Origin of the sequence: Azospirillum oryzae (genome assembly GCF_008364795.1) — a bacterium.
GTDB lineage: Bacteria > Pseudomonadota > Alphaproteobacteria > Azospirillales > Azospirillaceae > Azospirillum > Azospirillum oryzae.
Genome location: NZ_VTTM01000018.1, coordinates 1 through 105385 on the forward strand (window position 1 = coordinate 1; position 105385 = coordinate 105385).

Sequence of the window (105385 nt, forward strand, 5' to 3'; positions counted from 1 at the left end):
TGCACCAGGATGGCGCGGTCGGCACCCATGGCGAGAGCGGTGCGCAGGGTCTCCTGGGCCTGGGTCGGGCCGACGGAAACGACCACGATCTCGGTCGCCGCACCGGCTTCCTTCAAGCGCACCGCCTCTTCGACGGCGATCTCGTCGAAGGGGTTCATCGAGAATTTCACGTTGGACGTCTCGACGCCGGACTGGTCGGTCTTCACCCGGATCTTGACGTTGTAATCGACGACGCGCTTCACGGCGCAGAGGATCTTCATGGCGCGAGTCCCTTTGAAAATGGGCGGCGTGCAGGCATGGGAGGGCGTTGCCCCCACCCCGACCCTCCCCCGCTGGGCGGGGGAGGGGGCAGATGCTTGGAGAGACATCGCAAAGGAGCGGCAGCAGTCCCCTCCCCCGCCCAGCTCTCGCACAAAGCTCTGCTTTGTGCTGACGCGGCAGGCGGACCTTCGGTCCGCCGAGAGCGGGGGAGGGTTAGGGTGGGGGTATCGGCTGACGCTGTTACAGCCCCTCGGTCTGCTTGCGCAGGACGTATTTCTGGATCTTGCCGGTGGAGGTCTTCGGCAGCGGGCCGAACACCACCGTGCGCGGGCACTTGAAGTGAGCCATGTGCGACCGGCAGAAGGCGATGATGTCGGCCTCGGTCGCGGTGGCGCCGTCCTTCAGGGTGACGAAGGCGCAGGGCGTCTCGCCCCACTTCTCGTCGTGGCGGGCGACGACCGCGGCCTCCAGCACATCCGGGTGCTTGTAGAGGACATCCTCCACCTCGATGGACGAGATGTTCTCGCCGCCGGAGATGATGATGTCCTTCGACCGGTCCTTGATCTCGACGTAGCCGTCCTCGTGCCAGACGGCGAGGTCGCCGGTGTGGAACCAGCCGCCGGCGAAGGCCTCTTCCGTCGCCTTGGGGTTCTTCAGGTAGCCCTTCATGACGTTGTTGCCGCGCATCATGATCTCGCCCATGCTGCGGCCGTCCTTCGGCATCGGCTCCAGCGTGAAGGGATCGGCGACGATCACCGCCTCCAGCATCGGGCCGCGCACGCCCTGGCGGGCCTTGATCGCCGCCTTCTCGTCCAGCGACAGGCCGTCCCAGCGGTCGTGCCAGACGCAGACCACGGTCGGGCCATAGCATTCGGTCAGGCCGTAGACGTGGGTGACTTCCCAGCCCATGCGCTCCATGCCGGCGATGACGGCGGCGGGCGGGGCGGCGCCGGCCACCATCACCTTCACCTTCTGCTCGATGCCCTGCTTCAGCTCGGCCGGCGCATTGTTCAGCATGTTCAGGACGATGGGCGCGCCGCAAAAGTTGGTCACCTTCTCGTCGCGGATCAGCGTCAGCACGGTATCGGGACGGACCTGACGCAGGCAGACGGCGGTGCCGGCGGTGACCGCGATGGTCCAGGGGAAGCACCAGCCGTTGCAGTGGAACATCGGCAGCGTCCACAGATACACGGGCGCGTCGCCCATGTTCCAGGACAGCGCGTTCGACACCGCGTTCAGGTAGGCGCCGCGGTGGTGATAGACGACGCCTTTCGGGTTGCCGGTGGTGCCGGAGGTGTAGTTCAGCGCGATGGCCTGCCATTCGTCGGCCGGCGGGGTCCAGGGATGCTCGGTCCCGACATCGCTGATGAAGGCCTCGTAATCGCGGTCGCCGATCAGCTCGCCGCCGGTATAGGTCGGGTCGTCGATGTCCACCACCGGGATCGGCGATTCCAACAGGGCCAGTGCCTTCTCGGCGACGCCGGAGAACTCCCGGTCGACGATCAGGATCTTCGCCTCGCCATGCTTCAAGATGAAGGCGATGGCCTCGGCGTCCAGACGAGTGTTGATGGCGTTCAGCACGGCCCCGGCCAGGGGCACGCCGAAATGCGCCTCGAACAGTTCAGGCGTGTTGGCGGCCAGCATGGCGACGGTGTCGCCGGTGCCGATCCCAACATTCGCCAGCGCGGCGGCCAGACGGCGCACGCGGACGAAGGTCTCCGCCCAGGTCCGGCGGACCGGGCCATGGACGACGGCCAACCGGTCGGGCCACACCGCGGCGGCGCGCTCCAGGAAGGTCAGCGGCGTCAGGGCGACGAAATTGGCGGCGTTGCGGTCGAGATCGCGCTCATAAGCGTTGGCGCTGGCATCGGCTGCGGCGGCATGTGCATTCATCGGACCGTTCTCCCCAGGGGTTCTTTGTTGCGCGCCGACATTGGGCGCGGCGGTGTTGGGAAAAGCCTGTACCAGATCAGCTTTGCGCAACTTTCTCAGGATTATGACCAATTGTTATTGTCGTTGTTTCGACATGGCGCAGGGGTGGTGCCCCCGTCACCGCAACCCGATCATCTCAACCCAATCACCTCAACCACGTCACGTCTCCCGCGAACAGGTACCCGGCGCCGTAGACGGTCTTGATCAGCCGCGGCGCGCGCGGGTCCTCCTCGATCTTCTTGCGGATGCGCGAGATGCGGACGTCGATGCTGCGGTCATAGGGAAAATCGTCGCGGTCCTGGTCGGGGCCCTGCAGATGCTCGCGCGACAGCACGCGCTTGGGCGCCTTCAGCAGCATCAGTAGAAGCGAGGCCTCCGCCGCCGTCAGGCTTTCCTGCCGGCCGTCGTCGGCGGTCAGCGTCAGGTTGCCCAGATCGAACACCCAGGGGCCGAAGCGCGCCCGCGCGGTCTCGGCCGGGGCGGCGGCGCTGGACAGCTGCTCGCGGCGACGGATGGCGCTGTTGACGCGGGCCACCAGTTCCCGCGACTCGAACGGCTTCACGATATAGTCGTCGGCCCCCAGCTCCAGCCCCAGCACGCGGTCGGAGGTGCCGCCGCGCCCGGACAGGATGATGACGCCGAACCGCACGTCCTCCCACAGCTCGCGCACCAGGGTCAGGCCGTCCATGTCGGGCAGGCCGAGATCCACCAGGCACAGGTCGGGGGCCTGACGCTGGATCGCCGCCCGCGCCTCGCGCCCGCTCGCCCAGCAGGACACGTCATAGCCGTAGCCCTCCAGCACCTCCGTCACCAGCCGGCGGATGTCGGCCTCGTCCTCGACCACATAGATGCGCTTCTTCTGTCCCACGCGCGTTTCCCCTCGGCACTCGTCGCCCTGCATTTTTTCAGGTGCATTCTATTAGGTGCGTTCTCTGGGCCCGACGATATCAGGCCGGCGCGGGTTCGGCGGCGTGGCCGATGGCCGCCACCAGGTCCCGCTTGTCCCATGGCTTGCGCAGTATGACGGCATCGGCGGGGACGTCGCCATACTCGACGGCGAATCCGCTGACCAGAACCACCCGCATGGCCGGCCGCAGCAGGCGGGCGCGCCGCGCCAGCTCCACCCCCGACAGGCCCGGCATCACGATGTCGGAGACCAGCAGCGACAGCCCGTCGATCTGCTCCACCAGTTCCGCCGCCTCATCGCCGCTGGCCGCCTCCACCACCGAGAAGCCGAGGTCCACCAACTGCTGGCGCATCACCTGCCGCACGTCGTCGTTGTCCTCCGCCACCAGCGCCAGTTGGCCGGACCAGCCACCGGGCTGCGGTTCGGCCGTCACCGGATCGGCGTCCTGCAGGCGCGCCACCGGCTCGGCACGCGGCAGCAGCAGGGTGACTGCGGTCCCTTCCCCCGGCCGGCTGTCGATGCGCAGATAGCCGCGCGACTGCTTGACGAAGCCGTAGACCATCGACAGCCCCAGCCCCGAACCCAAAGCCTTCGTCGTGAAGAAGGGCTCCACCGCACGGGCCAGCGCCTCCGGCGTGAAGCCGGTGCCGGTGTCGCTGACGCGGATTTCCAGGTAATCGTCGGGCCGGACCGGCTCGTCGAAGGACTGGTCGTCCTCCAGCTTGCGGATGCTCACCGCGATGTCGAGCCGCCCGCCGTTGGCCATGGCGTCGCGCGCGTTGATGGCGAGGTTGACCAGCGCGTTTTCCAACTGGGTCTGGTCGGCGATGGTCCAGCATTCCCGCCCCTCCTCGGGCACGCCGATGGCGATGGAGCTGGGGAAGGAGCGGCGCAGCAGCACCGCCATGTCGCGCAGCAGGCCGCACAGCTCAATTGGTTCCGGCTTCAGCGGCTGCTGGCGGGAGAAGGCGAGCAGACGGGCGGTGATGTCGGCGCCGCGGCGGCCGGCGCGCTGGGCCGGCTCCAGATAGGCGTCCAGCCCCTCCACCGAAGCGTAGCGGTCGCGCGCCGCCGACAGGTTGCCGATGATGATCGACAGCAAATTGTTGAAATCATGCGCAAGCCCGCCCGACAGCTGGCCGACCGCCTTCAGCCGCTGAGCCTCCACCAGCTGCCGTTCGGTCTGCTTCTCGTCGGTGATGTCCAGCGTCAGCACGAACAGGCCCGTGACGGCGCCCTCTTCTCCACGATGCGGGATCAGCGTCGTCTTGGTCACCATGTCGCGGCCGTCGCGCGGGAAGGCGTATTCGAAGGTCACCACGCTCCCCGACAGGCAGCGGTCGAGATGGGGACCGAGCGCCGCCATGGCGCGCCGGCCGACCACGGCGGCAAGGTCGCGGCCGATCACCTCGGCCTTGTCCCGCCCGACCAGTTCGGCCCAGCGCAGGTTGGCGAAAGTCAGCCGGCCGTCGCGGTCCAGCCCGGCGATGCAGGCGGGAATGGCGTCCAGGATCACGCGCTGCCGGGTTTCCGCCTCCGCCAGCGCGGCGGTGCGGTCGCGCACCCGGCTGTCCAGCGTGGCGACGGTATCGCGCAACTGCCGGACCATGCCGTCGAAGGCGGTTCCCAGCAGCCCGATCTCGTCGCCGCGGCGGATGCCGCTCTGGGCGTCCAGATCGCCGGCGCGCACCTGTGCCGCGGTGTCGGCCAGACGGCGCAGCGGCCGGACCAGCCGGCCGACCGCGATGTAGCCCAGCAGGCTGCCCGCCGCCATCAGCGCCATGCCGATGGCGAGGATGCGGTTGCCCAGCACCACCGACGACCGCCGCAGCTCGTCCACATAGACGGACGAGGCGATGTACCAGTCGAACCCCTCGAAATGCCGGACCCAGCTGATCTTCTCATACGCATAATTGCCGGGGTCGTCGGGCTTGTCCCACAGGTAGGTCAGCGGCATCCCCTTGGCCGCCGCGGCCTTCAAATCCTCGGCGATCGGGCGCCCGGTGGCCGAATTCAGCCGGTCGCCGAAGGCCGTGCCCTCGATGTTCGAATTCGGGTGGATGATCATCCGGTTCGCCGAATCGAAGATGTAGAGATAGCCGGTGCGGGCGATGCGCAGCTTGCGCAGGGCTTGGCGCAGATCCTCGATCGCCTCGGCCTTGCGCCGCTCCACCTCGGCATCGACGTCGGCCAGATAGGCGCCGGTGCCGACGATGATGCCGCGCTTCGCCAAATCCTTGAAGAAGCTGAGCTTCGGTGCCCGCTCGTCGCCGTTGGGCCGCCACCACGGATAGGTCTGGAACCCCTCCCCCTCGCGCTTGGCGGTGGCGACGATGGTGGGCAGGATGTGGCGGCCCAGATTGTCGCGCAGATCGTCGGACTTCCGCCCCTCGTAGTCGGGCGACGGATGCGACAGGATCACCGAGTCGTAGCCGATGGCCCAGACATAGTCGCCGTTGCCGTAACGGAAGGCGTGCAGCCCCTCCATCGCCTCGCGACGAGCCTCCTCGGCCGATATCTCGCCACGGTCGGCGCGGGCATAGACATGCTCGATGTAGCCGACCGCCAGTTCCAGCACGTCGCGCAGGCGGGTCTTGTACGACTCGACCGTGGCCGTCCGCTGCTCCTCCAGCCCGACGCGGATGCGGCTGACCAGTTCGAACACGTTGTCGAGGATGGTGCGGCTGGCGTCGCGTTCGATCTCGTAGGCCTTCTCCTCGATGAAGGGGACCGAGAAGACATAGGCCGCTGCGGAGAACAGCCCGAGCGAGATCAGGATTGCCGAGAACAGCCGGAGGAACAGGGGCGAGCGGATCATTTTCCGGGCGGGGACGGCAGGATGCGGGAATTGGGGAGTTGCCGCCATCATCCCAGCTTCGCCGCCGCGTCTCAATGCGAATCGGTGGGATTGTTACCTGAATTACGCTGAAACAATTCGTCATATTTCCGGGAAATTTGCGAAACAGTGTTTTGTTAGCCGAAAAGCCATAAGCCGAATCCCATCAATTTGGGTCGGGCACCACAAGGACGTCCAGCGTCTGGAGGAAACATGCACTCCCCCGCCAACAACCCGGTCTATGAGAGGGTCCGCCGGAACCCCAAATTCCAGGAATTGGTGCGCCAGCGCAGCCGGCTGGCCCTGATCCTGTCGGCCATCGTGCTGGTCGGCTATTACAGCTTCATGATGGTGGTCGCCTTCGCGCCGGACCTGCTGCACAAGCCGATCTCCGACGAGTCGTCGCTCAGCGTCGGCTTTCCCATCGGGGCGGGGATCATCATCCTGTCCTGGCTGCTGACCGGCGTCTACTCCCACTTCGCCAACGGCCGCTTCCAGGACCTGACCGACGAGATCACGCGGGAGACGCTGCAATGACCGCCCGCCGGATCCTCCTCGCAGCGGCTGCCGCCACCCTGTTCGCCACCCTGTCCGCCGTGCCGGCGCTGGCCGCCGGCGATGTCGGGCAGCTGGAAAAGCAGCCGATCAACCTGTCGGCCATCGGCATGTTCATCGCCTTCGTGCTGATGACGCTGGGCATCACCTACTGGGCGGCCAGCCGCACCCGCTCCACGTCGGACTTCTACACCGCGGGCGGCGGCATCACCGGGTTCCAGAACGGTCTGGCCATCGCCGGCGACTATATGTCGGCCGCGACGCTGCTGGGCCTGTCGAGCCTCGTCTTCGCCAAGGGCTATGACGGCTTCGTCTACACCATCAGCTTCTTCGTCGGCTGGCCGATCATCCTGTTCCTGCTGGCGGAGCGGCTGCGCAACCTCGGCCACTTCACCTTCGCCGACATCGCCTCATACCGGCTGGACCAGGGCAAGATCCGCACCTTCGCCGCCATCGGCTCGCTGACGGTGGTGTGCTTCTACCTGATCGTCCAGATGGTCGGCGCCGGGCAGCTGATCAAGCTGCTGTTCGGGCTGGACTACAACGTCGCGGTGATCGTGGTCGGCGTGCTGATGGTGGTCTACGTCACCTTCGGCGGCATGATCGCCACCACCTGGGTGCAGATCATCAAGGCGGTGCTGCTGCTGGGCGGCGGCATCCTGCTGGCCTTCCTGGCGTTGTCGCGCTTCGGCTTCAGCCTGGAGGCGATCGCCAAGAGCGCCATCGCCGCGCACAAGGACGGCGTAAAGATCATGGGGCCGGGCACGCTGCTGGCCGACCCGGTGTCGGCGGTGTCGCTGTCGCTGGGCCTGCTGTTCGGCACCGCCGCCCTGCCGCACATCATGATGCGCTTCTTCACCGTCCCCAACGCGCGTGAGGCCCGCAAGTCGGTCTTCTACGCGTCCGGCTTCATCGGCTTCTTCTTCCTGATCGTCTGCGTGCTGGGCATGGCGGCGATCACCATCGTCGGTACCGACCCGCAGTTCTTCGAAGGCGGCAAGGTCGGCGGCAAGCTGATCGGCGGCGGCAACATGCCGGTGATGCATCTGGCCAAGGCGCTGGGCGGCGACCTGTTCCTGGGCTTCCTGTCGGCGGTCGCCTTCGCCACCATCCTGGCGGTGGTGTCGGGTCTGGCCCTGGCCGGCGCCTCGGCCATCGCCCACGACCTCTATGCCCGCGTCATCCGCAAGGGCGAGGCGACGGAGCGCGAGGAGATGCGCGTCTCCAAGATCGCGTCGCTGGTGCTGGGCGTGCTGGCCGTGGTGCTGGGCATCGCCTTCGAGAAGCAGAACGTCGCCTTCCTGGTCGGCCTGACCTTCGGCGTCGCGGCCTCGGTGAACTTCCCGGTGCTGATCCTGTCGATGTACTGGAAGGGGCTGACCACGCGCGGCGCGCTGGCGGGCGGCATCGCCGGCCTGATCTCCGCGGTCACGCTGGTGGTCCTGTCGAACGCCGTCTGGGTCGTCGTGCTGAACAACCCGAAGCCGATCTTCCCCTACGAGCAGCCGGCCCTGTTCTCGATGACGCTGGCCTTCCTCGTCACCATCATCGTGTCGAAGCTGGACAGCAGCGCGTCGGCCCGCGCCGAGCGCGATGCCTTCGAGGACCAGTTCGTCCGCTCCCAGACCGGCATCGGTGCCGCCGCCGCGGCCAAGCACTGACGGTCTGGTACGCAGAAAAAAGCGCCCTTCCCCGGTCTCGGGGAAGGGCGCTTTCCTTCTGTCAGCCCGCCGAAACGCTGTTGTCCTTGCGGCGGGACAGCTGAACCTGCCCGTCCAGGCATTTGACGTAGCCGGTCTTGCCCGGCTTCAGCCCATCGAGGATGGTCACCAGCGCACGGGGGATCGCCGCGAATTCCTTGGAGCCGCGCGACTGGCCGTTGTAGGCGGCGATGTGCTTGCGCAGGTCCTCCTTGGACACCGGCTTCCCGTCATTCCCGATCATCTTGTCCGCCTTTCGATCCGCCTCAAAGCCAACAGGCTCGATTGGCGACAGGCTTACGCCGGCAATCCTTCCGCCGCAACCGGCGGGCCGACGCGGGTCGCCGGAAAGCGGATGGCGGCGGTGGTGCCGCGGCCCGGCTCGCTGTCGATGGACAGGCTTCCGCCATGCAGGCTCATCAGATCGCGACAGATCGACAGCCCCAGCCCGGTGCCGCCGAAGCGTCCGGGGATGCTGCTGTCCGCCTGCTGGAAGGGCTCCAGGATACGGGTCAGCGCCTCGGCCGGAATGCCGATGCCGGTGTCGCGCACCGAGATGGCGATCCCGCCGTCCTCCTCCCGCACCGCGCTCACCGTCACCCGGCCGCCGCGCGGGGTGAATTTCACCGCGTTCGACAGCAGGTTCAGCAGCACCTGCCGCAACGCGCGCTCGTCGGCCAGCAGGCTGGGCAGGCCGGGGGCGCAGTCCACCGCCAGCAGCACGCCGCCGGCATCGGCCGGCACCGCGGCCAGCGCCCGGCAATTCTCGATGGCCGCGGCCGGTTCCTGCCAGCTTTCATCGAGCGTGTAGCGCCCGGCCTCCAGCTTCGACATGTCCAGCACGTCGTTGATGAGGTCGAGAAGGTGCCGGCCGCTGTTCTGCACATGGCGGGCATAGTCGCGGTAGCGCGGGCTGCCCAGCGGGCCGAACAGCTCGTGCAGCATGATGTCGGAAAAACCGATGATGGCGTTCAGCGGGGTGCGCAGCTCGTGGCTCATGGTCGCCAGGAAGGCGCTCTTGGCACGGTTGGCGGCCTCCGCCTGATCGAGCGCCGCGGCGAGCCGCGCCGCCGCCTCCACCCGTTCGGTGATGTCGCGCGCCTCGACCACCAGCACCGTCACGGCGCCACGGTCGTCGAACACCGGCTTGATCGTCACGTCCATCACGCGGGTCACGCCGTCGGTGACCACGTCGGTCTCATAGCGGACGAATCGTCCCGCCGCCGCTTTCTCGATGGACTGACGGAATCCCGCCGCCAGCTCGTCGGTGCGCGCCCAGCCGCGGAATTCCCAGGCGCGGTGTCCGACCAGGGCTTCGGCCGGCAGCCCGGCCAGCGCGCAGGCCGGCTGGTTGAGCGCCAGAACCCGTCCATCCGGCGACAGCAATCCCATGATCTGGAAACTGCTGTCGAACAGCGCCTGCGACCGCCGGTCGCTGGCCCGCAACGCCAGTGTCGTCGTCTCCAACCGCCCGAGCTGGCGCAAGGCCAGCAGGGCCAGCAGCGTCACCACCACCGAAACCGCCGCGGTTTCCAGGACGCGTTTCCAGCGGTCGTTGTACCAGCCGGCAAGCACGTCGTCGGTGCGGATTCGGACATAGACGTACAGCGGCAACCCGGCCACCCGGCGGACTGTGCCGATGCGCTCGCGCCCTTCCGACGGGTCGAAGCCGGACAGCGTCCGCGCGGCTTCGCCGGCGGGCAGCCGCGGCAGAAAGGCGGCGAAGGCGGCGCGGTCCTGGTCCAGCCGCAGGCCGGTCCGCGAATAGGCCAGGACCGCGCCATTCTCGCGATAAAGCAGGATGATGCTGAGCGGCCCGATGGTCTGGCTGGCGTAGAGCCGGGTGAAGCGGTCGAGGTCGAGCACCGCCGCCGCCACGCCGCTGCCGTCCGTCAACGGCCGGATCATGGCCGCCCGCCAGCCGCCGTCGGCTGTCTGGTATGGCCCGACGAAGGCGGCCGAACCGTCGCGTACCGCGTCGGCCAGCGGGGTACCGGCGACCGAGGCCGTGGCGTCCAGGCCGGCGGCCTGCCGCACCCGTCCGTCCCGCTCCACGATCAGCAGGGTCCGCAGTGCCGGTCCGGGGCCGGCATCCGCGCCCGGCGGCCCAGCCGCGTCGCTCAGCAGATGAGCGGTGATGCGTCCACTTTCCGCCATGGTACGCAGCGAATAGCCGGCAACGACGATGACGCGGCGGGCGTCCTCCTCCAGAAGGATCGACAGGTTGACGGTCTGGCGCAGCCCGTCCTGGATCGCCCGGTCGCGCGCGCGGTCGAGGTCGGCGTAGGCGACCAGCCAGAAGCCGGCGATCACCGCCACAAGCAGGCCGATGCGCAACGCGGCGACCGGCGGCAGGGACGACAAGCGCCACCGTCTCCCGTGTGCGCCACCGTCCGGTTCGGAGAGATCCGTCAAAGAGAATGGCCCGCCGCATCTGAATTCTGAAACGACGTCAAGCCGGAAAGGCCGGACGCGGCGAACTGTAGCATGCCGATGCGGGACATTTCACGTTCGCATACCCCTGATCCGTGCAGAACCTGCGACGCGGTGCATGATGCCCAGTTCAGGAAAAGTTTGGCTCGACAAAGCCGCCCGCCCGCGCTTCTCTGCCCGACGATGATATGGAGGAGGGTCCGGACCGGCATGCTGCAGGATTTCATCGATGGCCTGAGTCAGGGGCCGTTCTTGGGGCTGATGCTGTTCCAGATCGCCATCGTCTGGCCATTGTCGCGCATCCTGCGGCGGGCCGGCTTTTCGCCGCTGTGGGCCCTGTTCTCGCTGGTTCCGCTCGGGCATGTCGTTCCCATCGGCGTGATGGCGCACAGCCGCTGGCCGGTCCTGCCGGCGCGTCAGGCGCGCAAGGTCAAGGCACGGAGGACGGCATGACGGAGACGGTGATCCATCTGGGCTTCTGGGAACTGCTGATCGGCTCGATCGTCACGATGTACATGCTGATCGCCGGCGGCTGGGTCCTGGCCAAGGCGGGGCGCAGTCCGCTGTGGATCCTGCTGCTGCTGTTCCCTTACATCAACGTCCTGGCGGTCTGGGCCTTCGCCTTCATGCGCTGGCCCTTCGTCGACCGTGCGCCCAACTCCACCGAACCGGGACCGGCCGACAGGAACTGAGCGCGAAACGGGATCTGCAAGAAGAGGTTCAGCAATCGTCCTGGATCAGGCGGACGATCACGTCGACGCGGGCGACGCGGGTGCCGGCAGGAGCGGCCGGCAGGTTCTGCACCATCAGCCGGTCGGCGGGGATGTCCTCCAGCCGGCCGGTGGATTCGACGAAGAAATGGTGGTGATCGCTGGTGTTGGTGTCGAAATAGGACTTTCCCGCCTCCACCACCACCTCGCGCAGCAGGCCGGCGGCGGTGAACTGGTTCAGCGTGTTGTAGACCGTCGCCAGTGAAACCGGCAGATCGGCGGACAGCGCCTCGCCATGCAGCTGTTCCGCGGTGACGTGCCGGTCGCAACCTTCGAACAGCAGCCGGGCAAGGCCGAGGCGCTGGCGGGTCGGGCGCAGACCGGCACCGTTCAGCCGGTCAAGGACTCGCTTGAAGGGACGTTCGGCGGTCATCATGGGCGTGGCCCCCGTACTGTCGAATTCGGGATCGAGCGTAAGGTCCAACACTGAACCGCGGCACATGGCCGCAATCTGTTCAACTGTAAAACCATTCGGAAAGGCCGCGCAAGCCATTGTAGCACCGGCGTCAACCGGACGGCACAAGCGCGGTGGACGAATGCAAAGGCCGCCGGCAGTCTCCCGCCAGCGGCCTTGCCCGTCCGATGATGCGCCCGGTCAGTAACCGGTAGCGATCCGTTCGACCAGCTGCTTCACCGTGGGGATGAAGCCGTCGTTGTAATAGGGATCGCTGGCGAAGCGGTAGGCGTTGTGCCCGGCGAACATCAGCTGGTTTTCGCAGTCGTCGGTATGGCTGACCGCCTGGAGCGTCTTCTGGATGCAGAAGGAACGCGGATCGGCACGCTTGCCCGTCGTCCCCTCCTCGTTCTGCGCCCAGTTGGAGAAGCCGCAGGCCGACAGGCAGCCCATGCAGTCGACCTGATCGTGCAGGATCTTCTCGGACTGCTGGGGCGTGACGAAGACCAGCGTGCTGTCCGGCGTCTTCAGGGCGGTGGTGAAGCCCTGGGAAAGCCAGCCCTCGGCGCGCTGCTTGTCGCTTTCGGTCACATAGACCGGACGGCCGCGCGGACCGACCGGGAATTCGGCCGAATGCTCGCCCACCGGCTTGGACAGATAGGCGACTTGGCGTTCGGACCGGCCCATCAGGTCCAGCAGGAACGGGTTCTTCACCGCCGACGAATAGAAGCCGGTGGGGGAGAAGCGGTTCAGGAAGACGTCGCCCGGCTGCAGCGCGACCAGCTTGCGCTTCCACGCCATGGAGATCGGGCTTTCCTGGGTCAGCAGCGGACGGGTGCCGAACTGGAAGGCGACCGGACCCAGATCGGGGTTGTCGATCCAGTCCTCCCACTCCGACAGCCACCAGACGCCGCCCGCCATCACGATGGGGGTGTCGTTCAGGCCGAAGCTGTTCATCATCTGGCGCAGGGCCAGGACGCGGGGGAACGGATCCTCCGGCTTCTGCGGGTCCTCGGAATTGGACAGGCCGTTGTGACCGCCGGCCAGCCACGGATCCTCGTACACCACGCCGCCCAGATGATCGCGGAACTTGTGGTAGGCGCGCAGCCACAGCGCGCGGAAGGCGCGGGCCGACGAGACGATCGGATAGTAATGGACGCCGTAGCGCACGGCGATCTCGGCCACCTTGTAGGGCATGCCGGCGCCGCAGGTGACGCCGTGGATCAGACCCTGGGCGCCTTCCAGCACGCCGTGCAGGATGTGCTCGGCGCCGCCCATCTCCCACAGGACGTTCATGTGGATACGACCGTTGCCGTTCGACGTCTCGTGCGCGATGCGCGCCTGGGCGATGCCGCCCTCGATGCCGAAGGCGATCAGCTCGTTATGGCGCTCGCGCCGGGTCTTGCCCTTGTAGATCTGCGGCAGAAGGTTGCCGTTCTCATCATAGCTGTCGGCGTTGACACCCGAGAAGGTGCCAATCCCGCCGGCCGCCGCCCAGGCGCCGGAGCTTTCGCCGTTGGACACGGCAATACCCTTGCCACCCTCGACGAGCGGCAGAACCTCCCGGCCGGACATCGGCAACGGCTTCAACGCCTTCAACGAACCCTCCAAAGACCGAACGTGGCATCCCGTGGGACGCCGGACCAAAGCGGCGGACTACCAGACGACGAAAGGCTCCACCGGAATCCGCGTGGGTTCCGGCGGGATCGCCAGTGCGGTTCTATATATGAGGAATTGGCGCGCCCTACGAGCGGATTCATCCCCTCGCGCAAAAAACGTTCACGATTTGCCGCAGTTGCGAACGGAAGCGTCAGCGTGTCGACCGGTCCCCCGGCGGATCATCAGGCGCCCGATCCGGCGAGCGGCCCCAGTTCCCGCGCCAGCCGGCCGGGCGCGTCGGTGAAGACCGCCGACACGCCCCAACCGAACAGCGTCCGGGCGCGCTCGGCGTCGTTGACGGTGTAGGACAGCACCGGCCGGCCGCTGGCACGGTATTCCGCCACGCTGTCGGCGGTCTGGCGGCTCTGGTCGACATTCAGGGTGGCCGCCCCGATGCGGTCGGCGATGGCGGCCCAATCGGCCGGCGGGTCCCACAGCAGATAGCCGCGCGGGATTTCCGGCCACAGCCGCTGCGCCACCTCCAGGCAGGAAACCTCGAAACTGGAGAGCAGGAGCGGCCGGTCGGACGGCCACAGCGGCCGCAGGGTGTTCAGCGCCACCTCCGCCGTGATCTCCTCCTGCCCCGGATAGGGCTTGATCTCCAGGTTCAGCCCGAGGCCCAGCTCGCGGATCAGGTCCACCGCCTCCTCCAGCGTCGGCACCCGTTCGCCGACGAAGGCGGCATCGAACCAGCGCCCGGCGTCGAGCTGCTGCAACGCCGCCAGATCCAGCAGCGGCACGGCGCCGGTGCCGGTGGTGGTGCGGTCCAGCGTGTCGTCGTGGATCAGCACCGGCCGCTGGTCGCGGGTCAGCATGACATCCACCTCCACCCAGCGGGCACCCTGGCGGGCGGCTTCGCGGATCGAGGCGAGGGTGTTTTCCGGGGCGCTTTCCTTGGCGCCGCGGTGGCCGATCAGGCGGGGAAGAGTCGACAGCATGGGTCTCGCAGGAGTAAGAGCGGTCGCTTTCCTACATGACCCATTCCGTCGAAGCGGGAAAGAGCGATGAAGGCCCTGCACAGCGTTTCCGATCTGGTGGCCGCCGGGCTTATGACTCCGGAAGCCGGCGAGGCCGTACGTACGGTCGCCGACCGCTATGCCGTGGCGCTGACCCCGTACCTGCGCGAGACGCTGGCCGGACGTACGGACCCGCAGGATCCGCTCTATGCCCAGTACGTCCCCTCCCCCGCCGAGGCGTACAGCACGCCGGAGGAGCGCGAGGACCCGATCGGCGACGGCGCGCGCAGCCCGGTGAAGGGCATCGTCCACCGCTATCCCGACCGGGTGCTGCTGAAGCCGCTGCATGCCTGCGCCGTCTATTGCCGCTTCTGCTTCCGCCGCGAGATGGTCGGTCCGGGCGGAGAGGCACTGACCGCCGACGAACTGGATGCGGCACTCGCCTACATCCGCGATCACCAAGAGGTTTGGGAGGTCGTCATCACCGGCGGCGATCCGCTGCTGCTGTCGCCGCGCCGGCTGCGCGGCATCGTCCAGGCGCTGTCGGCCATGCCGCATGTCGGCATCGTCCGCCTGCACAGCCGCATCCCCGCCGCCGACCCGGAGCGCGTCACCCCGGAACTGCTGGAGGCGCTGACCGCCCCCGACCTCGCCACCTGGGTCGCCGTCCACATCAACCATGCCGACGAGCTGACCCCGCCGGTGCGGGCGGCCCTCGCCCGGCTGGTGGAGGCCGGCATCCCGCTGGTCGGCCAGACCGTGCTGCTGAAGGGCATCAACGATAGCCATGCCGCGCTGGAGGCGCTGTTCCGCGGCTTGGTTCGCAACCGGGTGAAACCCTATTACCTGCACCACCCCGACCTCGCCGCCGGCACCAGCCATTTCCGCCCGACCCTGGCGGAGGGGCAGGCGCTGGTGACCGGCCTGCGCGGAAAGCTGTCCGGCCTGTGCCAGCCCACCTATGTCCTCGACATCCCCGGCGGCCACGGCAAGGCACCCGCCGCCGCGGCCTGGATTGAGGAGCAGGGCGGGGACCGGTATCGCGTCACCGACTTCACCGGGCGGGTCCACGACTACCGGGGCTGAGCGCCCGCCCTCAGATCGCCTCCGCCCCCATGCTCGCCACCCAATGGGCGACCCGCGCCTTCAGCGCGGCGGTGCGGGCGAAGGCGAGGTCCTCGTCCTCCAGCCGCTCGACGATTTCAAAGGCCAGCGACTCGGCCCCATGGACGTTCCATGCCGCCTGCAGGCTGCGGTGCGGACAGCCGCCCATCTTCAGCTGGAACCAGAGGCGGTTCTGGATCTTGTCGAGATCGGGCGCGCCGCCCACCCACGCCGTACTGGCAGCCCCACAGCGGACGGCGAACACGCCGGCCACGCTCTTGCGCTCCTTGTAGGCCGCCACCGCCGCCTTGCGATCCTCTTTGCCAACCACGTCCAGCCTCACCGCATGCATCATCGTTCCCGTCTAGTTATACCCGGGTGATATTCGACGCAAGGGTTTTATCCGGGTGTTATCCCCAGAGGGCCGGGGTGCCGAACAGTGGATCGGGGTTGATCAGCGCGTTGTGGATGCCAACCACCGATGCGAAGCCGGTCCACAGGATCAGCGGCGTCCAGATCACCGCGATGCCGCGGTCGTCCCGCGCCACCAGCGCGATGCAGACGGAGGTGATGATGAAGAAGGACACCGTCCAGGCCGCGGCGAGGATCGAACTGCCCAGCGTGAAATAGACGAGGCTGAAGGTGGCATAGATCACCCAGGTCACTGCCTGCAGGCCGATCAATAGGCCACGGCTGCGGATTCGCCGCGCCGGGTCGAGCAGGCGGATGTCGCCCCAGATCTGGAAGACGTTCAGCGAGAACCACATCACCGGGAACACCCAGCCCGGCGGCTGCAAGGGCGACGGCTGATGCCCGGCGAAGGGCTGGCCGCCGCGTTCGACGAAGCCCCAGGCGTTGACGATGACCCAGAACAGCAGGGGTTGCCACCAGCGCACCCGGAAGGGGGCGGGCGGTGGCGCGGTGTATGTGGCGTGGCTCATGCCCCGCCAGATAGCGCGGGGACCCCAATGGTCAAGTCAGCGCCCCTTAGCGCCGGGCGCCCAGCGAAGCCAGTTGGAACAGCACGCGGGCGCACAGCGTCTCGTCCGGCATGTTGGTGCGCTTGCAGTCGGCCTCGGCATCGACCAGCCGTTCCAGCGCCTGCCGGACATGGTTGGGCGACCAGTGGCGCGCCTGTTTGACCAGCCGGGTCTTCAGCTTGAAGAAGACCGGCGGGCGCAGCGACTCGACGGCCGCCTCCGGCGACTTGCCGGCGGCGACCTGCGCGGTGAGCAGCTGCAGGCGCTGGAAATGGCGCTGGGCGCCGCGCAGGATCGGCACCGGCGAAGTGCCCTCGGCGAACAGCCGCGCCAGCGAGCGGTCGAGGGTGGCGAAATCGCCCTCCGCCGCCGCCCACACCGGCTCGTCCATCGACAGGGCGGCGCTGTCGCCGATGCAGGCCTGGGCATCCTCCAGCCGCACGCGTTTCCCGTCGCCCATATAGAGCGCCAGCTTTTCCGCCTCGCCGCGGGCCACCATGCGGTCGCCGACGAGGTTGGCGGCCAGGAAGCTCAGCACGTCGGGATCGGCGGTCAGCCCATGGCCATGCAGGATGTCGGCGATGACGCGGCCGAGCGACGCCTCCTCCTCGACATAGCAGGGAATCGCGGCGGCGGCGTCATCCCCCTCGAACAGAAGACGCAGCTTGGAGCGGGCCGACAGGTCGCCCGACTCGACCACCACAAGGCTGTCACCCGGCGGCAAATTCTCGAAGAAGGCGGTGAAGGCGGCGGTGGCGTTGTCCTCCGCGTCGCGGACACGGATCAGGCGTCGGCCGCCGGTGAAGGAGATCGCCGCGGCTTCGTCCGCCAGCCGCGCCGGATCGTCGGCGATGGCGCGCCCCAGGAACTCGGCGACGCGGAACGGATCGGACAGATCCTGCACCACCGTCTTGCCCAGCGTCTGGGCGCGGTCGCGCACGAGGCCCGAGTCGGGGCCATAAAGCAGCACCGCCCGAACCTTGCGGTCCGGGCTGCGCAGAAAACCGTCGATCGCCTTGGGCTGGAGCTTCACCCGTGCATCCCCGGCCGGTCAGGACCCGCGGCCGAGATACATGGCGACGCGGGTGGTGATGTCGTTGGAAATATCCTCGAGCGCCCGGTCGTAGGCGCTCTGCACCGTCACGATGGCCGCGTAATGCTGCTCCAGCGTGTTGTAGCTGATCATCGAGCGCGAACTGGATTGGAACACCACCTGACCGGTCTGGGTGTCGGTCAGACGGTAGGGGGCGTTGACCAGCAGCTGGGCGCGCACCGCGGTGGCGTCCTTCTGCAGGGCCAGCTTCTGCTCCGACGCCGACAGCGCCACATCCAGCCGGTAGCGCGGATTGCTCGGCCGTTCCGACGGATAGAAGTTGTCGATCAGCAGGTTGCGCAGCTTCTGCCCTTCCCGGTTGGGGATCGACGCGATGTCGACCTCCATCAGCCGGTCGGCCGCGGCGGCTCCAACCCCCTGGCCTCCGTAGAGCGGCTGGAAGCCGCAGCCCGACAGCGACAGGGCGGACAGACCGAGCGCGAGGGCGAACAGCCCCCGCGCCACGGTCTGGCGGAACAGTCTGGTATCAGACGACGACATTGATCACCCGGTTCGGGACGACGATGACCTTGCGCGCCGGCTTGCCGTCCATGGCGCGCTGGACGTTGGCATCGGCAAGCGCCGCCTGCTCCGCCGCGTCCTTGTCCATGTCGCGCGGCAGCTCCAGCGTGGCGCGCAGCTTGCCGTTGACCTGGACCGCGACCTTGACGCTGTCCTCCACCACCAGGGCGGGGTCGGCCTCCGGCCAGGGCTGGTCGGCCAGCAGGGTGGTGTGCCCCAGCTGCGCCCACAGCTCCTCGCCCAGATGCGGCATCATCGGACCGACGAGACGAACCAGCGACTCGAAGCCCTCGCGCAGGACCCAGGCCTCGCCCTCGCCGGTGCCGTCCAGTTCGCCGAGCGCGTTGGACAGCTCGCGGACGCGGGCGACCGCCTTGTTGAAGCGGAACTTGTCGAGATCCTCCGACACGCCGGCGATGGTCTTGTGGACCAGACGGCGGGCGGCTTCGGCCTTCGGGCCGAACGACTCCGGCTTCGGAGCGCCGGCGGCCGGCAGTTCCACCGGCGCCTCCGTCACCATCCGCCACAGGCGGTTGATGTAGCGCCAGGCACCGTCGATGCCGGCCTCGGTCCATTCCAGGTCGCGTTCCGGCGGGCTGTCAGACAGCATGAACAGGCGGGCGGCGTCGGCGCCATAGGTGCCGATGATGTGCGCCGGGTCCACCACGTTCTTCTTGGACTTCGACATCTTCTCGACGCGACCGACATTGACCGGCGCGCCGCTGTCGGCCCGGACCCACTCGCCCTTGTCGTTCTTGGTCAGGTCGGTCGGGGCCAGCCAGGCGCCGGTGCCGGCGTCCTTGTAGGTTTCGTGGTTGACCATGCCCTGGGTGAACAGGCCGGTGAACGGCTCCTCCAGGTCCAGGTAACCGCAGGTCTTCAGCGCGCGCGTCCAGAAGCGGCTGTAGAGCAGGTGCAGGACCGCATGCTCGATGCCGCCGATATACTGGTCGACGCCCAGCCAGTAGTCGACCGAGTCGCGGGTGAAGGCCGCATCCTCGGACTTCGGCGAGCAGAAGCGGGCGAAATACCAGGACGACTCGATGAAGGTGTCGAAGGTGTCCGTCTCGCGCAGCGCCGGCTTGCCGCAGGTCGGGCAGCTGGTGTGCTTCCAGGTCGGATGGTGGGCCAGCGGGTTGCCGGGCTTGTCGAAGGTCACGTCCTCCGGCAGCACGACCGGCAGCTGGTCGTCCGGAACCGGGACGATGCCGCAGGATTCGCAGTGGATGACCGGGATCGGGCAGCCCCAATAGCGCTGGCGCGACACGCCCCAGTCGCGCAGGCGGTACTGGGTGGTGCGCTCGCCCTGGCCCGCCGCCTCCAGCCGCTTGCCGGCCTCTTCCTTGGCCGACTCGGTATCGAGTCCGTCGAGGAAGGCGGAGTTCCGCAGCACGCCGGGGCCGGTGTAGGCCTCGGTCCCGACCTCGAAGGCGGCCGGGTCGGCATCGGCCGGGATCACCACCGGACGAACCGGCAGGCCGTACTTGCGGGCGAAATCCAGGTCGCGCTGGTCATGCGCCGGGCAGGCGAAGATCGCGCCCGTGCCGTATTCCATCAGCACGAAGTTGGCGACATAGACCGGCAGCTCCCACGACGGATCGAAGGGATGCACGACCTTCAGGCCGGTGTCGAAGCCGCGCTTCTCCGCCGTCTCGATCGCCTCCTCGCTGGTGCCCAGCCGGTTGCATTCGGCGATGAACTCGGCCAGCTCCGGGCTGGAGGCGGCCAGTTCGGCGGCCAGCGGGTGATTCGGGGAGATCGCGGCGAAGGAGGCGCCGAACAGCGTGTCCGGACGGGTGGTGAAGACCTCCAGCTCCTCCTCGCGCCCCTTGATGCGGAAGCGGAAACGGACGCCGGTGGACTTGCCGATCCAGTTCTCCTGCATGATGCGGACGCGCTCGGGCCAGCGGTCCAGCGTCTCCAGGCCCTTCAGCAGGTCTTCGGCATAGGCGGTGATCTTCAGGAACCACTGCGACAGCTTGCGCTTTTCCACCAGCGCGCCGGTGCGCCAGCCGCGGCCGTCGATCACCTGCTCGTTGGCGAGGACGGTGTTGTCCACCGGGTCCCAGTTCACCCAGGATTCCTTGCGGTAGGCGAGGCCCGCCTTCAGGAAATCCAGGAACATCTTCTGCTCGTGGCGGTAATACTCCACGTCGCAGGTGGCGATCTCGCGGTCCCAGTCGATGGACAGGCCCATCGTCTTCAGCTGCCCGCGCATGGTCGCGATGTTCTCGCGCGTCCAGGCGGCGGGATGGACCTTCTTCTCCAGCGCGGCGTTCTCGGCCGGCAGGCCAAAGGCGTCCCAGCCCATCGGGTGCAGGACGTTGAAGCCCTTGGCGCGCTTGAAGCGCGCGATCACGTCGCCGATGGTGTAATTGCGGACGTGGCCCATGTGGATGCGCCCCGACGGATAGGGGAACATCTCCAACACATAGTATTTGGGCCGGGAGGCGTCCTCGCGCGCGGTGAAACAGCCCTTGCCGTCCCACACGCCCTGCCACTTCGCCTCGGTTTCCTTGACATTGTAACGCGACATGAGCGCGACGCCGTTTTCCGTTGTACCAGATGCTCGAAGGCCCGGAGGACCGCCCAGGGGGGGCAGCCCGAGGAGCCGGCCGCCGCGTCAGCGGGCGACGGCGTTCTGCGAGACGCGCAGTTGGCGGGCGCGGGTCAGCACCGCATCCTCCAGCTGGCCGGCGGTCTCCGGCCCGACCGCAACCTCGCGCCAGTCGTTGCCGGTCCGCTGCTGGCGGAACACCGACACCCGCACACCGTCGGCGCGCAGCTGGCGGTCCATGATGTAGAGGTTGACCTTGAAACGCTCGTTCGGCGAATCGGGCGGGGTGTACCAGTCGGTCAGGATCACGCCGCCGAACGGATCGGCCGAGGCGATCGGCATGAAGGACAGCGTGTCGAGCGAGGCGCGCCACAGGAAGCTGTTGACGCCGATGCCGCCGGCGCTGTCCTGGTCGCCGCCGCGCTTGTTCTTGCCGAACAGGTTCAGGCCGCCGTCGGTGCCGAGCAGGCTGCCGAACTTGTAGTCCTTGTTCTTCATCTGCTCTTCGACGGTTTCGGTCTTGCCGCCCCAGCTTGCGCAGCCGGCGATCGAGACGGAAGCCGCGAGCAGTACAGGGACAAGGCGAAGGGCGGTCGAACGGCGCATGGTCGGGAACCCGGTTCAGAAATGGGGATGCCGCGCGCGAGTCACGCGCGGAATGCCGGTGAACAGACCATAAGTGGACGGCCCCACGCAACAGCGGAAGCGTCTTTGCCCCGCCTCGCGACAACAGGACGACAACAGGCGGGGTCTGCCGGCTTCGACTGTGGCGGGGCGGACAGGGGGGTCTTCTTAGTGTGCTCCGTGCGACACACTGTCCCCCCAATGCAGCAATCGGGGAGATTTGCCGCTTGCTGGCAAGGGCGGGGGTGCGTACGAAAGTCTCAGCCAGGACGTCAACCAGGCTGAAACATCTGCTGCCAGGATGGAGGCAACAATCATGAACCGTTATCTGCTGGCCGGCGCCGCTGCCGCCGCTCTCGCTTTCGGCGCTGGCGCTGCCAACGCCCAGGCCAAGTTCGAAGTCAAGGTCGGCGGCGACGCCTACTTCGAAGCCGGCTACGTCGATCAGGATCTGGACTCCGGCCTGCGTTCGACCGAATTCCGCAACCGCATGCGCATCAACATCATCCCGTCCGCCAAGGCCGACAACGGCCTGGAGTACGGTGCCCGCATGCGTATCCGCGCCAACTCCGGCGCCAACAACGCCCGTACCACCGACGCCGACCGCGCTTACATCTTCGCGCAGGGCACCTTCGGTCAGGTCCGCATGGGCGTGACCAACTCGTTCAACGACGAGACCTACGTCTCGGCGCCGACCGACTACCTGCCGCTGGCCCTGGTCGATCAGGTCCAGAACTACTTCGGCCCGAACACCAACATCGGTGGCAACGGCCCGGCCGCGACCGTGACCGGCAACAGCATCATTTGGCCGTCGCTGAACCCGGACGGCAACTCGACCAAGATCGTCTACTTCTCCCCGCGCTTCGCCGGTCTGCAGCTGGGCGCCAGCTACACCCCGCGTAACGACAGCTCGGGCACGGACGTCAACCGCACCAAGCCGGTCGGCACCTTCGCCGGCGGCGGCAACGGCACCTACACCGACATGGTCGAAGTCGGCGCGAACTACAACAACACCTTCGGCGGCGTGACCGTCAAGGGCAGCGCCGGCTACTACTGGGGCCAGGCCGTCGACAACGTCGCCGGTTCGAACTACAAGGACCTGAACGCCTGGCAGGTCGGCGCCAGCGTCGGCTACGCCGGCTTCAGCGTCGGCGGCAGCTACACCGACTTCGGCAAGTCGGGCCTGAACGACCGTACCGGCCTGTTCACCGAGTCGACCCGCAACTGGGTTGTCGGCGCTCAGTACACCACCGGCCCGATCGTCGTCGGCGCCAACTACAAGAACGGCAAGGACGCCGGCTCGGTGGCCCTGTCCGGCGACCGCGAGCTGCAGGTCTACGAAATCGGCATCGGCTACACCGTTGCTCCGGGTCTGACCCTGCAGGCTCAGTACGACTACTTCGACCTGGACGCCGAGACCTCGGCGCTCAGCGACAAGGGCAACGTCGTGCTCGTCCGCACCGTCCTGGCGTTCTAATCGGTCTTCCGATCAGACATCCGGTAACGGAAAGAGAGGGCGGTGGCTTCGGCCACCGCTCTTTTTTTTATGCCCAATGTTATGCCCGCGGCGTGGGCAGGACGCCCAAATCCTGAGCCGCATTTGCGCCAAAAATGGGGCAGAGCCAATTTTTCCTTTCTTTTCAGAGAGTTAGCTGTGTGGTTTTCTCGCAACTGTGTTGCGGATGCGTGAAGGCACGTCAGTTTCCCCCTTGTCGGCCAGAGCAACTCGCGATTAAGTCATTCGCATAAGGGCCCCGACTGGAAGGTCACGGCCGAAAAGACAACCGCCGCTCCCGGTCAAACGGGGCGTACGCACAAGGATGGACAATCCATGAAGCGCTCTCTCGTTATCGGCTGCGCAGCCGTTGCCCTCGCCGCCGGCTGCGGCACCGCCTCGGCCCAGTCCAAGTTCGACGTCCTGCTGGGCGGCGACGCCTTCTTCCAGGGCGCCTATGTCGACCAGGACAACGACAACGGCCTGCGCAAGACCGAGTTCGCCAACCGCTTCCGCCTGACCGTCACCCCGACGGCCAAGGCCGACAACGGCCTGGAATACGGCGCCCGCCTGCGTCTGCGCGCCAACAACGGCACCAGCAACGTCCGCACCACCGACTACGACCGCGCCTACATCTTCGTGAACGGCACCTTCGGTTCGGTGCAGGCCGGCGTGACCAACGGCCCGTCGGACGACTCGGGCGTCATCGGCCCGAACGTCGACGGCATCTCGGGCAGCCCGGACGGCTTCTACAGCATCTACTACGGCGTCACCTCGCTGCCGTACGTGACGGGTTCGCTGCGCAACCTCGAGTCGGGCGACGCCAGCACCAAGATCGTCTACTCGACCCCGAGCTTTGGCGGCTTCAAGCTGTCCGCCGCCTACACCCCGACCTACGGCAGCAGCGGCACCGACGTGAACCGCCGCAAGAACGTCACCTACAACGACATGGGTGAAATCCAGGCCTACTATAAGGGCGCCTTCAGCGGCGTCGGCCTGGAAGCCAGCGTCGCCTACCAGTTCGCCCAGGCCCCGACCGGCTTCGAAGACCTGTCGTCGGTCCACACCGGCGCCACCATCTCCTACGGCGCCTTCGCCATCGGCGGCAGCTATGCCTTCAGCGGCGACAGCGGCTACCGCAAGGGCCATACCGGTGTCGACGACAACCAGGTCTGGCTGGTCGGCGCCCAGTACAGCCTGGGTCCGGTGATCCTGGCCGCCACCTACACCGACGCCAAGGGCGCCAATGTCGGCACCGGTGCCGCCACCGCCGCCGATTATGCCCGCGCCCACATCTATCAGGCCGGCGTGACCTACACCGTCGCCCCGGGCCTGACCACGGGCCTGGAGTACAGCTTCGTCGACAACAAGTCGGGCGGCGTCAACAACGATGCCAACATCGTTCTGTGGGACACCCGCTTCGCTTTCTAAGAAGCAGGCTCCTGGCAGCAGACGCGAAGGCGGCGGAGAAATCCGCCGCCTCTTTTTTTGTCCCGCTTAGTGCCGTGGCCCGTTTTGCCCACTGGCGCGCAGGACCGGCACGGAGCGCTCACCGAAGGAATTACCCCTTCCGCGTGACAGCGTGGTGATCTCCCTGCAAGCAATCGCCAGAAAATCGCCAAATACTTAGTATATGAATTTACATGATCCGGGAGTGCGTGCTTTTCCCGTCACTGTCCTCGGGATGCGGAGACCTCCACCATCTCGGCCACTTGTCGGTCGATGGGGGGCGGGATTAAGTCTTGGAGCACAAGACACCGCTCGCGCCTCCCTCCGATGAGGCGCATGCATCCAGGATGACATGCCATGAAGCGCTCTCTCGTCATCGGCTGTGCAGCCGTCGCCCTCTCCGCCGGCTGCGGCACCGCCTCGGCCCAGGCCAAGTTCGATATCCTGTTGGGTGGCGACGCCTACTTCCAGGGCGCCTATGTCGACCAGGACAATGACACCGGGCTGCGCCAGACCGAGTTCGCCAACCGCTTCCGCCTCAACATCACCCCGACGGCCAAGGCCGACAACGGCCTGGAATATGGCGCCCGCCTGCGCCTGCGCGCCTCCGGCGGCACCGCCAACAACCGCAGCACCGACAGCGACCGCGCCTTCATCTTCGTGAACGGCGGCTTCGGCACGGTGCAGGCCGGCGTGATCAACGGCCTGTCGGACGAATACGGCATCATCGGCCCGAACGTCGAAGGCATCGAAGGCTCGCCCGACGCCCAGTTCCTGAATTATTACGTGAACGCCAACGGCGCCCCCTATGTGCTGGGCAGCCTGCGCACGCTGGAGTCGGGCGACGCCAGCACCAAGATCGTCTACCTGACGCCGAGCTTCGCCGGGTTCCAGGTCGGCGCCGCCTACACCCCGGTGTACGGCAGCAGCAACACCGACGTGAACCGCCGCAAGAACACCACCGCCTATCACGACATGGCGGAGGTCCAGGCCACCTACAAGAGCGAGTTCGGCGGCTTCGGCGTGGAGGCGAGCGCCGCCTACCAGTTCGCCAAGGCGGCCAGCGGGCTCGAGGACCTGTCCTCTGTCCATGTCGGCGCCAATGTGTCCTACGCCAACTTCAAGGTCGGCGGCAGCTACGCCTTCAGCGGCGACAGCGGTTACGCCACCGGCACCCGCGGCGTGGACGATCAGCAGCTGTGGATCGTCGGCGCCAACTACACGCTGGGTCCGGTCATCCTGGCCGCCACCTACACCGACGCCAAGGGCATCGACGGCAACTTCGCCGGGCTGAACTCCCGCGCCCATGTCTGGCAGGCGGGCGTGACCTATACCGTGGCGCCGGGCCTGACCACGGGTCTGGAATACAGCTATCTCGACAACAAGGTCGGCGGCGTGAACAACGACGCCAACATCGTCCTGTGGGACACCCGCTTCGCTTTCTGAGCGTCGGGGCCCGGTACGGCACGAACGCGAAAGGCGGCGGAGAAATCCGCCGCCTTTTCCGTCATTCCGGACCGCCCTATTTCTTCGGAGCGGATTTCGGCTGGTCGGCCTTGGCATCCTTGGCCGCGGTGTCGCACATCATGAACAGCACCGACGACTCCAGCGGCGTCCAGACCAGCAGGTAGCGCTCCTTGTTGCGGTCGGCGAGGAAGGCGATGGTTTCCGGATCGGTCACGGACTTGGGGTGGATTTCCCCCAGCAGAAAGCCGAGACGGCCGTAATTCGCCATCGTCCCCTGGAAGATGAAATCCAGCCGCTCCTGATCGTCCTTGGCGATTTCCCAGCCGAACTGCTCCTGCCGCACGCAGCGACGGCCGTATTCGTCCAGAACCTTGTCCATGAAGCTGCGATAGGTGCCGTCGTCCGTCAGCGGATAGGCGGGCTCGCTGAAGCGCACCTTGGTCATCGGCGAGCCGAGCATCAGCTTGGCCTTGCCATTCTTGGCGCCGGGCTTCGCCTGGGCCTCAGCTTTGGGCGTTGCGGTTTTGGGAGCCGGCTTCGCATGGTCTTCGGCGTGGGCGGGAGTGGCGACGGACCAGACGGCGACCGCGGCAGCAAGGAGGCCGGCGGGGGCCGCCGACGTCAGGACGGAGAGCAGGGAACGAAACGGACTCCGCATGCGGAGGTCTCCTCGATATGCAAAAACGATGACGATCCCCCGCACCGGCGATCCGGACGCAAAGGGCATGGTCGCTTGGGGCGCTTGCGTTTCCGCGGACCGTCCGCTAACACGCCGCGGAAGCGCTGTACACCCGCAGCGACCGGATTGGGGGCGGCCATGACGACGACGCAGGGCACTGGCAGAGATACGCAAACCGGCGCCGAAGCAGGCGGTTCCGCCGGCGCGGACAACGTGGCGGGACGGCTCGACTCGGTGCGCCGCGCCATTGCGGAAACGGCATCGGCCTGCGGGCGCGGCGACGGCGCGGTGACGCTGATCGCCGTGTCGAAGACCCATCCGGCCGAAGCGGTGGAGGAGGCGCTCGCCGCCGGCCAGCGCGTGTTCGGCGAGAACCGGGTGCAGGAGGCCAAGGCCAAGTTCCCGGCGCTGAAGGAGCGCTTTCCCGAACTGGAACTGCACCTGATCGGTCCGCTGCAGACCAACAAGGTCAAGGACGCCGTCGCCCTGTTCGACGTGATCCAGACGCTGGACCGCCCGAAACTGGCGGAGGCGCTGGCGGAGGAGATGGCGAAATCCGGCCGCCGCCCGCGCTGCCTGATCGAGGTCAACACGGGCGAGGAACCGCAGAAGGCCGGCCTCGCTCCGGCGGAGGTGGAGGCCTTCCTGGCCGACTGCCGCGACCGGCTGGGGCTGCCCGTCACCGGGCTGATGTGCATCCCGCCGGTGGACGAGGAGCCGGCGATGCATTTCGCCCTGCTGGCGGAGATGGCCCGCCGGCTGGGGCTGTCGGAAATCAGCATGGGCATGAGCGGCGATTACGAGACCGCGGTCCGCTTCGGCGCCACCCATGTGCGGGTCGGCACGGCGATTTTCGGCGCCCGCCCCTATCCGGCCCCGTAAACAGCGGCTTCATCGGCCGTTCGGGCCGGCGACGCTCAGCGTGCTTCCCGGCCCGCAGTCCTTCAACAGGCGCAGCATGTCGTCGGGCGCAAGCGCGACGCAGCCGGCGGTCGGCGCCCGGTCAGGACGGACGAGGTGCAGGAACACGGCACTGCCCATCCCCGGCACCACCGGGTCGTCATTGTGCCCCATCACCACCACGACGTCGTAGACATGATCGTCCCGCCACATCTCCTCGTGGCTGGCGGGATAGGGCCGGATGACCGGACGGTTGTAGGCGGGATCTTCCGGCGCGTCGCACCAGCCGTCATGTTCGGCGATCGGGTGGAGCGGCAGCCCGGTCTCCGGCGGAGCCAGCCGGTCGGCACGCCACAGCACGCGACGCAGCGGGAAGCGGCCGACGGGGGTGGCCCCGTCGCCCTCCCGCTTGTCGGCACGGACGCCGCCGCGGCCCAGCACGCAGGGCACCTCGCCGCCCGGCCAGCGCAGCCGGCCGGTTGTGACCGGTGCGCCGTCATTGCCGCCGCCATTGCCGCCGGCATCCGGCGTCACGGTGATCTCGATGGTCATCCCGACACCCGCGTAGTGCTGCTCGCGGCACCCTGCGCCGCCTTGCGCGACTGCTCATACTTGGCGAGGTTGCGCATCATCGTCTCCGACAGCATGTCCGGCGCGACCGGAGTCTGGGCGGCGGCGGGGGCCGCTTCGGTTGGCTGGCCGCCCGGCTGCCCGGCGGCGGGCTGGGGCTGGCTTCCGTTGGCCGCCGTCGCACCGGCGGTGCGCGCGTTGGCGGTCACCGCCCCGGGGACCGGCGCCGCATAGCGGGGCACGCTGTGCTTCGCCAGCGCGGAGCTGGCCAGCGGCGTGTCGCGCGCCGGCATCTTGCTGGGGTGCGGAACCGCCCCGGCCGCGAGCTGCGCCGTCAGGACCGGCGAGGCATCCGCGGATTTGGCGGCGGAGGTGGCGGCAGAGCCGGAGGCCGCAAGCCGGATCGGCTGCCCGGCAGCGGGCTGCGCCGTCGCCGCCCCGAGATCGGCGGGCTTGGCGGCGGCCAGCGCGGCGGCAAGTCCGCCGGCGGGCGCCTGTTGCGCGGGCTGCGCCTGCTTCGGCGCTGCGGGGGGCTCCGCGGGGGAGCCGGACGCCGCCGGCCCCCCCGAGGCGTCCGCGACGGCCGTGGAGGCGGCGGGATGGTCACCGCCCCCAAAGCCGAGCGAGGTCATGACCGTTTCGCCGACATCCTGACCCGTCGCCTGTTCGACCACAGCATTGGCGATGGAGGCCATGCCACCGATCACGCCGCCATACAGCATGTCGCCCATGATCCGCATGGACGGCTGGATGGTGTCGCCGGTGATCTCGCGATAGATGGTGCTGACGATCGGGATGTGCTGCAGCGGGTTGATGATGTCCAGGAAGTCCCAGAAGGACATGTCGCCCTGGATTTCCACCGGGCCGCCATTGTGGCCGTCGCTGATGACCGGCGACGCCTTTTCGCGCGGCACCGGACGCTGTACGGCGCTGCTGTCGATCATGGTGGCGTCGATGGCCATGGGCGGTCTCCCGGCTCGGTGGTCACGACAGGTACAGCAAGCGGCGTGCCAAGTCTGGGCACCCGATCCGAACCGGAATCGACCGATTCGGGGGGATCCGGACGGTCGGCACCCGGAATCCGATTCCCAGCGCGGCCCGGCCGACAAGAGGCCGGCAAGAACTGCCGGGCCGGCATGGCGATTCCTGCCCCGCCGGCCCCGGCCTTTCGCCCCGGCCGTTCGTTCAGAACATATGGCCGCTGCGTTCCGCCTTGGTGCGGAGATAGGCCTCGTTGTGGCCATTGGCCGGGAAGATGTGGGCCACCCGCTCCACCACCGCGATGCCGCAGCGGGCGAGCTGGCGCAGCTTCTCCGGGTTGTTGGTCATCAGCCGCACGGACTCAAAGCCAAGCTGCCGCAGCATCTCGGCCGCCGGCAGATAGACGCGCTCGTCCGCTTCGAAGCCGAGGATCTCGTTGGCGTCCACCGTGTCGAAGCCACGGTCCTGGATGCGGTAGGCGCGCAGCTTGTTGACCAGACCGATGCCGCGTCCCTCCTGCGCCAGATACAGCAGCACGCCGCTGCCCTGGCGGGCGATCTCGGCGATGGCGCCGCGCAGCTGGTCGCCGCAGTCGCAGCGCAGCGACCCCAGCAAATCACCGGTGAAGCATTCCGAATGCAGGCGGGCCAGCACCGGCTGCTGCGGATCGGGGTCGCCGATGACGATGGCCAGATGCTCCGGCCCGCCGTCGGCCGGGCGGAAGGCGTAGATGCGCGTGTTTTCCGACCCGATCAGCGGCACCCGCGCGTCGGCGACGCGGCGCAGGGTCCGCACCACATGCACGCGGTAATCGGCGACGTCCGACGCCCGCACCAGCAGCAGGTCATGCTCCGCCGCCCACTCCGCCGCACTCCTCAGGGTCGAAGACGGCAGGTCGGCGGTGATGGCGGCAGGCAGCAGGCGGGCCAGCCGGGCGAGGTCCACCGCTGCGGCCTCGCGGCTGCCGGGGCAGGCCTCGACAGCGGTCAGGCCGGGGGGCAGCGCGTCCTGGGCCTGCGGATGCTGTTCGGGATCGGCCAGCGCATGGGCCTGGTCGGCGGTCAGCCCGCCGGGCCGGTCGAGCGTCATGGCGCCGAACGCCTCCGCCGCGGCGCCGGGCGCCTGATCGTCGGCGATGTCGCTCACCGGCTGCGCCACGGCGGCGGCGGCCAGCCCCAGCACCACGGCGCGGCGGCGGGTGACCACCAGCCGCGGGGTGCCGCCGGTCAGCGCCTTCAGCCGCTCCACGGCGTCGAGCGCCACCGACTCCACCGACACCGCCGCGCCGACCGTGCCGTCGGCGGTCTCGATCGCCACCACCTCGCCCCGGCGCAGGGCGGCCAGCGCCCGGTCGACAGCGCGCACGGCGGCCTCGTCGATGGGCGCCGCCGCGGACTCTGCCGCGGGCGTGGACAGGGTGACCGTGGTGGTGGCGGAGGAGCGTTCGGCTTGCATCGTCAGCGGCTTTGCGTAGCGGGTGCGCCGGATACGGCGCGTAAAACGGGACATGGTGCGTTCGGCGGGCGAAGCAAAGCGCAGGTGGCGCGCCCCTGTCCAGCAATTCCCGCGCGCCACACCGTTGCCGGGGACGCAACGATCCGGCTAGCCTGCCGGCGCGGGGACCATCCCGGGCCGCCGGCCGGGCGGAGTCGGCCCCTCCAACGGGCCGCTCCGCCGCCGGGACCATGGGCGCTAGGATGGCGACCGCAGCCCTTCAACCGGGAGCCTTTCCCCCGTGACCACCCTTTCGACGCCCCCTGATCCGCCCCTGTCCGTGCATCTGGTGATGCCGGCCGATCTTGCCGCCGACGCCTTTGCCGACGCCTATGCCCGCCGCATGGTCGAGGCCCTGCGCGCCGCCGGCGCCGGCATCATGCTCCACGCCCTGCCCGGCCCGCACCCGCAGGTCGATCCCTCGGCGATCCTGGCCGCCGACGTCGCGCTGTCGCGGCTGCCCGATGGCGCGCCGGTCCTGCTGGACGGCAACGCCCTGCCCAACCTCGCCGCCAGCCTGCCGGCCGACAGCCGGCGCCTGCGCTTCACGGCGCTGATCGAACGCCTGCACTGGACCGAACCCGGTCTGACCGCCGAAGAGGCCGCCGTGCGCCGCAATCTGGAACAGGGAGCGCTGGCGCTGATGCGCCATGTCGCGGTGCCGGACGAGACCGTCGCCGCCACCCTGCGGGACCTGGGCGTGCGGCCCGAGCGGATCGTCCTCGCCGCGGCGGACGCCGGCGGGGCGGCGGCGCTGCTGGCGGTCCTGTAGAAGGCCCATCTGGAAGGCCCATCCGCTTCGCCACAAGCCATCACGACAATCCACCGGCGCCATGCTACTAAGGCGCCGCCCCCGGCCCAGCCGACGGCGGCCCCGACTTCCGACTTCGTGCCGCGGACCATGACCATCGCAAAGCGCATCCTCCTGGTCGACGACGACACCGCCCTGCGCCAGTCGCTGGCCGAACAGCTTCGCCTGCTGGAGGAGCTTGAGACGGAGGAGGCCGGCGACGGCGCCGGCGCACTGAACGCGGTCCGCAAGGCGGGCGAGGCCGGAACCGGCTTCTCCGCCATCCTGCTCGACGTCGGACTGCCGGACATGGACGGGCGCGACGTCTGCAAGCTGCTGCGGCGCGAAGGGGTGCGCTGCCCCATCATCATGCTGACCGCGTCGGCCAGCGACGCCGACACCATCCTGGGGCTGGAATCCGGCGCCAGCGACTATGTGACCAAGCCCTTCCGCCTGGGGGTGCTGATCGCCCGGCTGCGCGCCCAGCTGCGCCAGTTCGAGCAGACGGAGGACGCGGTCTTCGCCATCGGCCCCTACAGCTTCCGCCCCGGCGCCAAGCTGCTGCTGGAGGAGGCCACCAACCGCAGGATCCGCCTGACCGAGAAGGAAACGGCGATCCTGAAATACCTGTACCGTGCCGGCGATCTGGTGGTCGGGCGTGAAACCCTGCTGGGCGAGGTCTGGGGCTACAACGCGGCGGTCACCACCCACACGCTGGAGACCCATGTCTACCGCCTGCGCCAGAAGATCGAGGCCGATCCGTCCAACGCCCGCATCCTGGTGACGGAACCCGGCGGCTATCGGCTGGTGCCCTGAGCCGCCTTCCCGGTCGGCCTCACCGGATCCGCCTTTCGGCCGGTTCTCCGGTCAGCGCCGGCCGACCGAGGCCAGTTCCCGCCGGCTTCCCCGTTCGGCGATGGTGACCTCGCCGGCGAAGCCGAGCCAGCGGCGACGCCCGCCCGTCTGCGGGCCGCCCGTCTGCGGCCCTGACGAAAGCTTGCCCAGCCGGGCCATGCCGAGTCCGCAGGCCGATGGGCCGCCCCACAGGCCGCGCCCCCGCGGCACCACCGGCAGCAGCCGCAGCTTGCGGCCGACGATGGCCATCCGGCGGCGCCAGTGGGTGACGTCGTGCGGCGACACGCCGACGCGCCGGGCGATCTCGCGGTCGGACAGCAGCGCGCTGCCGGGGTCCTGCAGCAGGTCCAGCACCGCGCGGCGCTTGTCGCCGTCGGCATGGCGGGAGTGCTTGCGCTCCAGCGCCTTGCCCATGTCCCACAGCTTTTCCGCCGTCTCGCGCGCCAGGGTGCGCCAGCGGTCCGCTTCTTCGCGCTGACGGTCGGCGTCGCCCGCCGCCTTGTCCAGTTGCCGCCGCAGGGTGGCGAGTTCCAGCTCCAGGTCCTTCACCTGCCGGCGCAGGCCGCGGACGAGTTCGTCCGGCGGCGGCGGCGGTGCCGGCGCACCGGCGGGTTCGGCAGGTTGGGCGGCAGGCGGCGGCTCGGCAGCGGGCGGAGCCGGCGTGCGTGCGCGCTCCGCCAGATCGCGAAAGGACAGGCCGGCGCGGGACAGCATGATGCGGGCGGCGCGCAGGGCGGACAGCGCCTCGCCCTGATGCTCCGACTCGGCCATGGCGAGGACTTTGGCGAGCTTGTCAGGATCCATCCGCGTCGGGTTCCGCCGGAGCCGGTCCCCACCCGCGCGGGGACCCGTGGGAAATAATCGAGTCATGCCGCGCAATGCGCGACGAGCCCCAACCTACCACATCTTATGGGTTTGGACAGATGCCCTTCGTAGGGTGCCGACTCGCGACACGGCCTGTTCGGAAGTCTTGTCCCCACCCCGAGGGATCCGCCCGGAAGGGAGCAGCGGGGGGAGAGATTTACTAGACTTGGGCAAGCGGGGCCGCCACGATGGCGCCGTCATGACCGTTCGTTCGACCATCAATTCGGCCATCGATCCGGCCGCCAATTCGACACGACCGCCCGCCCCGTCGCCCGCGAGGGACGAGTCCGGCGGCGAGTCACCCTTCATCGTGCGCTTCTGGGGCGTGCGCGGCAGCATCGCGTCGCCCGGCCCAGCCACCGTGCGCTATGGCGGCAACACCGCCTGCATCGAAGTGCGCTGCGGCGGCGCCCACATCGTCTTCGACTGCGGCACCGGCATCCGGCCGCTGGGCGAGTCGCTGGCGCGCGACGGCGGCCCGGCCGACATCGACCTGCTGCTGACCCACAGCCATCTCGACCATATCAGCGGCCTGCCCTTCTTCGCGCCGGCCTTCGATCCGGCCAGCCGGCTGCGGCTGTGGTCCGGGCATCTGCCGCCGGAACGGCCCTTCCGCACCGTGCTGGCCGACATGATGACGGCGCCGCTGTTCCCGGTGCCGGTCGAGATCTTCCGTGCCGACTGCCAGTTCCGCGATTTCCAGGCCGGCCAGACGCTGGAACTGGCGCCGGGTGTCCCGGCGGGTGTGGTGGTGCGCACCTGCCGCCTGAACCATCCCGACGGCGCCACCGGCTACCGGGTGGAGCATGACGGCCGCAGCCTGTGCGTCCTGACCGACACCGAACATCCGGCCGAAGGGCGCGATCCGGTGATCCTGGAATTGCTGCGCGGCGCCGACGTGATGGTGTATGACAGCACCTACACCGACGCCGAATACCCGACGCGCGTCGGCTGGGGCCATTCGACCTGGCAGGAATGCCTGCGGCTGGCCGAGGCGGCCGGAGTCGGCCGCGCTGTGATCTTCCACCACGACCCGGCCCGCACCGACGACGCGCTGGATGCCATTGCCGCGGAGGCGGCGGCGATGCGCCCCGGATCCCTGGTGGCCTATGAAGGGATGGAACTGTCCCTGTAGGATCGGCGCAGCTTGAGTTCAGCGCCATCCGCACCGGTTGAATCCCGAACAATCGGTTCCACTGAACAAAAGCGCTTGTGCGTGTTCATTACGCCACAGGTTGCTTTGTCACACTGGCCTCCTGTGACAATCTTGGTATTAGATCGGTGTGCAACCCCGCCACGATTGGGGCGGGCGGGGTCGTTGATGCGTGCAAAGCTTGGGGGGAAAAGCGATGCGCATGACCGGTCGTGCCTTGGGTATCCTTGCCGTGCTGACCGTCGCGACGCAGCTTGGCGGCTGCGCCACCGCGCTGCCGCTGGAAAGCGCCAGGCTGGACGGCGAACCGCGCAGCGTGGTCCTGCAGCATCCCGCCAGCGGCGAGACGGCATCCGTCACCTACTGGCGCCCCGGCGACGGGTATGATCCGGCCGCGATGCGCGAGATCGCCGTCCTGTTCCGCGACCGCCGCAGCGACGAAGTGATCCCGGTCGACCCGGCCCTGGTCGATATGCTGGTGGAGTTGCGCCGGCGCGTCGGCGCACCGCCGGAGTCACCGATCCGCATCACGTCGGGCTACCGGTCGAGCGCCACCAACGCCAGCCTCGCCCGGACGAACCCGAACGTCGCCGAGAACTCCTATCACATGCGCGGTCAGGCGGCGGACTTCTCAATCGCCGGCATCCCGCCCTCGCGGCTGGCGGAGGAAGCGGCGGCGATGCAGCGCGGCGGCTACGCCATGTACGCCCACACCGGCCATGTCCATGTCGACACCGGCCCCTTCCGCACCTGGACGCCGAAGACCGGCGAACCGCGCGCGCCGCAGATCCTGGAGGCGCAGGCCCGCGCCCGTGCCAATGCCCAGGCGCTCGCCATGAAGAATGGCGGCGGCAAGGGCCGCGTGCAGGTGGCCGAGGCGACGGTCAAAGCGGCCAAACCGGGCAAGCCGCCGGCCAAACCGGCCAAGGCTCCGGCAAAGGCCGCCGTCAGGGCGGCGGCCCCCGATCTGTCGCGCGTCCGCGTGGCGCTGGCCCAGGTGAAGGAAATGCCGGTGCAGAAGACGGCGAAACGCTAAACTCCCGGCGCAGTCCCGTCACCCGCGCACCGGTACCGTCATGACCACCCTGCTGATCCTCCGCCACGGCCCGACCGCCTGGAACGCCGAAGGGCGCATCCAGGGCAGCATCGACGAGCCGCTGTCCGACGCCGGCCGCGCACGGGTCGCCCGCTATCGCCTGCCGCCCGAGTCGGCCGGGCTGCGCTGGGTCGCCAGCCCGAAACGCCGGGCCTGGGAGACCGCCACCCTGCTCGGCCTCGATCCGACGCCGGAGCCGCGGATCGTCGAAATGGACTGGGGCGAGTGGGAAGGCCAGCGCACCGAGGATCTGCGCGCCGACGGCCGCATGCCGGCCCGCCATGACCGGCTGGGGCTGGACTTCAAGGCGCCCGGCGGCGAAAGCCCGCGCGAGGTGCAGGCCCGTCTGCGCTCCTGGCTCGGCGACCTTGCGGCGGAGGGCCGCCCCACCGGCGCCATCGCCCACAACGGCATCCTGCGTGCGCTCTATTCGCTCGCCACCGGCTGGGATATGCGCGCCGACCCGGCGGAGGAGTTGCGCAACGGCTGCGCCCACCTGTTCCGCATCGGCGAAGACGGCGCGCCGGAGCTGGTGCGGATGAACATCGGCCTGCTGGAGTAAGGGGGCACGACGGCCCCCTTCCCCGTCAGACGGCCAGATCGACGATCACCGGCACATGGTCCGACGGCTTGGGCTCCCAGCCGCGGGCGTCGCGCAGCACCTTGACGCCCGTCAGCGCGCCCTCCAGCGGCGGGGTCACCCAGATGTGGTCCAGGCGCCGGCCGCGGTTGGAGGCGGCCCAATCCTTCGCCCGGTAGCTCCACCAGGTGTAGAGCTTCTCCTCCGGCGGAACGAAGCGGCGCATGGCGTCGACCCAGCCGGCCGACGCCTGCATCGCCGCCAGCTTCTCCACCTCGATCGGCGTGTGGGAGACCACCGACAAAAGCTCCTTGTGGCTCCAAACGTCCTGTTCCAGCGGCGCGATGTTCAGGTCGCCGACCAGCACCATCGGCCGGTCGGGCGTCCGCTCCGTGCCCAGCCAGTGGGTCATCTCGTCGAGGAACTGGAGCTTGTGGGCGAACTTGTCGTTCACCGCCGGGTCGGGGATGTCGCCGCCGGCGGGGATGTAGACGCAATGCAGCTCGATCCCGCCCGGCAGATGGGCCAGCGCGTGGCGGCAATCCTGCTTGCCGCACCAGTGCTGGACGTCGTGCGACTCGAACGGCAGGCGGGACAGGATGGCGACGCCGTTGTAGCTCTTCATCCCGTGGATGTGGGCGTGGACATAGCCGCGCTCCGCCAGCGGGCCGAGCGGGAAGTCGGCGTCCACCACCTTGGTTTCCTGCAGGCAGATCACGTCCGGCCGCTCCTCCTCCATCAGGCGGAGGAGGAGGTCCAGACGCATGCGGACCGAATTGATGTTCCAGGTCGCGATGCGCATTGCCGGCGGCTCAGGCGATGGTCAGGGTCAGGGTGCCGACGCCTTCGACCGCGCCGGTCAGCACGTCGCCGGCCACCACCGGGCCGACGCCCTCCGGCGTGCCGGTGTAGATCAGGTCGCCCGGCTGCAGTTCGACCAGCCCGGACAGGTAGGAGATCGTCTCCGCCACCGACCAGATCAGGTCGGACAGGTCGCCCTTCTGCCGCGGCTCGCCATTCACCTGCAGGGTGACCGCCCCCTTGGCCGGATGACCGATGTCGGCGACGGTGCGGATGGTGGAGCAGGGCGCCGACTGGTCGAAGCCCTTGCCCATGTCCCAGGGCTTGCCTTCCTTCTTGGCGGCGTTCTGCAGGTCGCGCCGGGTCATGTCGAGCCCGACGGCATAGCCGAACACATGGTCCAGAGCGCGGTCGACCGGGATGTCGCGGCCGCCGGTACCAATGGCCACCACCAGCTCGATCTCGTGATGCAGGTTGGCGGTCTTCGGCGGATAGGAGATGGTGGCGCCGTCGGCGACGATGGCGTCGGCCGGCTTCATGAAGAAGAAGGGCGGCTCGCGGTCGGGATCGGCGCCCATCTCGCGCGCATGGGCGGCATAGTTGCGGCCGACGCAATAAATGCGGCGCACCGGAAACGGATCGCCGCCCGCGACGGGGACGGCCGGCTGGGACCACAGGGGAATGGCGAAGGCCATGGCATCGGCTCTCTGGTTGGAACACTTCCGAACAGCTAACCTGAAACCCGGCAACGGACCAAGCGTCCAACCATCCGCCCTGCCCTGCAAATCGGTCCAGCGATCCGGACAGGAGTCGGCCAAGACTGGGGGCGGCCAAGACTGGGGGCGGGCCAAAAACGAAGACGCCCGGTCTGGGGGGGACCGGGCGTCGGAAGCTCCGATTCGGGAACCCGCGCGCGGCAGGGGAAACCGCTGGGCGGGCGATCGGCGTCGAATCGGCGTCGATCACTTCTTGACTCTTCAAGATGGAATTTGTATGCCCTCTCACCAATACGTTTCACGCATACCTGATATGCACCAGCCTTCCGCCGTGCGGTTCTTGCTGACAAACGAAAGCCTTGCCCGCATTTTATCCGTTCATCCGATAATTCATCCAAAATATGGCATCCACGGTGACTGACAACGAGCGTTCCACCCCCGCCGACCGGCGGTCGCGTCTGCGGCCCGGCAAGAACGGCAAGCTCGCCCTTGGCCCCCTTCCGGAGCTGGTGGGTTACAACCTGCGCAAGGCTCAGGTTGCGGTGTTCCAGAGCTTTCAGAATGCGGTCGCTCCGCATGACATCACGCCCGGCCAGTTCGGCGTGCTGATCATGATCCGGGAGAACGAGGGGCTGTCGCAGTCCGACCTGGGCACGGCAGTCGGCATCGACCGGTCGACCATGGTGGCCGTGATCGACCGTCTCGAGTCGCGCGGCCTCGTCGTGCGCGCTCCTTCGCCCAACGACCGCCGCTCCTACGCGCTGCGCCTGTCGCCGGAAGGCCAGACGCTGATGGACGACCTGATCCCGCGCGTCCAGGCGCACGACCAGGGCATGGTCAAGGACCTGTCCCCGGAAGAGCAGGCGCAGTTCATCGACTTCCTGCGCCGCGTGTCGCGGTCGAAGTAAGGGTCGCCGACCCTTCCGTTCCAGGCACCGGAAACGACTGACAGCCCGCCCCGCCCCGGCAATCGCCGGATGCAGGGCGGGCTTTTCTATTTGGGCGGGGCGGGAGAGGGATTCCTTGCCATCGTCGCCGAAGGCCTTGGTCGGGCAAAGCTTTTGCCGCCGTGGCCTTCCAACCGAGGCTCGCTTGAAGCAACAGGCGATGCTCGCATCATTTTTACAATCCCGCGGCAAGAAAGCGTCTTGCCAAGCGATCACATCTATCGCACACCATAAATACGTGTGAGAACCAACACGCTGACCATTTTTTATATTTTTATCAAATCCAACGCTACCATCAAGAACGGGGCGCACCATGACGTCAACTCCCAGCAATCCAGTGGGTTTCGACGCGCTGAGCTACCTCGCCGCGAACCCCGACCTGATCCGGGCCTTCGGCGTCGACACCACCGCAGCGGCGCAGCATTTCTCCACCTACGGATCCGCCGAAGGCCGCTCGACCACGTTCGACGCCTTGAGCTACGAAGCCGCCAATCCCGACCTCTCGGCAGCCTTCGGCACCGACACCGCTGCCGCCACGCGGCACTACATTCAATTTGGGCTGCGCGAAGGCCGCTCGACCGTGTTCGACGCCTTGAGCTACACGGCCGCCAACCCCGACCTTCTGGCGGCATTCGGCACCGACACCGCCGCCGCCACGCGGCACTACATCGAATTCGGGCAGCGCGAGGGCCGCAACACCTATTTCAACGCCGCCGGCTATCTGTCCGCGAACGCCGACCTGCGGGCGGCATTCGGCACCGACATGGCCGCCGCGCAACGCCACTATATCCAGAACGGTTTCCGCGAGGGACGGACGATCCCGGTGGACGACTATGCCGAGAACACCACGACGCTGGGCCATGTCAGCAGCGGGACGGCCGCCACCGGCATGATCGAGCGGGCCTACGACGTCGATTGGTTCAGGACGACGCTGAATGCAGGCACGACCTACACGCTTTCGGTGAGCTTTCCCGGCAAGGGCACCCACGACTTCGCGCTCATCGACGAACGCGGCACCATCCTGGCGAGCGACGGCGACCGGGACGGCGACGGCGTCCACACGGTCACCTACACGCTTGGCACGAGCGGCTCCGTCTATGCCGCGGTGAGCGGCTTCACCACCGGACGCTATTCGATCTCCATGACCGGCGGCGACGTCACGAACACGACGACGACGACGACGACGACGACGACGACCACGACAACGACCGTCACCACCACCACCCCGGTCACGCTGTCGGATGATTTCTCCAACAACGTCTGGACCACGGGGCGGCTTACGGTCGGCGGCACTGCCAGCGGCGTGGTGGAGAAGGATTTCGACAAGGATTGGTTCGCCGTGACGCTGGAGCGGGGATCGGTGTACCGGTTCGGCACCAGCGTCAGCACCGGCCGCTCGCGTCCGACGCTCAGGCTCTATGACGCCGAGGGCTATCGGATGACCACACGGTCCTACATGCCGGGCGGGGAGAGCATGACATCCACGCCGGAAATCACGGTGGCGACGACCGGCACCTATTACCTGGAACATGATTTCGTGCTCGGCCCCGGCGCCAGGGATGCGGTTCCCTACACGGTCTGGGCGCAGAGGGTGGCGATCGATTCCGCGTTTTCCGACGAGTTCGGCGATTCACCGGGCACGGCCGGGCGGATGTTGGTCGGCGAGACGATCACGGGCGCCATAAACCAGACGTGGGACGAGGATTATATCGCCTTGTCCCTGCAGCAGGGCCACAGCTACACATTCGACGTGACCACGCCGGGTCAGGCTTTCAACTTGGCGATCAATGACGCACTCGGCAATGATGGCTGGCTGGGACCGGCGGACGACAACGCCGGCATCTACTATTATACCTCCAGGGACGGCCATCGCTTCTACAGCTATACCGCCAACAAGACCGAAACCTACCGCATCAAGCTGTCGGGCAACGACGTCGGCCCCTACTCCCTCAAAGCCACTGACAAAGGCATGGTCGACGACATCGCCAATGACGCGAACACGACCGCGCGTCTGGCGGTCGGCGGCAGCGCCACGGGGCACATCGATTACCGCCCGACCGGCGGTGCCTTGAACGGGGACAGCGACTGGTTCGCGGTGTCGCTCCAGGCCGGCCAGACTTATGAATTCGACCTCAGGAGGGACGGCGACGGCGCGGGCCTGATCCTGCGCGATCAGCAGGGCAGGGCCGTGTCCGGCGGAACCAGCGTCGATTTCTGGAACTACACCTGGGGCAACGACAAACTGCTCTTCACCGCGACACAGTCCGGCACCCACTACCTTACGGTCAATGCGCTGATGGCCGGAACCGGGACGGATCTGGCTGGCTACACGGTCAGCGCCCGGCTGAGCGGCGGATCGGCCATGGCATCGCTGGCCGGGTTCCCCGGCTGACCGCCACGCTGCGGCGCCCGCCCGTCTGGGCGCGCCGCGGCCCGGCCGGTGCCAGGGACCTGTCCCCGGAAGAGCAGGCACCGGAAACGACTGACAGCCCGCACCGCGCCGGCAATCGCCGGATGCAGGGCGGGCTTTCCTATCGTGTGGCGAGCTGACCCAAAACGCCCTTTTGCCAAAATGATGAGATTGGCTGAATCAATCAGTGTCCTGATTTCAGGCTTCAGTCGACTTCATTGGCAGTCAGGAACATCGCCTTTGAAAGTGCGGCAAAGAACTGCTGGTAAGGCTCCGCATCCGATACCGCGACCAGATTGTATTGCGCGCTCGCGCGCACCGACATTTGGGTTTTGCCACGCGGGCGAACGGTAACCGTCATGCGCATGGCATAGCCGGACAGCTTGGTTCCGCTGATGATCCCCAACTGCTCATCGGCCTTATCAATGACGAAGCCCAGATCCTGAAGACTGCTGATTACCGTACGGATCGTCAGGTTGCGGTCACTTGTGTCAAATGCACGCGTCTGAATTGCACGCAATTCGACTTGGCTCTTGTCGACAGCCATCACCTGTTGCTTCGAGTCCGTTTGACACCCGCCAAGCGGAAGAAATGCCAACACGAGTGCCATGGCCCAGCCGCGGACCGACAGAGTGCGGCAATTGGGCATGCTCATATCTGGTGCGCCTCGAGAAAAACGGATTGCGAAAGCTTTTCGAAGAATTGCTGATGGATTTCGGGCTTGTCGATCGTCTCGACGCGCGAGATTTGGTTCTTCGTGTTCCAGATTACGCGCTGGAACGTCGCGCGGACGATGATGCCGTTCCGGTCGGCCGAAGGGCGCGTCACGATGGAGATCCTGATCTTCTGATTGGCGTCCCAAACCGGATCGGCACGGCCTCCCATAGCCGCAACCAGGAGAGCAAAAAAGACCTGCCCGGCAACCTGCCCTGATTCGACGGCATCGCGATCCTTGGAAGCGACGATCAGCCCGGCCTTGAGGTTTGTCTCCTCGGTGGTAAACCCCAGGTCCTGCAACACGCCGGCAGATGCCGCGAGGATCGCTTGTTCATCGTTCGTGTCGAAACGCCGGGTTTGCATCTGACGCTGCCCAAGGCTCTCAGCGGCCAGGGTGAGCGCGGCGGCTTGCTGCTGCGCTCCTGGAGTCTGCTGGCAGCCCGCCAACGCCGTTAGGATCAGGGCGGATACGACAACCCGGCATTTCATGCTGCCGCTCCTGTCAGAAGCTGCTGGACCGGTACGAAAAATCGCGGACCCGGCTGCTCTCGTCGAACTTGACGATCACCGTCAACGTCCGCTGGGAGGTGCTGCGCGCGCCAGCGGAACTGCTGACGCCGGCGCCGCCCAAGGCGCCGCCAATGCCGGCCCCGATCGGACCACCGCCCAGAATCAATGCGTTCACGCCGCCGCTGCTGGTAGAGTACGCCGTTTCCGTCGAGATTTTGTCATAGACCCAATTCTCGCGCCGACGATCATCCGTCGTCACCATGTTGGGCGAACCAAGCACCTCGACGACTTCCGCACTCGTCATGCCGATGCGGATCTCGCGCTGGACCTTGCCGACGGTCAAGCGATCCGCATCTTGTGCCTGACGCACGGCCGCAGCATGCTCTCCGGCCGTCTGGCAACCGGCGAGCAGCACCGAAGCAAGCCCCATGGCAGCCAATGAGAAATTCTTGAAAAGCATGGAAAGACCTCGATCTGAATAGGATTACGGCTTGGCAGTCGTTTTCGATGCAGCGTCCGGCACCGGCGGAACATCCTCTTCACTTCCCAGTTCCAGGGCAGTCAGGAACATTGCCTTGGCCAATGGCTCAAAGAACAAGTCCTTGTAAAAGGCCGGATCGTCCACCTGACTTTCCATTCCAGGATTCATGACCAAGGCATTGGAGCGCACGATCATGCGCGAAGGACCGCGCGGATAAACCGTGGCGGTCATGCGGAGCTTGGCCAGCTTGCTTGCCGAAACCGTTCCGGCAGCCGGCTCGACCTTGTCGATCCCATAGCCAAGATCCTGGAACGTGGCGATCACCGTTCGCAGAGTCTTGTTCTGATCGGAGGTTTCGAAGGCACGCGCCTGCATGGCCCTCAATTCGACAGGGCTTTTCTTGCTGAGCACGACCTGCGGCTGATTGTTGGTCTGGCAACCTGCGACGGCAAGCGCCATGGCGCCGAAGATCGCAAAACGGATGCTCTTGCGCGGTGTCATATCTTGTGAGCCTCAAGGAACGCGCTGGCGGAGAGCTTTTCAAAGAACTCCTGGTAGAGTTGCGGTTCCATCAGCAACTCCGCCTTCCAGGCATTTCCATGATTATTGATGAGGATTCGGTCGAAAGTTGTGCGCACTTCGGTCTGGCGGCCGCCCGACACCGGGTTGGCGATAAACGTCACCCGAATGGTCTGCTCCTGGTCCCAGGTGGGATTGTTTGCCACGCCAAGGAGAGCCATTGCGATCGTCAGGCCGATCTGTGCCGCGACCTGTCCACCCTCTTCCGCATTCCGCTGCTTGGATGCCACCACCACGCCGACATCGCTCGACGCCTCGGAAATGGTGAAGCCAAGGTCCTGAAGGGTCTGGGTCCCTGCCTCGAGCAGAAGCTTCTCGTTCTCGCTGTCGAAACGGCGCGTCTGGAGCGCGCGCATTTCAAGCGCTTTCTCCGGCGGCTTGCCGACCGTTTTCGCCACATCATTCATCGTCTGGCATGCGGACAGCACACCAGCAGCAAGAATGGCCGCAGCCAATCCAATGTGTACACGCACGCGAACCTCGACAGCACATCTAAACCATACATCCATAAAACCGAAAGTAGGGTTTTGTTGCAAGGGGAAACACATACGGGTTAATGCGTCCGATTCAGAGCCGTCTTGGTTGCTCCGGCGGCAGTTGGATTGTGGCGGAAGACCGCTGCTGCGTCGTCAATACATCCACCCACAACATTCGGGTGTAATTCTGCCGCCAGCCACGGATCTGGCGCGCCACTTTCGGTATCTCCGGCCAACCAGTAATAAGCCAACCAGTGGAGAAACGAAAAAGGCCAGAGCGGATTTTCTGAGAAAATCAACGCTCTGGCCAGATTTCGTGGCGGAGGGAGAGGGATTCGAACCCTCGATACGCTTTTGACGTATACACACTTTCCAGGCGTGCGCCTTCAACCGCTCGGCCACCCCTCCGTAGAGGCCCGCGTTATAGCCAGAGGTTCGAGGTGATGCAAGCCTCCGTTTCACGCGGGCGACGTTTTTTTGATAACGCGCTAAACCGCGCCAATCTCATCCACAAGGGCGCCGACGGTGCGGCACAGCAGGTCCAGGTCCTGGGGACGGGACAGGCGGTGGTCGCCGTCCTTCACCAGCGTGACGCGGACGTCGTCGCCGGTCAGCGCCTCGGCGATGCGCAGGCTGAGCTGCCAGGGAACATCCGGGTCGCGCTGGCCGTGCAGCAGGCGGACGGGGCCGCCGAAGGCGATGGGGCCGCGCAGCAGCAGGTGGTTGCGGCCGTCCTCGATCAGGGCGCGGGTGATCGGCTGCGGCTCCGGGCCGTACTCCGACGGGCGGTTCCAGACGCCCTCCTCCATGATCCGGCGGCGGACATCGGCATCGAAGATGTCCCACATCAGGTCTTCGGTGAAATCGGGGGCCGGGGCGATGCCGACCAGTCCGGCCACCCGCTCCGGCCGGCGAAGCGCGGTCAACAGCATCATCCAGCCGCCCATCGAGGATCCGACCAGGATCTGCGGCCCCGTCGTCACCTGATCCAGCACCGCCAGCGCGTCGTCGGCCCACAGGCCGATGGTGCCGTCGGCGAACCGCCCGCTGGAGGCGCCATGGCCCTGATAGTCGAAGCGGGTGAAGGACAGGCCGCGTTCCACCGCCCAGGCCTCCAGCGTCGTCGCCTTGCCGCCGGTCATGTCGGACATGAAGCCGCCCAGGAACATGACGCCCGGCTTGCCCTGCCCGGACGGACCGGCAGGGGTGTGGTGATAGGCTATGGTCGCGGCACCGCGCGTTAGGCTATGGTGCGCGCCGCCCGGATGGGCTGCGGTTTCGGTCATACGGTCACCTTCGACAACGGACACCGGCACGCGGTCGGGCACCGGGCTCGACGGCGATCCGGCATGCCGGGGCCCGCGGCCGGTTCCGGGCCGCCCCTTGCGAGCAGCCGGCATCATGGATTTCGACCCCCACCTTACCACCGACCATTCCCCGCGCAACGCGGACGCCCACCAGGACACCGCCGCCGCCGACTGGCCGGGGCACTGGCCGGGCGGCCGGGCGCCGACGGTGCTGCAGGTGGTGCCGACGCTGGTCACCGGCGGGGCGGAGCGCGGCTGCATCGACATGGCGCTCGCCCTGCAGGCCGCCGGCGGCAGGCCGCTGGTGGCGTCGGAGGGCGGACCGATGGTGCGCGAGCTGGACCGCGCCCGCATCACCCACCTGACTCTGCCTCTGGCCTCCAAGAACCCGCTGACCATCCGCCGCAACGCCCGCCGGCTGGCCGCCATCATCCGCGAGCACAAGGTGGACATCGTCCACGCCCGCTCCCGCGCGCCGGCCTGGAGCGCGTGGCTGGCCTGCCGGGAGACCGGCGCCTGCTACATGACCACCTTCCACGCCCCCTACAATTTCGGAACCGGCCCGGTCGGCGGCCGGCTGAAGCGCTGGTACAACTCGGTGATGGCGCGGGGCGAGCGGGTGATCGCCATCTCCGGCTTCATCCGCGACCATGTGCTGGGCAACTACCCGGTCGATCCGCAGCGGGTGCGCGTCATCCACCGCGGCATCGACCGCAGCGTCTTCGCCCCAGACCGGGTCAGCCCGACGCGGCTGGTGACGCTCGCGAAGCAATGGAACCTGCCGGATGACCGGCCGGTGATCCTGCTGCCCGGCCGGCTGACCCGCTGGAAGGGCCAGACCGTGCTGATCGATGCGCTGGCCAAGCTGGGGCGCCAGGACGTGCTGGCCCTGCTGGTCGGCTCCGACCAGGGCCGCACCGGCTACCGGGAGGAGCTGGAGAACCGCATCGCCAATGCCGGCCTGCGCGGCGTGGTGCGGATGACCGACCATTGCAGCGACATGGCCGCGGCCTACCTGTTGTCGACGGTGGTCGTCTCCGCCTCGCGCGAGCCGGAAGCCTTCGGGCGGGTGATCGTGGAGGCGCAGGCGATGGGCAAGCCGGTGATCGTCTCGGCCATCGGCGCCTATCAGGAGACCGTCGTCCCCGGCGAAACCGCCTGGGTGGTGCCGCCGGACGATCCCGACGCCCTGGCCCGGGCGCTGGACGAGGCGCTGTCGCTGACCCCGGAGCAGCGCGAGGCCATCGGCGCCCGCGCCATCGCCTTCGTCGCCGACCGCTACACCAAGGATCGCATGTGCGCCGACACGCTGGCGGTCTATGCGGAGTTGCTGCAACCACGCTGAGATCGGCCTGTCGATGCAATCCGATCGATGCGATCCGATCCCTGCCCACCCATCACAAACCCTTCCATCAAACCGACCGGACACCATGGCCGACATCCGACAGATTTCCGGCATCGCCGAAGTCATCGACCATTATGACGGGTTCATCCTGGACCTGTGGGGCGTACTGCATGACGGCGAACGGCCCTATCCCGGCGTGCCCGACTGCCTGGACCGCATGCGCGCCGCCGGCAAAACGCTGTGCCTGCTGTCCAACGCGCCGCGCCGCACCACCGGCGTGATCGAGAAGCTGGACGGCATGGGGCTGGGGCGAGAGCGCTACGACCATGTCATGACCTCGGGCGAAGCGACCTACGAGGCGCTGCGCGACCGCGACGATCCCTGGCACGCGGCGCTCGGCCGCCGGCTCTATCACATTGGGCCGGAGCGGGACACCGACGTCTATGAAGGGCTCGGCTACCAGATCGCGGCGACTCCGGAGGAGGCCGATTTCGTCGTCAACACCGGCATCGTCACCTTCGGCGAGACGGTGGCGGATTATCAGCCGCAGCTGGACGCCTGTCTGGCCGCCGGGCTGCCGATGATCTGCGCCAATCCCGATCTGGTGGTGATGGTCGGGCCGATGCTGGTGATCTGCGCCGGCACGCTGGCCGCCCGCTACGAAGAGATGGGCGGCGACGTGCGCCAGCACGGCAAGCCCTATGCCCCCGTGTACGAGCGCTGTTTCAAGCTGCTGGGGATCGACGACAGCCGCCGCATCCTGGCGGTGGGCGACAGCCTGCGCACCGATGTCGCCGGCGCCAACGCCGCCGGGATCGACGTGGCGCTGGTCACCGCCGGCATCCATCAGGAGGAACTGGGGGGCGCCGCCTGGGGGGCCGCGGTCGATCCGGTCAATTTGCGCGCTCTGGCCGATGCGTCGGGGCACATGCCCACCTACGCGGTGCCCAGCCTGCGCTGGTAAATCGTCAAGACGGGAGCGCGGAGGCATCCTGCCCGCGTTCCCGTCTCAATCCAGCGGGACGGCGTCGTCCATCGCCTTGTCGAGCAGGGGCGACTGGCCGTCTTCGGCAAAGCCGCGATTGCCGATCGCGGTGCGGTAATAGCTGACGATGAAGACGCGGATGGAGGCGGTCAGATTGGCCTCGCCCCGCCGCTCGTCGATCTGGGTGCAGATTTCGTTCAGCGTCAGCCTTTCACGCTCGCAGATTTCCTTCAGCGAATCCCAGATGTACGGCTCCATCCTCAGGCTGGTACGGCGACCGCTTACCTTGACGTTGCGGCAGAGCAGCCCCGGTCCTTCCTTACTCCTGCTCGCACCCGTGCCCCCCATCGGAAACCCCGTTCCCCATCCGTTGCGTGCCCCGATCTCTCGTTGCGGGCCAATACATCCATTTGTGTGACCATATTGCAAGTGGCGTGTGCCGTCCAAGATCAATTCGACCCATAGCTGCGGATTGGCGCGACAATCGAGCGCAGGCGGGTATTGCGTCCAACCGCAGATCGGCAGATTGCGGGGAAAAGCCGCTTCCTTTGGCCTGTACCTTCGCTATACCAGTGCCGGACGGCGGAAGAAGGGGAAGGATCGGCGATGACGCGACCGGAGAACGGACGATTCGCGGCCCGCATCGCAGCCGGGTTCGCCATGGGGCTCCTGGTCCCCTGGATCGCCCCGGCAACACCGGCCGGAAGCGCCTGGGCCGCCGATGCCACCGAGCCCGCCAAGAACGGTCCCGCCGAGACCATCCCGCACTCCCTCCTCCGCAGCCGGATCGAAGCGCTGCTGCCGGCTCCCTGGCGCATCGAATCGTTGACGGTGGAGCCGCTTACCGCTTCGCCATCCCCGGAAGCCCGGATGTCGGCGCGGGTGACCGCGACGGTGGTGCTTGGCGGCCCGACCTATCTGGTCGACAGCCGCGAAGGGCCGGTGACCTTCCTGCGTCCGGCGGCCGAAGCGGGGCTGACCAAGAGCTGGGTCGCGACGGCGCTCGCCAGCCAAGGGCCCGGCGGCTGGACCGTCGCGCTGACGCCGCAGAGCCCCGGCCTGCTCGACGGCATCGGCAAGCCGGCCGCCGAGCTGCCCGGCCGCACGGTGGTTCTCGGCACGCCGGAAGCGAAAAGCCTGCGCGAACAGTTGGATCGCGACGCGGCGCAACGGCTGGCCGAGGATACCGAACGCCGCCGGCGCGAGGAGGAACGGCTGGCCCAGCAGGCCGCCGCGGCCAAGGCCGAAGCCGCCCGCGCAGAAACCGAACGGCGGGCGGTCGAGGCGCGCATCGCCCAGGTCGCCGACCTGCGCGGCAAGCTGTCCGGTCCGGACCGCGCGGCGCGGCTGGCCGCCTTCGAAGCGGCGTTGGGCGGAAACGATCCGGCATTGCGCCAGACGGCGATGGACGCGGCGCTGCAGAGCCGCGATCCGGTGGTCGCCAATCTGGCGCTGAAGGACTGGATCGCCCGCCACCGCGCCGTTCCGGTCCAGCTTTACGCCACCAAGGAGGATCCCAGTTCCGAGGTGGTGGTGCAGAATCTTGGGCCGATGACGCTGGAGATCGACGGCTTCAGCCCGGTCAACGGCGCGCTGGCCGGCAAGCTGGGAGCGCCCGGCTACAGCATCGCCCGGCCATCCAGCATCGTCGGCACCCTGGCGCAGACCGAACTGGCGGTGAACTCCTTCGGCTGCGCGCTGACATTGCGGCTGGCCGAGCACCGGACGCTGGACGGGCTTCTGCGCTGCCAGACGCTGCCGACGCTGATCGCCCGCATCACGCTCGATTGAGGGGGGGACGCGATGGGCCGAGTGCGGCGGAACTCCACCCTGCGGTTCGCGGCGGCCGCCCTGCTGCTGAGCGCCTGCACGGCCGGCGCGCTGGCCCAAACGCCGGCCAATACGCCAGCCGACCGGCTGACCCCTGCCGCCGCCCCCATCGTCTCCCTTCCCCGTCTGACGCCGACGCAGACCCTTTCGCCGCCGCTGAGCCCGGGCGTGGTCTGGGAACATCCGCCGGAAGCGCCGGCACCGCTGTCGCCGCCGGGTCCACGCCCCGCCCCGGCCGGGCCCGCCGCCGGCCGGGCGCCGGCACCGCCCACCGCGGTGAAACCGCCCGACGCCAAACCCGCCGAAGCGCCCCCGGCCATCGCGGTTCCGCCCCTGCCGCCGATCAAGCCGCAGATCAATCCACTGGGCGACGTGGCGCTCCGGCCGGCCCCCGCAGCGACGGCTGAAAAACCGGTCGCCGAAAAGCCGATCACCGCAGAGCCGCCCACCAAGCCACCTGCCAAGCCGCCCACAGCCGCTCCGGCGCGGCGCAGCGTGACGGCCACCGCCGGCATCTACCTGCGGGCGACCCCGGACGCCGATGGCCGGGTCCTCGATACGGTGGAGAAGGGCGAGCAGGTGACCGCCTTCGGCCCGCCGGTCGACGGTTGGCAGCGGGTCGGCCGCGACGGGAAGCCCCAGGGCTACGTCGCCAGCGATTATCTGGCGGAAGCCGCCCCCAACCGCACGGCAAACGCAGAGCCCACCGCCGCTGCGCGCACCGCTGCGCCCAAACCCGGCCGCTATGCCAAGGCCGATCCGGAAGACCGTGGCTGCGCCCTGCCCGGCGACCTGCCGGAGCGGGCGCAGCACCCCCGCCTGTCCGGCGGGACCGTCGCCCGGCTGCGCGCCGCCGGCAACCTGCGCGTCGCCCCGGTCTGCGACGCCAAGGTGCTGGACGTGCTGGACGCCGGAGAGCGCGTCACCGTGCTGGAGGCCGTCGGCGGCTGGTACAAGGTCGGGCGGAAGGGCAAGGCGCTGGGCTATGTCGGCGCCGCCCTGCTGGCGCCCCTCAAGCGCTGAACGGGCAACGCCGGGGAACCGGTACGAGGCTACCCGGAAGGACGCGCCCCGGCCCCCCGTGAAGGGGCTTGTTCGGCCGTGAAAAAGGATTCTACAACAAGGGGGAGGCCGAACTATCGCGGACGAACGGAGCCCCTTCGGAAGTGAGCCGGGGGTGCGCCCGCCCCGTCGGACGGTTCGACCACCCCCGCCGGCCATGCGGCGCCGGTCAGGCCGGGCGGGGGCTCGAAGCACGACCGGGACCACGACCGGGACAAGGATCCACACGATGTCGACCCAACACAAACAAGCCATGGACGCGGTCCTGCAGGCCGCCGCGCACGACATCGTCGCCACCCTTCAGGAGCGGGACGTCGCCGACCGCCACAGCGAGGAAGGGGATCTCGTCGTCCTCGACGTCGCCATCCTGCACGCCTACCGCATCTTCATGCGCATCTGCGAGGAGAACGGCCTGGACGTCGACGCCGGCTATTTCGCCGACCTCGCCGCCGATCTGGCCGAGGAAGTATCGCAGGACCAGGACGACTACGAGGACTGACCCCAGGGGACCGACCCCAGGGGACTGACTCTGGGAATTGCCCCAAGGGACTGAGGTCGAGACCGGAATGCCCCCGCCCTTCCCCGCGCTGCATGGGAACGGCGGGGGCATGTCCTTTTGTGAAAGCCCTGCCAAGTGCCCCATCCCACCCCTGACGTGGTCCCAGACGTGGCGATCATCGGCGCCGGCCCCGCCGGGTTGATGGCGGCGGAGATCGCCGCGACAGCCGGCCTGCGGGTCGCCGTGTTCGATCACACGCCGACCCCGGCGCGCAAGCTGCTGCTGGCCGGGCGCGGCGGGCTGAACCTGACCCATTCGGAACCGCTCGACCGCTTCCTGCCCCGCTATGGCGCTGCCGAGCCGCTGTTCCGCCGCCTGCTGGCCGGTTTCTCGCCGGACGACCTGCGCGGCTGGGCGGCCGGACTGGGGATCGAGACCTTCGTCGGCAGCAGCGGCCGTGTCTTCCCGGTGCAGATGAAGGCCTCCACCCTGGTCCGCGCTTGGCTGCGGCGGCTGGACGGGCTGGGCGTCACCCTGCACAGCCGCCACCGCTGGACCGGTTGGGACGAGACCGGCGCGCTGATCTTCCATGCGGCCTTCCGTCATGGCGAAGAGACCGTCACCGTCGCCCCGCGCGCCACCCTGCTGGCGCTGGGCGGGGCAAGCTGGCCGCGCACCGGATCGGACGGCGGCTGGGTCCCGCTGCTGGAGGGGCTGGGGGTGGAGGTGGCGCCGCTGGCGCCGTCCAACATGGGCTTCGAGGTGCCCTGGTCCGATCACCTGCGCGACCGCTTCGCCGGCCAGCCGGTGAAGAGTGTCGGCCTCTCGGTAGCCGGCCGCCGCCTGAAGGGCGAGTTCGTCATCACCGAAACCGGGATCGAGGGCGGCGCCGTCTACGCCCTGAGCGCCCCGCTGCGCGACGCCATCGCCGCCGAGGGCTGGGCGACCCTGACGCTGGACCTGCTGCCGGACATGGCCGAGGCCGAGCTGGTCAAGCGCCTGCGCCGCCGCGGTGCCGAGTCGCTGTCCACCTTCCTGAAGAAGTCGTTCTCCCTGACCGGCCCGCGCGCCGCCCTGCTGCGCGAGTTCGCCCCCGCCGCCGACCTGACCGATCCGGTGGCGCTGGCCCGGCAGATCAAGGAGCTGTCGGTGGTGCTGACCGGCATCCGCCCCATCGAGCGCGCGATCTCCAGCGCCGGCGGCGTCCGCCTGTCGGAACTGGACGACCGGCTGATGCTGACCCGCCGCCCCGGCCTGTTCCTGGCCGGCGAGATGCTGGACTGGGAGGCGCCGACCGGCGGCTATCTTCTGCAGGGCTGCTTCGCCATGGGCGTGGCGGCCGGCAAGGGGATGGTGGAGTGGCTGGGGTGAGAGGGGAACCTCTCCGCAATATCGGATAGCGTCATCCTTTCGCCACGGTCGGGAGACAAATAATCGTCGGCCGACCGCCGGTCTTCCGGCGGCGCGGATGTAGGCGTATGAGGACCGAAGCGGGAACGTTTCCCGCACTCACCGCATCGACCCGATGGGGCTTCAGCGAGCGCGCCGTGACCGCCGACCGACCCGACCACCAAAGGGACCAGAGGACGGGCCAGCTCTATGCCGGCCCCCGCCCGGTCCGCACCCGCGAAGACCCGTCGCCGCTCGACCGGCTGACGGCGGGCGAGGTCGCCCGTGTGCTGGCCGCCAAGGCGTTCGGGATTGCCCGCGACCGGCTGGCTACCCTTGGCCAGAGACTCGGCCAGGGCAAACTGGGCCAGGGCAAACTGGGCCAGGGCAAACTGGGCCAGGGCAAGCCGCGCCGCAGGCAGCCGCCTCCCGTCGCCGCCCCGCCGCCGACGCCCTACAAGCAGCCACGCCGGCCGCGCCGCCGCGGCTTGCCGTCCTTCACGCTGCCGTCCTTCACCCTGCCAAGGATCTCCTTGCCCAAATTCAAAGCGCCCAAATTCAAAGCGCCCGAACTCGGCACGTCCAAGCCGTCCGCCCCCCGGTCCGGCGGCTCCCAGCCGCCGCAGCCACCCAGTAAAAACGGGGACAAGGGCGGCGGCTGGATGAGGCAGCTGCTGCAATGGGGGCTGGTCGCCGCCATCTGGTGCGGCATCGGGCTGGGCGCGGTGCTGGCCTGGTTCGCGCTCGACCTGCCGGACATCTCCAAGGTGGCGCAGTTCGAACGCCGCGCCTCGATCACCGTTCTGGCCGCCGACGGCAGCGAGTTCGCCCGCTTCGGCGACCTGCACGGCACGACGCTCAGCGTGAAGGATCTGCCGCCGCATCTGGTCGACGCCGTGCTGGCGATCGAGGACCGCCGCTTCTACAGCCATTTTGGCATCGATCCGCTGGGTCTGGCCCGCGCCATCTATGTCAACTGGCGCTCCGGCAGGGCGGTGCAGGGCGGCTCCACCATCACCCAGCAGCTCGCCAAGAACCTGTTCCTGACCCCCGAGAAGTCGCTGAAGCGCAAGATCCAGGAAGCGATGCTGGCGCTTTGGCTGGAGAGCCGCTTCACCAAGGACCAGATCCTCACCGCCTATCTGAACCGCGTCTATCTCGGCGCCGGCACCTTCGGGGTGGACGCCGCGGCCCGCACCTATTTCGGCAAGCCGGCGACCGAGGTCGACATCCGCGAATCGGCGGTGCTGGCCGGCCTGCTGAAGGCGCCGTCGCGCTACGCCCCCAGCTCCAACCCGGATGAGTCGGCGGAGCGGGCGCGGGTGGTGATGGCGGCGATGCTCGACGCCGGCTATCTGACCCAGGCGCAGTATGACGCCGCCCGCACCGCCAAGCCCTCGCCCAAGCGCAGGCCCGGCGGCGACGGCCGCTATTTCGCCGACTGGGTGACCGATCTGGTGCCGGGCTTCGCCGGCCCCGACCATGGCGACGTCATCGTCCGCACCACGCTGGACCTGAAGATGCAGCGCGCCGCCGAACAGCGGATGGAAGCGCTGCTGGCCGGCCCCGGCGCCGCCGCCAACGTCCGCCAGGGCGCACTGGTCGCCATGAGCCCCGACGGCGCCGTGCGCGCGCTGGTCGGCGGCCGCGATTACGACAGCAGCGAGTTCAACCGCGCCACCCAGGCGCTGCGCCAGCCGGGCTCGGCCTTCAAGCCCTTCGTCTATCTGGCGGCGCTGGAAACCGGCTGGACCCCCGACAGCCTGATCGACGACGCTCCGGTCCAACTCGGCAATTGGAGCCCCGGCAATTACGACGGCAAGTACCGCGGCAGCATCACGCTGGCCTCGGCGCTGGCCCATTCGTCCAACACCGCGACGGCGCGGCTGATCGACCGGGTCGGCACCGACCGGGTGCGGCGGATCGCGTCGGATCTCGGCATCTCCTCGCCGCTGACCCGCGACCTGTCGCTGGCGCTCGGCACCAGCGAGGTGACGCCGCTGGAACTGGTGCGCGCCTATGCCGGCATCGCCAACCGCGGCGTTCCAGTATGGGCCTATGCCATCACCGAGATCAAAAGCCGCGACGGTGTCGTTCTCTACCGGCGCCAGGGCGGCGGCGGCGCGCCGGTGGTCGACCCTGCCCATGCGGTCCAGCTCGCCCGGATGATGACCGGCGTGCTCGACTACGGCACCGGCCGCAGCGCCCGGCTGAACCGCCCGGCGGCGGCCAAATCCGGCACCACCCAGGACTATCACGACGCCTGGTTCGTCGGCTTCACCGCCGATCTGGTCGCCGGCGTCTGGCTCGGCAACGACAACAACGACGCCATGAAGAAGGTCACCGGCGGCACCCTGCCGGCCAAGCTGTGGCGCGAGTTCATGCTGGACGCCCATGCCGGCAAGCCCGCCCGCCCGCTCCCCGGCCTGGACGGCGCCCCCGCCTGGACGCCGCCGCCCGGCAGCGTGGTGCCTGGATTGGGGCCGCCGAACGGCGTCCCGATGGCATCGGCCGACGCGCGGCCGGGCGGCGCCATCGGCTCGCTGATCGAGAAGATCGCCGGCGGCTCCGGCGCCGCGCCGAAGGTGCAGAACGACTACAGCAACACCGGGGTGCGGTAAGCTCCCTCTCCCGCCCCGGGAGAGGGCTTCAAGTTCCCCCCACCGCCCCGACCCTGCTATACCTCCCCCGACTTTCCCCACGGCGGACGACACATGCAGGCGGACGATGGACTGGACGGAGCGGAACTGCTGGCGGAGGCTGCCCCCCCGCCGGCCGCCGCCAACACCCCCGCTCCGCCTGCCCGCCTCCGCGACGCCCTCAACCCGCTGCTCAGCGTCGCCGCGCCGGTGCTGGCGCTCGCCACCTCGCTGCGCGACCGCGCCCTGAGCGATCCGCCACGCGCCGCCGCCGCGGCGCTGGAGCGGTTCGACCGTGCCGCCGCGGCGGCCGGTCTCGACCCCGACGACATCCGCGCCGCCCGCATCGCGTTGGCCGCCACGCTGGACGACGTCGCCCGCGCCGCCGGCCATGGCGGGGCGGCAGTGGCCGAGCCGGGCGCCGGAGTACGCTTCTTCGACCTGCTCGACGGCATGCTGGGCGACCCGCGCCGCCACCGCCACGCGCTGGAGCTGTTCTACGCCTGCCTGTCGCTGGGCTTCGAAGGCCGCTTTCGCGACAAGCCCGGCGGTGCCCACGACCTCGCCCGCCTGCGCGACGAGCTGTACCGCATCCTGCGCCGCGCCCGCGGCGACGTGCCGGCGGAGCTGTCGCCGGCCTGGACCGGGGTGGCGGAGCCGTTCCGCCCGCCCGGCAACAGGCTCGGCAACAGGCTGGGCGGCGGCTTGCCCGGCTGGCCCGGCTGGCTCATCTGGGCGGCGGTGGCGCTGGGCCTGTCCGGCCTCTATGTCCATTTCGCCGGCGGCCTCGACCGCCGGGCGGAGCCGGTGGCCGCCCGCATCGCGGCATTGCTGCCCGACCGGCCGATCGAGATCGCCCGGTTGGTCCCGCCGCCGCCGCCCACTGCCGGCCCGGCCCTGATCGCCCGCATCACCGGCCGGCTCGCCCCGGAGATCCGCACCGGCTCCGTCGAGGTGCTGGCGGGAGAGGACGGCGCCCTGGTCATCCGCATCCCGGCGGCGGCGATGTTCGCCACCGGCAGCGACGCGGTGAAGGCCCGCCACCGCGCCATCGTCGAGCGGGTGGGCCAGACGCTGGCGACCGAGTCCGGCGGCGTGCTGGTGGTCGCCCACACCGACGACCAGACGCCGCCGACCGGACGTCTCGCCACCGCGCAATCCCTGACCGACGCCCGTGCCGAAGCCGTCCGCAAGCTGCTGGAGCACACGATCGCCCCCGCCCGCCTGTCGGCCGAGGGCCATGGCGACCAGGAGCCGGTCGCGCTGAACGACACGCCCGCCGGGCGCGACGCCAACCGGCGGGTCGACATCCGCCTCTATCCGCAATAGGGCGCCCGCCATGGCCGATCCCCGTCCCAAGAAGGCCGGCGCCACTCCGGCGAAGAAGGCGGCGAAGAAGACCGTCAGGCGCCGCAAACCCGCCGCCACGCCCTCGCCCCACCGCTCCGCCCGCGCCCGCTGGGCGACCTCGCTGGCGGGCGCGCTGGCGCTGGGGCTGGCCGGCTGGCTGCTGCTGCCGCGTCTGGCCGCATCCGCCGCCCCCCACCTGCTGCCGACCATCCAGGCCGACTGGAGCGTCCGTCTGCTGCCGCTGGTCCTGGCGCTGGCGGTGTGGATCGCCGTCAACCGCCGCATCGACGGCCGCGAGCGCGCCGCCAACGCCCGCCTGCTGGAAGCGCTGGCCGCCGGCCGCGATCCGGAACTGAAGGCCTCGCTGGAGGAGATCGGCGTGGTGCGCAAGCGCCTCGACGCCGTGCTGGCCCAGCTGCGCAAGCGGCGGGGCGGGCGTTATCTCTACCAGCTGCCCTGGTATCTGGTGATCGGCGCCCCCGGTTCGGGCAAGACGACGGCGCTGGCCAACACCGGCCTCGCCACCCCGCTGCTCAACGGCACCGTCACCGGGCCGCTGGCCGGGCTGGCCGGCACCCGCAACTGCGACTGGTGGTTCACCGACCGCGCCGTGCTGATCGACACCGCCGGCCGCTACACCACCCAGGACAGCCGGCGCGCGGTCGACGGCCGGGTGTGGTCCGGCCTGCTCGACCTGTTGAAGGAGCATCGCCCGCGCCAGCCCGCCAACGGCGTCCTTCTCACCGTCAGCATCCCCGAACTGACCGGCTGGACCGATGCCGAGCGCCGCAACCACGCCATCCTGATCCGCCAGCGCCTGAACGAGCTGCGGGTGCAGCTGGGCGTCCGCCTGCCGGTCTATCTGCTGCTGACCAAGGCCGACCTGCTGGACGGCTTCACCACCTTCTTCGACCCGCTGGACCGCGAGGCGCGCAGCCAGATCTGGGGCCTGACCCTGCCGGCTGAAGAACCGGAAACCGCCAGCCCGCTGCCCGTCTTCCGCGACCTTTATGCCGGTCTGGTGTGCCGGCTGGACGAGCGGCTGCTTGACCGGCTGCACCAGGAACCCGACATCCGCCGCCGCAGCGACGCCTTCACCCTGCCGCTGCGGGTGGCGGAGCTGGAGCCGGCGCTGGCCGACATCGTCGACACCGTCTTCGGCTCCGAACATGGCGAGGAGACGCCGCGCCTGCGCGGGCTCTACCTGACCAGCGCCACGCAGACCGGTGGCCCGCTCGGCCTGCTGGAGCCGGAGGCCGACGGCCCGGCCTCCACCTATTTCCTCGACCGGCTGCTGCCCGAGGTCGTCTTTCCGGAGGCCAACCTCGCCCAGGTCGACCGCGTGGTGGAGCGCACCCGCCGCCGCCGCAACGCCCTGTCCGCCGCCGCCGCCCTGCTGCTGGGCGCGGCGCTCGGCGGCTGGTGGATGGTCAGCGCGCGGGGCAACGCCGCCCTGCTGGACCGTGCCGATGCCGGCGCCGCGGCGGTGGAGGCGGCGCTGCGCCCGCTCGACACGCCGCCGCGCGCGCTGATGCGGGTGGACGATGCCGACCCGGCGGCGATCCTGCCGGCGCTGAACGGCCTGCGCGCCCTGCCGCACGCCTTCGACGATGCTCAAAGCTGGGCCGAGCCGAAGCTGGCCGGCGGGCTCTACCAGGGCGCCCGCATCGCCGTCCCGGCGCGGGAGGCCTACAGCCGCGCCCTGCGCAGCCAGTTCCTCGCCCGCATCGCCCTCAGGCTGGAGGAGCGACTGCGCGCCGACTGGGCCTTGCCCGACCAGCTGCGCCAGACCCTGCGCCTCTACCGCATGGTTGGCGGGGCCGGGCCGATGGACGCCGGCGCGCTGGCGGAATGGCTGGCGCTCGACTGGCAGCGCACGCTTCCCGGCCCGGTCAACGAGGCGGCGCGCCGCGCCCTCGGCGACCATCTGGCCGCGCTGTTCGCCGTCGGCTTCGCCCCGGTCCCGCCCGACGAGGCGCTGGTCGCCCGCGTCGAGGAGGTGCTCGCCGAATCGACGCCCCAGCCGGCCCCGCAACCGATCCCGGCCAGCCGGGCCGCCCTGCCATGATGGGTTCGTTCGGCATGCCGCGTGGCATTGCCGCCGGGATGGGCGCTGGGCTGGGCGCCGATCCGGTGATGGGCTTCCACGGCAAGGTCCCGGCGCGCGGCGATTTCGTCGGCCACGGCCTGCCGCCGGCCGTGCTCGGCCCATGGGACCGCTGGCTGTCGGCGGCGCTGGGCGAGGCCGGCCGCCAATTGGGCGCCGAGTGGGAGTCCCTGTTCGCCCAAGCTCCGGTCTGGCGCTTCGCCCTGTCGGCCGGCCTGTGCGGCGCCACCCCGCTGATCGGCGTGTGGATATCCAGCGCCGACCGCGTCGGCCGTCCCTATCCCTTCACCATCGCCGCCGGCCTGCCCGCCGGCTTCGACATCGCCGACGCCCCCGCCGCCTGCGCCGCGTGGCTGGCCCGCGCCGAGTCGCTGGCGGCCGACGCCTGCCGAGCCGGCGCCGATGTGGAAGGTTTGCCGGCCCGCCTCGCCATCCTCGGCCGTCCGGAGCCGGAGCGTGTCGGCGCCGCCACCCGCGCCCTTCTCGGCCGCCTGTCCGGTCCCTTGGGCGCGGATGCCAGCCTGTGGTGGACCCGCGGCGCCGGCCGCATCGCGCCGTCGCTGCTGTCCTGCCCCGGCCTCCCCGCCGCCCCCCGCCCGACCGCCTTCCTCGACGGCGCCTGGACCCGCTGGGGCTGGGAGAACGCCGAGGAGGGGTAGGGGGACATTACGGCGTCCCCGCCATCTCGCGGTCGAAGCGGGCCAGCGCCTCTTCCAGCCCCCATTGCACCTGCGCCTTCTCGCTGCGCTCCGTCACCGCGCGGCAGGCGTCCTCATGCACCGGCGGGGTGCAGCCGGGGGCGGACCACAGGCTGTCGCCGGGCAGGAAGCTGTGCTCCAGGCTGGCGCGCGCCAACCCGACCAGATCGCCATAGCCCAGCCCGAACTCCTCGACCGCGCGCTGCAGTTCGTTGGTCAGGTCGATCCTGCTCACACCTTCATCGTCGGTGGACAGCACCACCGGCACGCCTGCAGCGCGATAGACCGGCAGCGGGTGGGCCTTGCCGCTGACGCCCAGGATCTTGTCGTTGCTGGTCAAGTTGATCTCCACCGCCACCTTGCGCGCAGCCATCGTCCGCAGCAGGCCCTGGGGATCCTCCTCATACATCACGTCGACGCCATGGCCGATACGCCTGGCCCCGGCGATCTCCACCGCCTTGCGGATGTGGTCGCGCAGCCGCTCCGGCGGGACGAGGCCCAGCGTCAGCTCGCCGGCATGCAGGGCGACGTTGGTGCCGGGATTGCGCCGCTTGGCCTCTGCCACCATGCGCATGTGCAGGTCGTAGTCGTCCAGCGCCACCGGATTGTCCTCCGGCGCCACGAAGTTCAGGCCGACGACCCGCGGCTCCTGCGCTTCCAGCAGGGCGTTGAACAGGGTGGTGGCGAAGACCGGCCCCGGCGCCTGCGTGCGCGACACCTGCTGGAGGTAGCGTACCGACACCGCGCAGCCCGGCCGCGCCGCCGGCGTGCCGCAGCCCAGCACGCTGCGCATCCGCGCCTCGGCCGCGTCGATCTCCTGCCGGGCCGGGGCGACCAGCGCCGGCAGGCCGGCGGCGACCAGCCGGTCGGCGGTGCCCGGCAGGTCGGCCGCCGCCTGCGGTGTCCAGGGGAATGCCTTGCCGATGGCGGCGGCCGGGCCGGTGCCGAAGGACACCATCAGCTCGACATGGCGCTCGCCCTGCCGGCCGGCGCGGTCCACCACCTCGGCCAGCAGATCGCCGGTGGAGGAAGCGGCGGCGCGGAACCGCCCGAAGGTGGCGAAGAACTGGTCGTGCAGGCTGTAGCCGGAGACCGGCAGCGCGTCGCGCGTCGACAGCGCGTCCAGCGCCACCGGATACAGCACGCCGTCGGCGATCACCGCCGCGGCGCCCGGCCGCCCGGCCTTGGCGTCGCAGGGCGCCTGCGCCGTCGGCGCCACCAGCGTCTTGCCCTTCACGTCGAAGCAGAGGTCGGCGTCCGCCGCCATCCGCATATAGGTCTCGGCATAGACGGCGCCGGTCAGGTGGCTGTGCAGGTCCGCCCCCTTGGGCATGCGGTACAGGAAGGCGCGCAGCTCCGGCGGGCTGGTCCGCACCGCCTCGAACCGCCGCGCCGCCGCCGACCCGGCGACATCGCCCCCTGCGGCGCCGGCGCCGCCCATCTCCGCCGTGGCGCAGCCCGCCAGCAGCAGCGTCGTCGCCAGCGCCCCCGTCACGCCGCCCTTCATGCGCCCGATCATTCCCACGTCCGACATGCACCCGACTCCTCATTCTCCTTTTGCGGGTATTCATGCCGTGGTAATCGCGCGAGCGCAATGGCCCAGCCCGGTGGAAGGTTGCGGATCGAAAGGCTGTAGCGGGGCGGCAATTCCCGGTATGGTGCGGCGATCTTTTCGTGTTCCCGCCGTACCCGCCGTCTTTGGAGCCGCAGCGATGACCGACACCCCCGCCCCGACCCTGCTCGACGCGGCCAAGCGTTTCCGCAGCAACGATCTGGCGGGGGCGGAACAGGTCTGCCGGGCGATCCTGGCGACGGATCCGCACAATGCCCAGGCGCTGCATCTGCTGGGGCTGGTCGCCGCCCACACCGACCACCCCGAGAACGCGCTGGCCCTGTTCGCCCAGGCCATCGCGGAGAACGGCAACGACCCGTCCTTCCACAACAGCCGCGGCAGCCTGCTCTTCCAGCAGGCCCGCCCGGCGGAGGCGGAGGAGGCGTTCCGCGCCGGCCTCGCCATCAACCCGCGCCTGCCCGAACTGCACGGCAACCTCGGCAACGCGCTGAAGGCGCAAAGCCGGCTGGAGGAGGCGGCGGACTGTTTCCGCAGCGCGCTGGACCTGCGGGCGCAAGCGCCGGAGATGCACCATTTCCTCGCCGCCACCCTGCGCGAGCTGGGCGATCTGGAAGAGGCGGAACGGCATTTCCGCACCGCGCTGGAGCAGGCGCCCGACTATCTCGACGTCCATTACAGCCTGGCGGAGCTTCTCTCCACCCGCGGCCGGCTGGCCGAGGCTGAGGCGGAGTTCCGCACCGTGCTCGCCGCCGCCCCGCGCTTCGTCCCCGCCCAGGTCGGCCTCGCCCATGTGTTGCAGAGCCTGGACCGCGCGGCGGAGGCCATCGAGGTGATCGAGGCGGCGCGCGAACAGGCGCCCGACCACCCGATGGTGAAGTTCACCCGCCGGCTGATCTACTCCAACGCGGTGCCCGGCTGGCACCTGCCGATGATCAATGATTTCGAGCGGAACGAGGCCTACAAGCAGTCGCTGGAACGGGCGGTGAAACCCGATTCGCTGGTGCTGGAGATCGGCACCGGCTCCGGCATCGTCGCCATGATGGCGGCGCGCGCCGGCGCGAAGAAGGTGGTGACCTGCGAGGTCAACCCGATCCTGGCCCGCGTCGCCAAGGAAACGGTCGCGCGCAACGGCTATGCCGGCCGCATCGACGTGGTGCCGCGCCTGTCCACCCAGCTGACGGTGGGCGACGGCGGCGACCTGCCGGAGAAGGCCGACGTCTTCGTTTCCGAACTCATCAACATCGGCATGCTGGCCCCGCGCATGCTGTCGGTGCTGCAGCATGCCCGCACCCATCTGGTGAAGCCGGGCGGCGCCATCATCCCGCGCGCCTCCACCGTCTACGCCATGCTGGTGGAGACGCCGGAGCTGGCCCGCATCAACCCGGTGGAGACCATCGACGGCTTCGACATGGGCAGCTTCGACGTCTTCCGCTCCCCTGGCTACCAGCAGATCGACCTCGGCGCCGACGCCCACACGCCGCTGTCCAAGCCCTTCACCGCGCTGGATTTCGACTTCACCCGCAACATGCCGGAAGAGGGAGAGCGGGTGATCGACGTGACCATCGTCACCGCCGGCACCTGCCACGGCGTCGCCTTCTGGTTCGACCTCTTCATGGACGAGGAAGTGGTCTACAAGTCGGAAAGCCGCGCCCGCACCAACCACTGGAAGCAGGCGATGACCTTCCTGGAAAAGCCGATCGCGCTGTCGGCCGGCGACCGCCTGCGCATCGTCGCCCGCTACGACAACAACCAGATCTCCTTCGGGGTGGACGGGTTGGCGGGGGGCGAGCAGGGGTAAGCGGGCGTGACCGGAGCCGCTCCGTCCCCCGACGCCCCATCCCGCCGCGCCATCGCCTCCTGGTGTCTCTACGACTGGGCGAATTCGGCCTACAACACCATCATCACCACCTTCGTCTTCGCGGTCTATTTCGCCCGCGGCGTTGTCGGCGATCCGGTGGAGGGCACGGCGCGGTGGAGTGCCGCCATGACGGTGGCCGGCGTGGCCATCGCGGCGCTCAGCCCGGTGCTGGGCGCCATCGCCGACCGCGCCGGGCGGCGCAAGCCGTGGATGGCGCTGTTCACGCTGGTCACGGTCCTGTTCACCGCCGCCCTGTGGTGGGTGCGTCCCGATCCGGCCGACGCCGTCTTCGCGCTGGCCTGCGTGGTGGTCGCCACCGTGGCGTTCGAGCTGGCCAACGTCTTCTACAACGCCACCCTGCCGGGGCTGGTGCCGGCGCGGCTGCTCGGCCGCGTGTCGGGCTGGGGCTGGGGCATCGGCTATTTCGGCGGGCTGGCCTGCCTGGTCCTGGCCCTGGTCGGCTTCGTCAAGGCACCGGCCCCGCTGTTCGGCCTGTTCGGGATGGAGTGGGCCGACTGGGGACCGCAGGCCAATGTCCGCGCCACCGTCCTGCTGGCCGCCGCCTGGTACGGGCTGTTCGCGCTGCCCTATTTCCTCTGGGTACCCGACGAGCCATCCACCGGCCACGGCCTGATCCGGGCGGCGCGCGAGGGGGTGGCGACGCTGGCCGCCACGCTGCGTCAGGTCCGGCGCTACCGCGAGGTGGCGCGCTTCCTGGTCGCCAGCGCCTTCTACCGCGACGGCATCAACACCATCACCGCCTTCGGCGGCATCTTCGCCGCCGGCACCTTCGGCATGAGCTTCGAGGAAATCCTGGTCTTCGCCATCGCGCTCAACGTGGTGGCCGGGGCGGGAGCCATCGGCTTCGCCTGGATGGATGACCGGGCAGGCGCCAAGCCGGTGATCCTGATCGCGCTGGCGGGTATGGCGCTGTGCGGCCTGCCGCTGCTGCTGGCGACCGAGCGGCTGTGGTTCTGGGTCTTCGCGCTGGGGCTCGGGCTGTTCTTCGGACCGGCGCAGGCGGCCGGGCGGTCGATGATGGCGCGGCTCGCCCCGCCCGGCATGGCGGGCGAGATGTTCGGGCTCTACGGTCTGACCGGCCGCTTCGTCGGCTTCTTCGGGCCGCTGCTGTTCGGGCTGGCGACCCAGGCTTTCGACAGCCAGCGCGCCGGCATGGCGACGGTTCTGGCTTTCTTCGTCATCGGCTTCGGGCTTATGCTGGCCGTTCGCGAACCGGCCCGTTAGAAAAAGGGCCGCGTCAAAGCGCCGCACGTGAGACCATTCGAGGGCAGAGCTGTTACCTTCGTTTTTGCTGCGACGCACAAATGTCGAAGCCGAGGGGCACGGACCATGCTGCACATCAAAGACATCGAAGCCTTCGCCCGCATCAACGAAGCGCTGAACGATGATTCGGCCGAGGCCGATCAGGCCGGCCATGACACCGCCGCGGCGGGTCCTGCCCATCCCGCGCTGGTGATGGCGATGCTGGCGACCGGCCGCCTTCCCCTGTCGGCCCTGTCCAACTCCACCGCCACGCCGAAGGACGCCACCCCGAAGGACGCCGACCCGCTGGCGCCCTGGGGCCGGATGTTCCGCCGCTCCTGACGGTTCACAGCAGCGACAGCTGGTCCCCCACGGCCGGCGGCACCCGGAAGCGGCTGCAGTCGAGTTGCCAGCTCCGGCCGCCCAGCCCATGCTTGCGGCAGGCCAGCTTGAAGCGATGGCGCAGCAACTCGGCGTAAGGACCGGTGCCCTTCATCCGCGTTCCGAATCCGGAGCGGTAGAGCGCGCCGTCGCGGCTCTGCCGCATCAGGCTCAGCACGCGGTCGGCGCGGTTGGGGACGTGGACGCGCAGCCATTCCTCGAACAGCCCGGCGATCTCCAGCGGCAGGCGCAGCAGGATATAGTTGGCGGCGGTCGCCCCGGCACCGGCCGCCGCCTCCAGGATCGCCTCCAGTTCATGGTCGTTCAGGGCGGGGATCATCGGGCTGGCGAGCACCGCAACCGGCACACCGGCTTGCGTCAAGCTGCGGATCGCCTCCAGCCGGCGCGGCGGCGTGCTTGCCCGCGGCTCCATCACGCGGGCGAGGTCGCGGTCCAGCGTGGTGACGGAAAGCGCCACCGACGCCAGCCCCTCCGCCGCCATCGGCGCCAGGATGTCCAGATCGCGCAGCACCAGCGCCGATTTTGTGATGATGCTGACCGGCTGGTGGAAGTCGCGGCAGACCTCCAGCACGCGACGGGTGATTCCCTCCGTCCGCTCGACCGGCTGGTAGGGATCGGTGTTGGCCCCCAGCGCCAGCGGCTGGCATTCGTAGGATTTCGCCCGCAGCTCCTTCGCCAGCAACTCCGCCGCATTGCGCTTGGCGAACAGTTTCGTCTCGAAATCCAGCCCCGGCGACAGTCCCAGATAGGCATGGGTCGGCCGGGCGAAGCAGTAGATGCAGGCGTGCTCGCACCCCTGGTACGGGTTCACCGACCGGTCGAAGGGGATGTCGGGCGACTGGTTGCTGGTGATGATCGACTTGGCCGACGCCGGGGCAACGGTGGTGCGGACGGGATCGGACAGCGCCTCGTTCCCGCCCTCCGCATAGCCGGTCCAGCCGTCGTCGGTCAGGACGCGGGTCTCGCGCTCGAACCGCCCGGTGTCGTTGCTGACCGCCCCGCGGCCCTTGATCGGGGATCGCCTTATCTCGTCCATGCCCGCAGCTTAGCCGTGGCGGAGTGGAACGTAAAGCGAACAACAGGGGGATGCGGCCCGGCGTTCGATCACCCTACCCAACAAACATAAAGATATCTTTATGCTTGCATGGTTCCGATGCCGCTGATACACCGATGGCCAATGACAGAGGCAAGGCCGGGAATTCGATCCGGCCGGCCCCAATCACCACTGCCCACCAGGAGTCATCCCTCATGGCCGCCGAATTCACGGACTACAAGGTCAAGGACATCAGCCTCGCGAACTGGGGCCGCAAGGAGATCACCATCGCCGAGACCGAGATGCCGGGCCTGATGGCCCTGCGGTCGGAATTCGGCGACTCCAAGCCGCTGGCCGGTGCCCGCATCGTCGGCTGCCTGCACATGACCATCCAGACCGCCGTGCTGATCGAGACGCTGACCGCGCTCGGCGCCACCGTGCGCTGGTCCTCCTGCAACATCTTCTCGACCCAGGACCAGGCCGCCGCCGCCATCGCCGCCGCCGGCATCCCGGTCTTCGCCTGGAAGGGCGAGACGGAGGAGGAGTTCTGGTGGTGCATCGAGCAGAGCCTGCGCGGCCCGGACGGCTGGACTCCGAACATGATCCTGGACGATGGCGGCGACGTCACCCAGATCATGCACGACAAGTATCCGGAGATGCTGAAGGACGTCCGCGGCCTGTCGGAAGAGACCACCACCGGCGTCCATCGTCTCTATGAGATGATGAAGAAGGGCACGCTGAAGGTCCCGGCCATCAACGTGAACGACAGCGTCACCAAGTCGAAGTTCGACAACCTCTACGGCTGCCGCGAGTCACTGGTCGACGGCATCAAGCGCGCCACCGACGTCATGGTCGCCGGCAAGGTCGCCGTGGTCGCCGGCTATGGCGACGTGGGCAAGGGCTCGGCCGCCAGCTTGCGCTCGCAGGGCGCCCGTGTCCTGGTGACGGAGATCGACCCGATCAACGCGCTGCAGGCCGCGATGGAAGGCTATCAGGTCGTGACGATGGACGATGCCGCTCCGCAGGGCGACATCTTCGTCACCGCGACCGGCAACGTCGACGTCATCACGCTCGACCACATGCGCGCCATGAAGGACCGCGCCATCGTCTGCAACATCGGCCACTTCGACAGCGAGATCCAGATCGAGGCTCTCCGCAACTACAAGTGGGAAGAGGTCAAGCCGCAGGTCGACGAGGTCGTCTTCCCCGACGGCAAGCGCCTGATCGTCCTGGCCCAGGGCCGTCTGGTGAACCTGGGCTGCGCCACCGGCCACCCCAGCTTCGTGATGAGCGCCAGCTTCACCAACCAGGTGCTGGCCCAGATCGAGCTGTGGACCAACGCCGCCAACTACGAGAACAAGGTCTACGTCCTGCCCAAGCACCTGGACGAGAAGGTGGCCCGCCTGCATCTGGACAAGATCGGCGCTAAGCTGACCGTCCTGAGCGACAAGCAGGCCGAATACATCGGCGTCAACGCCGCCGGCCCGTACAAGCCGGACCACTACCGCTACTAAGCGGCTGATGGGTTGAAAAAGAAGGGCCGTCCCATCGGGGCGGCCCTTTTTCTTTGCGGCACTTGAATTGTCATCTGCCGACGGCGGCAGAGGGCGGTCAGAGCGGCAGCGTCACCGTGGCGCGCAGGCCGCCCTCGTCGCGGTTCGCCAGGGTCACGTCGCCGCCGTGGCCGCGGACGATGCTGCGGGCGGTGGACAGGCCCAGGCCGACGCCGCCGGTGTCGCGGGAACGGGAGCGTTCCAGCCGGTAGAAGGGGGCGAAGACCTTCTCGAACTCCGCCTCCGGGATGCCGGGGCCGTCGTCGTCGATGTGGATCAGGGCATTGGGAGCGTTGGCGGCGTTGGTGCCGTCGGTGCCGGTCTCCAGCCGAACCGTGAAGCCGCCGCCATACTTGATGGCGTTGTCCATCAGGTTGGCCAGCGCCCGGCGCAGCGCCACCGGACGGCCTTCGGCGACCACGTGGGCAGGGCCGTCGTAGAGGGCGCGGTGGCCGGCATCGACGCGGTCGTCGCACAGGCTCTGCAGCAGGTCGGCGAGGTCGAAGCGGCCGCGCGGCTCGCGCTGGGCGTCGTCGCGGGCGAAGGCCAGCGTGGCGGAGATCATGGCCTCCATCTCGTCCAGGTCGGCCAGCATCCGCCGCTGCATCTCCGGATCGTCGACCAGCTCGGCGCGCAGGCGCAGGCGGGTGATCGGCGTGCGCAGGTCGTGGCTGATCGCCGCCAGCATCTGGGTGCGGTCGGCGACGAAACGGGCGAGCCGCGCCTGCATCCGGTTGAAGGCGCGGGTGGCGGCGCGCAGCTCCCGCGGGCCTTCCTCGGTCAGCGGATCGGCCTGACCGTCGACGCTGAGCCGTTCGGCGGCGGCGGCGAACCCGGCGAGCGGCGCCGTCACCCGGCGGGCGGCCAGCAGCGACACCAGCAGGATCACCGCGACGACCGCCCCCATCCACAACAGGAAGCGGACGATGCCGAAGGGACCGGCCAGCGGATCGCCGCCGGTGAAGCTGAGCCACGACCCGTCGCCGAGCCGCACCGACAGCCGGACATGCGGCCCCCAGCGCCGCGGTTCGTCACCGCCCAGGAAGGGCGGGTGCGGGTGGTCGTCGCCCCGGACATCGCCACGAGGCGGGCGCTGGACCTCTACCAGGATGTTGCGGTCGGCGGTGTCGAGGGAGTCGCTCAGCCGGCGTTTCAGCCCCTCGAACCGGCCGCTGGAAATGGCGTCGGGCGCCAGCGGCGGCGGGCGGTCGGAGCGCCATTCGACGCGCAGGACCGGGTCGTCGATGGCGCGCACCACCCGCTCGCGGCCCGGCGGCGGCGTGCTTTCCACCAGTTGGACGATGGCGGTGATGCGCTGGATCAGCACGTTGGGGCCGTGGATCGGCGGCCCTTCGCTGCGGTCGGTCAGATAGACCAGCGCGCTGATCGCCTGGGTCAGCAGCAGCGCCAGCACCACCGTCAGGGCGATGCGCGCGGCAAGGCTGTCGGGGAAGCCGAGGCGCAGGCGGCGAAGGCTGCGGCGGCGGGCCAGCCTGGATTTCGCCGTCATCTCTTCCGGCCGGGCGGTCATGGCGCCAATCCGCCGCTGCTGACGGTCGGAGTGAAGAGATAGCCGCCGCCGCGCACCGTCTTGATCGGCGTCGGTTCTGCCGGATCGGGTTCGATCTTGCGGCGCAGCCGGCTGACCTGCACGTCGATGGAGCGGTCGAAGGGCACCGCCGAACGGCCGCGCGCCAGATCAAGAAGCTGGTCGCGGGTCAGCACCCGCTGCGGATGCTCGACGAAGGCGACCAGCAGGTCGTATTCGCCGGCCGACAGCTGGACCAGCACGCCGTCGGGCGAGCGCAATTCCCGCTTGGTCAGGTCGAGCGACCAGCCTTCGAAGCGCAGCACCGTGCCGGCCGCCGCCGGGGCGCCCGCCACCGGCGGGGCGGAGACGCGGCGCAACACCGCCTTGATGCGGGCCAGCAGCTCGCGCGGACTGAAGGGCTTCGCCAGATAGTCGTCGGCGCCCATCTCCAGCCCGACGATGCGGTCGGTCTCCTCCCCCATCGCAGTCAGCATGATGACGGGGGTCTGCGCCGTCTGCGGCGTGGCGCGCAGCCGGCGGCAGAGCGACAGCCCGTCCTCCCCCGGCAGCATCAGGTCGAGGACGATCAGGTCGACGCGGGCGCCGTCGAGCGTGCGCATCATCTCCGCCCCGTCCCTGACCCCGGTGACCCGGTAGCCGTGCTTGGTCAGGAACTGGGCGACGAGGGAGCGGATTTCGCGGTCGTCGTCGACGACGAGGAGGTGGGGCGTGCGGTCCATGGCCCCATGATCGGGCGAGGCGTCGCGGGCGTGAAGGGGAAATGTGTAACGCCCGGTTACGGGAGGCGGGGCGGTTACACTCTGTTACCAAATGACCGGTTTGCGGACATTCGACCGCAACGTTCGGCGCCCATTGTCTGGTCATCGGGACAGCGGCGGCGATGCAGCCGGCACCGTCCCAACGGAATAAGCCCCCTCCATCCGGGGTTTAGAGAGCACCAAACACTGAGGAGTCGACACCATGAAACGCGCCCTTCTGACGTCCGCCCTGCTGGTTGCCGGCCTCGGCGTGGCCGTTCCGGTCTTCGCCCAAGGTGGCCCGGCCGGTGGTCCCGGCATGGGTCCGGGCGCCGGCATGGGTCCCGGCGCCGGCGGACCCGACCGCCACTTCGCCCGCATGTGCGAGGACCAGGAAGCCCGTCTGGCCGGCAAGCTGGCCTATGCGGAAAAGAAGCTGAACATCACCGAGCAGCAGCGCGCCGCCTGGACCAAGTTCGCCGACGCCGCCCGCTCCAGCCTGAAGCCGACGCAGGATCTGTGCGTCAAGTTCAAGGACGCCCCGCCGCCGGCGGCCCTGCCGCAGCGTCTTGAGCGGGCCGAGCAGATGATGCAGGCCCACCTGCAGCAGATCCAGACCGTCCGCCCGGCGCTGACCGACCTCTACGGCCAGTTGACGCCCGACCAGCAAAAGCAGGCCGACCGCATGCTGAACCAGGGTCCGGGCGGCATGGGCGGCCGGATGGGCGGCCACCATGGCGGCTGGGACCATGACGGCCCGCGCCACCACGGCATGGGGCCGGGCAAGGGGCCGGCGCCGGCACCGCAGGAGCAGCCCAAGGGCTGACGTAACAGATCGGCCAACGTAACAGAGACAGACAGGCTCCCGGCGGCACCCCCAAGCCCCCCAACGCTGCCGCCGTGAGACTAAGGGCCGCCGAACCCCCATTCGGCGGCCCTAGTCACCTTCATGCTCGTCTCGAAATACGGGATGCCCCCATGAGTGCGCTTGATCTCTCTCCGCTGTTCTTCAGCCTGTCGATCATGAGACAGGATTACCAGTTGATCCTGGGCATTGCCCGGAGCGGGCTCCAGTCGCTCAGGACCCTCCGCGCACCGGCACACCGGCATTGATGAGCTGACACCAGCCATCTGGCATCGGCCATCCGGTATTTGCTTCCGGTGCCGGTCGACCGGTCACCCCGGCGCAATCGCCATACATCGCCAAGCCGCCGCTTGCATTGCGGGCTTTCGCACCCCAAAGCTTAACCCTATGACGTCCTCTCACGCTTCGGCGGGCGGCGGTCTCGGGCGGGGGGGCCGTGTGGTCGCCGTGCTGGGGCCGACCAATACCGGCAAGACCTATCTGGCGATCGAGCGCATGCTCGGTCACCGGTCCGGAATGATCGGCTTTCCCCTGCGCCTGCTGGCGCGGGAGAATTACGACCGCATCGTCTCGATCAAGGGAAAGAACGCCGTCGCGCTGGTGACGGGGGAGGAGAAGATCCTGCCCCCCAACCCGTCCTATTGGGTCTGCACCGTCGAATCGATGCCGCTGGACCGCGCCGTCGATTTCCTGGCGGTGGACGAAATCCAGCTCTGCGCTGATCCGGAGCGCGGCCACATCTTCACCGACCGGCTGCTGAACGCCCGCGGCATGGTCGAGACGATGGTGCTGGGGTCCGATTCGATGCAGCCGATGATCCGCCGGCTGGTGCCGAAGGCGGAGTTCATCAGCCGGCCGCGCTTCTCCCAGCTGACCTATGCCGGCTACAAGAAGCTGACGCGCCTGCCGCCGCGTTCCGCCGTTGTCGCCTTTTCCGCCACCGACGTCTATGCCATCGCCGAGATGATCCGGCGCCAGCGCGGCGGCACCGCGGTGGTGCTGGGCGCGCTCAGCCCGCGCACGCGCAACGCGCAGGTCGGGCTGTATCAGGCGGGAGAAGTGGATTATCTGGTGGCGACCGACGCCATCGGCATGGGGCTGAACATGGACGTCGACCATGTCGCCTTCGCCCGCATCGTCAAGTTCGACGGCTTCGCCCCGCGCCGCCTGCGCCCCGCCGAGGTGGCGCAGATCGCCGGCCGCGCCGGGCGCCACATGCGCGACGGCACCTTCGGCACCACCGACGAGGTGGGGGAGCTGGACGCCGATCTGGTCAACCGCGTCGAGAACCACGAGTTCGAGACGGTCAAGGCGCTGTCCTGGCGCAACAGCGACCTGCGCTTCGACACGCCGGGCTTCCTACTGAAATCGCTGGAGGAACGGGCGCCGATCCAGGAGCTGTCCCGCGTGCGCGAGGCCGACGACCATCTGGCGCTGCAGGCGCTGGTGCGCGATCCGGAGATCATGGACCTTGCCCGCGGCCGGGACGCCGTGAAGCTGCTGTGGGAGGTCTGTCAGGTCCCCGATTTCCGCAAGGTGCTGTCGGATGCCCACACCAAGCTGCTGGCCCAGGTCTTCCGCAGCCTCCGAGGACCGCTGCGCCGGCTGGACGACGACTGGGTGGCCAAGCAGATCGCCCGGCTCGACCGGACGGAGGGCGACATCGACGCGCTGGTCGCCCGCATCGCCCATATCCGCACCTGGACCTACATCTCCAACCGGCCGACCTGGCTGAAGGACCCGCTGCACTGGCAGGAACGCACCCGCGCCATCGAGGACCGGCTGTCCGACGCCCTGCACGAGCGGCTGACCCAGCGCTTCATCGACCGCCGCTCCGCCACGCTGTCGCGGACGCTGAAGGACGGGCGGTCGCTGCTGGGCGGCGTGCGCGCCGACGGCGAGGTGGTAGTGGAGGGGCACGTCGTCGGCAAGCTGGAGGGCTTCCGCTTCGTGCCCGACGCGCCCGACCGTTCCGACGAGGCGAAGTCGCTGCTGACCGCCGCCCGCCGGGCGCTGCGCGACGAACTCGCCAAGCGGCTGCGCGCCTTCGAAGCGGAGCCGGACGACGTCTTTGCGCTGGGGCCGGACGGGGTGCTGAGCGCCGACAATTTGCCGGTGGCGCGGCTGGCCGCCGGCCCGTCGGTGCTGGCGCCGCTGGTGGTGCCCTTCGACGAGGGCATGCTGGATCAGGCCCAGCGCGAGCGGGTGCGGGCGCGGCTGGACCGCTGGCTGAAGGACCATATCGCCGCCCGGCTGAAGCCGCTGTTCGCGCTGTCCGGCGCGGAGGGGCTGTCGGGGGCCGGGCGCGGGCTGGTCTTCCAGCTGGTCGAAGGGCTGGGCGTGCTGCCGCGCGCACCGGTCGCCGACATGGTCGAACGGCTGGAGCGCGAGGACCGCAAGGCGCTGACGAAACTCGGCGTCCGGCTGGGGGTGTCGCACCTGTATCTGACCGCACTGGCCAAGCCGGCCGCGGTGAGTTTGCGCGGGCTGCTGTGGGCGGTGGCGAAGGGCCATCCGCTGCCGGTGCCGATCCCGCCGCCCGGCCGCGTGTCGGTTGAGGCGCCGCCGGTGAAGGAAGGTGGCGCGCCGCCGGCCTTCTGGGAGGCCATCGGTTATCCGCTGGCCGGCGGGCGGGCGTTGCGCGTCGACATGCTCGACCGGCTGGAAACGGAACTGCTGACCGCGTCCAAGGCGAACGCGCCGATCCGCGAGGTGGCGCTCGGCCAGCGCGTCGGCCTGTCGGCGGAGGAGCTGGGGACGGTGCTGACCGGGCTCGGCTATGTGCGGATCGTCGCCGAGGACGGGGCGGTGACCTGGAAGCGGAAGCGGCCACCCAGGCAGCAGCAGGGAAACAGGCAGCGGCGCGAGCGGCCGACGAACGAGGACCATCCGTTCGCGAAGCTTCGGCAGTTGTCGGGGATGTGAGGCATGATGCCCGCGAAACACCTGAACGGAATCGACAGACGGAAACGCCCATGAGCAACACCGACACCGAAGACTCCACCCCCGGCCGGCTGCGGATCGACAAGTGGCTTTGGTATGCGCGCTTCTTCAAGACGCGCAGCCTCGCCGCCAAGCTGTGCAACGACGGGGGCGTACGGCTGTCGGGAGCGGTGGTGACCAAGGCGCATGCGGCGGTGAAGCCGGGCGACGTGCTGACCTTCGCGCAGGGGCGGCACATCCGCGTCGTCAAGGTGGTGGCACTGGGCAGCCGGCGCGGGCCGGCGCCGGAAGCCCAGACGCTGTACGAGGACCTCGCCCCGCCGGTGCCGGAGGAGCGGCTGCAGGATCCCTACCGCGCGCCGGGCGCCGGGCGGCCGACCAAGCGCGACCGGCGGGCGATCGATGCTCTGCAAAGTGAAACCGATTAAGCGGCTCTGCTGATTGTTGCTCGAAAAAAGTGAGACCGCCTCTTAAACGGAGGCGGGACCACCCCCATCTGGCAAGGCTGGACAACAGACCAGATGCGACAAGCGAGCACGATCATGAGCGAGAAGACCCGACCTTCGAGCCTTTCCGCCACCTCCACCGGAATGCGGGGCGCCCGCGCTGCCACGGCGGTGGCGGTTGCCCTGGTTATGGCGCTGGCCGCCGGCACTGCCGATGCCCGCGCCGGCAAGAGCACTTCCTCGGGTAGCCGCGGCAGCCGCACGACCGAGGCGCCGGCCGCGACCTCCACCGCCCCCAACGCGGTATCGCCGATGGAGCGCTCGGCCGCTCCGCAGGCGTCGCCGGGCATGCAGCGCCCGGGTTCCACCGCCCCGGCGGCGGCGCCCTCTCGCGGCTTCTTCGGCGGCGGCTTCATGTCGGGCCTGATGGGCGGCCTGATCGGCGCCGGCATCGGCGCGATGCTGTTCGGCGGCGGCTTCTTCGATGGACTGGGCAGCTTCTCCGGCATCCTGGGCTTCCTCCTGCAGATCCTGCTGGTCGTCTTCCTGGTCCGGCTCGCCATGCGCTTCTTCCGCAACCGCTCGCAGACGGCCAACACCGCGGCGTCGGGCGGTCCGCTGGGTGGGAACCGGCCGGCTTATGCCGGTGGTCCACTCAATCGCGATGCGGCCGATGCCGGCTACAACCCGGTTGGCGGCGGCCCGGTCGGCGGCATGGGTGGCGGCAACGCCGGCCCGGCCCAGCGCCGTCAGGCGGCCGACGAGATCGGCATCCAGCCGAGCGACTTCGAGGCGTTCGAGCGGCTGCTCGTCACCGTCCAGACCGCCTACGGGCGCGAGGATGCCGACGCGCTGCGCGCAGCGACGACGCCGGAGATGTTCGCCTACTTCGGTGACGATCTGACGGAGAACCGCAACCGCGGCGTCGTCAACAAGGTCAGCGACGTCCGCCTGCTGCAGGGCGATCTGGCAGAGGGCTGGCGCGAGGGGGCGCAGGAATACGCCACCGTCGCCATGCGCTTCTCGCTGATCGACGTCACGGTGGACCGCGCCAGCGGCCGGGTGGTCGAGGGCAACGCCTCGCAGCCGACCGAGGCGACGGAGCTGTGGACCTTCGTCCGCCCCCGCGGCGGCCAGTGGCAGCTGTCGGCGATCCAGCAGACGCACTGACGCTTGCGGATTTGACAATGCGAAACGCCCCGGCCGATCGGCCGGGGCGTTTTCGTTTGCGTCGAAGGCGGTTTATGCCGTCGGCAGCACCACCGCGTCGGCGGCGCGGAAACCCAGCCGCACGGTCTCGCCGGGGACGAAGGCCGGCTCCTGGCCCAGATGCGGCATCTGCACGGTCAGGCCTTCGTCGAGGAAGGCGTTGACGAAGGCGCCCTCGAAGTCGCTGTGGCTGACGCGGGCGGTCAGGCTATTGTCGCCGTCGCCCGCCCCCAAACGGTCCGGAGCCAGCCGCTCCGGCCGGACATAGAGGGTGGCACGGTCGCCCACCGCCAGCCCGCGCGGGTTGCGGCCGCGCAACGGCCCGAAGGCGGTGTCGAGCACCGCCCAGCCGTCCGCCGCCTGGGTGACCGGACCGGAAAAGCGGTTCGATTCGCCGACGAAGGACGCGACGAAGGCGGTCTCCGGGTGGTCGTAGATGGTCTTGCCGTCGCCCACCTGTTCCAGCACCCCGCGCGACATCACGCCGATGCGGTCGGACATGGTCAGTGCCTCGCCCTGGTCGTGGGTGATGTAGATGAAGGTGACGCCGGTGCGCTTCTGCAACTCGCGCAGCTCCGCTCGCATGTGCTGGCGCAGCTTGAGGTCCAGCGCGGAGAGCGGCTCGTCGAGCAGAAGCACCGCCGGTTCCACCGCCAGCGCGCGGGCGATGGCGATGCGCTGGCGCTGGCCGCCGGACAGGTCGGTCACCCGCTTGTCCGCCGTATCGGGCAGCGCCACCAGTTCCAGCAGTTCCCGCACGCGACGCTTGCGGTCGGCCGACGGCACGCCGCGCACCTCCAGCCCGAAGCCGATGTTGTCCGCCACCGTCATCAACGGGAACAGGGCCAGGTTCTGGAAGATCAGCGCGGTCGGCCGCTTGTTCGGGCCGATTCCGCGCATGTCCTGCCCGCCGATGCGGATGACGCCGTCGGTCGGCTCCATGAAGCCGGAGATCATGCGCAGGATGGTGGTCTTGCCGCAGCCCGAGGGCCCCAGGAAGCTGAAGAACTCCCCCGCCCCGATGGTCAGCGACACGTCGCGGACGGCGACGGTGTCGCCGAACCGCATGGTGACGTGGTCGAGTTGGACGTCTTGGCTCATGGCCCCTTCCGTTCGCGGATCACGCCGCCAGGAAGCGGTCCTGATACTCGTTGCGGATGGAGACGTACCACGCATCCTGGATCGGCCACCACCACAGCTTCTGCAGCGCGTCGCCCGGATAGGCGTCGGCGAAGAACTGCTTGTTCAGGTCGGTCAGGTGGGCCTCCGCGCCGACGGCGGTGCTGGAGATGCCGGAATGGTTGGTATAAAGCGCGCCGGCCTGGGGCGTGTAGAACCAGTTGATCCAGGCATAGGCGTTCTCCAGGTTCTCCGCCTTCTTCGGGATGGCGAAGCCTTCCATCCAGGCCAGCGCCCCCTCCTTCGGCGCGACGAAGCGGATCGGCAGCCCTTCCTTGCGCAGGGCCACGGCGCTGCTGTCCCAGGTCTGGCCGATGACGCAGCCGTTGGTGCGGAAGGCGCCCTGGGCCTCGTTCTCGTTGGTCCAGAACTGGGCGACCGACTTCTTGTTGGCGGCGGCCACCTTCAGGATGGCGTCGAAGTTGGCGCGCGCCTTCGCCTCGTCCTTGAACTGGTCGCGGACGGGGTGCGGCAGCTTGCCCTGGCTTTCCAGCCACAGCGCGATGCCGATCAGCGCCGAATGGCCGCGCACCGTCACCTTGCCGGCATTGGCCGGCGCCCACAGGTCGCCGTAGCTTGCGGTACCGTAGGTCAGCGGCGCCTTCTTCATGTCATAGGCCAGCGCCTCCGTCCCCCAGTCGGCCGGGGCGAAATAGCGCTTGCCGCCGACGACGCCGCCCATCCCGGCGGAGCCCTCGACCGACGACTTCAGGCAGCCGTCCCACTTCACCTTCGATTCGTCGATCGGCTGCACCAGCTCGTACTCGACATAGTTCGGCACGCGGTCGACGGTGGGGTGGATGATGTCGAAGCCGGCGCCACCGGTGGCCTTCAGCTGGTTCAGCAGCTCGTCGTTGGTGCCGTATTCGGTCAGGGTCGCCTTGACGCCGGTCTTCTTCTCGAAGTCGGCCAGCATGTCCGGGCTGATGTAGCCGGCCCAGGAGAAGATCTTCACCGAACCCGACGCGGCGCGGCCTTCGCGCAGGACGAAGGGACCGACCGAGGCGACACCGGCCGCCGCCGCGGCGCTCTGCAGCAGCAGGCGGCGGGTGAAGCTCTTGGCGGCGCGCTGGGTCTCGGCGCTGGAGCGCTGGGACTCGGTCTGGGCGTGATCGGTTCCCATAGGATCGGTCTGGGACATGACGTCCGGTCTCCCTGGCTCTTGAATGGCGTTTGAACGGGTGGCGGCCCCGCTTAAGGCATAAAGTGTGCCTGAGACAAAAGCGGTCCGTCCATGGGGGAAGATGAAGCTCCGCCAAACTTCATAGAGCCGTCACATGAGGGGGAGTTGGCCCTCTCCTGGGACGGGAGAAGGATGATTCGGTCACATCACATAGAAGCGGGCCTTCACCGTCACGCCTTCGGCGCCGCGCAGGACGGTGCGGTTGCGGCCGCTGCGCTTGGCGAAATAGAGCGCCTCGTCGGCCTGGGCCATCAGGTCGTTGACCGAGCCGGTGTCCTGGTCCAGGCACATGCCGATGCTGACGGTGAAGCCGAAGCTCGACCCGCTGACGGTTTCCACCATCAGTTCCGCGGTGGAACGGCGGATCGCCTCCACCCGCGCCAGCGCCGAGTCCAGGTCGGCGGCGGGCAGGCACAGGCAGAATTCCTCCCCACCCAGCCGGCCGAGGAAGCCGTCGTCGGGCAGCCGGGCGGCGCAGTTGTCGGCGAAGCGTTTCAGCGCGAGGTCGCCGTTGCTGTGGCCATGGGTGTCGTTGATCGTCTTGAAATGGTCGATGTCGAACATCGCCACCGCCAGCGGCGAGCCGGTCTCCTTCGCGGCGCGGTAGGCCTGTTCCAGCCGCTCCATGAAATAGCGGCGGTTCAGCACGCCGGTCAGGTAATCGGTGTGCAGCATCTCCACCATCACCCGGTGCATGCGGGTGATGCGCTCCCCGGCGCGGACACGGGCGCGCAGCATCGAGAGGTCGATGGGCTTGGCCAGGAACTCGTCGGCGCCGGAGTCGAAGGCCTCGATCCGCCGGGCCGTCTCGGTGTCGCCGGTCATCAGGATGGTGAAGGTGCGGTGCTGGTCGTCCTCCGCCCGGACATGCCAGCACAGCTCCAGCCCGGTCATCACCGGCATTTCCAGATCGGTGATGAGGATGTGGATGTCGTGACTGCGGTAGAGCGACAGCGCCTGCGCCCCATCCTCCGCGAGCAACACACGGTAACCGTTGCTTTCCAGATCCGTCCGGATCAGGTCGCGAAAGAACAGGGAATCATCGACGACAAGAACATTCGTTTCCACCACAACACCCACGCCGTCCGCAAAGATTCCGTGCGCGCGGACCTTAGCAAACTTCCCGTCGCGATGGGATAGCGGCGTGGCGACACGTCGCGGTTGCTTGGCAGATCAAACGAACCTCAGCTTTCGAGCATGCGCCGCAGCAGTTCGACATCCTCGGCGAAGGACGGATCGGTGGCGCGCAGCTCGTCCACCTTCTTCACCGCATGCATGACCGTGGTATGGTCGCGGCCGCCGAACTTGCGGCCGATCTCCGGCAGGGAGCGGGCGGTCAGCTGCTTGGCCAGATACATGGCGATCTGGCGCGGGCGGGCCACCGCGCGGGCGCGGCGGGCGGAATGCATGTCGGCGACGCGGATGTTGTAATGCTCCGCCACCCGCTTCTGGATCTCGTCGATGGTGACGCGGCGGTCGTTGGCGCGCAGCAGGTCGTGCAGAACCTCCTGCGTCGTCTCCAGGGAGATGGAACGGCCGACCAGCTCGGCATGGGCGACGATGCGGTTCAGCGCCCCTTCCAGCTCGCGCACGTTCGACGTGATCTTGTGGGCGAGGAACTCCAGCACCTTCAGCGGGATGCTGGCCTGCAGCGCGTCGGCCTTGGCCTGGAGGATGCCCAGCCGCAGCTCGTAGGTGGTCGGGTGGATGTCGGCGACCAGCCCCCAGCCGAGGCGGGAGCGCAGCCGCTCCTCCATGCCTTCCAGGTCGGACGGGCTCTTGTCGGCGGAGATGATGACCTGCCGGTTCTGGTCGACCAGCGCGTTGAAGGTATGGAAGAACTCCTCCTGCGTGGAGTCCTTGCCGCTGATGAACTGCACGTCGTCGATCATCAGCACGTCGACCGAGCGGAACTGCTGCTTGAAGGCCATCGTGTCCTTGAAGCGCAACGCCCGGATGAACTGGTACATGAACTTCTCGGCCGACAGGTACAGCACCTTGCGGTTCGGATCGTTCTTGCGGATCTGCCAGGCCAGCGCGTGCATCAGGTGGGTCTTGCCCAGCCCCACCCCGCCATAGAGGAACAGCGGGTTGAAGGTCACGGTGGTGGCGTCGGCGACGCGCCTGGCGGCGGCGTGGGCCAGCTCGTTCGGCTTGCCGACGACGAAATTCTCGAAGGTGAAGCGCGGGTCGAGCGCGGCGGACAGGTCGGAGCGGTCCTCCAGGATCGCCGGGACGGCGTTCGGCGATTCGTCCGACGCCCCGCCGTAGGAGGCGGAGGTGTAGACGGTCGACGGCGCCGGTTCGGCGGAGGACGGCGGCAGCGGACGGGGGGCCGGGCGGGAGTCGGCACCACGGGAGTCGGCGGCACGCGATTCGAAGCCACGCGGGGGCGGAGCGGCGCGGCCAAGGTCGCGGCCGTCATCACGGCCCCCATCCCTGCCATCGTCACGGTCGTCGTTGTCGGCGACCAGCGCCGCCGGCGGGTTGGTGGAGGCGACGATGACGTCGATCGACTGGACTTCCGGATTCTCGCCGGACCAGAGCGCGCGGATGCGGTCGGCATAGTGGGTCAGCACCCAGTCGCGCATGAAGCGCGTGGGCACGACGATGCACACCTCGCCGCCGACCAGGCTGGCGACGGACAGCGGCTGAAGCCAGCTCCGGTAGGCGATCTCGCCCACCTCTTCCTTCAGGCGTCCGCGAATGCGCGCCCACTGCTGATCCAACGACACGCCGACCGACATGCTCCCTTACTCCCGCTCCTTCCGCCGGCCGGCCCCACCGCCGTGGCGGCGCGGGATCACCCCGCAACCGGCCCCAAACCCGGCCCCAAACCCGGCGCCGTATCCGGTTCTGCAACCGGAATAGCCGCCCATCTGGTCCAGCCCGGAACTCCGCGCAAGGATAACCCCGAACGGAACACTATACCCAAAAAGCACGCGCAAGAGTCGACGGGATCGTAAATCCCGCCCCAAGCACGACAGCTTGTAAGTAAAAGAAGATCGTGCGAACGACCGGGACTCAACAAGCCCTGATCCGGCGTAAGACCTTCAGTATTTCACTGCTGTGTTCAACCGGACACAGAGTGTTGCATCACCCCTATTCGTCCGGCCGAATGGATCAAAAGTCTAACCATGCCGCGGAAATCTGGCAATGGGACAGATGGCGAACGGCCCAAAAAGATAAAAACGTTCGCTTTGACCACAAGACCGATCCCGAATCTCATACGCGACCCTAAGAACAATCTAAGACAATTGTCGAGCATCCGCATATTTACTTTAAACGCAAAAAGCCGCGCCCCGAGTCACGGGCGCGGCTTTTTGAAAGCAGCGGATGAAGACTCTATCAGAGAGACTTGATCGCAGCCGACAGACGCGACAGCTTGCGCGACACGGTGTTCTTGTGCAGCACACCCTTGGACACGCCGCGCATCAGTTCCGGCTGAGCGGACTTGAACGCCTCGGCGGCGGCGGACTTGTCGCCGCTCTGGATCGCGCCCTCGACCTTCTTCACGAAGGAACGGATGCGGCTGATGCGGGCACGGTTGACTTCCGTGCGACGCTCGGTCTGACGAATGCGCTTTTCAGCGGACTTATGATTGGCCATGGAAACCCTACTCCGAACGACACGGCTGTCGTGATGCGAGCGCGCCTTATACGCGGCAGCGCACCCCGAGTCAAGGCGTGGTCGCCCGTTGATTTTGACTAATCGTAGCTAAACGACATCTTGATGGGATCTGGTCCGTCCCCCGCAAGATGCAGGGGACGGCTCAGCAGGCAGAGTCAACGCCGGGTTGGCGCTGAGTCCGGGACTCAGCGATTCTTCCAGCCGGGCTGGCGCTTCTCGGCGAAGGCAGCCATGCCTTCCTTCTGGTCTTCGGTGGCGAAGGTCGAATGGAACAGGCGGCGTTCGAAGCGGATGCCCTCGGCCAGGGTCGATTCATAGGCGACGTTGACCGCCTCCTTCGCCATGGCGATGACCGGCTGCGACAGCGAGGCGATCTTGGTGGCGACCTTCACCGCCTCCTCGACCAGCTCGGCGGCCGGGACGATGCGGGAGACGAGGCCGCAGCGCTCGGCCTCGGCGGCGTCGATCATGCGGCCGGTCAGGACCATCTCCATCGCCTTCGACTTGCCGACGAAGCGGGTCAGGCGCTGGGTGCCGCCGGCGCCGGGGATGGTGCCGATGGTGACCTCCGGCTGGCCGAACTTGGCGGTGTCGGCCGCCAGGATGAAGTCGGCCATCATCGCCAGCTCGCAGCCGCCGCCGAGCGCGAAGCCGGCGACCGCGGCGATGGTCGGCTTGCGGCACTTGGCCAACCGCTCCCACTTCGCGGTGATGAAGTTGGAATTGTAGACATCCATATAAGAGAAGCCCGCCATCTCCTTGATGTCGGCGCCGGCGGCGAAGGCGCGCTCCGACCCGGTGACGACGATGGCGCCGATGGCTTGATCGGCTTCGAACTCGTCGAGAGCCTTGCCCAGCTCGGTCACCAGCTGGTCGCACAGCGCGTTCAGCGCCTTCGGACGGTTCAGCGTGATCAGGCCGACCGGGCCGCGGGTCTCGACGAGGATGGTTTCATAGGACATGGCTGCAGCACTCTCCCGATGGGGCGAGCCCGGTTGCCTCCGGGACTCGTGGTTGTTGAGATGTTCGATCCTGAACTGGCGCGAGTATGGCGGGTGTCCCCGCGATCAGCGCGGCGTCAAAGTGAAGCGGACGGCGGTCGCGGCCTTCTGCCCGGCGCCTTGGCCGGCCGGTTTGGGGAACTCCAGCCGCAATTCCTCGCCCTCGCGGACGAAGACGCGGTCGGCGGTCCGGCGCCAGCCAAGTTGCGGCAGCGTCTGGTCGTAGAAGGCCAGAACCGCCTGACGCGGCACCTCGCCCGACAGCACGGCCTGGACGATCCGCCCGCCCGGCTTATCGAAGACCAACGGTTCCGATTCGGCGGTCGCCAGCCCGGGCATCACCGGAACGTCGGTGAAACCGGGGACGAACGGCCCGGACTCGGCAACAGCCGGTTGGGCCGCAAGTGCCGGAGGAATGGGAACGAGGAAGCTCCCCAGGCCCGCGACCGCGGGGCCGGCAAGGAGGAAAGCGGCGGACGCCGCCCGGAGCATGGCCGGTAGAGCCGTCATGCCCCAGCTATATCACCGTTGGCGCGCCGCACAAAAGAAAGTCGATCGGCCTGACTGTACAATCCGCTGAACGCCCCCCGTTCGGGCGCGGTCGCAGTCGCAATCGGGGCAGCCCTCCCCCTCCCGGTCGTAGACGGCGAACTGGTGCTGGAAGTATCCCAGCTCCCCCGACGCCTGCCGGTAGTCGCGCAAGGAGGAGCCGCCGGCGGCGATCGCGCGCTCCAGCACCTCGCGCACCGCTGTGGCGAGACGGTCGACCTCCTCGGGCCTGAGGCTGGCGGCGGTGCGGGTCGGCAGGATGCCGGACTGGTACAGCGCCTCCGACACATAGATGTTGCCGAGACCGGCGACGATGCTCTGGTCGAGCAGGGCCGCCTTGATCGGGGTGATCTTGCCGGCCAGCCGGCGGGCGAGGTCGGGGCCGGAGAACTCGTTGCCCAGCGGCTCCGGTCCCAGGTTGCGCAGCATCGGGTGATCGCCCAGCGCGTCGGCCACCGTCAGGTCCATCAGCCCGAAGCGGCGGGCGTCGTTGAAGGTCACCACGGTCCCGGCGTCGGTCTCGAACACCACATGGTCGTGCTTGTCGAAGACGTCCGGCCGTTCCGGCGCGATGATCATCCGGCCCGACATGCCGAGATGGGCGATCAGCACGCCGCCGTCGTCCAGATGCATCAGGATGTATTTGGCCCGCCGCCGCACCGACTCGACGCGCCGGCCGGTCAGCCGCTCGCAGAAGCGTGGCGGGAAGGGGGTGCGCAGGTTGGGCCGCCGCTGCTCCACACGGACCAGCCGCCGGCCTTCGAGATGCGGGGCGAGGCCCCGGCACACCGTCTCGACTTCGGGAAGTTCAGGCATCGGCAGAGTGTGGGGTGGGTGGGATGGATGTTAAAGCCCTCACCGATACTCCTTGAACCGCTCGGTCGCCTGGATCAGCGCAGCGCGGATGCCGGGTTCCATGGCGGAGTGGCCGGCGTCCGGGACGATGCGGTAGTCGGCCTCCGGCCAGGCGCGGTGCAGCGCGTCGGCGGAGATCACCGGGCAGACGATGTCGTAGCGGCCCTGGACGATCACCCCCGGCAGATGGCGGATGCGGGAGACGTCGCGCAGCAGCTTGTCCTCCGGCGTGAAGCGGTTGGAGCGGAAGTAATGCGCCTCGATCCGCGCCAGCCCCAGGGCATGGCGGTCCTCGCCGCTGGCGGCGATCAGGTCGGGTGACGGCAGCAGGGAGGAGCAGCTGCCCTCATAGACGCTCCACACCCGCGCCGCGGCCATGCGCACCATCGGGTCGGACGAATCGAGCCGCTTCCAATAGGCCTCCAGCAGATCGTCGCGCTCGTCCTCCGGGATGTGGCCGGCGAAGGCGGCCCAGGCCTCGGGGAAGAGGATGCGCATGGAATAGAGGAACCAGTCGATCTCCGCCTTCCGCATCAGGAAGATGCCGCGCAGGATCAGGCCCAGGCAGCGGTCGGGATGGGTCTGGGCATAGGCCAGCGCCAGCGTCGAACCCCAGGAGCCGCCGAACAGGTGCCAGCGCTCGATGCCGAGATGCCGGCGCAGGGTCTCGATGTCCTCGACCAGCCGTTCGGTGGTGTTCTCGCGCGTTTCACCCAGCGGCGTGGAACGGCCGGCACCGCGCTGGTCCATCACGACGATGCGGTAATGGCCGGGGTCGAAGAAGCGGCGATGGGTGGGCGAGGCACCGGCCCCCGGCCCGCCATGCAGGAACATCACCGGCACGCCGCGCGGGTTGCCCGCCTGCTCCCAATAGACCGTGTGGATCCCGTCGACGGCGAGCGTGCCGGTCTGGAACGGGTCGATGGGCGGATAGAAGTCGCTGCGGGGCATGGCCATGCATCCAGTGGTCCGGGCCACAAGTGTAGAGGAGCCACCGGGGCTTACGCCAGCGCGACGAAGTCGTGAAACGACACGCCAAACGACAAAGGCCGCCCGAAGGCGGCCTTGCGTGTCGCAACATGTCTTTCCAGAGAAGATGGCGCGCCCGAAGAGATTCGAACTCCTGACCCTCAGATTCGTAGTCTGATGCTCTATCCAGCTGAGCTACGGGCGCGCTGTGTCGTCTTCCCTGTCGGCGTCGGCGGCAGGCCGTCGGCGTCGAGGCGCGCAACCTACTCAAAAGCTTCACCGGGCGCAAGCGCTTTTCTTCAGAAAATTTTCGCCGCGTCGCCCGGCCCGTTTCCGCCTACAGCCGGTCGGCGAGGCCGGCACACTCCAGCACCACGCCGCGCCGGGCGAAGGCGGCGAACAGGCCGCGCACCGCCTCGCGATGGGCCGGTGGAATGCGCAAGGGGCGCGGCCTGGTGAAGAAGTTGCAGAAGGACTCGCCGGCGGTGAACTGGGTGCGACCGCCGGGGCTGCGCCAGTCCGTGTCGGCCCCCAGGTCGAGCAACGCCGTGGCGCTCGCCCAGCTCATGCTCTCCACCGCCGCCAGGAGCGGCGTCGAATTGCCCCATACGACATTGAGATCGACCCCGGCGCGGGCCAGCAGCCGCAGATGCTCCGGCTGGTCGGAGCGCACGGCCTCGTGGATCACCGGCTTGTCGTTGCTCCCACGGGCATTGGGATCGGCGCGCCCGGCCAGCAGGACGCGGGTGAAGGCGGGGTCCTCCAGGCGCACCGCATACATCAGCGGCGGTTCGCCCCCCGCCGTCTTGACGTTGGCGTCGGCGCCGGCGGCCAGCAGCGCCTTGGCCGTCTCGTTCGTCGGAGCGGGAAAGATGAAGAAGATCGGACGGAAACCGTCGCGGCCGACGCCGTTGGGGTCGACACCGCCGCGCAGAGCCTCGACCACCTTCGACACGCGGCCTTCCTGCACGTCGTCGGCCAGGGCCGCCAGCTTCGGATCGTCGAAATAGCGGCTGGTGTCCAGTCTGCGGGCGGTGGCGCCCATGGCGTTGCTCTCCTGACTCATTGCACATCCGGCGGCGAGGACGACCGCCAGCATCACACGGAAGACCTGCCGGCGGATCATCCGGACGCACCCTGCCCCGATGCCTCTTGCCCCGGTGTATCCTGCAGAGTGGCGACGTCCTCGCTCTTCTCGCGTTCTATGCCGTTGATGACGCTGAGGATCGAATGCTGACCGCCCGGGCTGGTCATCGGCACCGGCTGGCCCGCATCGTCGAGCGCCGGGACGGTGACGACCGGCCCGATGGCCGGCGGCAGCAGGTTGCCCTGGCTGACGAGGTTCTTCAACGCGCGGGGGAAAGCGGTGGTTCCGCCCTCCACCAGCTGGCGCGTGTCGGGCGAGAGGAACGGGAAGCCCAGCTTGTCGGCGATGAAGTTGCCGGCGGCCACCGGCATGCCGATCCCGGACCCCAGACCGCCGGCCAGCAGCCCGACCCCCGATTGCAGGGCGGCGGAATTCTGGACGCCGGTCAGGGGGTCGCCGGGTGTCCGGAACTGCAGGAAGTCCGAAGGATCGCCGGTGTCGCCGCCGACCGTCTTCGGATTGAGGCCGGCCGCGTTGAACATCATGCCGGTCAGGCCGCCGGACACGCCCGCCGCCTGCGCCTTGCCGCCGCCGAGCGAATGGCCGGTGACCAGGACGTCGGGGCCGAGCTTGTTGGCGACGTTGGTGCCGAGTTGGGCGGCGGCCTTGTACTGGATCGTATCGCCCCCCAGCGCCTGATCCATGTTGGTCTGCAGATCCTCCATCTCGCTCGGCACCGTGCCGCGGAAGGCGAGGACCGTCTGCTGCCCGCCCGGCCAGTCCGCCGGCGTGCGGTAGATCGTGGCCTTGGCGTCGCGCAGCAGCGCCGGATCGATGCCGGCGTTGTCCAGTTCCGAGTCGCTCATGGCCGTCCAGCCGAGCGGCGGATCGTTCCTGGGCGGCTTGCCGTACTGATCGTAGGTGTCGCCCGACAGGCGGGCCAGTTCGACCGCCCGGTTGTCGCGGGCCAGCCGTTCGGCCGCCGCCTTCTGCGCCGGCGTGCTGCCGGCGCCGCGCCCCTTGTCGATCAGGGACTGGCGCTGGTTCAGCCGGTCGATCTTGGCCTCGACCGAGTTCGGACAGGCTTCGACCACCCGCTGGCGCGGTGCGCGGGCCGGGGACAGCTGCTCTTTCGCCGCCTTGTAGAGGCGGCCGACCACCGGCTGCGACTCCATCGCCTTGTCGGCGAGATAAGCGGTGCCCTGGACCGCCGCCTTCCCGGTCTCGGCGGCGGCGCGCACGCCGAAGCCGGCAACGCGGCCGGTGGCCTTGGCGGTCTCGACCACCGCATCGCTCGTGGCACTGGCCGCCGATTTGACCATATCGGCCGCCGCCGAAGCGGCGGCCTGTGCGGAGGCGGCGGCCCGCACCGCGGCCTGCCGGGCGGCGTCGGAGGCCGCCGCATAGGCTTCGGCCAGGGCATCGCCCCAGCTCATGGCGTGCCGTCCTTCCGGTCGTCCGCCAACAGCGCGAAGAGGGTCAGGGCGGTGCGCTCGACCGCATCGGCCTTGTCGGTCGGCGTCAGCGCCGGATCGTTCAGGATTTGGGACATGGCCGGAAAGCGGCGATCGAAGTCGATGCCCATCGTCCAGGCGGTGACGATGTAGCGGCCGAGATCGCGCTCCGTCTCCAACCCATATCCTCGCGCCCGCTCATATTGCTGGCGCAGGGTCTGCTGGCCCTCGGCAGCGTCGAGAACCGGGCCGGCCTTGGGGTCCGACTGTGTCAGGATGCGGATCATCTTCCGCAGGAAGCCTTCCACCGCCAGCGTTTCGACCTGCCGGTCCGAAAGCGTGAGACCGGTTGCCATGCCCCTCTCTATCAACTCGCCAAAAAACCGGATCGGAGTTCGACAGTAAGGGAGCAACCGAAGACGCAACAGCAATTTCAGAGGGCATAGGCCGGGCGGCCGAGCTGGCCCGAACCGACGGCCCAAGTCCGGCGCAAGACGGGTCGGCAAAAAGTTGGGCCGGCAAAAAGTTGGACCGACACAGGAAGGACGGCGAAGCCCGAAAACAGAAAAAGCGGCCGAAGGGCCGCCTGCTGTCAAATTATCGAGTTTTCAGGACCTGTATTCGAAGCAGAATGGCGCGCCCGAAGAGATTCGAACTCCTGACCCTCAGATTCGTAGTCTGATGCTCTATCCAGCTGAGCTACGGGCGCGCTGTGTATTCTGCGGCGGTCGGCAGTGTTACCGTCCGTCCATCCCGGCGTCGGCGGCGGGCCGTCGGCGTCGAGGCGCGCAACATACTCAAAGCCCCCCTGCCCCGCAAGCGCTTTTTTCACGAATTTTCGGCGGACCTGCGGCGTCGGGGCATGGGCATGCAAACAGCCCCCGATTGCCGCGCGGCGGCGGCTGGGTTATACAGTCCGCTTGCTGTTTTTGGAGAGTCAGTACCGTGGCCGAAGCCCCCTTCAACAAGCATTTCCCGGTGTCGTGGGAAGAGCTCCACCGCAATGCCAAGGCGCTGGCCTGGCGCCTGATCGACCGCGGCCCGTGGAAGGGCATCATCGCGATCACCCGCGGCGGCATGGTTCCTGCGGCGATCATCGCGCGCGAGCTTGAGATCCGCATGATCGACACCGTCTGCGTCTCCAGCTACGACCACCAGCAGCAGCGCAACGCGACGGTGCTGAAGGGCGTCGAGGGCGCCAACGCCGGTGACGGCGACGGCTGGCTGATCATCGACGATCTGGTGGACACCGGGAAGACGGCGGAAGTCGTGCGCAAGATGCTGCCCAAAGCGCATTTCGCCACCGTCTACGCCAAGCCGGCCGGCCGGCCGCTGGTCGACACCTTCATCACCGAAGTCAGCCAGGACACCTGGATCCACTTCCCCTGGGACATCGAGCTGCAGTTCTCGCAGCCGATCGCCAAGCTGCGCAACAGCTGAACGGCCCTGTCCACGGCGCGGCCGCCCGCATCCGGCGAGGGGGCCGCGCCGAGGCCCATATCTTGTCCGGGTCATTACATAAAAATTTACCGTTTGCGTCCTAAATGACGCGCGGCGGTGCCTCTGTGCTCGCCATCGCCTTTCAATATCGCGTGGCGGCCCGCGCATGACCGACGAAATACGCCCGGAAGAGCTGCACCAGGACGAGCTGCGGCACAAGATCGACGCCCTGGTGGCGCGGCTGCCGGCCAGCCTCGTCTACAGCCTGCTGAGCGAGATCGAGGGCATGGACAGCGAGCCGACCGACCGCGTCCAGCTCGTCCGCCAATATGTCATCGAGTATCTGAACCGCCAGCGCACCAACCGCGCCCGGAGGCTGTTCACCAACCTGTTCGAAGCCTTCCTGATCGACGACGACGTGCTCTATCACGGCGGCGTCGCCGTCCCCGGCATGTTGCAGCGGGTCGATGTCGGCGCCCTGTGGGAGGCGCTGAGCCGCGACGCCTTTCCGTTGCTGGCGGTGGAGGCGCAGGAGATGCTGGACGAGATGGCGCGCGGCGAGGTGATCGACCGCATCCTGCGCTCCCCCGTCGCCACGGTGATGAAGGAGCGGATGCGCGTCGCCGCGGTGAAGCATCTGGACGCCGTGCTGGCCAACAAGAAGGCGATGGAGGAGCTGCTGGCCGGCATGTCGCGCAACCGGCCGCGCCGCACCCGGCTGATGTCGGGATTCCTGGAAAAGACGCCGACCATCGATGTCAACACGCTGCGGCTGATGCATCTGGTGCTGACCCATGCCGAAGGGGCGGGGAAGCCGGTCGCCGACCGGCTGGAGGAGTTCCCCGCCAGTTGCAGCGGCGAGGCGGAGGCGAACCGGCTGGCCGACCGGCTGCTGGACGCGACGGACCAGCTGCGCGACCGCTGCGGCGACGATCTGGCCAACCTGCTGCCGCTGTCGGTGCTGACGGTGAAGCGCAACTATCCGGTGGCGGCGCTGTATATCCGCCAGAGCGGCGTCGATCCCGGCCGCGGCGACGCCATGACCGCGGCGCTGACCGGCCATTTCATCGGCGTCACCCGCGCGCTGACCGCGGCGCTGACCGTCATCCTGAAGCTGAACGACCGGGTGCCCGGTTCCGCCATCCGGCCCAGCGCCAAGGAGAAGGCGCGGCTGGAGGCGCTGGTGCAGCGTCTGGACCAGCTGGTCCACGCCGCCACCTCCGCCGGGCTGATGGAGGACCGGCGCAGCGAGCCGGCCTTCCGCAACGCCTGGACCCAGGCGGCGAAGATCATCGGGTCGCGCGTCGCCGCGGTGGCGATGGAACGCTCCGCCCAAGCGGCAGCCGCCCGGCGCCAGCCGGTGATCGACCATGCCGACATCGTCTGGCTCGACCGGCTGCTGTGGCGCTGGCAGGGGATGTCGCGCGATTTCGGTTTCGAGACCTACGATCTGGTGAAGTGGCGCGAAAGCCTGCTGGAAGAGCTGCGCGCCAATGTCGAGAAGGCGATGAAGTTCGAGGAGACCGATCCGCTGGACGAGCGGATGGAGCATCTCCTGCGCATCGACGGCATCGCCGGCGTGTTCGGCCAGCGCGTCAGCGCCTGGATCCCCACCTTCAGCCACAACATGACCCGCCTGCTGTCGCACCGGCTGGAGCGCGGCGGCGAATTGGGCGCGGAGGAGCAGGCGATCATCGACGACCTCGTCGCCACCGCGCGCACGGAGGTCGGCAAGTCGCGCTATTGGAAGAGCAACGAGCTGATGGACCTGATCGAACTGTCGGAACGGACGCGGCAGGTGGGGTGAGGGCTCACATCACCCCCGATGACCGGTGCCGCGGGTCGAGCCAGTCGCGCAAGCCATCGCCCAGCATCGTCAGCCCCATGACGCTCAGCGCGATCGCCACCCCCGGAAACACCGCCTGCAAGGGCGCGGTGAACAGGTAGGTCTGGGCATCGCCCAGCATCCGGCCCCAGCTGGGGCTTGGCGGCTGGATGCCGAGGCCGAGATAGCTCAGCGCCGCCTCGTTGACGATGGCGACGGCGAACAGCACGGTGGCCTGGACGACGACGATCCCGGCGATGTTGGGCAGCACATGCACCAGCGTCGCCGACAAGGGTCCCCGCCCCAGCGCCAGCGCCGCCCCGACGAAGGGCCGCCGCCACACCGCCAGCGCCGCGCCGCGGGTGACGCGGGCCAGCACCGCGGAGTTGAACAGCGCCAGGGCCAGCACGACGTTGACCGCCCCCGCCCCCAGCGCCGCGGTGAGCAGGATCGCCGTCAGCACGGCCGGGAAGGCGAAGACCAGATCGCCCAGCCGCGCCACCACCTCGTCGCCCCAGCGGCCGAGCGCGGCGGCGAGCAGCCCCAGCGGCACCCCGGCCGCCAGCCCCAACCCGACCGCCGCCGCGCCGACGGCCAAAGAGTTGCGGGCGCCGACCATGACCATCGACAGCACGTCGCGCCCAAAATGGTCGGTGCCGAGCCAATGGGCCGCGCTGGGCGGCTTCAGCCGGGCGATCACCCGCACCTGCTCCGCCGGGTAGGGAGTCCACAGCAGCGACAGCAGCGCCATGGCCACCAGCAGCAGGGTCAGCGCGGCGCCGAGATGAAGGGAGAGCGGAAGGCGCCGCCTCACGACGACACCCCTTTCGGCCGCGGGTCGGCGAGCGCGCAGGCGATGTCGACCAGGGCGTTCACCACCACGACGAACAGCGCCAGCAGAACGACCACCCCCTGCACCACGATCAGGTCGCGCTGGCCGATGGCCTGATAGAGCAGCCGGCCCAGCCCCGGCAGAGTGAAGACATTCTCGACCACCACCGCGCCCGCCACCAGGAAGGAAATCTGCAACCCCAGCACCGTCGCCACCGGGATCAGCGCGTTGGGCAGGGCGTGGCGCAGCAGGACCGCGGTGCGACTGACGCCCTTGGCGCGGGCGGTGCGGATGTGGTCCTCGGCCAGCGTGTCGAGCACGGCGGTGCGGGTGACGCGGGCGAGGATGGCGGCCTCCGGCAGCGCCAGCGCCAGCGCCGGCAACAGCAGCGCGTGCAGGGCCGGGCCAATGCCGCCGCCCCAGCCGGGCCCAGTCCAACCAGGGAATCCGCCGGCCGGGAACCAGTGCAGGGTCAGGGAGAACAGCAGGATCAGCAGGATGGCGATCCAGAAACTGGGCATCGACACGCCGAGCTGCGAGAAGCCCAAAACTGCCCAATCCCCGCCCCTGCCCCGCTGCGCCGCCGCCAGCAGGCCGAGCGGCAATGCCAGCGCCGTGCTGATGACCAGCGACAGCAGGGCCAGCGGCAGGGTCACCGCCAGCCGTTCCGCCACCAGTTCCGCCACCGGGCGGGCGTAGGTCAGGCTGACGCCCAGGTCGCCGCGGGCAAGCGCGCCGGCCCACTGCAGGTAGCGGGTAAGGACGGGCTGGTCGAGCCCCATCTGGCCGCGCAGCGCCGCCAGCGTGTCGGGCTGCGCATTTACGCCCAGCATCAGCAGGGCCGGGTCGCCCGGAACCAGCTGCAGCACCGCGAAGACCACGATGCTGGCCAGCCAGACGGTGACGATCAGGCTGACCAGCCGTCGCAGCAGGAACGCAAGCACGCGGGTCTATCCTTACTTGGCCTTACCTGGCTTACGTTACTTCCAGGAAACGCCGGTGACGTCGTTGGCCTGGACCGGGCGGTTCACCCACATGCCGGTCAAGCCGGCCTTCTGCACCGTCACCGACGGCAGCATGAAGAGGAAGCCGTTGACCGCATCCTCCGCCAGCACCTTCTGCTCCTCGCCATAGAGCGCGTTGCGCTTGGCCGGGTCCTGGGTGCGGTTCAGCTCGTCGTTCAGGGCGTTGAAGCGCTCGCTCCTGTAATTGAAATAGTAGTCGGGCCGGGCGTAGATGTCGATGTCCAGCGGTTCGGTATGGGCGATCATGGTCAGGTCGTAATCCTTGCCCTTGAACGTCTTTTCCAACCACGCCGCCCATTCCACCGGCTCGATCTTCGCGCGGATGCCGACCTCCGCCAGCATGGCGGCGACCAGTTCGCCGCCGCGCCGCGCATAGGGCGGCGGCGGCAGGCGCAGCGTGGTGTCGAAGCCGTTGGGATATCCCGCTTCGGCCAGCAGCGCCTTCGCCTTGGCCGGGTCGTAGGGGTACAGGCCGGTCAGATCGACATAGCCCTCGCGGTGCGGCGGGAAATGGCTGCCGATGGCGACGCCGTTGCCATAGAGCACGCCGTCGATCAGCGTCTTGCGGTCGATGGCATGGGCCATGGCGCGGCGGACGCGGACATCGTCGAAGGGCTTGCGGGCGTTGTTGGTCGACAGGATCGTCTCGCCCTCGGTCGAGCCGACCGTGACCACGAATTTCGGGTCGTTGCGGAACTCGGGCAGCGCCTCGTAGGTGCTGAACAGGGTGAAGGCGTCGATGTCGCCGGCCTTCAGCGCCGCCACCTGGGCGGCGGGGTCGCTGATGAAGCGGAAGGTCACGCGGTCGAGCTTCGGCTTCATGCCGTCGTAGTCCGGGTTACGGACCAGCACGACGCGGTCGCCGGCGACCCAGCGGTCGAACTTGAAGGGACCGGTGCCGACCGGCTTCTGCTTGTTGGTCGCTGCCGATTCCGGGGCGACGATGGCGGCGTCGCCGCTCGCCATGTGAAACAGGAACAGGCCGTCGGGGCGCGACAGGGTGACGACCACCGTCTGCGGATCCGGCGTCTCCACCTGGGAGATCGGGGCGAAATAGGCCTTCTGGGCGTTGACGGAATCAGCGGCGCGCGCGCGATCCAGCGTGAACTTCACGTCGGCGGAATCGGCGGTGGTTCCGTCATGGAACTTGGCATTCGGGCGCAGGGTGAAGCGGTAGGTCAGCCCGTCGTCCGACACCGTCCAGCGTTCCGCCAGACCGGGAACCAGCTTGCCGTCGGCATCGACGCGCAGCAGCGGTTCGAACAGGTTGGCGTAAGTGACTTCTTTGATGGCGCCGGCCGCGCCGGCGGTCGGGTCCAGATGCGGCGGCTCCAGCGCCATGCCGACGACGAGGTCGGTGCGCGGCTGGGCCGTTGCCGTCAGGGACGTGGCGGCCAGCGCCAGCGCTGCTGCGGCAGCCAGGGTGAAACGCTGCTTGGCGGTCGACATGGTTGGCAAACTCCCCCGTCTCGTCGTTATCGACGTTCTCTTTGCCGCGATGATGCGGTGCGGCGCGGGAGAGCGCAAGCGAAGCCGCCACGCTATTCCACCCACCAGCTTTCCAGCATCGGGCCATAAAGCGGGGTGACGGCGGGACGGTGCAGGGTCGACCAGCGGGCGATGCGGTCGACCGGACTGTGGAACAGCGGGACCATGTAGTGCCCCCACAGCAGAACGCGGTCGAGCGCCTGCACCCGGCCGACCAGCGCGCCCCGCGTCGTGGCGGCGGCGATCGAGCGGGCGAGCGCATCGACCACCGGGTCGCGGATGCCGGCAAGGTTGCGGCTGCCCTCCTGTCCAGCCGCATCGGATCCGTAATAATAGAGCTGCTCGTTGCCCGGCGACAGGCTGGACGCCCACCAGCGCATTGTCATATCGAAATCGAAACCGTCCAGCCGGGCCTGGAACTGGGCACTGTCCACCGTGCGGACGCGCGCCTCGATCCCCAGCGGTTCCAGCGAGCGGGCGAACTCCAGCGCCACCCGTTCCTCCGCCGGATCGGACAGGAGGATTTCGAAGGCGAAACGGTTTCCCGCCGCATCGGCCAGCCGGCCGTCGCGCACCCGCCAGCCGGCCTGCTCCAGCAGCCGCATCGCCTCGCGCCTGTTGGCCCGCAGGCCGGCGGGACCGGCGGCGTTGGCGTTCCCGCTGTCGGGCAGGGTGAAGGGCCTGGTGAAGAGATCGGGCGGCAGGCGGTCGCGGAACGGCTCCAGCGCCTGCAATTCCTCGCCGTCCGGCAGGCCGCGGGCGGCGAGTTCGGAGTTGGGGTAGAAGCTGACGGTGCGGGTCAACAGACCGTGGAACAGGTTGCGGCCGATCCAGTCGAAATCGGTCGCCATCCCCAGCGCCCGGCGCACCCGGACATCGGCGAAGATCGGCCGGCGGGTGTTGAAGATCAGGCCGCGCGCCGGTTCGGGGCGGTGGTTCGGCAACTCCTCGCGGATGATGCGGCCGTCGCGTAGGGCCGGGCCGTCGTAGCCGGTGGCCCATTTGGCCGGATCGCTTTCGTAACGAACATCGCCCTGTCCCGCCTTGAAGGCCTCGAGCGCCACGGAGTCGTCGCGGTAATAGTCGAATTCCAGACGGTCGGCGTTGAACTGGCCGACGCGGGTCGGCAGATCGCGGCCCCAATAGTCGCGCACCCGCTCATAGACGATGCGGCGGCCGGGATCGACCGCGGCGACGCGGTAGGGGCCACTGCCCAGGATCGGTTCCAAGGTCGTCCGGCTGAAATCGCGCCCTGCCCAGAAGGCCTTGGGATGGATCGGCATCAACCCCATCAGCAACGGCATCTCGCGGTCGATGCTGCCGTCGGGGTTGGAGGCGAAGGCGAAGTGGACGGTCTGCGGGTCGGGCGCCTCGGCCGCCGTGACCTTGGCGTAGAACAGGCGGCGGTTGGGGGTGCCGTGCTGCCGCTGCGCCTCCAGCGAGAACAGCACGTCGGCGGCGGTCACCGGCGTGCCGTCATGCCAACGCGCCTTGGGGTTGATGTGGAAGGTGACGGCGGAGCGGTCGTCCGCCACCTCCACCCGGTCGGCCAGCAGGCCGTAGAGCGAGAAGGGCTCGTCCCACGACCGCGTCAGCAGCGTTTCGAAGACATAGCCCATGCCCAGCGCCGGCACGCCCTTGACGATGTGCGGGTGCAGGCTGTCGAAGCTGCCGGTCACCGCCTGCCGGATGGTGCCGCCCTTCGGCGCCACCGGGTTGACGTAGGGGAAGGTGGTGAAGTCCGGCGGCAAGGCCAGGTCGCCATGCATGGCGATGCCGTGATGGGGGGACTCGGCCAGCGCCGGATGGGGCGCCAGCAGAGCCAGGAGAGTTAGGAGAAGGACGATCGGGCGGGCCATGACCGGCAGGGTTGCCGCTTTGCCGCACCTGCGCAAGAGCCAGCGCAAGTTCCTTGGACTCAGGGTGCGTTCCGCCTAAACTCCCGCCCCGCGTGGCGCCGGACCGGGCATCGGCGCCAAAACAAGAACGTGCCCTGAATACGCCAGTCGAAGGAACGCGATACATGGATCTGAGCAAGCTCGCCGCGGGCAAGAATCCCCCCTGGGACGTCAACGTCGTCATCGAGATCCCGATCGGCGGCCAGCCGGTGAAGTACGAGGTCGACAAGGAATCGGGCGCGGTGTTCGTCGACCGTTTCCTGCACACCGCCATGTTCTATCCCTGCAACTACGGCTTCATCCCGCACACCCTGTCGGGTGACGGCGACCCGGTGGATGTCTGCGTCGTCGGCCAGCACGGCGTCGTTCCGGGCGCGGTCCTGCGCTCTCGCCCCATCGGCGTCCTGTACATGGAGGACGAGGCCGGCGAGGACGAGAAGCTGCTGGCCGTTCCGGTCGACAAGCTGCACCCGTTCTACACCGACGTGAAGGACTACACCGACCTGCCGTCCATCGTGATCGAGCAGATCGCCCACTTCTTCGAGCACTACAAGGATCTCGAGAAGAACAAGTGGGTGAAGGTCCGCGGCTGGGGCAACGCCGAAGAGGCCGCCAAGAAGATCGAGGAAGGTCTGGCCCGCGCCCTGGAAGCCAACAAGGGCAATCCGGGTCCGGTGGTCTGAGGGTAGTAGTTTGAACCGTGTGGCCTCAGCCAGGATGACTTGAGGCCACGCGGTCGGGCATGCATCTCCTCGCCTCCGGCATATCCGCCGGCAGTGCGGGGAGATAGCCCAGCCCTTCAAGCGTCCGTCGCACGGCGAGAACCAGCGGCGTGTGCGGCTCCTCACCCAGGAGGGCCAGCAGGCGGCGGTTGTCGAGCCGAACCGGCTGTTGCCACAGATAGCGCATCTCGCCAAGTTCGCGGAACAGCGGCACCGCCAGACCGGCCAGCCGCAGCAGCCACCAGGGCATCCGCCGCACCGGCAGGTCCGGTTCGCCGAAAGCGCGGGCGATCGCCGCGACCATCCGGCTGCCGTCGGCATCCCAATGGCCATCCATGTGGAACATCGCGTCGTCGCCCAGAGCGGCCTCGCGGTCGAGCAGGCGCATCGCCGTTTCCGCCACATCGGGCAGATAGGCCCACTGGTGACCGATCCCCGGCTGGCCCGGCTGGTTGATGCGGGTCGGCGGCTTCCCGGGCGTCAGCAACCCCTGGCTGAACCAACTGTTGCCGGCCTTGGGACCAAAGAAGTCGCCGCAACGCAGGATCAGCAACTTCGCCCCCTGCCCCACCGCGCGGTGCAGGCGGCGTTCCATCTCCACCCGGATCGCCCCCTTGCGGGTCAGCGGGTTCTGCGCCGCGGTTTCCGGGATCAGCGGGAAGACGTCGGGGCCGTAGTTGTAGACAGTGCCGGGCAGCAGGATGCGGGCGCGGTTGGCGCAAGCCGCGGCGATGCTGTTGTCGAGCATGGGTAGAACCAACTGGTCCCAGTGCCGGTAGGCCGGCGGATTGACCGCATGGACGATCAGCGCCGCCCCCTCGGCCGCCGCCATCACATCGCCGGCATTCATCGCGTCGCCGACCATCCACTCGATGTTGCCCGGAGGCAGGCTCTCCGCCGGTTTGCGGCGCAGGCCGCGAACCCTCCAGCCGCGCACCGCCAGCGCCCGCGCCATTTCGCCGCCGACCCCGCCGGTCGCTCCCAGAACCAGGGCCGTCCTGCCTATGCCGGTCGCCTGTCGTGCCATCGCCGCCTCCATCGCTCTTGCGCTTGGTGATGGGGAAAGGATGGGGCGAGGGATGGCTGAACGGAATTGTCGAACTGCGGCGAGTCGCTATACTGAAATCGATGAACCCGCCGCCCCCCAGTTGGGACCTCTATCGCAGTTTCCTGGCGGTGATCCGTGAAGGATCGCTGTCGGCGGCGGCGCGCGCCCTGGGGTTGACGCAACCGACGCTGGCCCGCCACGTCGCGGCGCTGGAGGAGGCGGTCGGCGGTTCCCTGTTCGTGCGCTCGCCGCGCGGGCTCGATCCCACCGATGCGGCGCTGGCCCTGAAGCCGCAGGCGGAGGCGCTGGACGCGGCGGCGGCAAGTCTGTGGCGAACGGCGTCGGGCTGGGGGGCGGAGGTGCGCGGCACCGTGCGGGTCACCGCCAGCGAGGTGGTGGGCGCCCGCATCCTGCCGGCGGTCCTGGCCGCGCTGCGGGAACGCCACCCGGCGCTGGAAGTCGAGCTGGTGCTGTCCAACGGCATCGACAATTTGCTGCAACGCGACGCCGATGTCGCCGTGCGGATGGTGGAGCCGGACCAGCAGGCGTTGCTGGTGCGCCGCATCGGCAGCATCGCGCTGGGGCTGCATGCCCACCGGCGCTATCTCGACCGCCACGGCGTGCCTCAGTCACTGGAGGATCTCGACGGCCACAGCCTGATCGGCTTCGACCGCGAGACGCCGGACATCCGCGCCCTAATGCAGCGGGTGCCGGGCCTAATCCTGCCCCGCTTCGCCCTGCGCACCGACAGCCATCTGGCCCAGTTGTCCGCCATCGAGGCCGGATACGGCATCGGCATCTGCCAGGTCCCGCTGGCGCGGCGGAATCCCGATCTGGTCCGGCTGCTGGCCGACCGCTTCGAACTGCCGATGGGGGTGTGGGTCGCCATGCACGAGGATCTGCGCTCCACCCCGCGCTGCCGTGCCGTCTTCGACGGGTTGGTTGCCGGGCTGGCGGATCACGTGAGGTAGCGTCAACTGGTCCACCCCATGCGGCGTTCCACCCCGTCGGCAGCCTCCTTCAGGATTTCGGCGCTGTGGCGGAGCGCGGCTTGCTCCTCCGCCGACAGGTTGGGCAGGACGGTGTCCACCACGCCGCCGGCGCCGATGACACGCGGCAGCGACAACACCACCTGCGGCACCCCGCAGACATCGTCGGTCAGCATGGCGCAGGTCGCCACCAGCCGTTCGTCGGCGCCGATGGCCGACACCAGCCGGGCCAGCCCGCCGGCGATGCCGAAGGCAGTGTGGCCCTTGCCGTTGATGATCCGGTAGGCGGCGCGGCGCACCCCCTCGTCGATGGCGGCGCGGTCCTCCGCCGTCAGGCTGCGGTGGAGCTGGGCAGCCGCTTGCTCGACGGACAAGCCGGCGACGGTGGCGCTCGACCACAGCAGAACCTCCGAGTCGCCATGCTCGCCCACCACATGGGCATGGACGGAACGCGGCGTCACCGCCAGTTGCTCGGCCAGCAGGGCGCGGAAGCGCGCGGTGTCGAGCACGGTGCCGGAGCCGATGACCCGGTTGCGCGGCAACCCGCTGATCCGGGTGGCGATCTGCGTCATCACGTCCACCGGGTTGCTGGCGACCAGCAGCACCGCGTCGGGAGCCGCCTTCAGCACCTCCGGGATGATGGCGCCGAACACCTTGGCGTTGCGCTCCAGCAGTTCCAGCCGGGTTTCGCCAGGCTTCTGGGCGACACCGGCCGACAGCACGACCACCCCCGCCCCCTCCAGCGCGGCGTATGAGCCGGCGCGGACGGTGACGGCATGGGTGAAGGGCACGGCATGGGCGATGTCCTGCGCCTGGGCCTGGGCCAGCGCCTCGTTCATGTCGACCAGCACGACCTCGCTCGCCGCACCGGTGGTCACCATGGCGAAGGCGGCGGTGCTGCCGACGAACCCGGCCCCGACGATTCCGACCTTCATGAACAGGCTCCTTTGCGCAAGTTGGCGTGCGGTTAGCCGACAGCTTGGCGGCGGTCGGCGTCCCGCCGCAAGAGCGCATCGGACCGCTTGCGGCTTTTGGTGGGCGGTTTTGCATAGGCGCGACGAAACGCCCCCTTGCCCAATGGTCATACCAGCCCGTAATGTTGCGCCGCAGCAAATGGCGGGGATGAAAGTCCGGGCTTGCGCTGTTCGTCATCAAAACCGTCGGCATCCCGTGGCAGACTGGGACCGGCGCCTTTTCCCAGCACCGGATCCGGTCATGACCGTTCGCAACCTCGACAAGCTGTTCAAGCCCGCCTCGATCGCCCTGGTCGGCGCCAGCCGCAAGCCCGGAACGGTGGGGGCCGTGGTGGCCCGCAACCTGTTCCAGGCCGGATTCGACGGGCCGGTGATGCCGGTCAACCCGACCGAACGCGCGGTGGAAGGGGTGCTGACCTACAAGACGGTGGACAGCCTGCCGATCACGCCGGACCTGGGCGTCATCTGCACCGCCCCCGACACAGTGGCGGCGACCATCGACGCGCTGGGCAAGCGCGGGACCAAGGCCGCCATCGTCATGACCAACGGCATGTCGGCCGAACAGACGCAGGCGATGCTGGAGACGGCGAAGCCCTATCTGATGCGGGTGCTGGGGCCGAACAGCCTGGGCGCCATGGTGCCGGGCCGCGGCATGAACGCCAGCTTCGCGCCGGTGGCGCCCCGCAAGGGCGACGTTGCGCTGGTGGCGCAAAGTTCCATGGTGCTGACCTCGGTCGCCGACTGGGCGACCTCGCGCGGGATCGGCTTCTCGCATCTGGTGTCGCTGGGCGACCGCGGCGACGTCGATTTCGGCGACCTGCTGGACTATCTGGCCTCCGACGTCACTGTGCGCGCCATCCTGCTCTATATCGAGAGCATCACGCACGCCCGCAAATTCATGTCGGCCGCCCGCTCCGCCTCGCGCCAGAAGCCGGTGATCGTCATCAAGGCCGGCCGGTCCGACGAGGCGCAGGAGGCCGCGGCGTCGCACACCGGGGCGCTGGCGGTGTCGGACGCCGTCTATGACGCGGTGTTCCGCCGGGCCGGCGTGCTGCGGGTGAACGATCTGGCCGAACTGTTCGACGCCGCCGGCACGCTGGGAACCGGGGTGCCGATCACCGGCGACCGGCTGGCGATCCTGACCAACGGCGGCGGCATGGGCGTGATGGCCACCGACAAGCTGATCCAGGCCGGCGGCCAGCTCGCCGCCCTGGCGCCGGAGACGCAGGAGGCCCTGGCCAAGGCGCTGGGTCAGCCGCCGGGCGGCACGCCCTTCCGCAACCCGCTGCGCATCGGCGCCGACGCCACGCCCAAGCGCTATGCCGAGGCGCTGAACGCGCTGATGCAGGACAGCGGCAACGACGCGGTGCTGGTCCTGCACTGCCCGTCCGCCCTGACCGACAGCGAGGCCATCGCCCAGGCGGTGGCGGAGACGGTGCAGGCCAACAAGGCGCGCCGCCACCCGGTGCTGACCAGCTGGATCGGCGACCAGTCGGCGATGGAAGCGCGCAAGCTGTTCGCCGACAGCCGCATCCCGACCTACAACGGCCCGTCCGACGCGGTGCGCGCCTTCATGCATCTGGTGCGCTACCGCCGCAGCCAGCAGCTTCTGATGGAGACCCCGCCGTCGGTGGCGGAGGATTTCCAGCCCGACGAGATCACCGTGAAGAAGGTGGTCTCCCGCGTCATGGCCGAGAAGCGCGAGTGGCTGAGCGAGTATGAGGCCAAGCGCGTGCTGGCCGCCTACGGCATCCCGGTTGTCGACACCCGCGTCGCCGAGACGCCAGAGGAGGCGGCGAACGCCGCCCGCGTCATCGGCGGCCCGATCGCGCTGAAGATCCTGTCGCACGACATCACCCACAAGTCCGACGTCGGCGGCGTCGCGCTGGGCCTGACCGGCCCGGACGAGGTGCGGGCCGAAGCCGAGGCGATGCTGAGCCGCGTCGCCGAACTGGCGCCCGACGCGCGGATCGAGGGCTTCACCGTGCAGGAGATGGCCGTCCGCCCCGATGCCTACGAGCTGATTGTCGGCATGACCGAGAACGAGATGTTCGGCCCGGTCCTGCTGTTCGGCGAAGGCGGCATCGGCGTGGAGGTGGTGGAGGATTACGCGCTGGCCCTGCCGCCGCTGAACATGAAGCTGGCGGCCGAGCAGATGAGCCGCACCCGCATCCACCGCCAGCTGCAGGGCTACCGCTCGCGCGCGGCGGTCGATCTGGACGCGGTGGCGCTGACGCTGAACAAGGTCAGCCAGTTGGTGGTCGATTTCCCTGAGATCGCGGAGATGGACATCAACCCGCTGCTGGCCGACGCCGACGGCGTGCTGGCGCTGGACGCCCGCATCAAGGTCGGCGTGCCGGTGCTGGCGGGAGCGGCAAGGCTGGCGATCCGGCCGTATCCGAAGTCGCTGGAAGACCGCATCACCATCAAGGACGGCCGCCAGTTCTTCGTCCGCCCGATCCTGCCGGAGGACGAACCGCTGGTGCATCATCTGGTGGAGAACCAGACGGCGGAGGACTTGCGCCTGCGCTTCTTCGCGCCGCTGAAGCGGCTGTCTCACCAGGCGGCGGCCCGGCTGACCCAGATCGATTACGACCGCGAGATGGGCCTGATCGCCGTCGGTCCCGACCCGCAGACCGGCGAGACCATCATGTATGGCGTGGTGCGCATCACCGCCGACCCCGACAACCGCCGCGCCGAATATGCGGTGATGGTGCGGTCCGACATGAAGGGCCAGGGTCTGGGTTATATCCTGATGAACAAGATCCTCGATTACGCCCGCTCGCGCGGCATTAGGGAGGTCTATGGCGAGGTTCTGCGCGAGAACACCAACATGCTGAACATGTGCCGCGCGCTCGGCTTCGTCCGCAAGGAGAACTTGGACGAGCCGGGCGTAGTCGAGGTCCGCATCGAGCTGGGTGGCGGGCTGGCTGGCTGAGGGTTCTTATACCGGCGGTTGACTACAGCCATGGATAGGGCAATATCAGGCTTGGCAGGCAGGGGGATTCCGGCCCCCTGCCCGCCAGCCCGATGCTAGCTGAAGAGATCAAGCAGACGCTTGACGATCTCCAACGCCAGGATCAGGAGTTGGAGGATTTCCTTCATCCTCTGTTCTCCTTGTGCGCAGCGGGGATGGCGGCCAGTCCGCCATCCCGTCCGCGTCGCCACTTTGGCGCACGCATAGGTATTGCGGAAGCGCTTTTGCTCGCAAAATCAGGCTTGTGAAGGGCTGCGACGCGCTGTCGCGGGGTGCGGCTTTACGCCGGCTCCAGCACCACCTTGACGTCGGCGGGCTGGCCGAAGAAGGGGGCCGAGGTGATCAGCAGGCGGCAGCCGGCCGCGGCATAGGCGGCGGCGTTCGCCTCGGTCACGCCGCCGGCCGGGGCGACCACCGGCGGCGGGGTCAGGTGCCTTGTCGCCTCAATCACCGCGCGGGCGGCGTCGGGCGGCAGCTTTTCCAGCTGGATCACGTCGGCGCCGGCCTGCGCAAAGGCCACCGCTTCCTCCACCGATCCGACCTCCATCACGATCTTCTTTTCCGGCGCCTTGCGACGGAGGGCCGCGATCCACATCTCCGGCGGTTCGCTCAGGAAGGCGCGGTGTTCGGGGAAGACCAGCAGCGTTTCCGACAGGCCCAGCCGGTGCATCACCGCCCCGCCCGCCTGCACCGCCTTGACGCTGAGGTCCTTGGATCCTGGAAAATTCTTGCGGGTGCAGGCGACGGTGACGCCGGGAGCGGCCTCGACGATGCGCCGGGCGCGGGTGGCGATGCCGGAGGTGTATTCGACCAGGGTCTGCGCCACCTTCCAGGCCCGGTGCAGCGCCCCGGCAGGGCCGTCCGCCTCGAGGAAGACCGCGCCGGCCTCGACGGCGGTGCCGCTGGGCTCGACGCGCAGGATGCGACCGCCGGCCTTCTCCACCAGACGCGCCGCCTCCTCCGTTCCCGCCAGCACCATGGCGCCGCGGGCGGCGAAGCTCATGCGCGCCGGACGGGCGGCGATGCCAAGCGAATCCGTGGTCAGGTCGCCGTAGGGAACATCCTGCGCCAGAAGCGCGTCGAGGGCGGCGTCGGGCAGGATGGTCGTCATCGGAGTTTCCGTTATTAAAGCCAGCCGCGCCGGCGGAAGTACCAAAGCGGGACCACCGCCGACAGCACCATCAGCAGGATGGCCATCGGATAGCCGAAGTCCCAGTCCAGCTCCGGCATATGCTTGAAGTTCATGCCATAGGCCGACGCGATCAGCGTCGGCGGCATCAGCGCCACCGACACCACCGAGAAAATCTTGATGATGGCGTTCTGTTCGATGTTGATCAGGCCTAGAGTGGCGTCGAGCAGGAAATTCGCCTCGTGCGCCAGGAAGCCGGCATGTTCGGTCAGGGACCGCAAGTCGCGCGTCATCGTCTTCAGCGCGGTCTTCTGTTCCTTGTTCAGCCGGCCGCCGCTGACCGAGGTCATGAACACCACCAGCCTGTCGAGCCCGGCCAGGCTGTCGCGCACCTTGTGGGTCAGGTCGCCGGCCCGGCCGATGCCGCGCAACACGTCCTGCAACTCGTCCGGCTTCTTGGCCGCCTTGCCGAAGCCGCCGCCGTCCAGCGAATCGTCGAAGACGCGGGCCGACAGCTCGTCGATGCGGCCACCGACCAGTTCCAGCACGTCGGCCACCCGGTCGATCACCGCGTCTAGCAGGCCGAACAGCGCGCTCTCCCCCGTTGCCAGCAGTTCCGGCTGGCGGACGCAGCGGGCGGCGAAGGTGATGACCGGCAGCGGTTCGGTGTAGCGCAGCGTAATGAGATGGCGCGGGGTCAGCACGAAGGTCAGCTCGCCCTGCTCCGGGTGGGGCGAGGTGGCGCGCGAGATGATGGGAGAGGTCATGTAGAGCCCCTCCCCCTCGACATAGAGCTGGCTGGAGGCCTCGATCTCCTTCATCTCCTCGCGCGTCGGCAGGTCGCAGCCGGTCAGCGCGCCGACATGGGCGCGCTCCGCTTCGGTTGGACGCAGGAGGTCGATCCAGACCGCGCCGCCCGGCAATTCCTCGCCGAGTTCCAGCGGCTGGCGCACCACCCGCCCGTCTTCGGCACGGGCGTGGACGGTGATCAACGCGCGCTCCCCAGGGCGGCCTCTTCGGGCACCGGCGCACCGGCTGCGCGGCAGGCGGCGGCCAGCGTGTTCAGCATCAGGCAGGCGATGGTCATCGGGCCGACGCCGCCGGGGACGGGCGTGATGGCACCGGCGACCTTGACCGCCTCGTCGAAGGCGACATCGCCGACCAGACGGGTCTTGCCCGGCTCCGCCGCCGCGACGCGGTTGATACCGACGTCGATCACTGTGGCGCCGGGCTTGATCCAGTCGCCACGCACCATCTCCGGCCGGCCGACCGCCGCCACCAGGATGTCGGCGCGGCGGCATTCCTCCGGCAGATCCGCCGTGCGGGAATGGGCCATCGTCACCGTGCAGTCGGCCTGCAGCAGAAGCTGCGCCATCGGCTTGCCGACGATGTTGGAGCGGCCCAGCACCAGGGCGCGCTTGCCCTTCAGGTCGCGGCCCAGCGTGTCGCGGATCAGCAGCAGGCTGCCCAGCGGGGTGCAGGGCACGATGGCGCCCGGCTGCCCGGTGGCGAGCAGGCCGGCATTGACGACGTGGAAGCCGTCGGCGTCCTTTTCCGGGACGATGCGGGCCAGCACCTTCTGGCTGTCGATATGCTTGGGCAGCGGCAGCTGGACCAGGATGCCGTGCACGGCCGGATCGGCGTTCAGCCGGTCGATCAGGGCCAGCAGGTCGGATTCGGCCATGTCGGCCGGCTCGTGATGGTCGAAGCTGTTCATGCCGAGTTCGACCAGCGCCCGCTCCTTGGAGCGGACATAGACCTGGCTGGCCGGATCCTCGCCCACCAGCACGACGGCCAGACCGGGGGTGACGCCATGGCTGGCCTTCAGCGCCGCCACACCATCCGCCACCCGCGCACGCAGGCCGGCCGCGAAGGCCTTGCCGTCGATGATCTTCGCGTCCGCCATGCTACTCTCCACCCTCGCTACCCAAATCGTCGATCAGGGCCGACAACCGCGGCAGCAGAATTGCCGGGTCGCCAGCCACATGCAGAATCTTGTTCCGGTCGGTGGCGCCGGCCACCACCGTCAGGCTGGTCTTGGGCAGTTTCCATGCCTTCGACAACAGTTTTATGACGGCCTCGTTGGCTTTGCCGCTTTCCGGCACCGCCGTGACCGCCAGTTTCAGGACCCGACGTCCTTCTCCCTTTGCCCCGGCCATCTCGGCCGTACCGGTCACCGCGTTGCGCGACGCCTTGGGTGTCACCCGAAGTGCGACGCGCAGGCCGTCGGCGACCGCCTCGAAGGGGGAGGATGCCGCCACGGTCAGAAGCGCGGCCAGTATTGCGCCAGCAGGTTCTGGATGAAGGAGATCGCCAGCAGCACGACGATCGGCGACAGGTCCAGCCCGCCCATGTTGGGCAGGACGCGGCGGATCGGGCGCAGCACCGGTTCGGTGATGCGGTACAGGAAATCGCCGATCAGATAGACCGCGCGGTTGCGCGTGTTCACCACGTTGAAAGCCACCAGCCAGCTGAGGATCGCCGACAGGATCAGGACCCAGAAGAACAGGTCCAGGATGGTGTTGATGAGCAAATACAGCGCGATCATGCCGGGCCAGCTCCAGTGCGGTTTTTGCGACGGCCGCGCGCAGCGCACTGCGCGGCGGGCGCCAGCCTTTTCCGGGCACCCTAAGCATAAGCGCGGAGGCCTGTCCAGTACGGCGGCCCGCCGATAGCCCGAGCGGCCTGCGGCGGATCGGCCGTCCTACGCCCCATCCTGCGCCATCCCACACCCGCTTCATTTTTTCTGAATCAAGCGCTTGACAGCACCCCCCGTGATGGACAATATCCGCGCCACGCCGGGGCGACGAAGACGCCACGGTGTGAGTGTGGGGCCGTAGCTCAGCTGGGAGAGCGACGCGTTCGCAATGCGTAGGTCGGGAGTTCGATCCTCCTCGGCTCCACCAATCACCCCCAAGACATTGATTTGGTTCGAAAAAGTGCCTCAAGCGGGCCGTCGAACCCATCCTGCGGCACACTGCTGTCGCACACGGTCGCTGCCGAATCAGCCCTAACCCCCTGGAAGACCGACCCAGAACCTTCTCGACGCTGTAGCACAACGGTGTCGCACAAGCGGCGCCACACTGGTCTGTGGCTGCGCGGGACGGTCTGGCAACGGCTCTGTTGCAAAGTTTGAAAGTAGGCGCGAGGTGATGGGTTACGGGCATCACCGCCGACGCTATGCGTCCTGGAG

95 protein-coding genes and 4 tRNA genes are annotated in these 105385 nt (G+C 68.7%); 40 read left to right on the forward strand and 59 right to left on the reverse strand.

Annotated features, from left to right (window positions below):
* From FZ938_RS28820 to FZ938_RS28835, 4 genes are all read right to left on the reverse strand, one after another.
* A partial coding sequence (locus tag FZ938_RS28820) for an electron transfer flavoprotein subunit beta/FixA family protein (protein ID WP_425529388.1) occupies nt 1–260 on the reverse strand: 260 nt, incomplete at its 3' end.
* Nucleotides 261–501: 241 nt separating this feature from the next.
* Nucleotides 502–2154, reverse strand: a complete 1653-nt coding sequence (locus tag FZ938_RS28825) for an acyl-CoA synthetase (protein WP_149201619.1) — start codon at nt 2152–2154, stop codon at nt 502–504.
* A 184-nt stretch (nt 2155–2338) separates the two neighbouring features.
* Nucleotides 2339–3061: a response regulator transcription factor gene (locus tag FZ938_RS28830; protein WP_109075983.1), complete on the reverse strand. Its 723-nt coding sequence runs from the start codon at nt 3059–3061 to the stop codon at nt 2339–2341.
* A gap of 79 nt (nt 3062–3140) precedes the next feature.
* Nucleotides 3141–5918 carry a cache domain-containing protein gene (locus FZ938_RS28835; RefSeq protein WP_149201620.1) on the reverse strand — a complete coding sequence of 926 codons (2778 nt, stop codon included), beginning with the start codon at nt 5916–5918 and terminating at the stop codon, nt 3141–3143.
* A 231-nt stretch (nt 5919–6149) separates the two neighbouring features.
* On the opposite strand from FZ938_RS28835, the gene FZ938_RS28840 reads away from it, so the two are divergent.
* Nucleotides 6150–6473, forward strand: a complete 324-nt coding sequence (locus FZ938_RS28840; protein WP_149201621.1) for a DUF485 domain-containing protein — start codon at nt 6150–6152, stop codon at nt 6471–6473.
* Nucleotides 6470–8152 carry a cation acetate symporter gene (locus FZ938_RS28845; RefSeq protein ID WP_149201622.1) on the forward strand — a complete coding sequence of 561 codons (1683 nt, stop codon included), beginning with the start codon at nt 6470–6472 and terminating at the stop codon, nt 8150–8152. Before FZ938_RS28840 ends, FZ938_RS28845 begins: the two co-directional genes overlap by 4 nt.
* Nucleotides 8153–8213: 61 nt before the next feature.
* Here FZ938_RS28845 and FZ938_RS28850 read toward each other — a convergent pair whose 3' ends face one another.
* The gene (locus FZ938_RS28850; protein ID WP_014246575.1) at nt 8214–8435 is read right to left on the reverse strand and encodes a hypothetical protein; all 222 of its coding nucleotides are present in this window, start codon (nt 8433–8435) and stop codon (nt 8214–8216) included.
* 53 nt (nt 8436–8488) lie between these two features.
* Complete coding sequence (locus FZ938_RS28855) at nt 8489–10555, reverse strand: ATP-binding protein (RefSeq protein ID WP_246457576.1); 2067 nt, start codon at nt 10553–10555, stop codon at nt 8489–8491.
* A 279-nt stretch (nt 10556–10834) separates the two neighbouring features.
* Here FZ938_RS28855 and FZ938_RS28860 point away from each other — a divergent pair, with 279 nt between their 5' ends.
* Together FZ938_RS28860 and FZ938_RS28865 are read left to right on the forward strand one after the other, a co-directional pair.
* Nucleotides 10835–11077 (forward strand): hypothetical protein, encoded by a 243-nt coding sequence (locus FZ938_RS28860; protein WP_085087450.1) that lies wholly within the window; start codon nt 10835–10837, stop codon nt 11075–11077.
* The gene (locus tag FZ938_RS28865) at nt 11074–11316 is read left to right on the forward strand and encodes a hypothetical protein (protein ID WP_149201623.1); all 243 of its coding nucleotides are present in this window, start codon (nt 11074–11076) and stop codon (nt 11314–11316) included. The genes FZ938_RS28860 and FZ938_RS28865 overlap by 4 nt, the downstream gene beginning before the upstream one ends.
* 28 nt (nt 11317–11344) lie before the next feature.
* Here the strand turns inward: FZ938_RS28865 and irrA are convergent, their stop codons facing one another.
* From irrA to FZ938_RS28880, 3 genes are all read right to left on the reverse strand, one after another.
* On the reverse strand, nt 11345–11767 hold the full coding sequence (irrA, locus tag FZ938_RS28870; protein ID WP_174757354.1) for an iron response transcriptional regulator IrrA: 423 nt from the start codon (nt 11765–11767) through the stop codon (nt 11345–11347).
* Between the two features lie 222 nt (nt 11768–11989).
* Nucleotides 11990–13387: an NAD(P)H-dependent flavin oxidoreductase gene (locus tag FZ938_RS28875; protein ID WP_174757167.1), complete on the reverse strand. Its 1398-nt coding sequence runs from the start codon at nt 13385–13387 to the stop codon at nt 11990–11992.
* A 242-nt stretch (nt 13388–13629) separates the two neighbouring features.
* Entirely contained in the window at nt 13630–14385 is a 756-nt protein-coding gene (locus tag FZ938_RS28880) for a glycerophosphoryl diester phosphodiesterase (protein ID WP_149201625.1), read from the reverse strand.
* Nucleotides 14386–14451: 66 nt separating this feature from the next.
* Here FZ938_RS28880 and FZ938_RS28885 point away from each other — a divergent pair, with 66 nt between their 5' ends.
* Nucleotides 14452–15489, forward strand: a complete 1038-nt coding sequence (locus FZ938_RS28885) for a lysine-2,3-aminomutase-like protein (protein WP_149201626.1) — start codon at nt 14452–14454, stop codon at nt 15487–15489.
* A gap of 10 nt (nt 15490–15499) precedes the next feature.
* Here FZ938_RS28885 and FZ938_RS28890 read toward each other — a convergent pair whose 3' ends face one another.
* From FZ938_RS28890 to FZ938_RS28915, 6 genes are all read right to left on the reverse strand, one after another.
* Nucleotides 15500–15859, reverse strand: a complete 360-nt coding sequence (locus tag FZ938_RS28890) for a GIY-YIG nuclease family protein (RefSeq protein WP_246799128.1) — start codon at nt 15857–15859, stop codon at nt 15500–15502.
* A 58-nt stretch (nt 15860–15917) separates the two neighbouring features.
* Complete coding sequence (locus tag FZ938_RS28895) at nt 15918–16448, reverse strand: tryptophan-rich sensory protein (protein ID WP_149201628.1); 531 nt, start codon at nt 16446–16448, stop codon at nt 15918–15920.
* A gap of 46 nt (nt 16449–16494) precedes the next feature.
* Complete coding sequence (holA, locus tag FZ938_RS28900; protein ID WP_149201629.1) at nt 16495–17520, reverse strand: DNA polymerase III subunit delta; 1026 nt, start codon at nt 17518–17520, stop codon at nt 16495–16497.
* Between the two features lie 18 nt (nt 17521–17538).
* On the reverse strand, nt 17539–18081 hold the full coding sequence (lptE, locus tag FZ938_RS28905) for an LPS assembly lipoprotein LptE (RefSeq protein WP_149201630.1): 543 nt from the start codon (nt 18079–18081) through the stop codon (nt 17539–17541).
* Nucleotides 18068–20638, reverse strand: coding sequence for a leucine--tRNA ligase (leuS, locus tag FZ938_RS28910; RefSeq protein ID WP_149201631.1), 2571 nt, complete (start codon nt 20636–20638; stop codon nt 18068–18070). The genes lptE and leuS overlap by 14 nt, the downstream gene beginning before the upstream one ends.
* Nucleotides 20639–20725: 87 nt before the next feature.
* The gene (locus FZ938_RS28915) at nt 20726–21265 is read right to left on the reverse strand and encodes a DUF3576 domain-containing protein (protein ID WP_109151329.1); all 540 of its coding nucleotides are present in this window, start codon (nt 21263–21265) and stop codon (nt 20726–20728) included.
* Nucleotides 21266–21599: 334 nt separating this feature from the next.
* Between FZ938_RS28915 and FZ938_RS28920 the strand changes: the two genes are divergently transcribed.
* The 3 genes from FZ938_RS28920 to FZ938_RS28930 all read left to right on the forward strand — a co-directional run bounded on the left by FZ938_RS28920 (nt 21600) and on the right by FZ938_RS28930 (nt 25673).
* Nucleotides 21600–22760 (forward strand): porin, encoded by a 1161-nt coding sequence (locus tag FZ938_RS28920; RefSeq protein ID WP_149201632.1) that lies wholly within the window; start codon nt 21600–21602, stop codon nt 22758–22760.
* Nucleotides 22761–23114: 354 nt separating this feature from the next.
* Nucleotides 23115–24209 (forward strand): porin, encoded by a 1095-nt coding sequence (locus tag FZ938_RS28925; protein ID WP_149201633.1) that lies wholly within the window; start codon nt 23115–23117, stop codon nt 24207–24209.
* Nucleotides 24210–24584: 375 nt separating this feature from the next.
* On the forward strand, nt 24585–25673 hold the full coding sequence (locus FZ938_RS28930) for a porin (RefSeq protein ID WP_149201634.1): 1089 nt from the start codon (nt 24585–24587) through the stop codon (nt 25671–25673).
* A gap of 76 nt (nt 25674–25749) precedes the next feature.
* Here FZ938_RS28930 and FZ938_RS28935 read toward each other — a convergent pair whose 3' ends face one another.
* Nucleotides 25750–26352 carry a hypothetical protein gene (locus FZ938_RS28935; protein ID WP_149201635.1) on the reverse strand — a complete coding sequence of 201 codons (603 nt, stop codon included), beginning with the start codon at nt 26350–26352 and terminating at the stop codon, nt 25750–25752.
* A gap of 159 nt (nt 26353–26511) precedes the next feature.
* Between FZ938_RS28935 and FZ938_RS28940 the strand changes: the two genes are divergently transcribed.
* Nucleotides 26512–27255, forward strand: a complete 744-nt coding sequence (locus FZ938_RS28940) for a YggS family pyridoxal phosphate-dependent enzyme (RefSeq protein WP_246457578.1) — start codon at nt 26512–26514, stop codon at nt 27253–27255.
* Nucleotides 27256–27264: 9 nt separating this feature from the next.
* On the opposite strand, the gene FZ938_RS28945 is transcribed toward FZ938_RS28940, so the two are convergent.
* From FZ938_RS28945 to ribA, 3 genes are all read right to left on the reverse strand, one after another.
* On the reverse strand, nt 27265–27825 hold the full coding sequence (locus tag FZ938_RS28945) for a L,D-transpeptidase family protein (RefSeq protein WP_149201636.1): 561 nt from the start codon (nt 27823–27825) through the stop codon (nt 27265–27267).
* Nucleotides 27822–28805 (reverse strand): hypothetical protein, encoded by a 984-nt coding sequence (locus FZ938_RS28950; protein WP_149201637.1) that lies wholly within the window; start codon nt 28803–28805, stop codon nt 27822–27824. The genes FZ938_RS28945 and FZ938_RS28950 overlap by 4 nt, the downstream gene beginning before the upstream one ends.
* Before the next feature lie 223 nt (nt 28806–29028).
* Nucleotides 29029–30279, reverse strand: a complete 1251-nt coding sequence (gene ribA, locus FZ938_RS28955) for a GTP cyclohydrolase II (protein WP_149201697.1) — start codon at nt 30277–30279, stop codon at nt 29029–29031.
* 280 nt (nt 30280–30559) lie between these two features.
* Here ribA and FZ938_RS28960 point away from each other — a divergent pair, with 280 nt between their 5' ends.
* A complete protein-coding gene (locus FZ938_RS28960; protein ID WP_246457579.1) occupies nt 30560–31090 on the forward strand; it encodes a glycosyl transferase in 531 nt (176 codons plus the stop codon).
* Nucleotides 31091–31219: 129 nt separating this feature from the next.
* Nucleotides 31220–31924, forward strand: a complete 705-nt coding sequence (locus FZ938_RS28965) for a response regulator transcription factor (RefSeq protein WP_149201638.1) — start codon at nt 31220–31222, stop codon at nt 31922–31924.
* Between the two features lie 51 nt (nt 31925–31975).
* Here the strand turns inward: FZ938_RS28965 and FZ938_RS28970 are convergent, their stop codons facing one another.
* Nucleotides 31976–32767, reverse strand: coding sequence for a hypothetical protein (locus FZ938_RS28970; protein ID WP_149201639.1), 792 nt, complete (start codon nt 32765–32767; stop codon nt 31976–31978).
* Between the two features lie 259 nt (nt 32768–33026).
* Here FZ938_RS28970 and FZ938_RS28975 point away from each other — a divergent pair, with 259 nt between their 5' ends.
* From FZ938_RS28975 to FZ938_RS28985, 3 genes are all read left to right on the forward strand, one after another.
* On the forward strand, nt 33027–33962 hold the full coding sequence (locus FZ938_RS28975; protein ID WP_246457581.1) for an MBL fold metallo-hydrolase: 936 nt from the start codon (nt 33027–33029) through the stop codon (nt 33960–33962).
* A gap of 220 nt (nt 33963–34182) precedes the next feature.
* Nucleotides 34183–35016, forward strand: coding sequence for a YcbK family protein (locus tag FZ938_RS28980; RefSeq protein WP_246457583.1), 834 nt, complete (start codon nt 34183–34185; stop codon nt 35014–35016).
* A gap of 40 nt (nt 35017–35056) precedes the next feature.
* Nucleotides 35057–35638, forward strand: coding sequence for a histidine phosphatase family protein (locus tag FZ938_RS28985; protein WP_149201641.1), 582 nt, complete (start codon nt 35057–35059; stop codon nt 35636–35638).
* A gap of 25 nt (nt 35639–35663) precedes the next feature.
* Here FZ938_RS28985 and xth read toward each other — a convergent pair whose 3' ends face one another.
* Together xth and FZ938_RS28995 are read right to left on the reverse strand one after the other, a co-directional pair.
* Nucleotides 35664–36458 (reverse strand): exodeoxyribonuclease III, encoded by a 795-nt coding sequence (xth, locus tag FZ938_RS28990; RefSeq protein WP_085087382.1) that lies wholly within the window; start codon nt 36456–36458, stop codon nt 35664–35666.
* Nucleotides 36459–36468: 10 nt separating this feature from the next.
* Entirely contained in the window at nt 36469–37152 is a 684-nt protein-coding gene (locus FZ938_RS28995) for a fumarylacetoacetate hydrolase family protein (RefSeq protein WP_149201642.1), read from the reverse strand.
* Between the two features lie 434 nt (nt 37153–37586).
* Here FZ938_RS28995 and FZ938_RS29000 point away from each other — a divergent pair, with 434 nt between their 5' ends.
* Both FZ938_RS29000 and FZ938_RS29005 read left to right on the forward strand, forming a co-directional pair.
* Nucleotides 37587–38081, forward strand: coding sequence for a MarR family winged helix-turn-helix transcriptional regulator (locus FZ938_RS29000; protein WP_244560711.1), 495 nt, complete (start codon nt 37587–37589; stop codon nt 38079–38081).
* 352 nt (nt 38082–38433) lie between these two features.
* On the forward strand, nt 38434–40512 hold the full coding sequence (locus FZ938_RS29005) for a PPC domain-containing protein (RefSeq protein WP_149201643.1): 2079 nt from the start codon (nt 38434–38436) through the stop codon (nt 40510–40512).
* 223 nt (nt 40513–40735) lie between these two features.
* Here the strand turns inward: FZ938_RS29005 and FZ938_RS29010 are convergent, their stop codons facing one another.
* The 7 genes from FZ938_RS29010 to FZ938_RS29040 all read right to left on the reverse strand — a co-directional run bounded on the left by FZ938_RS29010 (nt 40736) and on the right by FZ938_RS29040 (nt 44579).
* Nucleotides 40736–41185, reverse strand: coding sequence for a hypothetical protein (locus tag FZ938_RS29010; protein WP_246457585.1), 450 nt, complete (start codon nt 41183–41185; stop codon nt 40736–40738).
* The gene (locus FZ938_RS29015; protein WP_149201644.1) at nt 41182–41736 is read right to left on the reverse strand and encodes a hypothetical protein; all 555 of its coding nucleotides are present in this window, start codon (nt 41734–41736) and stop codon (nt 41182–41184) included. The genes FZ938_RS29010 and FZ938_RS29015 overlap by 4 nt, the downstream gene beginning before the upstream one ends.
* 13 nt (nt 41737–41749) lie before the next feature.
* Nucleotides 41750–42217, reverse strand: coding sequence for a hypothetical protein (locus tag FZ938_RS29020; protein ID WP_149201645.1), 468 nt, complete (start codon nt 42215–42217; stop codon nt 41750–41752).
* Nucleotides 42218–42241: 24 nt separating this feature from the next.
* Entirely contained in the window at nt 42242–42739 is a 498-nt protein-coding gene (locus tag FZ938_RS29025; RefSeq protein WP_174757169.1) for a hypothetical protein, read from the reverse strand.
* The gene (locus tag FZ938_RS29030; protein ID WP_149201646.1) at nt 42736–43290 is read right to left on the reverse strand and encodes a hypothetical protein; all 555 of its coding nucleotides are present in this window, start codon (nt 43288–43290) and stop codon (nt 42736–42738) included. Before FZ938_RS29030 ends, FZ938_RS29025 begins: the two co-directional genes overlap by 4 nt.
* 320 nt (nt 43291–43610) lie before the next feature.
* Nucleotides 43611–43701 (reverse strand) — tRNA-Ser (locus FZ938_RS29035).
* A gap of 80 nt (nt 43702–43781) precedes the next feature.
* Complete coding sequence (locus FZ938_RS29040; RefSeq protein WP_149201647.1) at nt 43782–44579, reverse strand: alpha/beta hydrolase family protein; 798 nt, start codon at nt 44577–44579, stop codon at nt 43782–43784.
* 115 nt (nt 44580–44694) lie between these two features.
* Between FZ938_RS29040 and FZ938_RS29045 the strand changes: the two genes are divergently transcribed.
* Together FZ938_RS29045 and FZ938_RS29050 are read left to right on the forward strand one after the other, a co-directional pair.
* Nucleotides 44695–45945, forward strand: a complete 1251-nt coding sequence (locus FZ938_RS29045; protein WP_149201648.1) for a glycosyltransferase family 4 protein — start codon at nt 44695–44697, stop codon at nt 45943–45945.
* Between the two features lie 85 nt (nt 45946–46030).
* Nucleotides 46031–46909, forward strand: coding sequence for a TIGR01459 family HAD-type hydrolase (locus FZ938_RS29050; RefSeq protein ID WP_149201649.1), 879 nt, complete (start codon nt 46031–46033; stop codon nt 46907–46909).
* 45 nt (nt 46910–46954) lie between these two features.
* On the opposite strand, the gene FZ938_RS29055 is transcribed toward FZ938_RS29050, so the two are convergent.
* On the reverse strand, nt 46955–47278 hold the full coding sequence (locus tag FZ938_RS29055) for a ribbon-helix-helix domain-containing protein (RefSeq protein WP_149201650.1): 324 nt from the start codon (nt 47276–47278) through the stop codon (nt 46955–46957).
* Between the two features lie 258 nt (nt 47279–47536).
* Here FZ938_RS29055 and FZ938_RS29060 point away from each other — a divergent pair, with 258 nt between their 5' ends.
* The 8 genes from FZ938_RS29060 (at nt 47537) to tagF (ending at nt 58465) form a co-directional block, all read left to right on the forward strand.
* Nucleotides 47537–48721 (forward strand): hypothetical protein, encoded by a 1185-nt coding sequence (locus tag FZ938_RS29060; RefSeq protein WP_149201651.1) that lies wholly within the window; start codon nt 47537–47539, stop codon nt 48719–48721.
* A gap of 12 nt (nt 48722–48733) precedes the next feature.
* Nucleotides 48734–49783 (forward strand): SH3 domain-containing protein, encoded by a 1050-nt coding sequence (locus FZ938_RS29065; RefSeq protein ID WP_149201652.1) that lies wholly within the window; start codon nt 48734–48736, stop codon nt 49781–49783.
* A 268-nt stretch (nt 49784–50051) separates the two neighbouring features.
* Nucleotides 50052–50321 (forward strand): hypothetical protein, encoded by a 270-nt coding sequence (locus tag FZ938_RS29070; protein ID WP_085087355.1) that lies wholly within the window; start codon nt 50052–50054, stop codon nt 50319–50321.
* A 168-nt stretch (nt 50322–50489) separates the two neighbouring features.
* Nucleotides 50490–51692 (forward strand): BaiN/RdsA family NAD(P)/FAD-dependent oxidoreductase, encoded by a 1203-nt coding sequence (locus tag FZ938_RS29075; protein WP_149201653.1) that lies wholly within the window; start codon nt 50490–50492, stop codon nt 51690–51692.
* 176 nt (nt 51693–51868) lie between these two features.
* A complete protein-coding gene (locus FZ938_RS29080; RefSeq protein ID WP_149201654.1) occupies nt 51869–54331 on the forward strand; it encodes a transglycosylase domain-containing protein in 2463 nt (820 codons plus the stop codon).
* A 93-nt stretch (nt 54332–54424) separates the two neighbouring features.
* On the forward strand, nt 54425–55678 hold the full coding sequence (gene icmH / locus FZ938_RS29085) for a type IVB secretion system protein IcmH/DotU (RefSeq protein ID WP_149201655.1): 1254 nt from the start codon (nt 54425–54427) through the stop codon (nt 55676–55678).
* Nucleotides 55679–55688: 10 nt separating this feature from the next.
* The gene (gene tssM / locus FZ938_RS29090; protein ID WP_149201656.1) at nt 55689–57767 is read left to right on the forward strand and encodes a type VI secretion system membrane subunit TssM; all 2079 of its coding nucleotides are present in this window, start codon (nt 55689–55691) and stop codon (nt 57765–57767) included.
* Between the two features lie 14 nt (nt 57768–57781).
* The gene (gene tagF / locus FZ938_RS29095) at nt 57782–58465 is read left to right on the forward strand and encodes a type VI secretion system-associated protein TagF (protein ID WP_246457588.1); all 684 of its coding nucleotides are present in this window, start codon (nt 57782–57784) and stop codon (nt 58463–58465) included.
* Between the two features lie 7 nt (nt 58466–58472).
* Here the strand turns inward: tagF and FZ938_RS29100 are convergent, their stop codons facing one another.
* A complete protein-coding gene (locus tag FZ938_RS29100; protein WP_149201657.1) occupies nt 58473–60038 on the reverse strand; it encodes an adenosine deaminase family protein in 1566 nt (521 codons plus the stop codon).
* Nucleotides 60039–60216: 178 nt separating this feature from the next.
* On the opposite strand from FZ938_RS29100, the gene FZ938_RS29105 reads away from it, so the two are divergent.
* The 3 genes from FZ938_RS29105 to FZ938_RS29115 all read left to right on the forward strand — a co-directional run bounded on the left by FZ938_RS29105 (nt 60217) and on the right by FZ938_RS29115 (nt 63540).
* Nucleotides 60217–61875, forward strand: coding sequence for a tetratricopeptide repeat protein (locus FZ938_RS29105; RefSeq protein ID WP_149201658.1), 1659 nt, complete (start codon nt 60217–60219; stop codon nt 61873–61875).
* Nucleotides 61876–61881: 6 nt separating this feature from the next.
* Complete coding sequence (locus FZ938_RS29110) at nt 61882–63180, forward strand: MFS transporter (protein WP_149201659.1); 1299 nt, start codon at nt 61882–61884, stop codon at nt 63178–63180.
* A gap of 105 nt (nt 63181–63285) precedes the next feature.
* Entirely contained in the window at nt 63286–63540 is a 255-nt protein-coding gene (locus FZ938_RS29115) for a hypothetical protein (protein WP_149201660.1), read from the forward strand.
* Between the two features lie 4 nt (nt 63541–63544).
* On the opposite strand, the gene FZ938_RS29120 is transcribed toward FZ938_RS29115, so the two are convergent.
* The gene (locus FZ938_RS29120) at nt 63545–64636 is read right to left on the reverse strand and encodes a PA0069 family radical SAM protein (protein ID WP_149201661.1); all 1092 of its coding nucleotides are present in this window, start codon (nt 64634–64636) and stop codon (nt 63545–63547) included.
* 212 nt (nt 64637–64848) lie between these two features.
* Between FZ938_RS29120 and ahcY the strand changes: the two genes are divergently transcribed.
* Nucleotides 64849–66147, forward strand: a complete 1299-nt coding sequence (gene ahcY, locus FZ938_RS29125) for an adenosylhomocysteinase (RefSeq protein ID WP_149201662.1) — start codon at nt 64849–64851, stop codon at nt 66145–66147.
* Between the two features lie 97 nt (nt 66148–66244).
* Here the strand turns inward: ahcY and FZ938_RS29130 are convergent, their stop codons facing one another.
* On the reverse strand, nt 66245–67717 hold the full coding sequence (locus FZ938_RS29130; protein ID WP_149201663.1) for an ATP-binding protein: 1473 nt from the start codon (nt 67715–67717) through the stop codon (nt 66245–66247).
* Nucleotides 67714–68457 (reverse strand): response regulator, encoded by a 744-nt coding sequence (locus tag FZ938_RS29135; protein WP_149201664.1) that lies wholly within the window; start codon nt 68455–68457, stop codon nt 67714–67716. The genes FZ938_RS29130 and FZ938_RS29135 overlap by 4 nt, the downstream gene beginning before the upstream one ends.
* Nucleotides 68458–68698: 241 nt before the next feature.
* Here FZ938_RS29135 and FZ938_RS29140 point away from each other — a divergent pair, with 241 nt between their 5' ends.
* The 4 genes from FZ938_RS29140 to FZ938_RS29155 all read left to right on the forward strand — a co-directional run bounded on the left by FZ938_RS29140 (nt 68699) and on the right by FZ938_RS29155 (nt 73899).
* On the forward strand, nt 68699–69301 hold the full coding sequence (locus FZ938_RS29140; protein ID WP_149201665.1) for a Spy/CpxP family protein refolding chaperone: 603 nt from the start codon (nt 68699–68701) through the stop codon (nt 69299–69301).
* A 426-nt stretch (nt 69302–69727) separates the two neighbouring features.
* On the forward strand, nt 69728–72265 hold the full coding sequence (locus tag FZ938_RS29145; protein WP_149201666.1) for a helicase-related protein: 2538 nt from the start codon (nt 69728–69730) through the stop codon (nt 72263–72265).
* A 50-nt stretch (nt 72266–72315) separates the two neighbouring features.
* On the forward strand, nt 72316–72711 hold the full coding sequence (locus FZ938_RS29150) for an RNA-binding S4 domain-containing protein (RefSeq protein WP_149201667.1): 396 nt from the start codon (nt 72316–72318) through the stop codon (nt 72709–72711).
* A gap of 114 nt (nt 72712–72825) precedes the next feature.
* Nucleotides 72826–73899 carry a Tim44 domain-containing protein gene (locus FZ938_RS29155; RefSeq protein ID WP_149201668.1) on the forward strand — a complete coding sequence of 358 codons (1074 nt, stop codon included), beginning with the start codon at nt 72826–72828 and terminating at the stop codon, nt 73897–73899.
* A 72-nt stretch (nt 73900–73971) separates the two neighbouring features.
* Here the strand turns inward: FZ938_RS29155 and FZ938_RS29160 are convergent, their stop codons facing one another.
* The 14 genes from FZ938_RS29160 to FZ938_RS29225 all read right to left on the reverse strand — a co-directional run bounded on the left by FZ938_RS29160 (nt 73972) and on the right by FZ938_RS29225 (nt 86554).
* Nucleotides 73972–75039, reverse strand: coding sequence for an ABC transporter ATP-binding protein (locus FZ938_RS29160; protein ID WP_149201669.1), 1068 nt, complete (start codon nt 75037–75039; stop codon nt 73972–73974).
* A 19-nt stretch (nt 75040–75058) separates the two neighbouring features.
* Nucleotides 75059–76258 (reverse strand): extracellular solute-binding protein, encoded by a 1200-nt coding sequence (locus FZ938_RS29165; protein ID WP_174757172.1) that lies wholly within the window; start codon nt 76256–76258, stop codon nt 75059–75061.
* 183 nt (nt 76259–76441) lie between these two features.
* On the reverse strand, nt 76442–77368 hold the full coding sequence (locus FZ938_RS29170) for a GGDEF domain-containing protein (protein ID WP_149201670.1): 927 nt from the start codon (nt 77366–77368) through the stop codon (nt 76442–76444).
* Nucleotides 77369–77484: 116 nt separating this feature from the next.
* A complete protein-coding gene (dnaA, locus tag FZ938_RS29175) occupies nt 77485–79047 on the reverse strand; it encodes a chromosomal replication initiator protein DnaA (protein WP_149201671.1) in 1563 nt (520 codons plus the stop codon).
* A gap of 601 nt (nt 79048–79648) precedes the next feature.
* Nucleotides 79649–79909 (reverse strand): 30S ribosomal protein S20, encoded by a 261-nt coding sequence (gene rpsT, locus FZ938_RS29180; RefSeq protein WP_149201672.1) that lies wholly within the window; start codon nt 79907–79909, stop codon nt 79649–79651.
* Nucleotides 79910–80115: 206 nt separating this feature from the next.
* A complete protein-coding gene (locus FZ938_RS29185; protein ID WP_149201673.1) occupies nt 80116–80892 on the reverse strand; it encodes an enoyl-CoA hydratase in 777 nt (258 codons plus the stop codon).
* 105 nt (nt 80893–80997) lie between these two features.
* Nucleotides 80998–81270 carry a hypothetical protein gene (locus FZ938_RS31225; protein ID WP_246799129.1) on the reverse strand — a complete coding sequence of 91 codons (273 nt, stop codon included), beginning with the start codon at nt 81268–81270 and terminating at the stop codon, nt 80998–81000.
* A gap of 183 nt (nt 81271–81453) precedes the next feature.
* Complete coding sequence (gene mutM / locus FZ938_RS29195; protein WP_149201675.1) at nt 81454–82296, reverse strand: bifunctional DNA-formamidopyrimidine glycosylase/DNA-(apurinic or apyrimidinic site) lyase; 843 nt, start codon at nt 82294–82296, stop codon at nt 81454–81456.
* 39 nt (nt 82297–82335) lie between these two features.
* Entirely contained in the window at nt 82336–83286 is a 951-nt protein-coding gene (gene pip / locus FZ938_RS29200; protein ID WP_149201676.1) for a prolyl aminopeptidase, read from the reverse strand.
* Between the two features lie 146 nt (nt 83287–83432).
* Nucleotides 83433–83509, reverse strand: a tRNA-Arg gene (locus tag FZ938_RS29205).
* A gap of 132 nt (nt 83510–83641) precedes the next feature.
* Complete coding sequence (locus tag FZ938_RS29210) at nt 83642–84430, reverse strand: ankyrin repeat domain-containing protein (RefSeq protein WP_149201677.1); 789 nt, start codon at nt 84428–84430, stop codon at nt 83642–83644.
* The gene (locus tag FZ938_RS29215; RefSeq protein ID WP_149201678.1) at nt 84427–85827 is read right to left on the reverse strand and encodes a Tle-like phospholipase domain-containing protein; all 1401 of its coding nucleotides are present in this window, start codon (nt 85825–85827) and stop codon (nt 84427–84429) included. The genes FZ938_RS29210 and FZ938_RS29215 overlap by 4 nt, the downstream gene beginning before the upstream one ends.
* Entirely contained in the window at nt 85824–86201 is a 378-nt protein-coding gene (locus FZ938_RS29220; RefSeq protein WP_149201679.1) for a hypothetical protein, read from the reverse strand. The genes FZ938_RS29215 and FZ938_RS29220 overlap by 4 nt, the downstream gene beginning before the upstream one ends.
* Before the next feature lie 276 nt (nt 86202–86477).
* Nucleotides 86478–86554, reverse strand: a tRNA-Arg gene (locus tag FZ938_RS29225).
* Between the two features lie 236 nt (nt 86555–86790).
* Here FZ938_RS29225 and gpt point away from each other — a divergent pair.
* Nucleotides 86791–87285 (forward strand): xanthine phosphoribosyltransferase, encoded by a 495-nt coding sequence (gene gpt, locus FZ938_RS29230; protein WP_174757174.1) that lies wholly within the window; start codon nt 86791–86793, stop codon nt 87283–87285.
* Nucleotides 87286–87451: 166 nt separating this feature from the next.
* Nucleotides 87452–89092, forward strand: a complete 1641-nt coding sequence (locus tag FZ938_RS29235; protein WP_149201681.1) for a hypothetical protein — start codon at nt 87452–87454, stop codon at nt 89090–89092.
* Nucleotides 89093–89096: 4 nt separating this feature from the next.
* On the opposite strand, the gene FZ938_RS29240 is transcribed toward FZ938_RS29235, so the two are convergent.
* From FZ938_RS29240 to FZ938_RS29255, 4 genes are all read right to left on the reverse strand, one after another.
* Entirely contained in the window at nt 89097–89924 is an 828-nt protein-coding gene (locus tag FZ938_RS29240) for an ABC transporter permease (RefSeq protein ID WP_149201682.1), read from the reverse strand.
* Nucleotides 89921–90886 carry an ABC transporter permease gene (locus FZ938_RS29245; RefSeq protein ID WP_149201683.1) on the reverse strand — a complete coding sequence of 322 codons (966 nt, stop codon included), beginning with the start codon at nt 90884–90886 and terminating at the stop codon, nt 89921–89923. Before FZ938_RS29245 ends, FZ938_RS29240 begins: the two co-directional genes overlap by 4 nt.
* A 36-nt stretch (nt 90887–90922) precedes the next feature.
* Nucleotides 90923–92416, reverse strand: a complete 1494-nt coding sequence (locus FZ938_RS29250; protein ID WP_149201684.1) for an ABC transporter substrate-binding protein — start codon at nt 92414–92416, stop codon at nt 90923–90925.
* Between the two features lie 92 nt (nt 92417–92508).
* Nucleotides 92509–94314 (reverse strand): extracellular solute-binding protein, encoded by a 1806-nt coding sequence (locus FZ938_RS29255; protein ID WP_149201685.1) that lies wholly within the window; start codon nt 94312–94314, stop codon nt 92509–92511.
* 164 nt (nt 94315–94478) lie between these two features.
* Between FZ938_RS29255 and ppa the strand changes: the two genes are divergently transcribed.
* Nucleotides 94479–95036 (forward strand): inorganic diphosphatase, encoded by a 558-nt coding sequence (gene ppa / locus FZ938_RS29260; RefSeq protein WP_149201686.1) that lies wholly within the window; start codon nt 94479–94481, stop codon nt 95034–95036.
* A 25-nt stretch (nt 95037–95061) separates the two neighbouring features.
* Here the strand turns inward: ppa and FZ938_RS29265 are convergent, their stop codons facing one another.
* Nucleotides 95062–96102, reverse strand: coding sequence for an NAD(P)H-binding protein (locus tag FZ938_RS29265; protein ID WP_149201687.1), 1041 nt, complete (start codon nt 96100–96102; stop codon nt 95062–95064).
* 101 nt (nt 96103–96203) lie between these two features.
* On the opposite strand from FZ938_RS29265, the gene FZ938_RS29270 reads away from it, so the two are divergent.
* On the forward strand, nt 96204–97094 hold the full coding sequence (locus FZ938_RS29270) for a LysR family transcriptional regulator (RefSeq protein WP_149201688.1): 891 nt from the start codon (nt 96204–96206) through the stop codon (nt 97092–97094).
* Between the two features lie 2 nt (nt 97095–97096).
* Here the strand turns inward: FZ938_RS29270 and FZ938_RS29275 are convergent, their stop codons facing one another.
* Entirely contained in the window at nt 97097–98047 is a 951-nt protein-coding gene (locus FZ938_RS29275; protein ID WP_149201689.1) for an L-lactate dehydrogenase, read from the reverse strand.
* 280 nt (nt 98048–98327) lie between these two features.
* Here FZ938_RS29275 and FZ938_RS29280 point away from each other — a divergent pair, with 280 nt between their 5' ends.
* Nucleotides 98328–101024 (forward strand): bifunctional acetate--CoA ligase family protein/GNAT family N-acetyltransferase, encoded by a 2697-nt coding sequence (locus FZ938_RS29280; RefSeq protein ID WP_149201690.1) that lies wholly within the window; start codon nt 98328–98330, stop codon nt 101022–101024.
* A gap of 319 nt (nt 101025–101343) precedes the next feature.
* Here FZ938_RS29280 and modD read toward each other — a convergent pair whose 3' ends face one another.
* From modD to FZ938_RS29305, 5 genes are read right to left on the reverse strand one after another with little or no spacing between them, the layout of a single operon-like run.
* A complete protein-coding gene (modD, locus tag FZ938_RS29285; protein ID WP_149201691.1) occupies nt 101344–102174 on the reverse strand; it encodes a ModD protein in 831 nt (276 codons plus the stop codon).
* A 14-nt stretch (nt 102175–102188) separates the two neighbouring features.
* Complete coding sequence (locus FZ938_RS29290) at nt 102189–103184, reverse strand: magnesium transporter CorA family protein (RefSeq protein WP_149201692.1); 996 nt, start codon at nt 103182–103184, stop codon at nt 102189–102191.
* Nucleotides 103181–104098, reverse strand: a complete 918-nt coding sequence (gene folD / locus FZ938_RS29295; RefSeq protein ID WP_149201693.1) for a bifunctional methylenetetrahydrofolate dehydrogenase/methenyltetrahydrofolate cyclohydrolase FolD — start codon at nt 104096–104098, stop codon at nt 103181–103183. The genes FZ938_RS29290 and folD overlap by 4 nt, the downstream gene beginning before the upstream one ends.
* A gap of 1 nt (nt 104099) precedes the next feature.
* A complete protein-coding gene (locus tag FZ938_RS29300; protein ID WP_174757175.1) occupies nt 104100–104453 on the reverse strand; it encodes a DUF167 domain-containing protein in 354 nt (117 codons plus the stop codon).
* Between the two features lie 2 nt (nt 104454–104455).
* On the reverse strand, nt 104456–104740 hold the full coding sequence (locus FZ938_RS29305; protein ID WP_109073245.1) for a YggT family protein: 285 nt from the start codon (nt 104738–104740) through the stop codon (nt 104456–104458).
* 282 nt (nt 104741–105022) lie between these two features.
* Here FZ938_RS29305 and FZ938_RS29310 point away from each other — a divergent pair.
* A tRNA-Ala gene (locus FZ938_RS29310) sits at nt 105023–105098 on the forward strand.
* Nucleotides 105099–105385: the final 287 nt, after the last annotated feature.

Excerpts from the sequence above, each read along its gene's own strand:
- modD (WP_149201691.1), bottom strand. The coding sequence starts at position 102,174 with ATGACGACCATCCTGCCCGACGCCGCCCTCGACGCGCTTCTGGCGCAG.
- FZ938_RS28865 (WP_149201623.1), top strand. The coding sequence starts at position 11,074 with ATGACGGAGACGGTGATCCATCTGGGCTTCTGGGAACTGCTGATCGGC.
- leuS (WP_149201631.1), bottom strand. The coding sequence starts at position 20,638 with ATGTCGCGTTACAATGTCAAGGAAACCGAGGCGAAGTGGCAGGGCGTG.
- FZ938_RS28995 (WP_149201642.1), bottom strand. The coding sequence starts at position 37,152 with ATGGCCTTCGCCATTCCCCTGTGGTCCCAGCCGGCCGTCCCCGTCGCG.
- FZ938_RS28940 (WP_246457578.1), top strand. The coding sequence starts at position 26,512 with ATGACGACGACGCAGGGCACTGGCAGAGATACGCAAACCGGCGCCGAA.
- FZ938_RS28970 (WP_149201639.1), bottom strand. The coding sequence starts at position 32,767 with ATGGATCCTGACAAGCTCGCCAAAGTCCTCGCCATGGCCGAGTCGGAG.
- FZ938_RS28925 (WP_149201633.1), top strand. The coding sequence starts at position 23,115 with ATGAAGCGCTCTCTCGTTATCGGCTGCGCAGCCGTTGCCCTCGCCGCC.
- FZ938_RS28975 (WP_246457581.1), top strand. The coding sequence starts at position 33,027 with ATGACCGTTCGTTCGACCATCAATTCGGCCATCGATCCGGCCGCCAAT.
- FZ938_RS29255 (WP_149201685.1), bottom strand. The coding sequence starts at position 94,314 with ATGGCCCGCCCGATCGTCCTTCTCCTAACTCTCCTGGCTCTGCTGGCG.
- FZ938_RS28835 (WP_149201620.1), bottom strand. The coding sequence starts at position 5,918 with ATGATCCGCTCGCCCCTGTTCCTCCGGCTGTTCTCGGCAATCCTGATC.
- mutM (WP_149201675.1), bottom strand. The coding sequence starts at position 82,296 with ATGCCTGAACTTCCCGAAGTCGAGACGGTGTGCCGGGGCCTCGCCCCG.
- pip (WP_149201676.1), bottom strand. The coding sequence starts at position 83,286 with ATGCCCCGCAGCGACTTCTATCCGCCCATCGACCCGTTCCAGACCGGC.
- dnaA (WP_149201671.1), bottom strand. The coding sequence starts at position 79,047 with ATGTCGGTCGGCGTGTCGTTGGATCAGCAGTGGGCGCGCATTCGCGGA.
- FZ938_RS29010 (WP_246457585.1), bottom strand. The coding sequence starts at position 41,185 with ATGAGCATGCCCAATTGCCGCACTCTGTCGGTCCGCGGCTGGGCCATG.
- FZ938_RS28895 (WP_149201628.1), bottom strand. The coding sequence starts at position 16,448 with ATGAGCCACGCCACATACACCGCGCCACCGCCCGCCCCCTTCCGGGTG.
- FZ938_RS28880 (WP_149201625.1), bottom strand. The coding sequence starts at position 14,385 with ATGCTGTCGACTCTTCCCCGCCTGATCGGCCACCGCGGCGCCAAGGAA.
- FZ938_RS28825 (WP_149201619.1), bottom strand. The coding sequence starts at position 2,154 with ATGAATGCACATGCCGCCGCAGCCGATGCCAGCGCCAACGCTTATGAG.
- FZ938_RS29210 (WP_149201677.1), bottom strand. The coding sequence starts at position 84,430 with ATGATCCGCCGGCAGGTCTTCCGTGTGATGCTGGCGGTCGTCCTCGCC.
- FZ938_RS29165 (WP_174757172.1), bottom strand. The coding sequence starts at position 76,258 with ATGTCCCAGACCGATCCTATGGGAACCGATCACGCCCAGACCGAGTCC.
- xth (WP_085087382.1), bottom strand. The coding sequence starts at position 36,458 with ATGCGCATCGCGACCTGGAACATCAATTCGGTCCGCATGCGTCTGGAC.
- FZ938_RS28840 (WP_149201621.1), top strand. The coding sequence starts at position 6,150 with ATGCACTCCCCCGCCAACAACCCGGTCTATGAGAGGGTCCGCCGGAAC.
- lptE (WP_149201630.1), bottom strand. The coding sequence starts at position 18,081 with ATGTCGTCGTCTGATACCAGACTGTTCCGCCAGACCGTGGCGCGGGGG.
- folD (WP_149201693.1), bottom strand. The coding sequence starts at position 104,098 with ATGGCGGACGCGAAGATCATCGACGGCAAGGCCTTCGCGGCCGGCCTG.
- FZ938_RS29060 (WP_149201651.1), top strand. The coding sequence starts at position 47,537 with ATGACGCGACCGGAGAACGGACGATTCGCGGCCCGCATCGCAGCCGGG.
- FZ938_RS28920 (WP_149201632.1), top strand. The coding sequence starts at position 21,600 with ATGAACCGTTATCTGCTGGCCGGCGCCGCTGCCGCCGCTCTCGCTTTC.
- FZ938_RS29220 (WP_149201679.1), bottom strand. The coding sequence starts at position 86,201 with ATGGCAACCGGTCTCACGCTTTCGGACCGGCAGGTCGAAACGCTGGCG.
- FZ938_RS29115 (WP_149201660.1), top strand. The coding sequence starts at position 63,286 with ATGCTGCACATCAAAGACATCGAAGCCTTCGCCCGCATCAACGAAGCG.
- rpsT (WP_149201672.1), bottom strand. The coding sequence starts at position 79,909 with ATGGCCAATCATAAGTCCGCTGAAAAGCGCATTCGTCAGACCGAGCGT.
- FZ938_RS28930 (WP_149201634.1), top strand. The coding sequence starts at position 24,585 with ATGAAGCGCTCTCTCGTCATCGGCTGTGCAGCCGTCGCCCTCTCCGCC.
- FZ938_RS29045 (WP_149201648.1), top strand. The coding sequence starts at position 44,695 with ATGGATTTCGACCCCCACCTTACCACCGACCATTCCCCGCGCAACGCG.
- FZ938_RS28950 (WP_149201637.1), bottom strand. The coding sequence starts at position 28,805 with ATGGCCATCGACGCCACCATGATCGACAGCAGCGCCGTACAGCGTCCG.
- FZ938_RS28980 (WP_246457583.1), top strand. The coding sequence starts at position 34,183 with ATGACCGGTCGTGCCTTGGGTATCCTTGCCGTGCTGACCGTCGCGACG.
- FZ938_RS29215 (WP_149201678.1), bottom strand. The coding sequence starts at position 85,827 with ATGAGCTGGGGCGATGCCCTGGCCGAAGCCTATGCGGCGGCCTCCGAC.
- FZ938_RS29275 (WP_149201689.1), bottom strand. The coding sequence starts at position 98,047 with ATGAAGGTCGGAATCGTCGGGGCCGGGTTCGTCGGCAGCACCGCCGCC.
- FZ938_RS29020 (WP_149201645.1), bottom strand. The coding sequence starts at position 42,217 with ATGCTTTTCAAGAATTTCTCATTGGCTGCCATGGGGCTTGCTTCGGTG.
- FZ938_RS29145 (WP_149201666.1), top strand. The coding sequence starts at position 69,728 with ATGACGTCCTCTCACGCTTCGGCGGGCGGCGGTCTCGGGCGGGGGGGC.
- FZ938_RS29265 (WP_149201687.1), bottom strand. The coding sequence starts at position 96,102 with ATGGCACGACAGGCGACCGGCATAGGCAGGACGGCCCTGGTTCTGGGA.
- ahcY (WP_149201662.1), top strand. The coding sequence starts at position 64,849 with ATGGCCGCCGAATTCACGGACTACAAGGTCAAGGACATCAGCCTCGCG.
- icmH (WP_149201655.1), top strand. The coding sequence starts at position 54,425 with ATGCAGGCGGACGATGGACTGGACGGAGCGGAACTGCTGGCGGAGGCT.
- FZ938_RS28860 (WP_085087450.1), top strand. The coding sequence starts at position 10,835 with ATGCTGCAGGATTTCATCGATGGCCTGAGTCAGGGGCCGTTCTTGGGG.
- FZ938_RS28915 (WP_109151329.1), bottom strand. The coding sequence starts at position 21,265 with ATGCGCCGTTCGACCGCCCTTCGCCTTGTCCCTGTACTGCTCGCGGCT.
- FZ938_RS28850 (WP_014246575.1), bottom strand. The coding sequence starts at position 8,435 with ATGATCGGGAATGACGGGAAGCCGGTGTCCAAGGAGGACCTGCGCAAG.
- FZ938_RS29130 (WP_149201663.1), bottom strand. The coding sequence starts at position 67,717 with ATGACCGCCCGGCCGGAAGAGATGACGGCGAAATCCAGGCTGGCCCGC.
- FZ938_RS29250 (WP_149201684.1), bottom strand. The coding sequence starts at position 92,416 with ATGTCGACCGCCAAGCAGCGTTTCACCCTGGCTGCCGCAGCAGCGCTG.
- FZ938_RS28965 (WP_149201638.1), top strand. The coding sequence starts at position 31,220 with ATGACCATCGCAAAGCGCATCCTCCTGGTCGACGACGACACCGCCCTG.
- FZ938_RS29135 (WP_149201664.1), bottom strand. The coding sequence starts at position 68,457 with ATGGACCGCACGCCCCACCTCCTCGTCGTCGACGACGACCGCGAAATC.
- FZ938_RS29100 (WP_149201657.1), bottom strand. The coding sequence starts at position 60,038 with ATGTCGGACGTGGGAATGATCGGGCGCATGAAGGGCGGCGTGACGGGG.
- ppa (WP_149201686.1), top strand. The coding sequence starts at position 94,479 with ATGGATCTGAGCAAGCTCGCCGCGGGCAAGAATCCCCCCTGGGACGTC.
- FZ938_RS29155 (WP_149201668.1), top strand. The coding sequence starts at position 72,826 with ATGAGCGAGAAGACCCGACCTTCGAGCCTTTCCGCCACCTCCACCGGA.
- FZ938_RS31225 (WP_246799129.1), bottom strand. The coding sequence starts at position 81,270 with ATGCCCGGGCTGGCGACCGCCGAATCGGAACCGTTGGTCTTCGATAAG.
- FZ938_RS29270 (WP_149201688.1), top strand. The coding sequence starts at position 96,204 with ATGAACCCGCCGCCCCCCAGTTGGGACCTCTATCGCAGTTTCCTGGCG.
- FZ938_RS29150 (WP_149201667.1), top strand. The coding sequence starts at position 72,316 with ATGAGCAACACCGACACCGAAGACTCCACCCCCGGCCGGCTGCGGATC.
- FZ938_RS29120 (WP_149201661.1), bottom strand. The coding sequence starts at position 64,636 with ATGGACGAGATAAGGCGATCCCCGATCAAGGGCCGCGGGGCGGTCAGC.
- FZ938_RS29140 (WP_149201665.1), top strand. The coding sequence starts at position 68,699 with ATGAAACGCGCCCTTCTGACGTCCGCCCTGCTGGTTGCCGGCCTCGGC.
- FZ938_RS29185 (WP_149201673.1), bottom strand. The coding sequence starts at position 80,892 with ATGTCCTATGAAACCATCCTCGTCGAGACCCGCGGCCCGGTCGGCCTG.
- FZ938_RS29105 (WP_149201658.1), top strand. The coding sequence starts at position 60,217 with ATGACCGACACCCCCGCCCCGACCCTGCTCGACGCGGCCAAGCGTTTC.
- FZ938_RS29065 (WP_149201652.1), top strand. The coding sequence starts at position 48,734 with ATGGGCCGAGTGCGGCGGAACTCCACCCTGCGGTTCGCGGCGGCCGCC.
- FZ938_RS29280 (WP_149201690.1), top strand. The coding sequence starts at position 98,328 with ATGACCGTTCGCAACCTCGACAAGCTGTTCAAGCCCGCCTCGATCGCC.
- FZ938_RS28985 (WP_149201641.1), top strand. The coding sequence starts at position 35,057 with ATGACCACCCTGCTGATCCTCCGCCACGGCCCGACCGCCTGGAACGCC.
- tssM (WP_149201656.1), top strand. The coding sequence starts at position 55,689 with ATGGCCGATCCCCGTCCCAAGAAGGCCGGCGCCACTCCGGCGAAGAAG.
- FZ938_RS29025 (WP_174757169.1), bottom strand. The coding sequence starts at position 42,739 with ATGACACCGCGCAAGAGCATCCGTTTTGCGATCTTCGGCGCCATGGCG.
- FZ938_RS29050 (WP_149201649.1), top strand. The coding sequence starts at position 46,031 with ATGGCCGACATCCGACAGATTTCCGGCATCGCCGAAGTCATCGACCAT.
- FZ938_RS29055 (WP_149201650.1), bottom strand. The coding sequence starts at position 47,278 with ATGGGGGGCACGGGTGCGAGCAGGAGTAAGGAAGGACCGGGGCTGCTC.
- FZ938_RS28890 (WP_246799128.1), bottom strand. The coding sequence starts at position 15,859 with ATGCATGCGGTGAGGCTGGACGTGGTTGGCAAAGAGGATCGCAAGGCG.
- FZ938_RS29160 (WP_149201669.1), bottom strand. The coding sequence starts at position 75,039 with ATGAGCCAAGACGTCCAACTCGACCACGTCACCATGCGGTTCGGCGAC.
- FZ938_RS29305 (WP_109073245.1), bottom strand. The coding sequence starts at position 104,740 with ATGATCGCGCTGTATTTGCTCATCAACACCATCCTGGACCTGTTCTTC.
- FZ938_RS29235 (WP_149201681.1), top strand. The coding sequence starts at position 87,452 with ATGACCGACGAAATACGCCCGGAAGAGCTGCACCAGGACGAGCTGCGG.
- FZ938_RS29070 (WP_085087355.1), top strand. The coding sequence starts at position 50,052 with ATGTCGACCCAACACAAACAAGCCATGGACGCGGTCCTGCAGGCCGCC.
- FZ938_RS29015 (WP_149201644.1), bottom strand. The coding sequence starts at position 41,736 with ATGAAATGCCGGGTTGTCGTATCCGCCCTGATCCTAACGGCGTTGGCG.
- FZ938_RS28945 (WP_149201636.1), bottom strand. The coding sequence starts at position 27,825 with ATGACCATCGAGATCACCGTGACGCCGGATGCCGGCGGCAATGGCGGC.
- FZ938_RS29040 (WP_149201647.1), bottom strand. The coding sequence starts at position 44,579 with ATGACCGAAACCGCAGCCCATCCGGGCGGCGCGCACCATAGCCTAACG.
- tagF (WP_246457588.1), top strand. The coding sequence starts at position 57,782 with ATGCCGCGTGGCATTGCCGCCGGGATGGGCGCTGGGCTGGGCGCCGAT.
- FZ938_RS28845 (WP_149201622.1), top strand. The coding sequence starts at position 6,470 with ATGACCGCCCGCCGGATCCTCCTCGCAGCGGCTGCCGCCACCCTGTTC.
- FZ938_RS28935 (WP_149201635.1), bottom strand. The coding sequence starts at position 26,352 with ATGCGGAGTCCGTTTCGTTCCCTGCTCTCCGTCCTGACGTCGGCGGCC.
- ribA (WP_149201697.1), bottom strand. The coding sequence starts at position 30,279 with ATGCAAGCCGAACGCTCCTCCGCCACCACCACGGTCACCCTGTCCACG.
- FZ938_RS28885 (WP_149201626.1), top strand. The coding sequence starts at position 14,452 with ATGAAGGCCCTGCACAGCGTTTCCGATCTGGTGGCCGCCGGGCTTATG.
- FZ938_RS29005 (WP_149201643.1), top strand. The coding sequence starts at position 38,434 with ATGACGTCAACTCCCAGCAATCCAGTGGGTTTCGACGCGCTGAGCTAC.
- irrA (WP_174757354.1), bottom strand. The coding sequence starts at position 11,767 with ATGACCGCCGAACGTCCCTTCAAGCGAGTCCTTGACCGGCTGAACGGT.